The organism is Massilia horti (assembly GCF_004614195.1).
In the GTDB taxonomy this organism is placed as follows: Bacteria; Pseudomonadota; Gammaproteobacteria; order Burkholderiales; family Burkholderiaceae_D; genus Telluria; species Telluria horti.
Genome location: NZ_SPUM01000031.1, coordinates 1 through 95605, shown reverse-complemented (window position 1 = coordinate 95605; position 95605 = coordinate 1). Strand labels below are relative to the sequence as shown.

At 64.9% G+C, this 95605-nt stretch carries 89 protein-coding genes; 56 read left to right on the top strand and 33 right to left on the bottom strand.

All coding sequences use genetic code 11. The annotated features are described in order from the left end of the window. Window positions 1-490: response regulator (locus tag E4O92_RS05260; protein ID WP_135188698.1), on the top strand; the 490-nt coding region annotated here is incomplete at its 5' end. Window positions 491-700: 210 nt separating this feature from the next. After that, window positions 701-1672 (top strand): gamma-glutamyl-gamma-aminobutyrate hydrolase family protein, encoded by a 972-nt coding sequence (locus E4O92_RS05255; protein WP_135188697.1) that lies wholly within the window; start codon window positions 701-703, stop codon window positions 1670-1672. A 4-nt stretch (window positions 1673-1676) separates the two neighbouring features. Here E4O92_RS05255 and E4O92_RS05250 read toward each other — a convergent pair whose 3' ends face one another. Together E4O92_RS05250 and E4O92_RS05245 are read right to left on the bottom strand one after the other, a co-directional pair. Then, a complete protein-coding gene (locus E4O92_RS05250) occupies window positions 1677-2807 on the bottom strand; it encodes a YbdK family carboxylate-amine ligase (RefSeq protein ID WP_135188696.1) in 1131 nt (376 codons plus the stop codon). Further along, window positions 2797-3987 (bottom strand): cation:proton antiporter, encoded by a 1191-nt coding sequence (locus E4O92_RS05245; RefSeq protein WP_135188695.1) that lies wholly within the window; start codon window positions 3985-3987, stop codon window positions 2797-2799. Before E4O92_RS05245 ends, E4O92_RS05250 begins: the two co-directional genes overlap by 11 nt. A gap of 180 nt (window positions 3988-4167) precedes the next feature. On the opposite strand from E4O92_RS05245, the gene E4O92_RS05240 reads away from it, so the two are divergent. After that, complete coding sequence (locus E4O92_RS05240) at window positions 4168-4845, top strand: DUF4336 domain-containing protein (protein ID WP_167759697.1); 678 nt, start codon at window positions 4168-4170, stop codon at window positions 4843-4845. 117 nt (window positions 4846-4962) lie between these two features. Here E4O92_RS05240 and E4O92_RS05235 read toward each other — a convergent pair whose 3' ends face one another. The 3 genes from E4O92_RS05235 to E4O92_RS05225 are packed head-to-tail and all read right to left on the bottom strand — an operon-like array spanning window position 4963 to window position 7578. Continuing rightward, complete coding sequence (locus E4O92_RS05235) at window positions 4963-6132, bottom strand: vWA domain-containing protein (RefSeq protein ID WP_135188693.1); 1170 nt, start codon at window positions 6130-6132, stop codon at window positions 4963-4965. A 4-nt stretch (window positions 6133-6136) separates the two neighbouring features. Then, the gene (locus E4O92_RS05230) at window positions 6137-6727 is read right to left on the bottom strand and encodes a GNAT family N-acetyltransferase (protein ID WP_135188692.1); all 591 of its coding nucleotides are present in this window, start codon (window positions 6725-6727) and stop codon (window positions 6137-6139) included. Next, window positions 6724-7578 (bottom strand): AAA family ATPase, encoded by an 855-nt coding sequence (locus E4O92_RS05225; protein ID WP_135188691.1) that lies wholly within the window; start codon window positions 7576-7578, stop codon window positions 6724-6726. The genes E4O92_RS05230 and E4O92_RS05225 overlap by 4 nt, the downstream gene beginning before the upstream one ends. 177 nt (window positions 7579-7755) lie before the next feature. Here E4O92_RS05225 and E4O92_RS05220 point away from each other — a divergent pair, with 177 nt between their 5' ends. Together E4O92_RS05220 and E4O92_RS05215 are read left to right on the top strand one after the other, a co-directional pair. Then, window positions 7756-8085, top strand: coding sequence for a c-type cytochrome (locus E4O92_RS05220; RefSeq protein ID WP_135188690.1), 330 nt, complete (start codon window positions 7756-7758; stop codon window positions 8083-8085). A 10-nt stretch (window positions 8086-8095) separates the two neighbouring features. Then, the gene (locus tag E4O92_RS05215; protein WP_135188689.1) at window positions 8096-8437 is read left to right on the top strand and encodes a c-type cytochrome; all 342 of its coding nucleotides are present in this window, start codon (window positions 8096-8098) and stop codon (window positions 8435-8437) included. Between the two features lie 58 nt (window positions 8438-8495). Here E4O92_RS05215 and E4O92_RS05210 read toward each other — a convergent pair whose 3' ends face one another. The 3 genes from E4O92_RS05210 to E4O92_RS05200 form a co-directional block, all read right to left on the bottom strand. Beyond that, window positions 8496-8924 carry a DUF1841 family protein gene (locus E4O92_RS05210; protein ID WP_135188688.1) on the bottom strand — a complete coding sequence of 143 codons (429 nt, stop codon included), beginning with the start codon at window positions 8922-8924 and terminating at the stop codon, window positions 8496-8498. Window positions 8925-9144: 220 nt separating this feature from the next. Further along, a complete protein-coding gene (locus tag E4O92_RS05205) occupies window positions 9145-9567 on the bottom strand; it encodes a retropepsin-like aspartic protease (protein ID WP_229483073.1) in 423 nt (140 codons plus the stop codon). Between the two features lie 174 nt (window positions 9568-9741). Further along, on the bottom strand, window positions 9742-11286 hold the full coding sequence (locus E4O92_RS05200) for a retroviral-like aspartic protease family protein (protein ID WP_135188686.1): 1545 nt from the start codon (window positions 11284-11286) through the stop codon (window positions 9742-9744). Between the two features lie 30 nt (window positions 11287-11316). Here E4O92_RS05200 and E4O92_RS24725 point away from each other — a divergent pair, with 30 nt between their 5' ends. Further along, a complete protein-coding gene (locus E4O92_RS24725; protein ID WP_167759696.1) occupies window positions 11317-11484 on the top strand; it encodes a hypothetical protein in 168 nt (55 codons plus the stop codon). A gap of 106 nt (window positions 11485-11590) precedes the next feature. On the opposite strand, the gene E4O92_RS05195 is transcribed toward E4O92_RS24725, so the two are convergent. Beyond that, on the bottom strand, window positions 11591-12208 hold the full coding sequence (locus E4O92_RS05195) for an RNA pyrophosphohydrolase (RefSeq protein WP_135188685.1): 618 nt from the start codon (window positions 12206-12208) through the stop codon (window positions 11591-11593). Between the two features lie 207 nt (window positions 12209-12415). Here E4O92_RS05195 and E4O92_RS05190 point away from each other — a divergent pair, with 207 nt between their 5' ends. The 4 genes from E4O92_RS05190 to E4O92_RS05175 all read left to right on the top strand — a co-directional run bounded on the left by E4O92_RS05190 (window position 12416) and on the right by E4O92_RS05175 (window position 17828). Then, complete coding sequence (locus E4O92_RS05190; protein ID WP_135188684.1) at window positions 12416-14152, top strand: proline--tRNA ligase; 1737 nt, start codon at window positions 12416-12418, stop codon at window positions 14150-14152. After that, window positions 14149-14787 (top strand): lytic transglycosylase domain-containing protein, encoded by a 639-nt coding sequence (locus tag E4O92_RS05185; protein WP_229483069.1) that lies wholly within the window; start codon window positions 14149-14151, stop codon window positions 14785-14787. The genes E4O92_RS05190 and E4O92_RS05185 overlap by 4 nt, the downstream gene beginning before the upstream one ends. Window positions 14788-15004: 217 nt before the next feature. Further along, a complete protein-coding gene (locus tag E4O92_RS05180; RefSeq protein ID WP_135188683.1) occupies window positions 15005-16441 on the top strand; it encodes an alkaline phosphatase in 1437 nt (478 codons plus the stop codon). 10 nt (window positions 16442-16451) lie between these two features. Then, window positions 16452-17828, top strand: coding sequence for an alkaline phosphatase (locus E4O92_RS05175; protein WP_135188682.1), 1377 nt, complete (start codon window positions 16452-16454; stop codon window positions 17826-17828). A 194-nt stretch (window positions 17829-18022) separates the two neighbouring features. Here E4O92_RS05175 and E4O92_RS05170 read toward each other — a convergent pair whose 3' ends face one another. Together E4O92_RS05170 and ffh are read right to left on the bottom strand one after the other, a co-directional pair. After that, a complete protein-coding gene (locus tag E4O92_RS05170; RefSeq protein WP_135188704.1) occupies window positions 18023-18415 on the bottom strand; it encodes an SWIB/MDM2 domain-containing protein in 393 nt (130 codons plus the stop codon). 228 nt (window positions 18416-18643) lie between these two features. Continuing rightward, entirely contained in the window at window positions 18644-20011 is a 1368-nt protein-coding gene (gene ffh / locus E4O92_RS05165; RefSeq protein WP_135188681.1) for a signal recognition particle protein, read from the bottom strand. 276 nt (window positions 20012-20287) lie between these two features. Here ffh and E4O92_RS05160 point away from each other — a divergent pair, with 276 nt between their 5' ends. The 9 genes from E4O92_RS05160 to E4O92_RS05120 all read left to right on the top strand — a co-directional run bounded on the left by E4O92_RS05160 (window position 20288) and on the right by E4O92_RS05120 (window position 32291). After that, window positions 20288-21262 (top strand): ABC transporter substrate-binding protein, encoded by a 975-nt coding sequence (locus E4O92_RS05160; protein WP_135188680.1) that lies wholly within the window; start codon window positions 20288-20290, stop codon window positions 21260-21262. Window positions 21263-21280: 18 nt separating this feature from the next. Continuing rightward, window positions 21281-22105: an ABC transporter permease gene (locus E4O92_RS05155; RefSeq protein ID WP_135188679.1), complete on the top strand. Its 825-nt coding sequence runs from the start codon at window positions 21281-21283 to the stop codon at window positions 22103-22105. A gap of 1 nt (window position 22106) precedes the next feature. After that, on the top strand, window positions 22107-22904 hold the full coding sequence (locus E4O92_RS05150; RefSeq protein ID WP_135188678.1) for an ABC transporter ATP-binding protein: 798 nt from the start codon (window positions 22107-22109) through the stop codon (window positions 22902-22904). Between the two features lie 58 nt (window positions 22905-22962). Beyond that, window positions 22963-23763: a cytochrome C assembly family protein gene (locus E4O92_RS05145; protein WP_135188677.1), complete on the top strand. Its 801-nt coding sequence runs from the start codon at window positions 22963-22965 to the stop codon at window positions 23761-23763. After that, complete coding sequence (locus E4O92_RS05140) at window positions 23760-24014, top strand: PP0621 family protein (RefSeq protein WP_135188676.1); 255 nt, start codon at window positions 23760-23762, stop codon at window positions 24012-24014. Before E4O92_RS05145 ends, E4O92_RS05140 begins: the two co-directional genes overlap by 4 nt. A 6-nt stretch (window positions 24015-24020) precedes the next feature. Further along, window positions 24021-25694 carry a sensor histidine kinase gene (locus E4O92_RS05135; protein ID WP_135188675.1) on the top strand — a complete coding sequence of 558 codons (1674 nt, stop codon included), beginning with the start codon at window positions 24021-24023 and terminating at the stop codon, window positions 25692-25694. Between the two features lie 32 nt (window positions 25695-25726). Continuing rightward, window positions 25727-27184, top strand: a complete 1458-nt coding sequence (locus E4O92_RS05130) for a sigma-54-dependent transcriptional regulator (protein WP_135188674.1) — start codon at window positions 25727-25729, stop codon at window positions 27182-27184. Window positions 27185-28094: 910 nt separating this feature from the next. Next, window positions 28095-31007 (top strand): ribonucleoside-diphosphate reductase subunit alpha, encoded by a 2913-nt coding sequence (locus tag E4O92_RS05125; RefSeq protein ID WP_135188673.1) that lies wholly within the window; start codon window positions 28095-28097, stop codon window positions 31005-31007. A 180-nt stretch (window positions 31008-31187) separates the two neighbouring features. Further along, entirely contained in the window at window positions 31188-32291 is a 1104-nt protein-coding gene (locus tag E4O92_RS05120) for a ribonucleotide-diphosphate reductase subunit beta (RefSeq protein ID WP_135188672.1), read from the top strand. 177 nt (window positions 32292-32468) lie between these two features. On the opposite strand, the gene E4O92_RS05115 is transcribed toward E4O92_RS05120, so the two are convergent. The 3 genes from E4O92_RS05115 to E4O92_RS05105 all read right to left on the bottom strand — a co-directional run bounded on the left by E4O92_RS05115 (window position 32469) and on the right by E4O92_RS05105 (window position 38860). Beyond that, window positions 32469-34649 (bottom strand): glycoside hydrolase family 2 protein, encoded by a 2181-nt coding sequence (locus tag E4O92_RS05115; RefSeq protein ID WP_135188671.1) that lies wholly within the window; start codon window positions 34647-34649, stop codon window positions 32469-32471. Between the two features lie 137 nt (window positions 34650-34786). Further along, entirely contained in the window at window positions 34787-35749 is a 963-nt protein-coding gene (locus tag E4O92_RS05110; RefSeq protein WP_135188670.1) for an alginate lyase family protein, read from the bottom strand. Window positions 35750-35854: 105 nt separating this feature from the next. Beyond that, a complete protein-coding gene (locus E4O92_RS05105) occupies window positions 35855-38860 on the bottom strand; it encodes a TonB-dependent receptor (protein ID WP_167759695.1) in 3006 nt (1001 codons plus the stop codon). Between the two features lie 395 nt (window positions 38861-39255). Here E4O92_RS05105 and E4O92_RS05100 point away from each other — a divergent pair, with 395 nt between their 5' ends. Next, entirely contained in the window at window positions 39256-40074 is an 819-nt protein-coding gene (locus E4O92_RS05100; RefSeq protein ID WP_135188668.1) for an NAD-dependent epimerase/dehydratase family protein, read from the top strand. Window positions 40075-40125: 51 nt separating this feature from the next. Next, entirely contained in the window at window positions 40126-41322 is a 1197-nt protein-coding gene (locus E4O92_RS05095; protein WP_206076814.1) for a glycoside hydrolase family 88 protein, read from the top strand. A 91-nt stretch (window positions 41323-41413) separates the two neighbouring features. Here E4O92_RS05095 and E4O92_RS05090 read toward each other — a convergent pair whose 3' ends face one another. Then, window positions 41414-41842 carry a hypothetical protein gene (locus E4O92_RS05090; RefSeq protein WP_135188667.1) on the bottom strand — a complete coding sequence of 143 codons (429 nt, stop codon included), beginning with the start codon at window positions 41840-41842 and terminating at the stop codon, window positions 41414-41416. 155 nt (window positions 41843-41997) lie between these two features. On the opposite strand from E4O92_RS05090, the gene E4O92_RS05085 reads away from it, so the two are divergent. Together E4O92_RS05085 and E4O92_RS05080 are read left to right on the top strand one after the other, a co-directional pair. Then, window positions 41998-43326: a hypothetical protein gene (locus E4O92_RS05085; RefSeq protein WP_135188666.1), complete on the top strand. Its 1329-nt coding sequence runs from the start codon at window positions 41998-42000 to the stop codon at window positions 43324-43326. A 48-nt stretch (window positions 43327-43374) separates the two neighbouring features. Then, window positions 43375-43941, top strand: a complete 567-nt coding sequence (locus E4O92_RS05080) for a YggT family protein (protein ID WP_135188665.1) — start codon at window positions 43375-43377, stop codon at window positions 43939-43941. 70 nt (window positions 43942-44011) lie between these two features. Here E4O92_RS05080 and E4O92_RS05075 read toward each other — a convergent pair whose 3' ends face one another. The 8 genes from E4O92_RS05075 to E4O92_RS05040 form a co-directional block, all read right to left on the bottom strand. Then, window positions 44012-44950 carry a carbohydrate kinase family protein gene (locus E4O92_RS05075; protein WP_135188664.1) on the bottom strand — a complete coding sequence of 313 codons (939 nt, stop codon included), beginning with the start codon at window positions 44948-44950 and terminating at the stop codon, window positions 44012-44014. Window positions 44951-44959: 9 nt separating this feature from the next. Beyond that, window positions 44960-46426: a DUF3426 domain-containing protein gene (locus E4O92_RS05070; protein ID WP_135188663.1), complete on the bottom strand. Its 1467-nt coding sequence runs from the start codon at window positions 46424-46426 to the stop codon at window positions 44960-44962. A 4-nt stretch (window positions 46427-46430) separates the two neighbouring features. Continuing rightward, window positions 46431-47387 carry a 50S ribosomal protein L11 methyltransferase gene (gene prmA / locus E4O92_RS05065; RefSeq protein ID WP_135188662.1) on the bottom strand — a complete coding sequence of 319 codons (957 nt, stop codon included), beginning with the start codon at window positions 47385-47387 and terminating at the stop codon, window positions 46431-46433. Further along, window positions 47384-48784 carry an acetyl-CoA carboxylase biotin carboxylase subunit gene (gene accC / locus E4O92_RS05060; protein ID WP_135188661.1) on the bottom strand — a complete coding sequence of 467 codons (1401 nt, stop codon included), beginning with the start codon at window positions 48782-48784 and terminating at the stop codon, window positions 47384-47386. Before accC ends, prmA begins: the two co-directional genes overlap by 4 nt. Window positions 48785-48878: 94 nt before the next feature. Further along, a complete protein-coding gene (gene accB, locus E4O92_RS05055) occupies window positions 48879-49349 on the bottom strand; it encodes an acetyl-CoA carboxylase biotin carboxyl carrier protein (protein WP_135188660.1) in 471 nt (156 codons plus the stop codon). Window positions 49350-49446: 97 nt separating this feature from the next. Then, window positions 49447-49878, bottom strand: coding sequence for a type II 3-dehydroquinate dehydratase (aroQ, locus tag E4O92_RS05050; protein WP_135188659.1), 432 nt, complete (start codon window positions 49876-49878; stop codon window positions 49447-49449). Between the two features lie 131 nt (window positions 49879-50009). Beyond that, window positions 50010-50561, bottom strand: a complete 552-nt coding sequence (locus E4O92_RS05045) for a TlpA family protein disulfide reductase (protein WP_135188658.1) — start codon at window positions 50559-50561, stop codon at window positions 50010-50012. After that, on the bottom strand, window positions 50558-51190 hold the full coding sequence (locus tag E4O92_RS05040) for a hypothetical protein (protein WP_135188657.1): 633 nt from the start codon (window positions 51188-51190) through the stop codon (window positions 50558-50560). The genes E4O92_RS05045 and E4O92_RS05040 overlap by 4 nt, the downstream gene beginning before the upstream one ends. A 460-nt stretch (window positions 51191-51650) precedes the next feature. Here E4O92_RS05040 and E4O92_RS05035 point away from each other — a divergent pair, with 460 nt between their 5' ends. Next, the gene (locus E4O92_RS05035) at window positions 51651-52172 is read left to right on the top strand and encodes a hypothetical protein (RefSeq protein WP_135188656.1); all 522 of its coding nucleotides are present in this window, start codon (window positions 51651-51653) and stop codon (window positions 52170-52172) included. 66 nt (window positions 52173-52238) lie between these two features. On the opposite strand, the gene E4O92_RS05030 is transcribed toward E4O92_RS05035, so the two are convergent. After that, complete coding sequence (locus tag E4O92_RS05030; RefSeq protein WP_135188655.1) at window positions 52239-52751, bottom strand: arsinothricin resistance N-acetyltransferase ArsN1 family B; 513 nt, start codon at window positions 52749-52751, stop codon at window positions 52239-52241. 225 nt (window positions 52752-52976) lie between these two features. Here E4O92_RS05030 and mpl point away from each other — a divergent pair, with 225 nt between their 5' ends. The 10 genes from mpl to E4O92_RS04980 all read left to right on the top strand — a co-directional run bounded on the left by mpl (window position 52977) and on the right by E4O92_RS04980 (window position 63504). Then, a complete protein-coding gene (gene mpl / locus E4O92_RS05025) occupies window positions 52977-54311 on the top strand; it encodes a UDP-N-acetylmuramate:L-alanyl-gamma-D-glutamyl-meso-diaminopimelate ligase (RefSeq protein ID WP_229483072.1) in 1335 nt (444 codons plus the stop codon). Next, window positions 54308-54886 carry a YqiA/YcfP family alpha/beta fold hydrolase gene (locus E4O92_RS05020; RefSeq protein ID WP_135188653.1) on the top strand — a complete coding sequence of 193 codons (579 nt, stop codon included), beginning with the start codon at window positions 54308-54310 and terminating at the stop codon, window positions 54884-54886. The genes mpl and E4O92_RS05020 overlap by 4 nt, the downstream gene beginning before the upstream one ends. Next, on the top strand, window positions 54883-55485 hold the full coding sequence (locus E4O92_RS05015; protein ID WP_135188652.1) for a chorismate--pyruvate lyase family protein: 603 nt from the start codon (window positions 54883-54885) through the stop codon (window positions 55483-55485). Before E4O92_RS05020 ends, E4O92_RS05015 begins: the two co-directional genes overlap by 4 nt. Before the next feature lie 7 nt (window positions 55486-55492). Then, entirely contained in the window at window positions 55493-57544 is a 2052-nt protein-coding gene (locus E4O92_RS05010; protein ID WP_135188651.1) for a ribonuclease catalytic domain-containing protein, read from the top strand. Between the two features lie 317 nt (window positions 57545-57861). After that, complete coding sequence (locus E4O92_RS05005) at window positions 57862-58719, top strand: TonB family protein (RefSeq protein WP_135188702.1); 858 nt, start codon at window positions 57862-57864, stop codon at window positions 58717-58719. Further along, complete coding sequence (gene aroE, locus E4O92_RS05000) at window positions 58716-59540, top strand: shikimate dehydrogenase (RefSeq protein WP_135188650.1); 825 nt, start codon at window positions 58716-58718, stop codon at window positions 59538-59540. Before E4O92_RS05005 ends, aroE begins: the two co-directional genes overlap by 4 nt. After that, window positions 59537-60271, top strand: coding sequence for a monofunctional biosynthetic peptidoglycan transglycosylase (gene mtgA, locus E4O92_RS04995; protein WP_135188649.1), 735 nt, complete (start codon window positions 59537-59539; stop codon window positions 60269-60271). Before aroE ends, mtgA begins: the two co-directional genes overlap by 4 nt. Before the next feature lie 101 nt (window positions 60272-60372). Beyond that, on the top strand, window positions 60373-61386 hold the full coding sequence (locus E4O92_RS04990; RefSeq protein WP_135188648.1) for a MerR family transcriptional regulator: 1014 nt from the start codon (window positions 60373-60375) through the stop codon (window positions 61384-61386). Between the two features lie 155 nt (window positions 61387-61541). Beyond that, entirely contained in the window at window positions 61542-62504 is a 963-nt protein-coding gene (gene corA, locus E4O92_RS04985; RefSeq protein WP_135188647.1) for a magnesium/cobalt transporter CorA, read from the top strand. A gap of 85 nt (window positions 62505-62589) precedes the next feature. Continuing rightward, window positions 62590-63504 carry a LysR family transcriptional regulator gene (locus E4O92_RS04980; protein WP_135188646.1) on the top strand — a complete coding sequence of 305 codons (915 nt, stop codon included), beginning with the start codon at window positions 62590-62592 and terminating at the stop codon, window positions 63502-63504. Here the strand turns inward: E4O92_RS04980 and E4O92_RS04975 are convergent. The 7 genes from E4O92_RS04975 to thiD form a co-directional block, all read right to left on the bottom strand. Continuing rightward, window positions 63494-63898, bottom strand: coding sequence for a cytochrome-c oxidase (locus tag E4O92_RS04975; protein WP_135188645.1), 405 nt, complete (start codon window positions 63896-63898; stop codon window positions 63494-63496). The two genes, E4O92_RS04980 and E4O92_RS04975, sit on opposite strands and share 11 nt — an antisense overlap. A 125-nt stretch (window positions 63899-64023) precedes the next feature. Continuing rightward, the gene (locus E4O92_RS04970) at window positions 64024-65346 is read right to left on the bottom strand and encodes a GAF domain-containing protein (RefSeq protein ID WP_135188644.1); all 1323 of its coding nucleotides are present in this window, start codon (window positions 65344-65346) and stop codon (window positions 64024-64026) included. Continuing rightward, window positions 65343-65852 carry a hypothetical protein gene (locus E4O92_RS04965; protein WP_135188643.1) on the bottom strand — a complete coding sequence of 170 codons (510 nt, stop codon included), beginning with the start codon at window positions 65850-65852 and terminating at the stop codon, window positions 65343-65345. Before E4O92_RS04965 ends, E4O92_RS04970 begins: the two co-directional genes overlap by 4 nt. A gap of 339 nt (window positions 65853-66191) precedes the next feature. Continuing rightward, window positions 66192-66677 (bottom strand): hypothetical protein, encoded by a 486-nt coding sequence (locus E4O92_RS04960; RefSeq protein ID WP_135188642.1) that lies wholly within the window; start codon window positions 66675-66677, stop codon window positions 66192-66194. Beyond that, entirely contained in the window at window positions 66649-67365 is a 717-nt protein-coding gene (locus E4O92_RS04955) for a glycoside hydrolase family 19 protein (RefSeq protein ID WP_206076813.1), read from the bottom strand. The genes E4O92_RS04960 and E4O92_RS04955 overlap by 29 nt, the downstream gene beginning before the upstream one ends. A gap of 156 nt (window positions 67366-67521) precedes the next feature. Next, complete coding sequence (hemL, locus tag E4O92_RS04950; RefSeq protein WP_135188641.1) at window positions 67522-68823, bottom strand: glutamate-1-semialdehyde 2,1-aminomutase; 1302 nt, start codon at window positions 68821-68823, stop codon at window positions 67522-67524. Further along, on the bottom strand, window positions 68810-69610 hold the full coding sequence (gene thiD / locus E4O92_RS04945; RefSeq protein WP_206076812.1) for a bifunctional hydroxymethylpyrimidine kinase/phosphomethylpyrimidine kinase: 801 nt from the start codon (window positions 69608-69610) through the stop codon (window positions 68810-68812). Before thiD ends, hemL begins: the two co-directional genes overlap by 14 nt. 137 nt (window positions 69611-69747) lie before the next feature. On the opposite strand from thiD, the gene E4O92_RS04940 reads away from it, so the two are divergent. From E4O92_RS04940 to E4O92_RS04915, 6 genes are all read left to right on the top strand, one after another. Further along, window positions 69748-69900, top strand: a complete 153-nt coding sequence (locus tag E4O92_RS04940; RefSeq protein ID WP_135188700.1) for a rubredoxin — start codon at window positions 69748-69750, stop codon at window positions 69898-69900. A 172-nt stretch (window positions 69901-70072) separates the two neighbouring features. After that, a complete protein-coding gene (locus tag E4O92_RS04935; protein WP_135188639.1) occupies window positions 70073-70471 on the top strand; it encodes a response regulator in 399 nt (132 codons plus the stop codon). 16 nt (window positions 70472-70487) lie between these two features. Further along, window positions 70488-70856 (top strand): response regulator, encoded by a 369-nt coding sequence (locus tag E4O92_RS04930; RefSeq protein WP_135188638.1) that lies wholly within the window; start codon window positions 70488-70490, stop codon window positions 70854-70856. A gap of 3 nt (window positions 70857-70859) precedes the next feature. Next, entirely contained in the window at window positions 70860-71372 is a 513-nt protein-coding gene (locus E4O92_RS04925; protein ID WP_135188637.1) for a chemotaxis protein CheW, read from the top strand. A 34-nt stretch (window positions 71373-71406) separates the two neighbouring features. After that, complete coding sequence (locus tag E4O92_RS04920) at window positions 71407-73716, top strand: methyl-accepting chemotaxis protein (RefSeq protein ID WP_135188636.1); 2310 nt, start codon at window positions 71407-71409, stop codon at window positions 73714-73716. Between the two features lie 9 nt (window positions 73717-73725). Beyond that, window positions 73726-78804 carry a hybrid sensor histidine kinase/response regulator gene (locus tag E4O92_RS04915; protein ID WP_135188635.1) on the top strand — a complete coding sequence of 1693 codons (5079 nt, stop codon included), beginning with the start codon at window positions 73726-73728 and terminating at the stop codon, window positions 78802-78804. A gap of 7 nt (window positions 78805-78811) precedes the next feature. On the opposite strand, the gene E4O92_RS04910 is transcribed toward E4O92_RS04915, so the two are convergent. Next, entirely contained in the window at window positions 78812-80260 is a 1449-nt protein-coding gene (locus tag E4O92_RS04910) for a cryptochrome/photolyase family protein (protein ID WP_135188634.1), read from the bottom strand. Window positions 80261-80442: 182 nt separating this feature from the next. Between E4O92_RS04910 and E4O92_RS04905 the strand changes: the two genes are divergently transcribed. From E4O92_RS04905 to E4O92_RS04880, 6 genes are all read left to right on the top strand, one after another. Beyond that, window positions 80443-81105 carry a YqgE/AlgH family protein gene (locus E4O92_RS04905; RefSeq protein WP_135188633.1) on the top strand — a complete coding sequence of 221 codons (663 nt, stop codon included), beginning with the start codon at window positions 80443-80445 and terminating at the stop codon, window positions 81103-81105. A gap of 2 nt (window positions 81106-81107) precedes the next feature. Further along, window positions 81108-81503, top strand: coding sequence for a Holliday junction resolvase RuvX (gene ruvX / locus E4O92_RS04900; protein ID WP_135188632.1), 396 nt, complete (start codon window positions 81108-81110; stop codon window positions 81501-81503). Further along, on the top strand, window positions 81487-82005 hold the full coding sequence (gene pyrR / locus E4O92_RS04895) for a bifunctional pyr operon transcriptional regulator/uracil phosphoribosyltransferase PyrR (RefSeq protein ID WP_135188631.1): 519 nt from the start codon (window positions 81487-81489) through the stop codon (window positions 82003-82005). The genes ruvX and pyrR overlap by 17 nt, the downstream gene beginning before the upstream one ends. Beyond that, window positions 81998-82963, top strand: coding sequence for an aspartate carbamoyltransferase catalytic subunit (locus tag E4O92_RS04890; protein WP_135188630.1), 966 nt, complete (start codon window positions 81998-82000; stop codon window positions 82961-82963). The genes pyrR and E4O92_RS04890 overlap by 8 nt, the downstream gene beginning before the upstream one ends. Then, on the top strand, window positions 82960-84249 hold the full coding sequence (locus E4O92_RS04885) for a dihydroorotase (RefSeq protein WP_135188629.1): 1290 nt from the start codon (window positions 82960-82962) through the stop codon (window positions 84247-84249). The genes E4O92_RS04890 and E4O92_RS04885 overlap by 4 nt, the downstream gene beginning before the upstream one ends. Window positions 84250-84322: 73 nt before the next feature. Beyond that, a complete protein-coding gene (locus tag E4O92_RS04880; protein ID WP_135188628.1) occupies window positions 84323-85060 on the top strand; it encodes a lysophospholipid acyltransferase family protein in 738 nt (245 codons plus the stop codon). Between the two features lie 149 nt (window positions 85061-85209). Here the strand turns inward: E4O92_RS04880 and E4O92_RS04875 are convergent, their stop codons facing one another. Continuing rightward, window positions 85210-86061, bottom strand: a complete 852-nt coding sequence (locus E4O92_RS04875; protein ID WP_135188627.1) for a symmetrical bis(5'-nucleosyl)-tetraphosphatase — start codon at window positions 86059-86061, stop codon at window positions 85210-85212. 69 nt (window positions 86062-86130) lie between these two features. Here E4O92_RS04875 and rfbB point away from each other — a divergent pair, with 69 nt between their 5' ends. The 10 genes from rfbB (at window position 86131) to E4O92_RS04825 (ending at window position 95545) form a co-directional block, all read left to right on the top strand. Then, window positions 86131-87177: a dTDP-glucose 4,6-dehydratase gene (gene rfbB / locus E4O92_RS04870; RefSeq protein WP_135188626.1), complete on the top strand. Its 1047-nt coding sequence runs from the start codon at window positions 86131-86133 to the stop codon at window positions 87175-87177. Next, window positions 87174-88055, top strand: a complete 882-nt coding sequence (rfbA, locus tag E4O92_RS04865) for a glucose-1-phosphate thymidylyltransferase RfbA (protein WP_135188625.1) — start codon at window positions 87174-87176, stop codon at window positions 88053-88055. The genes rfbB and rfbA overlap by 4 nt, the downstream gene beginning before the upstream one ends. Continuing rightward, entirely contained in the window at window positions 88055-88600 is a 546-nt protein-coding gene (rfbC, locus tag E4O92_RS04860) for a dTDP-4-dehydrorhamnose 3,5-epimerase (RefSeq protein ID WP_135188624.1), read from the top strand. The genes rfbA and rfbC overlap by 1 nt, the downstream gene beginning before the upstream one ends. Continuing rightward, window positions 88597-89454, top strand: a complete 858-nt coding sequence (gene rfbD, locus E4O92_RS04855; protein ID WP_135188623.1) for a dTDP-4-dehydrorhamnose reductase — start codon at window positions 88597-88599, stop codon at window positions 89452-89454. Before rfbC ends, rfbD begins: the two co-directional genes overlap by 4 nt. Before the next feature lie 215 nt (window positions 89455-89669). Beyond that, on the top strand, window positions 89670-90770 hold the full coding sequence (locus E4O92_RS04850) for a glycosyltransferase family 4 protein (RefSeq protein WP_135188622.1): 1101 nt from the start codon (window positions 89670-89672) through the stop codon (window positions 90768-90770). A gap of 80 nt (window positions 90771-90850) precedes the next feature. Further along, window positions 90851-91162, top strand: a complete 312-nt coding sequence (locus E4O92_RS04845) for an H-NS histone family protein (RefSeq protein WP_135188699.1) — start codon at window positions 90851-90853, stop codon at window positions 91160-91162. 165 nt (window positions 91163-91327) lie between these two features. Beyond that, window positions 91328-92710, top strand: a complete 1383-nt coding sequence (locus E4O92_RS04840; RefSeq protein ID WP_135188621.1) for a phosphomannomutase/phosphoglucomutase — start codon at window positions 91328-91330, stop codon at window positions 92708-92710. Window positions 92711-92722: 12 nt separating this feature from the next. Then, window positions 92723-93706: a lipopolysaccharide heptosyltransferase I gene (gene waaC / locus E4O92_RS04835; RefSeq protein WP_135188620.1), complete on the top strand. Its 984-nt coding sequence runs from the start codon at window positions 92723-92725 to the stop codon at window positions 93704-93706. After that, complete coding sequence (gene waaA / locus E4O92_RS04830) at window positions 93703-94983, top strand: lipid IV(A) 3-deoxy-D-manno-octulosonic acid transferase (RefSeq protein WP_135188619.1); 1281 nt, start codon at window positions 93703-93705, stop codon at window positions 94981-94983. The genes waaC and waaA overlap by 4 nt, the downstream gene beginning before the upstream one ends. A gap of 46 nt (window positions 94984-95029) precedes the next feature. Then, window positions 95030-95545, top strand: a complete 516-nt coding sequence (locus E4O92_RS04825) for a YcxB family protein (RefSeq protein WP_135188618.1) — start codon at window positions 95030-95032, stop codon at window positions 95543-95545. The last annotated feature ends 60 nt before the right edge of the window (window positions 95546-95605 follow it).

Below are 95605 nucleotides of genomic sequence, written 5' to 3'. Positions count from 1 at the left end.
AGCCCGCGTTCCCGACCGCCGCGCCGCGGCCGGACCGTCCAGTTACCGCCGGCGCCATCCCCGGCTGATTGATGACATGCCGGACCCCGCGCGGTACGAAGCGCAGCGCCAGGCGCCGCCGAGCGGCGCGGTGCTGATCATCGACAGCGGCGGGGCGTTCCGCGACAACGTGGCCAAGGTGCTGGGCGCGCGCCGGGGGCCGGTCGAATGGACCGACAGCGCGCCGACCGCGGTGCGGCTGTGCGACGAGACGCCGGTGTCGCTGGTGATGATCAACACCTCGGTGCCGGGCGTCGATCCGTACGCGGTGTGCGGCAAGATCAAGGCGCAGGGCGGGGGGCGCACGGCGGTCGTGTTGCTGGTGGGGCCGGCCTTCCATTACGACAGCGCGCGGGCGCGCGATGCCGGCGTGCGCGGGCTGCTCGACAAGCCGGTGGCGGAGCGGCATCTGGTGGCGGCGCTGCACAAGCTGTTGTCGCTGCCTGGGTAGCGGGATCGTGCGCAAGGCGTAGGGTGCGCACCTGTGCGCACGCGGTCACCATTCGCTGGCTCGCGGCTGCCGCTTCGTGACGCCGCCTTCGCGAACCGCGTGCGCACAGGTGCGCACCCTACAGCGGTCTGCCAGCGTTTCATGCTTCCGCACTCAGTTTTTGTTACAACTTCGAATCGTGCGCGGTCGTGGCCGGCCTATAGTTGATACATGGCAGATGACAATGACAAGCCGCGCCCGCCTGAGCAAGACAGCCCTGCCGAACCAGCCCGCGTTCCCGACCGCCGCGCCGCGGCCGGACCGTCCAGTTACCAGCGGCACGGCGATACCCCGTTCGCACTCGCCAGGCGCGTGCTCAGCTCGCGCTGGCGCACGTTTCGCGACCGCTTTTCGCGCGACTTCATGCGCCGCACACTGCGCATCGGCGTCTCCGCGCGCATCTACCATCCTGAACCGGGCGCGAGCGGACTGCTCAGCAAGAACCTGCAATATCTCGAGGAGTCGATCGCACAGTGGGTGATGTCGCGCGACGTGCTGGTGATGATGGTGCCGACGGTTAACACGAATGGCCTCCTGCATCCCAGTAACATCACCCTGCGCCACTACGCGCGCCAGCTGGACGGGCTGGTGCTGCAGGGCGGCGCCGACGTGGCGCCGCAGACCTACCATGAAACGCCAGCGCGCCCCGAATGGGTCGGCGACCGCGCGCGCGACATCTACGAGCTGGAGCTGCTGCATGAGTTCATCGAGGCCGGCAAGCCAGTGCTCGGGATCTGCCGCGGTTGCCAGCTGATTAACGTGGCCTTCGGCGGCTCGCTGTTCCAGGACGTCGCGACCGACCTGCCCAACTCGCTCGAGCACGTGCATTCGGATTACGACGCGCACCGCCACGCGATTGTGTTCCCGCCCGGCTCGTCGCTGGGCCAGATGTTTCCCGACCAGCAGCGGCCGACCGTCAACTCGATCCACCACCAGGCGGTCAATCGTCTTGGGCGCGATTTGCGGGTCGAGGCGATCTCCGACCCGGACGGCGTGATCGAGGCGATCCGCTACGACCGCGCCGACTTCGTCATGGGCCTGCAGTGGCATCCCGAATTCCACCGTGCGGGCGGGGTCGACCTGCTCGACTGCACCCCGGTGCTCGACGAGTTCCTGCGCGCCGCGCGCGAGACCCGGTTCTGACGGCTCAGCTCATCCGGCGCTCGCCCCGAAAGCGCTGGATCGCGGCGTGCACCATGCCTTCAAGGCTGCCCTGGCGCTCGTACTGGCGGCGCAGGAAGCTCGCGTCGCTGCCTTCGGCGACGGCCGCTTCCAGATGCAGCAGCGCGTCGCGGCTGCCCAGCGCTTCGAAGTGCGGGGTCATCATCCGCAGCGTCGCCAGGATGTCTTCGCGCAGCGACATCGTCTGATACGTCTTGGGATGGGTGACCGCGCCGTCCAGTCCGAAGCGGCAGGCCTGGAAGCGGTTGTAGTTGTAGACCAGGTAGTCGTCCTCGACCGGCGGCGTTTCGGTGCGCAGCAAGAGGTGCCGGCACAGCGCCTGCAGGTAGCCGGCCAGCGCCGCCGCCCGTTCGACCGTCAGCGGCGTGTCGCACACGCGCAGCTCGATCGTGCCGAATTCGGGCTTGGGCCGGATGTCCCAGTAAAAGTCCTTCATGCTCTTGATGATGCCGGTGCGCTCCATCTTGGCGAAGTAGACGTGTTCGAACTCGTCCCACGACAGCGTGAACGGCGCCCGCCCGCTCATCGGGAACGCGAACACGGAGTTCAGGCGCGCCGAGTCGAACAGGCTGTCCTGGGCCTGGACGAACGGCGAGGAGCTTGATAACGCGATGAAGTGCGGGATATAGCGGCTGAGCGAATGCAGCAGGTACAGCGCATCGTCGCCGCTGCCGCAACCGATGTGCACGTGCTGGCCAAACACCGTGAACTGCTTGGCCAGGTAGCCGTACAGCGACGAGAGGTGCTCGAAGCGCGGCTTGGCGAAGATTTTCTGCTCCGACCAGTGCTGGAACGGATGGGTGCCGCCGCCGCAGATGCCGATGTTGAGCAGGTCGCCGGCGGCGACCAGGATGTCGCGGATCTCGCGCAGCTGGTCCAGCAGCGGCTGGTATTGCGCGTGCACGCTCGAGTTAATCTCGATCATGCTCTCGGTGATCTCCGGCGTCACGTTGCCGGGGAACGGTTTGCGCTCGAGCAGGTGCAGCAGGTCGGGGCTGGCCGCGGTCAGGTCCAGGTCGGACAGGCTCACCAGCTGCAGTTCAAGCTCGACGCCGACGGTGAGCGGGTCGGAAGGTTTGAAGGCTTCAAGCGGCATGGCTGCGCTCCGGTACTTCGTGCGCCCACAGCAGGGCGCGTTGGATGATGATCGGCCCGAACACTTCGAGCAGCATGGTCACGCCAGCCATCGCGCGCAGTTCATCGACCACCTGCACGCCGGCGTGGCGCGCGTGCTCGAGCAGCAGGATCACGAACACCGACAGCGGCGCCAGCGCGAGCCCGGTCAGCGCGCCCTTGCGCCACGAAATACCAGACAGGTGCGAGAACAGCGCTACGCCCACGGTCTTGGTGACCAGGCGCGCGGCCACCACCAGCAGGGCCAGGGTGCCACCGGACACCACCTGGCGCCAGTTGAGCGTGGACGCCGCGAACACGAACAGCAGCACGGTGAGCAGCTCGCCGAGCGCGCCGAAGTTGCGCTGCGTCTGGCTGAACGCGACGCGCCGATGGCGCGAGACCAGGCCGAAGAACAGCGTGGCCACGACCGGTGACAGGTGCGCGGTGTCGCATATCGCCACCAGCAGGATCACGCCGATCGCGAAAGCGACCGTGGCATCCAGGCGCGGATTGCCGATCGCGCGCAGCAGGGCCGGCACCGCGATGCCGAACACGGCGCCGGTGAAGGCCGACATGACCAGCGCGATCAGGCTCTTCCACAGGGCGTCGCCGAGATCTTCCGATGTTCGAAATAGCCAGAACCCGATCACCACGTTAAACGCGAACACGGCCAGCACGCAGTTCTGGGCCGACAGGTGCAGCGCGCGCTCGGTGACCTGGCCGGAGCTGCGCTGCTCGTTGATCACGCGGACCACGGTGGCAGGGGAGGTGGCCATCGCCAGCGAGGCCAGCATGAGCGTGGTGAGTTGCGGCGTGCCGACCCGGTTGGCGATGACATAGACGGCGACGAAGGTAGCCAGCGCCTCGACCAGCCCTGCCACCCCGATCCACGGATTGGCGCGCAGCCAGTGCAGGTTGATGCGGTAGCCCAGTTCGAACAGGATCAGGCCGAACGAGACATCGGCCAGCAGCGCGATCATGCTCGTGTCGGGCGCCGGCAGCACGCCCAGCTGGGGGCTGGCGAGGGCGAACCCGGCCAGGCCGTAAAAGCTGATGCGTGGCAGTCCGGTCCAGCGCTGCCCGAACTCGCCGGCCACCCACGCTACCGCGATTGCAAACGGCCACGCGAGACTGGTCAGGATCGAGAGCAGGTCGGGCATGCATTGTCCTTGGCGAAGTTGGAAAATGGCCGCTGGCGGCAATTATGTGGCCGATTCTACAAGAGCCACCGCTGCGCACGATTGGGGTCTATGATGGGCTGGATGAGCGTGCGGAAACTCGGGAGGGGCTCTTCGGGAGTTCCGGTATGATGTGCTGGTCTTGTCATCGAGATGATCGACATGCTCCAACAGGTTGCGCAGGATATCTGGCATCTTCCCTACCATTTCACGACATCCGGCGTGCGCCTCTCCACGCGCATGACGGTCGTGCGGCTGCGCCAAAACAGGCTCTGGCTGCATTCCCCGGTGCCGGTGTCGCCGCAGGTGCGCGCCCAGTTGGTGGCGCTGGGCGAGGTGGCGTTTATCGTTGCGCCGAACAAGGCGCACCACCTGTTCGTCGGCGATTGCGCCGCGGCGTTTCCGGATGCGCTGGTGTTCGTCGCACCGGGCCTTGTCGAGAAACGGGGCGATTTGCAGGGTCTGCGCGAGCTGAGCGAGACGCCGGAACCGCAGTGGCAGGAGGAGCTCGGGCAGCTGTTCGTTCCCGGCATACCCGCCGTGAATGAAACCGTCTGGTTCCACCATGCCTCGCGCACGCTGATCCTCACCGACCTGTGCCAGTGGTGGCAGGGCAGCATACCGTTGTCGTCCCGGCTGTTTGCGACGCTGAACGGGGTGCGCTCGCGGCTGGCGGTGCCGTACATGATCCGCCTGATGGTGAAGGACCGGCCGGCGCTGGGGCGCAGTATCCACAGGATGTTCGAGTGGGATATCGGGCGGGTGATCGTGGCGCACAATGCCATCGTGGAAACGGACGCGCGCGAAGCGCTGCGGCGGGCGTTTGCGGAGGTGCTTTGAGCCGGAGGCGTAGGGTGCGCACCTGTGCGCACGCGGTACGTGTGCGTGCACGAGCCAACGGCTTTCAAACGTACAGCGTGCGCACAGGTGCGCACCCTACGATTCCGAGCGCGGGTGTTATTTGCTGAGCAAACGCATCGCGCGTTCCAGCCCCGCGATCGTGACCGGGAACATGCGATTGTTCATGATCTGGCGGATGATGGCCGTCGATTGCCGGTACTGCCACATGCTCTCGGGCTCGGGATTGAGCCAGGCGAATTTGGGAAAGGCATTGCAAAAGCGCGCCAGCCATTCGGCTCCGGCTTCCTCGTTGTTGTACTCGACCGAGCCGCCCGGCTGCAGAACCTCGTAGGGGCTCATGGTCGCGTCGCCGACAAAGATCAGGCGCGTGTCGGGCGGGTACTTGCGCAGCACGTCCCAGGTCGGGAAGCGTTCGGCGTGGCGGCGACGGTTGTTCTTCCACAGGTAGTCGTAGACGCAGTTGTGGAAGTAGAAGAACTCCATGTTCTTGAATTCGGTTTTGGCGGCCGAGAACAGTTCTTCGGTGCGTTCGATGTGTTCGTCCATCGTGCCGCCCACGTCCAGCAGCATCAATACCTTGATCCGGTTCTTGCGCTCGGGCTGCATCCGGATGTCGAGGTAGCCGGCGTTGTTCGCGGTCGAGCGGATCGTGTCCTCGAGCGCCAGTTCCTCTTCCGCGCCGTGGCGCGCAAAGCGCCGCAGCCGGCGCAGCGCGACTTTGATATTGCGTGTGCCCAGTTCGCGTTCGGCGTCGTAGTCGCGGTAGGTGCGCTGGTCCCACACCTTGACGGCGCTGCGGTTGCGGCCCTGGCCGCCGATGCGGATGCCTTCCGGGTTGGTGCCGCCGTTCCCGAATGGGGAAGTGCCGCCGGTGCCGATCCAGGTGTCGCCGCATTCATGGCGTTCCTGCTGTTCCTTGAGTAGCTGCTCCAGGCGCTCCATCAGCTTGTCGTAGCCGAGCTTTTGCAGCTGCGCCTTCTGCTCTGGCGTGAGCTCGCGTTCCAGGCGTTTGATCAGCCACTCGAGCGGGATCGCGGCCTTGGTGTCGAACACCGTTTCGACGCCTTTGAAGTAGGCGCTGAACGCGCGGTCGAACTTGTCGAAGTGTGCTTCGTCCTTTACCAGGGTGAGCCGCGCGAGGTAGTAGAACTGATCGAACGAGGGCGCGATCACGTTGTTCTTCAGCGCCTCGAGCAAGGTCAAGAATTCCCTGATCGTGACCGGGACCTTGGCGTCGCGCAGCGCAAAGAAGAAGTCGATCAGCATGGCGTCAAGGACGAGCGTACTTGTTCAACTTGTCGTGCAGGCGGCTTTTGACCTCGGGCCATTCGCTGCGCATGATGCTGTACATGACGGTGTCGCGCACGGTGCCGTCGCGCCGCGGGTGGTGGTGGCGCAGGATTCCGTCCTTCTGCGCGCCCAGCCGTTCGATCGCGGCTTGCGATGCCAGGTTCAGGTTGTCGGTGCGCAGTCCCACCAGCTCGCAGCCGAGCGTGTCGAATGCGTGCGACATCAGCATCAGCTTGCAGCTGGTGTTGACGTGGCTGCGCTGGCGGCTCTTGGCATACCAGGTAAAGCCGATCTCGACGCGCCCGATCGCCGGCACGATGTCGTGGTAGCTGGTCGATCCCATCACCGCGCCGGTTGCCGCGTCGAGCACGGCAAAGCCCATCCGGTTCGGCGTGTCGAGCGCTTCGCGGATGTACTGCTCCACCATGTGCGGTTCGGGCACCGAGGTCACGCGCAGGTTCCACAGTTCGCCGTCGCTGGCGGCGGCGCGCAGGCCGTCCGCATGCCGCAGCGACAGCGGCTCCAGCCGCACGCCATTGAATTCGAGGGTGGTCGGTTGTACGGAGATCATCGGTTGGTCCTCGCCATGTAGACCAGGCGCTCGAACAGGTGCACGTCCTGTTCGTTCTTGAGCAGCGCGCCGGCGAGCGGCGGCACGACGGCCTTGGCGTCCTGGCTGCGCAGCGCTTCCAACGGGATGTCCTCGGCCAGCAGCAGCTTGAGCCAGTCGAGCAATTCCGAGGTCGACGGCTTTTTCTTCAGGCCCGGCACGTCGCGCAGGCCGTAGAAGCTTTCCAGTGCCGCGGCCAGGAGGTCCTGCTTGAGTGTGGGGTAGTGGACCTTGACGATGTCGGTCATCGTGTCGCGATCCGGGAATTTGATGTAATGGAAAAAGCAGCGGCGCAGGAAGGCGTCCGGCAGTTCCTTTTCGTTGTTCGAGGTGATGATCACCAGCGGCCGGTGCCTGGCCACGACCATCTCGCGCGTTTCGTAGACGTAGAACTCCATCCGGTCCAGTTCGCGCAGCAGGTCGTTGGGGAATTCGATGTCGGCCTTGTCGATCTCGTCGATCAGCAGCACCACCGGCTCGGGCGAGGTGAAGGCCTGCCACAGCACGCCCTTGACGATGTAGTTGTGGATGTCGTGCACGCGCTCGTCGCCCAGCTGCGAATCGCGCAGGCGCGAGACCGCGTCGTATTCATACAGGCCCTGCTGCGCCTTGGTGGTCGACTTGATGTGCCACTGCAGCAGCGGCCGGTCGAGCGCGGCTGCGACTTCCTCGGCCAGCATGGTCTTGCCGGTGCCCGGTTCGCCCTTGATCAGCAGCGGACGCGACAGCGTTACGGCGGCGTTGACCGCCAGTTTCAAATCATCGGTGGCGACGTAGGTGTCGGTCCCTTCGAAGCGTTGTGGAGCTTGCATATACGTCATGAGCGAGAGTGGAACTTGTCCGAGTATATGCCAGAACAGGCGGGGGCGCGCCGCAGGTCCTACCGTATAGACTGGCACAAAGTCTTGCTATAGAATCGACAAGTTGGTAGAGGTTTGCTATTTGTTTTTGCAGTTGCGGTATTCGATTCTAACTTTACGATTCCCACCATGAAAAAATTCTTAGCAGTGCTCGCCTTGGCCGGTTGCGCCAGCGTTGCCACGGCGGCAGATGCCGTCGGCAACCCCGCAGCAGGCCGGGCAAAGACAGAAATGTGCGCCGGCTGTCATGGCATTCCCGACTACAAGGCATCCTTTCCTGAAGTCTATCGGGTACCGAAAATCGGCGGGCAGTCCCAAAAGTACATCGAATCCGCACTGCAAGCCTACAAGAAGGGGGATCGCAAACATCCGTCGATGAATGGCATCGCCGCGACCCTGTCGGACCAGGACATTGCCGATCTGGCAGCCTACTACGCCCAGCAGGGCGCGCAAAAATAAGGGGAGCGCCATGAAAAAACTGATGATCGCGCTGGTCGCCGGGACTGTTTCGATGCATGCGTTCGCCGGTGGCAACGTGGACAAGGGCAAGGAGCTGGCCACCAAGCACGCCTGCGCTTCGTGCCACGGCGCCGACTACAAATCCCCGATTGATCCGAGCTATCCCAAGCTGGCCGGCCAGTATCAGGATTACCTGGTCCATGCGCTGACCGCCTACAAGCGCGGCGACAAGCCCTACGGCCGCAACAACCCGATCATGGGCGGCATGGTCCAGCCCCTGTCGGACCAGGACAAGGCCGACATCGCTGCCTACCTTTCGAGCCTGCCGTCGCCGCTGGTCTCGCAGCGCTGACCCGGGTTCCGCCCGTCATCAAGCCGCGCTCGCCGCGGCTTTTTTGCGTCTGTACCGATCAGCGCGAAGCACGCCGGCGCACGCAGTCGATGTAGCCCGTGGCATCCGGCGGCAGGCCGGAGCGCTGCGAGGCCCAGATCATCTCGCCCAGGCATTCCATGATTTCGTGGTGCGCTTCGTGCTCGCCCACGCGCGCGGCCAGCATGTCGTGCGCGGCCTTGATGCCGCGCGGCTGGTCGACCGACACCTGCTCCGAGATGGACAAGTGCATCGACAGGTGCAGGAACGGGTTCGCCTGGCCGCCTTCGACCGAGTAGTCGCGCTCAAGCGCGGCGTCGACATCCGACAGTGCTTCGTGATATTCGGGATGCTGGGCGATCCAGTCGGCGGCGATGGCGTCCATCGGCGTGAGGACTTCGCCCGCGCGCTGCTTGCGGTAGGCTTCGCAGAAGAAGCGGCGGACATCGTTCGAGGATGGGGTAAACATGGATGGGATGGCAGGTAATTGAAGGCAGCATTGTAGCGCAGCCTGTTTATCCGCCCAGGCGCGCGGCATCTTCTGTTCCAGCGCGCCGAGGAACGGCGCCTGCGGCCACGCCCCTGTTCCGGGGCCTGTTGGCTGAACCGCTGGCGGTACTCCCAATCCGCGTGCGCAGCAAAGCTGCACACCCTACAGGATGCGCAGCGGATCTCGACAAGGTAATCTATTACCTCGCAGCCGTCTTGGGGGCTTGGGCTTGCTGCGGAATCCTTGGCTCCAGGCCGTTGCGCCGGTTGAACACGTCGCCGCCGAGGTAGGCCAGGTACAGTTTGCGCTGGCCCATCGCAAACAGCAGGCGGTGCGTGCGCAAGAAGTCCTGGCCGAGCCGGACGTCGATCCCATCCCAGCCTTCCGAATCGATGACGTCGATCTCGCCACCGCGGATCGTCTCGCTGCCGATGCTGAACGTGTCGATCGGGGCGCTCCAGTGCGCCACGCGCCGGTTGGTGCCGACGACGCGAATGTCTTCGAGGCGCTTCACGCCGGGCGCGTCGACAGTGAAGCCGGCGCGTTTGGCTGCGGCGAGCGTGACAGTCGTGTGGTGCACCCCGGTGTCGACCAGGGCCGCGAGCTTGCGCCCGTTGAGCATGACGGTCAAGTGCGGGTTGGGGCTGTATCCATTTCCGCGTTCGAACGGGACGGCGATGGACGCCTCCTTCGAGCATGTAAAGGTGTTTAGAAAAAATGCAACAATGCAAGGGCGTAATGCTGGGCCTCGCCTTGTTATTGCGCCCTGTGCTTACCTGGCAGCGCGCGCCGGTGCTCAGCCTGCGTCCGGCTTTGGCGCGCCCTTGGGCGGCGCGCATTCGACCCGGCGGGCTTCGATCAGGGCGCGCGCGGTGTCCTTGTCACCGTGCGCGGTGTGCCACTCGGCCATATAGGTCCGGGCCTCGCAGCCGCGCTGTTTGGGCTGGTAGTCCTCGCTTGCCGCCAGCTTGAGCAACTTGTCGCCGTTGATTTTGCCGAGGTAAAAGTCGGCAATCGGCGCCGGCCAGGCATCGCTGAGGTGTTTCGCAGTGCGGGCCTGGAGCTCGCTTTTCGCGAGTTCCGTTTCGCCGTTGCGCAAGCGCGCCAGATACAGCCACAGCTCGCCGTAGCGTTCGGCCGGCAGCTGGTCGAGCCCCGCGTTAATGCGCGCAATCGCGTCGGGATAGCGCCCGCGCCGCACCAGGTCGCGACCGAGCACGAGGTTGGCTTGCGGGCTGCCGCTGGCCGCCGCCAGTTCCAGCCAGTTGTTTGCCACCGCCGAATTCTTCTCCACGCCGCTGCCAGCCCCATACATCAGCGCCAGCCTGTACTGTGCGTCGGCGTTGCCGGCTTCGGCCTCCTGCCGCATCCACGGCTCGAGACCGTCGCGCCGGGCGAACACGTCGCCGCCAAGGTAGGCCAGGTACAGTTTGCGCTGTCCCACCGCGAACAGCAGGCGGTGCGCGCGCAGGAAGTCCTGGCCAAGCACGACGTCGGCACTGTTGTTGCTTTGCGAATCGACGATGCCGATCTCGCCACCGCGTATCATTTCGCCGCCAATGCTGAACGTGTCGATCGGGGCGCTCCAATGCGCCACGTGCTCGGCGCCGACGCCGCTCAGGTCATTGAGGCGCTTGACACCAGGCGCGTCGACATTGATGCCCAGGCGTTTGGCTGCGGCGAGCGTGAGCGTGGTGTGGTGTGCCCCGGTGCCGATCATTGCCTCAAGCTTGTGCCCATTGAGCATGACGGTGAAGTGCGGGTTGGGGCTCTTCCCGTGTCCCCGTTCGAACGGAATGACGATCGACTGTTCGTTCCAGTACGGCAGGTAGGTGTCGTCGCAATTTTGCGGCCGGTGTAACTTGAGTTCCTTGTCCCTGAGCGAGATTTCCATGTCCATCTGGAACAGGAAGGGTGCGCCCGCGATCGCGTCGAACGACAGGGTGTTAGTCGTGTGACCGATCACCGGCAACTCGATCTTGCGTGAAGACTGGGCAGGTCCGATCCCGAAGTCCTTCAGCCGGGCCCAGTAGAGCCGTGAGGAGCCGGCTATCCCGCTCACGTAACGGCCGGTCATGTGCAGTGCCAGGCCGCGCTTTTCGGTGGCGTTGCGGGTGAGGTAGGTATCGTCGGAACCGGTGTCGATCAGCATCGTGGCCGGGGTGCCGTCGATGGTTCCGTCGACGGCCGGCACCAGGCCGGCGCCGGCGAAGCGGATCGGCAGGGTCGCCACATTGACATAGGTGCACTGGGGAGCTTGCTCGGCAGCCAGGAGGGCGGCGGGCAGCAGTGCCAGGCCGGCGGCGAACAAGAGCGGGAGGCGCAAGGTGGACGTTGTCATCCGTCAATTCTACCTTGCGAGTTTGTAAATATGTCAATCAAAAAATACAACAATTCGAGAACGAAATGCAGCGATCGCCTTGTTGTTGCGCGTGCCGGCAACTTAGTTCTCGTCCGGCAACCTGAAAGCTTGCTCAGCGGCGAGCAGGGCGGCTGGCAGCAGGGCCAGCCCGGCGGCGACAACGAGCGGGAGGCGTGAGGCGGAGTGACATTGTCAAACCGCGAGATGTTGCAAAGTTGACAATTATAAGACGCAACAAAGTAAGAACGCCGCAGCGTCCTCGCTTGGTTGCTGCGCGCGGCGCTTACTTGTCGTCGGGCAGAAGTACCAGTTGTGATTCAGCAACAGTTACTGTCGCACCGGCGGTCTGGATGACCGTCGACGTCCCCTTGACCACCGCTTGCGCACGCGGCTGGCGCAGGTAGCGCGCGCTCTGGCGCCGCTCGTGGGTCGGCTGAATGAAGCGCGACAGTTCCTGCAGCGCGCGCTGGTAGACCTCGCGCTTGAATTCGATCACCGTGTCCAGCGGCACCCAGTAGTCGTGCCAGCGCCAGGCGTCGAATTCCGGATGGTCGGTCAGGCGCAGGTTGACGTCATTGTCGCGCGCGATCATGCGCAGCAGGAACCAGATTTGCTTCTGCCCGCGGTAATGCCCGCGAATCTCGCGCTTGATAAAATGGTCAGGCACCTCGTAGCGCAGCCAGTCGCGGGTGCGGCCCACGATCTTGACATGCTCCTGGCGCAGGCCAATCTCTTCCTCGAGTTCGCGGTACATTGCCTGTTCCGGCGTTTCGCCGTACTTGATACCCCCTTGCGGGAACTGCCACGAGTGCTCGCGCACACGCTTGCCCCACCACACTTCATTATGTGCGTTGAGCAGGATGATGCCGACGTTGGGGCGGAACCCTTCACGATCGAGCATAAGTGCACCTCGAAACTTTCTGCCGGCAGGTGGTCGTCCCTTACATTTTTATCCACAAATCCAGGACCGCGCCCGGCGGCTCCCCGGCCCAAGCGGCAGGAAGCCCCGGTTTCGGACCCATTTGTACAAAGTTTGGACGCATCAGCCGGCTAATCCTTTAAAATTAGGTCGATTATAACCCTCTCTTTTTAAAAAGAATTCATCGATATGCGCGCCTCACGATTTTTTATTTCAACTCTTAAAGAAGCGCCGTCGGACGCGGAAATCGTCAGCCACCAACTGATGATGCGCGCCGGCATGATCAAACGCCAAGGTTCCGGGATCTACACCTACATGCCGGTTGGCCTGCGCGTGATCCGCAAGGTCGAGGCCATCATCCGCGAAGAGATGGACAAGGCGGGCGCTATCGAGACTCTGATGCCGGTCGTGCAACCTGCCGAGTTGTGGCAGGAGACCGGCCGCTGGGACAAGATGGGGCCGGAACTGATGCGCGTCAAGGACCGCCACGGCCGTGACTACGCGATCCAGCCGACCTCGGAAGAGGTGGTCACCGACGTCGTGCGTACCGAGCTCAAGTCGTACCGCCAGCTGCCGATCAACTTCTACCAGATCCAGACCAAGTTCCGCGACGAGCGCCGCCCGCGCTTCGGCGTCATGCGCGGCCGTGAGTTCACGATGAAGGATGCCTACTCGTTCGACCGCGACGTCGAAGGCATGCAGAAGTCGTACCAGATCATGTTCGAGGCGTACCAGAAGATTTTCACCCGCTTCGGCCTGCAGTTCCGCGCGGTGGCGGCCGACAACGGCGCGATCGGCGGCACCGGCTCGCACGAGTTCCACGTGATCGCCTCGACCGGCGAGGACGCGCTGGTGTACTGCCCGACCTCCGACTACGCCGCCAATATGGAAGCGGCCGAGGCGCTGCCGCTGATCCAGGCCCGCGCTGCCGCGACCGAGTCGCTGGTCAAGACCCCGACTCCGGGCAAGACCAAGTGCGAGGACGTCGCCCAGATGCTGGGCCTGCCGCTGGCGCGCACCGTCAAGGCGATCGCGCTGACCGTCGAAAAAGAAGAGGAGGGCAAGGTCGCCAAGGAGAACTGGCTGCTGCTGCTGCGCGGCGACCACGAGCTCAACGAAGTGAAGGTCTCGAAGGTGCCGGGTCTGTCGAGCTTCCGTTTCGCCAGCGAAGCCGAGATCGTGGAAGCCTACGGCACCCTGCCTGGCTACCTGGGCCCGATCAATACCAAACAGCCGGTCAGAATCGTGGCCGACCGCACCGTGGCCAACATGGCCGACTTTGTGTGCGGCGCCAACGAGGCCGACTACCACTACACGGGCGCCAACTGGGGCCGCGACCTGGCCGAGCCGATGGCGGTGGCTGACCTGCGCAACGTGGTCGAAGGCGACGCTTCGCCGGACGGCAAGGGCGTGCTCGCGATCGAGCGCGGCATCGAAGTGGGCCACGTGTTCCAGCTTGGCACTGCGTATTCGGCCGCGATGAACGCCACCTTCCTGGACGAGAACGGCAAGCCGGCTCCGCTGCAGATGGGCTGCTACGGCATCGGCGTGACCCGCATCCTGGGCGCGGCGATCGAGCAGAACTTCGACGACAAGGGCATCATCTGGCCGCAATCCATCGCGCCGTTCGAGCTGGTGCTGTGCCCGATGGGCTACGACCGCAGCGAACTGGTCAAGGAGCAGACCGACAGCCTGTACGCGCAATTGCAGGCGCTGGGCGTGGACGTGATCCTCGACGACCGCGGCCTGCGCCCGGGCTCGATGTTCGCCGACTGGGAGCTGATCGGCGTACCGCACCGCATCGTCATCGGTGAACGTGGCCTGAAGGAAGGCAACCTGGAATACCAGGGCCGCCGCGACGAGGCCGCGACCGCGGTGCCGGCGGCGGACATGGCCGGCTTCATCAAGGACAAGCTCGGCCGGTGAGGCGCGTCAGCGCACAGGGCCGGTTGCGCGCCTGGCTTGGCTGCGCGCTGCTCGCCGCCGGCCTTGTCGTGGGCGCCGGCGCAGAGGCCGGCAACCAGAAGGAAGAAGCGCTGGCCGACTCCGTTCGGCTGGCCTTGTCCAACGCGATCCACGCCGACCGCCCGCCCAAGCCGGTGTTTCGCGACGAGACGGCGCGGCTACGCTACCAGGCCTGGTTCGACGCCATGTCCGCGCGCCTGAAGCGCCGGCTGCCGGACGAGCAGGCGCGCACCGAGTTCCTCGAGACGGCGTGGTACGAAGCCAAGCGCGCGGGACTCGATCCCGGACTGGTGCTGGGCCTGATCCAGGTCGAGTCGGCGTACCGCAAGTACGCGGTCTCGATTGCCGGCGCGCGTGGCTACATGCAGGTGATGCCGTTCTGGACCTCGGTTATCGGGGACAGCAACCGGCGCGCGCTGTTCGACATGCAAACCAACCTGCGCTATGGCTGCTCGATCCTGCGCATGTATATCGACATGGAGCAGGGCAACCTGTTCCTCGCGCTGGGCCGCTACAACGGCAGCCGGGGACGGCCCGAATACCCGAACGCGGTGCTGGCCGCGTGGAAGAACTGGGAATTCAAGGCGGCGTTTTGAACGACGCCGTCTGTATTTCGTAGGGTGCGCACCTGTGCGCACGCGGTTCGCAAACGCAGTGCATTGGCACAGGCGCCGCGAGTCCGCACACGATGACCGCGTGCGCACAGGTGCGCACCCTACGCTGCGCCCCGCATAAACAATCCCGCAACATATCAAACAGGCCACAGCGAACCCAGCCGGTGTAGACTTCCTGCTTTCCGTATCAAGGTTCGACATGCGATTGACCAGTATTGCCTGCGCCAGCCTGCTTGCGCTGTCCGGCTGCGCAGCGCCTCCCTCGGTTCCCCCGGCCCCGTCTTCCTCCCTTGCCCAGTCCCAGCAACTCCCCCGCGCCAAGAATGTGATCTTCTTCCTCGGCGACGGCATGGGCATCAACACGCTCACCGCCGCGCGCATCTTCGCCGTCGGGGAGTCGGGCGACCTCACCATCGACACGCTGCCCGAATCGGCGTTCGTGAAGACCTTCTCCAACGATGCCCAGGTCACCGACAGCGCCGCATCGATGTCGGCCTACATGACCGGGGTTAAGCAGAACAACGGCGTGATCTCGATGTCGAGCGACACGCGCGCCATCGCGCCGGGACCGGACGGGAAGAGCCGCTGCGAGAACGGCAAATCCGTGCCGACGCTGGCCGAAATCGCCAAGCAGCGGGGCCTTGCGGCCGGCGTGGTCACCACCACCAGCGTCACCGACGCCACCCCGGCCGCGGCCTATGCCCACGCTTGCCACCGCAAGCTGGAGACCGACATCGCGGCCGCGCTGGTGCCGGGCGGCGCCGGATTTAACGGCGCGCTGGGCAGCGGCATGGACGTGGTGTTTGGCGGCGGCACGCAGTTCTTCCGTCCCGAGCAAGAAGGCGGCAAGCGCAGCGACGGACGCGACCTGCTGGCCGAACTGGCGGCGCGCGGCTACCAGGTCGCCACCACGCCGGCGCAGCTTGGGCAGCTTTCGCCGTCGTCGGCGCAGCCGGTCATCGGCTTGTTCGCTCCGATGGAGCTGTCGTACGAAGCGCAGCGCGACCCGGCCAGCCAGCCGAGCCTGACCGAGATGACGACAAAGGCGATCGACCTCCTGTCGCAGCGCCCGAACGGGTTTTTGCTCGTGGTCGAGGGCGGCCTGATCGACCGTGCGCTTCACAAGACCCTGGCCAAGCGCGCATTGCAGGAGACGGTCTCGTACAACGACGCGCTCAAGGCCGCGATCGACAAGATGGAGCGCATCGATCCGGGCCTGAAGGACACGCTGATCGTGGGCACGGCCGACCACGACCACACCTTGCTGATCAACGGTTATTCGCCGCGCACCGGCAAGACGACGCCCGCCAATCCCGGCATCCTTGGCCTGGTGCGCACCATCCCGGACGGGAAGCTCAAGCTGGACAAGGACGACGCGCCGTACACGATCCTCGGGTTCGGCAACGGCGAACACCGCGTCGAAGGCAGCCGCGCGTCGCAGGCGGGACTCACCGACCAGGTCACGAGCCTTGATGACTACCACCAGGAGGCGACGATCCGCGTCATGCCGGGCAAGGAAACCCACGGCGGCACCGATGTCTATCTCGGCGCGATCGGCGCGAACGCGGAGCTGTTTCGCGGCACCATCGATAACACCCGCGTTTTCAGCCTGATCAAGGCCGCGGCCGGCTGGTAAGGAGTACGCAATGAAATCGACACTTTCCGCGCTGCTGCTGGCAGGATGCTGCAGCTTCGCCGGGCAGGCCGATGCCGCGCCCCAGGCGAAGAACATCATCTTCTTCCTCGGCGACGGCATGGGGCCGACCACGATCACGGCCGCGCGCATCTTCAAGTATGGCGAGGATGGCCTGCTCAACTTCGAGCGGATCGAGCGCACTGCGCGCATCAAGACCTATTCGGCCAATGCCCAGGTGACCGACAGCGCGCCGTCGATGGGCGCCTACATGACCGGCGTGAAGATCAATAACGACGTCATCTCCATGCGCGACGCCACCCCGGCCGCGGCGGGCAAGGACGCCAACGGCAATGCGAGCATCGACCGCTGCGGCGAGGGCAACGGCAGCGCGCCGATGACAATCCTGGAACTGGCCAAGGCGCACGGCAAGGCGGTCGGCGCGGTTACCACGACTGAACTCACGCATGCCACGCCGGCATCGACCTTTGCGCATGTCTGCCACCGCGGCATGGCCTATTCCATCGCGCAGCAGATCGTGCCGGGCGGCGCCGGCTACAACGCGCGGTTGAAAGATGGCGTCGACGTGCTGATGGGAGGAGGGCGCAACCACTTTACACCGTTCGACCAGGACGCCAATCCCCACGGCCGCGCCGACGGCCGTGACATGCTCGCGGAGTTTGCCACGCACGGCTACTTCGTGGCCAAGACCCGCGCCGACATGATGTCCGCGCGGCCGGGCCGAAGGTTCGTTGGCATCTACAGCGCCGACAGCCACCTGGACTACGCGCTCACGCGCCGGCCGGAGCAGCCGACGCTGTCCGAAATGACGGCCAAGTCGATCGAACTGCTGTCGAGGAATCCGAACGGTTTCTTCCTGATGGTCGAAGGCGGCAAGATCGACCATGCGCTGCATGCCTCGAATGCCAAGAACGCGCTGGTCGAAACGATCGCGTTCGACGACGCGATCCAGACCGCCATCGAACGCATGCGCGCGATCGATCCGGGCCTGGAGAACACGCTGATCGTGGTGACGGCGGACCATGACCACACGATGGTCATGAACGGCTACCCCAAGCGCGGCAACCCGGTGCTGGACATCGTGCGCGGCTACGCGAACGGCGAGCCAACGCTCGACGCGGACGGCAAGACCTACACCACGCTGGTGTTCGGGAACGGGCCGAACCGGCCGGAAAAGCGGGAGAATGTAGACAGTGCGCAGGCGCTGGCGGACGACTACCACCAGGAGACCGGGGTGCGGCTCGCGGGCGAGGGGCACGGCGGCGGCGACGTGAAGCTGTACGCGCTGGGCGCAGGGTCGGCGCCGTTCAAGGGCACGATGGAGAACACGCACGTGTTCGACCTGATGAAGGCCGCGTTCGGGTTTTGAGCGGAGGGCGGGTGCGCACCTGTGCGCACGCGGTCACCGCATGCTGACTTGCGGCTGCCGCGCCACTACGCGGCGTTCGCGAACCGCGTGCGCACAAGTCCTCGGCGGCCCCGCGCCCCCTACGAAAAAACAAAAGCCCCGGCCAAAACCGAGGCTTTTTACATGTGGGCTTTTGGACAGCCGTGTCGTTCTTCTTATTTCAGGTGATCGTTGATCAGCTTGGTCATTTCGAACATCGACACCTGCGCTTTGCCGCCAAACACAGGCTTGAGCTTGTCGTCGGCATTGATCATGCGGCGGTTTGCAGCGTCCTGGAGATTTTGCTTCTTGATGTAGTCCCAGATTTTCTTGGTTACTTCGGTGCGCGGCAGCGGGGTTGCGCCGACCACGGCGGCCAGAGGCCCCGATGGCGTCATCGCTTTCATGAAAGCGGCGTTCGGCTTGCGGGCTGCGGCCGGCTTGGCGGCTGCGGCTTTCGGTGCTGCTGCTTTAGCGGGAGCTGCCTTTTTCGCTGCCGGCTTGGCGGCGGGCTTGGCAGCGGCCGCCTTCTTGGCTGGCGCTGCTGGGGATTTCTTGGCTGTTGCCATCTTCGAGCCTCCTAAACGTACACATGGAAAATTAGCGCAAATAATCGCACCCGGCTTATATTGGTGGCGTTTTGATGTTCGTGCAAGTCTTTTTCGAAATTTTTTCACTTAGATAAGGCGGAAAACGCAGCTTGGCGTTGCATGCGGCCGCTCCAGAGTGAAAAAACCATAAAAAACGCCGCATGAAGAGACCTCTCCATGCGGCGTTCGTTCGCTACAAACCGGTGATCAGCGCAGGCCCGGCATCATCCCTTTCATCCCGCGCATCATTTTCATCAGGCCGCCGCCCTTCAGCTTTTTCATCATCGTGTTCATCTGCTCGTACTGGTTCAGCATGCGGTTCACTTCCTGCACCTGCACGCCGGCGCCGGCCGCGATGCGGCGTTTGCGGGTGGCCTTGATAAGCTCCGGCTTGGCGCGTTCGGCCGGCGTCATCGAGTCGATGATGCCGACCATGCGCCGCACCTGCTTGTCGGCCTGGCCCATGTTGGCGTTGCCGGCGGCCTGCTGGAACTGCGCCGGCAGCTTGTCGAGCAGGCCGGCCATGCCGCCCATCTTCTTCATCTGCGTCAGCTGGGCCTTGAAGTCGTTCATGTCGAACTTGCCGCCGGACTTGATTTTGTTGGCCATTTCGGCCGCGGCTTCCATGTCGACGCCCTTGCGCGCTTCCTCGACCAGCGCCAGGATGTCGCCCATGCCCAGGATGCGGTTGGCCATCCTGGACGGATCGAACGCTTCCAGCCCGTCCAGCTTTTCCGACACGCCGGCGAACTTGATCGGCTTGCCGGTCACGTGGCGCACCGACAGCGCCGCGCCGCCGCGCGAGTCGCCATCGAGCTTGGTCAGCACCACGCCGGTGAGCGGCAGCGCGTCGTTAAAGGCCTTGGCGGTGTTGATCGCGTCCTGGCCGAGCATGGCGTCGACCACGAACAGGGTCTCGACCGGGTTGACCGCCCCGTGCACCTCGGCGATCTCCTTCATCATCGCTTCGTCGATGCCCAGGCGGCCGGCGGTGTCGATGATCAAGACGTCGTGATAGTGCTTGCGCGCCCAGTCGAGCGCATTGTGCGCGATGTCGACCGGCTTGTCGGCGGCGGTGGTGGGGAAGAAGTCGGCGCCGACCTGTTTGGTGACCGATTCGAGCTGCGCGATAGCGGCCGGGCGGTACACGTCGGCCGAGACGGTCAGCACCTTTTTCTTCTTTTGCTCCTTGAGGTACTTGGCGAGCTTGCCGACCGTGGTGGTCTTGCCGGCGCCCTGCAGGCCGGCCATCAGGATGATCGCCGGCGGCTGCTGCGCAAACGACAGCTGGCTAGCCTCCGCTCCCAGGTCCGCACCCATCAGCGCGGCCAGTTCGCGCTGCACCACGCCCACCAGCGCCTGGCCCGGCGACAGCGAGCCGATGACTTCCTCGCCCAGCGCTTTTTCCTTGACCTTGGCGATGAATTCGCGCACCGCCGGCAGCGCCACGTCGGCCTCGAGCAGGGCCAGGCGCACTTCGCGCAGCATCTCGGCGGTGTTCGCTTCGGTCAGACGTGCCTCGCCGCGCATCGTCTTGACGACCTTGGCAAGGCGTTGGGTTAAGTTATCTAGCATGTTCTACCTGACTGTGTTGGGCGTATCGGACGAAACTGCCATTTTACCTGATTCCGCGGGCGCTTCCCGACGCGGCCGGGGGCCCTGCCGGGCAGCGTTGTGTCGATTGTGGTAATGCTGTTTAGTAATAATTTGACACTATCTTAATTGCGCTATAACCTTGTCCAAATGGCATCATTGTTAATGCACCGTATCGGCCAGCTCGCATGCAGGAGGGGTAAATGTTACGGAAACACGTGAGCAGGTCATCGATTCATCTTTAATGGAGAGATAGGCATGACAGCAACTGTGTTTGGCAAGGCCTTGGTCGCCGCCGCCCTGCTGGTGGCAACCGGCGCCCAGGGGCAGGACGTGGTCCGGCTCGGCAATCTCAAACTGGCGCATTACGGCGCCGTCTCATATATTAAGGAAATCGCGCCCAAGTGCGGCATCAAGGTCGAGGAGAAGGTGTTCGCCAAGGGGCTGGACGTGATGCAGGCGATCCTTGCGGGCGAGCTCGATGTCGGCGCCACCGCGTCCGAGGCCGCGATCTCGGGCCGCGCCGGCGGCGCGCCGATCTATGCGGTGGCCGGCTTCGCCAAGGGCGGCGCACGGCTGGTCGCGCGCCCCGGGCTCAATATCAAGAGCGTGGCCGACCTGAAGGGCAAGAAGGTCGGCGTCACCCGCGGCGGCATCCAGGAAGTGCTGCTGATGGCCGAACTGCAGAAGGCGCACCTGACCGCCGACTCCGCGCCGGGCAAGGACGTGCAGCTGATCTACCTGTCGTACCCTGACCTGAACCAGGCACTACTGGGCAAGAACATCGACGCCATGATGCAGTCCGAGCCGCAGTCCTCGCAGGCGATCAACAAGGGCTTCGGCGTGGAGGTGATGAAGCCCTACGACACCCCGATCGGCTCGCCCGTGCGCACCATGGTCATGACCGAGAAGTTCTACACGACCAAACGTCCGCTGGCCGAGAAGTTCATGCGCTGCTTCGTGCAGGCCACCAAGACCTTCATCGACGACCCGGCACAGGCCGAAAAATACGTGCGCGAGACCGTCTTCAAGAACCAGATCACCAAGGAAGACTTCGTTGATGCGATCGCCAACTCGCCGTACTCGTACGACCTGACGCCGGAGCACATCCAGACCACCACCGACGTGATGGTCGCGACCGGCGTGGGCAGGATGACCCGTCCGCCACAGGCCAGGGACTGGGTCAAGACCGACCTGCTGGCCGAGGCCAAGCAAAGCCTGAACGTGAAATAGGCGCCATCGGAGGTGGGCATGGGCAAGCGCAATTGGGAGGAAATCGCGATCGGCCTGGTGGTGCCGGTGGTCGCGATCGGTGTCTGGCAGTGGGTTGCGGTGAACGGATGGGTCAACGAGAACATCCTGCCTTCGCCCCTGGAGGTGTGGCGCAAGTGGGTCGCCTACCTGCTGCCGCTGCAGGAGTTCAAGGACTACGCCGATGGCGGCTGGTGGTCGTGGGCGTTCTCGGGCGAGTTGATCCGCGATTCGCTCGGCAGCCTGTACCGCGTGGTGGTGGGCTTTTTGATCGGCGCCGCGCTGGCCCTGCCGCTGGGCCTGGCGATGGGCGCGAGCCCCGCCGTGTACGCGTGGTTCAATCCGCTGGTGCAGGTGCTGCGGCCGATTCCGCCGATCGCCTACATCCCGCTCGCGATCCTGTGGTTCGGGCTGGGCAATCCGCCGGCGGTGTTCCTGATCGCGCTCGGCGCCTTCTTCCCGGTGTTGATGAACACGATCGCCGGGGTGCGCCAGGTCGACGGCATCTACCTGCGCGCCGCGCGCAACCTCGGCGCCGGGCGCACGACCATGTTCCTGCGCGTGATCCTGCCGGCTGCCGTGCCCTACATCCTGACCGGCGTACGCATTGGCGTGGGCACGGCGTTCATCGTCGTCATCGTGTCCGAGATGATCGCGGTGAACAACGGGCTGGGTTTCCGCATCCTGGAGGCGCGCGAATATTTTTGGTCGGCCAAGATCATCGCCGGCATGATCACCATTGGCCTCCTGGGCCTGGCGATCGACCTGGCCATGAACCGCCTGAACAACTACCTGCTGCGCTGGCACCGCGGCCTGGAGCACTGATATGAGCGGATCGCGCATTGTCATCGAGGGCGTGAACAAGGTGTTCGACAGCGGCGGGCGCGACGTGGTGGCGCTCAAGGATATCGATCTTGACATCCCCGGCGGCCAATTCGTTTGCCTGCTCGGCCCCTCCGGCTGCGGCAAGTCGACGCTGCTCAACGCCGTGGCCGGGTTCGCGCCGCCAAGTATGGGCACGATCACGGCCGACGGCGCGCTGGTCACCGCACCGGGACCGGAGCGCGGGATGGTGTTCCAGGAGTATGCGCTGTTCCCGTGGATGACGGTTGAGCAGAACGTCGCCTTTGGCCTGGAGATCAAGCGCGTGCCGGTTGATGAGATCAAGCGCCGGGTGGGCGAGCTGCTCGGGATGCTGTCGCTGTCGGACTTCCGCCAGCGCTATCCCAAGGACCTGTCGGGCGGCATGCGCCAGCGGGTCGCGATCGCCCGCGTGCTGGCCCTCGATTCGCCGATCATGCTGATGGACGAACCGTTCGGCGCGCTCGACGCGCTCACGCGGCGCAACCTGCAGGACGAGCTGTTGCGCCTGTGGGCCGAGCTGAAGAAGACGATCCTGTTCGTCACCCACAGCATCGAGGAAGCGATCTACCTGGCCGACCGGATCGTGGTGATGACCTACCGGCCGGGCACGATCAAGCGCGACATCCTGGTTGATCTTCCCCGCATGCGCGACCCGTCGGCGCAAGAGTTCAATGAGCTCAAGCGCGAGCTGGGCATGCTGGTGATGGAAGAACAGCAACGGCACCACAGCGACGAGCTGCGCCAGGCGGCAGTGGATTGAGCAGACTGGGCGGCGGCACCTGACCCCAGCCATTGCCGATGGTGTAGACTTGTCGCCTATGCAGACTACCTTTTTCTTCGCCGCCGCCGCGCTGTACGCGGTGTGCGCGCTGCTGCCTGCGCGGCAGGGCGCGCTCATCTCCGGCATGACCGCGCTGGCCTGGCTGGTGCACGGCGCTGGCCTGTGGCTGGACATGACCGCCGCCGGCAGCCTGCGCGTGGGCTTTGCGATCATGCTATCGGCCGCGCTGTGGGTTTCGGTCGCCGCCTATTGGGTCGAGAACCGGAATTTTGCCCTGGACGGCCTGCGCCGGCTGGTGATGCCGTGCGCGTGCGCCGCGGCGGCATTGCCGGCGATCTTCCCCGGCAGCCTGATGCCGCTGCAGGGACCGGCCTTCGGCTGGCATATCGCGGTGGCGGTGCTGGCCTACAGCACGCTCACCATCGCCGCCTTCCATGCCGTGCTGATGGCGCTGCAGGAGTCGCGCCTGCACACGCACCGCCAAGCCAAGGGCGGCTGGCTCGGCGCGGCGCTCGACCAGCTGCCGGCGCTGCTGACGATGGAAAAGCTGCTGTTCCGCCTGATCCGCATCGGCTTCGTGCTGCTCAGCCTCACGGTGCTGTCCGGGATCGTGTTTTCCGAACAGCTGTTTGGCCGCCCCCTCAAGTGGGATCACAAAAGCGTGTTCGCGCTGCTGTCCTGGCTGCTGTTCGCCGCGCTGCTGGCCGGCCGCCGCTGGCGCGGCTGGCGCGGCAAGACCGCGCTGCGCTTCACGCTGGCCGGATTCGCAACCTTGGTGCTGGCTTACGTCGGCAGTCGTTTTGTCCTTGAAGTCATCTTGCACCGGGGGATTGTATGAGCCGCCTGCTGTTCTGGATCGCACTGGCGGTTCTGGTGGTGTTCGCCATTCGCGCCAAGCTGCGCGAACTCGCATCCAAATCCACGCCCGCGGCGGGGCAGCGCCCCGCTGCCGCGCCACCCCAGCCGCAATCGGAGCGGATGACCAGCTGCGCGCACTGCGGCGTGTATTTTCCTGCATCGGAAGCCGTGACCGCGGACGGGCGTGAATACTGCTGCCCGGCGCACGTGCGCCTGCCGCCCAAAAATTAAGCGCCGATGTCTCGCAGGCAGCCGCTATCGGCACAGTCGCGCGCGACCTTCTGGCGCTCGCTGCAGGCACTGAACATCACGCGCATCGTCATTGCGCTGGTGCTGCTGCTCTACCTGGTCTTCGACGCCCGCCTGGCCCACAGCATCGTCGGGTCGATCTATGCCCAGACCTGCATCTCCTACCTGGTGCTGGCGCTGGCGTTTGCCATCGTTACCACCTGCTGGAAGCGGCGCTTCATGGCGCAGTTGGGCAGCCAGGTCGCGATCGACATCATCGCGATCTCGCTGCTGTACCTGGACGCGGGCGGCCTGCGCAGCGGCCTGGGCATCCTCTACCTGTTCCCGCTGGCCGGCGCGGCGATCCTGGCGCCGCTGGTACTGGCCCTGTTCTCGGCGGCGCTGGCGACGCTGTTCCTGCTGGCCGAAAGCGTCTATCAGCTGCTGCTGTTTGACGTCGAGCCGCCGCTGGTGCAGTCCGGGCTGACCGGCGCGGCGCTGTTCTCCGTGGTGCTGGTGTTTAACCGCCTGGCCAGCCGGCTGATCGGCCAGGAAGAGCTGGCCGCGCGGCGCGGCGTCGACCTCAAGATCCAGCAGGCGATCAACGAGATTGTCATCGACGATGTCGACGACGGCATCCTGGTGGTCGGGCACGACGGCCTGGTCTTCACCGGCAATCCGTCGGCGCGTCGGATGCTGGGGCTGGACGGCGGCACGACGCTCTTTCGGCTGGGCGAGGTGGCGTCGTTCGAGCCGATCGCGCAGGCATTCGCGGCGTGGCTGCGGGTGCCGCACAACAGCGGCGCGGCATCGGACGATCCGGCCTACGTGACCGTCAAGCCGTGGAACGGCGGAGGCGCCCGGCGCGGGCGGCTCGACCAGCCGGCGCACCTGAAGCTGCGCTTCGCACGGGTCGACACGCCCGACGAAGCGCTTGAACGGATCGTCATCTTCATGCAGGACGTGAGCGCGATCGAAAGCCAGGCGCAGCAGCTCAAGCTGGCCTCGATGGGGCGCCTGACCGCCAGCATCGCACATGAGGTGCGCAATCCCTTGTCCGCGATCGGCCACGCCACGGCGCTGCTGGCCGAGGACCTGTCCGGCCCCACCGAGACGCGTCTGCTCAAGATCGTGGGCGATAACGTGGCGCGCGTGAACCGCATGGTCGAGGACATCCTGCAGCTGTCGCGCAAGGCCCAGCCGAATGCCGAACCGGTACGATTGAAAGTCTTCCTGGCCGAGCTGAAGGCCGAATTTTCGGAAACCCACGGCCTGCCTGAAGATATGGTGTGGATCGGCGCGGCGGGCGAGGCCGAGGTCCGTTTCGACGCGCTGCACCTGCGCGAGGTGCTGGTCAACCTGCTGACGAACGCGATCCGCTACGCCAGCCGCGCGTCCGCCAGCATCCGCATCTTTCCCGAGCGTGACGCTGCGGGCCACATCGAACTGCACGTGCAGGACGACGGCCCCGGCATTACCCCGCAAGTGCGGGCGCACCTGTTCGAGCCGTTCTACACCACGTCGAGCAAGGGCACGGGGCTGGGGCTGTACTTGGCACGCGAACTGTGCCTGAACAACGGGGCGATGCTCGATTACGAATACCGCTTCGAGGACGGCGCCCACGGCGCACAAGATGCCAGCGGCCGTTTTGTGATCACCTTCGCGCAGCCGGTTGCGGGCTGACGCATCCCTGCAAGTAATTGAAAGGCAGTGCCATGAGTTCTCCACGCATTCTGGTCGTTGACGATGAAGCGGACCTGCGCGAGCTGCTCGAGATCACCCTGCTCAAGATGGGGCTCGACGTCGACACCTCCGCCACGCTCAGGGAAGCGCGCGCGAACCTCGAACGCAACGACTACGCGCTGGTGCTGACCGATATGCGCCTGCCCGACGGACTCGGGCTGGAATTGGTGCGCGAAGTCGCTGCCAGCCACAAGTCCACGCCGATCGCCGTGATCACCGCCTTCGGCAGCGCCGAGAACGCCGTGGTCGCGCTCAAGGCCGGCGCTTTTGACTACGTGACCAAGCCGGTGGTGCTGGAAGACCTGCGGATGATGGTGCAATCGGCGCTGCGCGTGTCAAGCCCGCAGCCGGGGCAGGCCGGCGGCGGTTCAAGCGAACCCTCGCGCCTGATCGGCGACTCTCCCGCCATGCAGGGGCTGCGCGCGCAGATCGGGCGGCTGGCGCGCTCGATGGCCCCGATTGCGATCACCGGCGAATCGGGCAGCGGCAAGGAGCTCGCCGCGCGCGAGATCCACGCGCAAAGCTCGCGTATTGCCAAGCCATTCGTCGCGGTGAACTGCGGTGCGATTCCCGAAACGCTGATGGAGGCGGAATTCTTCGGCTACCGCAAGGGCGCCTTTACCGGCGCGGCCGAGGAGCGCGACGGCTTCTTCCAGGCCGCGAACGGCGGCACCCTGCTGCTGGACGAGGTGGCGGACCTGCCGCTGCCGATGCAGGTCAAGCTGCTGCGCGCGATCCAGGAACGGCGCGTGCGCAAGATCGGCGCAACCGCCGAGGAGCCGGTTGACGTGCGCATCATCAGCGCCACACACCAGGACCTGGCCCGGTGCGTCGAGCAGGGGAAGTTCAGGCAGGACCTGTTCTACCGGCTGAACGTGATCGAGCTGGCGCTGCCGCCGCTGCGCGAGCGGCTCGATGACCTGCCGGTGCTGTGCGAGGCGATCCTCGCCAAACTTGCGGGGCAGGGCAAGGCTTCGCTTGGTCCCGGCGTGCTCGATGCGCTGCGCGCCTATTCGTTCCCCGGGAACGTGCGCGAGCTGGAAAATGTGCTGGAACGCGCACTGGCGTTCGCGAATGACGGCGTGATCGAGGTCCAGGACCTTTCGCTCAAGGCGGCGCGGGTGGCCGAGGCGCCGGCGGTGCAGGAAGTGGCGGCTCCACCGCCAGTCGCTCCCGAGCCGCAGCCTGTATCTGCCCCAGAAGCCGTGCCCTCAAGCGCCGCGCCTTCGAACGCCGCGCCGGCGCTCGGCCCGGACGAGCTTCCCTCAAATCTGCCTGAATACCTGAACCAGGTCGAGCGCGACATCGTGCTGCGTGCGCTGAACCAGACCCAGTTCAACCGCACCCAGGCGGCCAGCCTGCTCGGCATCAGCCTGCGCCAGCTACGATACACGATGCAGAAATTGGACATCCATGCGCCGGAACCGTGAACTCCGGGGGAGGTCACCCTATGAATAGACATAAAATTCTGGCTATTACTATTGGTGTATTAGTGAGTGTTTGTTTAGGGATCTGGGTCGCCCGCGAGATGCGAATCGATAGTTGCCTTGACCGGGGAGGACGTTGGCATAGCGACGTTGCGATATGCGAAGGCGCTACCGAATAAAATGCAGAGGCGTAGGGTGCGCACCCCGTGCGCAAGCGGTCTGCGTATCCTGGCTCGCGGCAAAGCCAACTTTCGGCACGCTATGCACCGCGTGCGCACTCCGTGCACACCCTACGGTATGCGCGAGCAGGGTGTGCAAGCGAATGTACCGGATCGTGCAGAACAGCCGGCGGGGCATACTTGTTCATATGTAAGAAACATAAACAGCATATATTCGTGCCGCATGAATACATCGAATCGCAATATCAACTGGGGAATGTCCAAAACAGGGTCGGTCACATTGTTGCCTTTTTGCCAGTGCAGCATGCATATTAAACGTGCAATGCCTGGCCATGGCCGCCGCATCGGAAAGCATGGAAGCAGCCACGTTAGTGCCCGCTAACCGTGAAACATGCATGCGATTGAGCATTGGAAATGTCAAGCGTTCGCACTCGAAAATTGGAAATTTATTCACTTGCAGAGCCGCGCGGGCAGGCACTACAATTAGTCCGAACTCAAAGCCTGCTACTAGATATAGTGGTAGCAGGGCTGGTACCAAAACCCGTAGTAAAGCAAGTGCGGCAGTAGTACTGCCATTCGAATCGTCAAATATCCAAAGCTGACTTCATTGCCAGCCGTGGTCATTCACGGCCGGCCGGGGCAGCCTTTGCTTTTGTTGCTGGGGGATCGCGCCCGCGCGGTCTACTGAAAAACAATCGGCGGCAGCACGACTGCATGCTCTTCCTGGAGGCTCAATGCAAAATTCTCACGACACTTCAATCAATCCGCAGCACGTCACCCCAGGAGCGACGTCGGGCGCCAGCGCGGCTGAACTGGTCGCAGGCGGCGACTACCGCATCATTCGCCGCAACGGCGCCGTGGTCGCTTTCGAGCCAAACAAGATTTCGGTCGCGATGACCAAGGCGTTCCTGGCCGTGAACGGCGAGCAGGTGCGCGATTCCGCGCGCATGCGCGACCTGGTCGAGCAGCTGACCAACAACGTGGTCGGGGCGCTGGTGCGCCGCCAGCCGAACGGCGGCACCTTCCACATCGAAGACGTGCAGGATCAGGTTGAACTGTCGCTGATGCGCTCGGGCGAGCACGACGTCGCGCGCGAGTACGTGCTGTACCGCGCCAAGCGCATGGAAGAGCGCCGCCTGGCCAAGGAGGCCGCCGGCGCCACGCAAGTGGCCACGCCGCAGTTCCACGTGATCGAAAACGGCGAGCGCCGTCCGCTGGACATGGACAAGGTAACTAGCCTGATCAACGCCGCCTGCTCCGGTCTGGAAAAGCACGTCGACGCCGACGCGATCCTGACCGAGACCCTGAAGAACCTGTACGACGGCGTGCCGGTCGAAGAGCTGCACAAGTCGGCCGTGCTGGCCGCGCGCGCACTGATGGAAAAGGATCCGGCCTACAGCCAGGTCACCGCGCGCATCCTGCTGCACTCGATCCGCAAGGAGATCTTCGGCCGCGAAGTGCCGCAGGCGCAGGCCGCCGCGGAATACGTTACCTACTTCCCGAAATACATCGCCAAGGGCATCGACAACGAGCTGCTCGATCCCGAGCTGGGCAAGTACGACCTGGAGCGCCTGTCCAAGGCGCTGGTCGCCGACCGCGACCTGCAGTTCGGCTATATCGGCCTGCAGACGCTGTACGACCGCTACTTCCTGCACGTGCGTGAAGTGCGCATCGAAATGCCGCAGGCGTTCTACATGCGCGTCGCGATGGGCCTGGCCCTGCGCGAGAGCGACCGCGAAGCGCGCGCGATCGAGTTCTACAACCTGCTGTCGAGCTTCGACTTCATGAGCTCGACCCCGACCCTGTTCAACTCGGGCACCCGCCGCTCGCAGCTGTCCTCGTGCTACCTGACCACGGTCGGCGACGACCTGGAAGGCATCTACGACGCGATCAAGGAAAACGCGCTGCTGTCGAAGTTTGCCGGCGGCCTGGGTAACGACTGGACCCCGGTGCGCGCGCTCGGCTCGCGCATCAAGGGCACCAACGGCAAGTCGCAAGGCGTGGTGCCGTTCCTGAAAGTGGTCAACGACACCGCCGTGGCGGTGAACCAGGGCGGCAAGCGCAAGGGCGCGGTCTGCGCCTACCTGGAGACCTGGCACCTGGACATCGAGGAATTCCTCGACTTGCGCAAGAACACCGGCGACGACCGCCGCCGCACGCACGACATGAACACCGCGAACTGGATTCCGGACCTGTTCATGAAGCGCGTGATGGAAAAGGGCGAGTGGACCCTGTTCTCGCCGAGCGAAACGCCCGACCTGCACGACAAGGTCGGCAAGGCCTTCGAGGACGCCTACGTGGCGTACGAAGCCAGGGCAGCGCGCGGCGACATGACCGTGTTCAAGAAGGTGCAGGCGATGGACCTGTGGCGCAAGATGCTCTCGATGCTGTTCGAGACCGGCCACCCGTGGATCACCTTCAAGGATCCGTGCAACATCCGCTCGCCGCAGCAGCACGTGGGCGTGGTGCACTCGTCGAACCTGTGCACCGAGATCACGCTGAACACCAACGCCGACGAGATCGCGGTCTGCAACCTGGGCTCGGTCAACCTGCCGGCGCACATGAAGGGCGACGGCCTGGACGTGGTCAAGCTGCAGAAGACGATCCGCACTGCGATGCGCATGCTGGACAACGTCATCGACATCAACTACTACGCCGTCAAGAAGGCGGAAAACTCGAACCTGCGCCACCGTCCGGTGGGCATGGGCGTGATGGGTCACCAGGACTGCCTGCACATGATGCGCGTGCCGTTCGCCTCCGAGAAGGCCGTGGAGTTCGCCGACCGCTCGATGGAAGCCGTCTGCTACTACGCCTACCTGGCATCGACCGAGCTGGCCGAAGAGCGCGGCCGCTACCAGTCGTACGAAGGTTCGCTGTGGGACCGCGGCATCCTGCCGCAGGACTCGATCAAGCTGCTGGCGCAAGAGCGCGGCGGCTACCTGGAGCAGGACCTGTCCGAGACCATGGACTGGAGCGTGGTGCGTGACCGCATCAAGAAGTTCGGCATGCGTAACTCGAACTGCGTGGCGATTGCCCCGACGGCGACGATTTCGAACATCATCGGCGTGTCGGCCTGCATCGAGCCGACCTTCCAGAACCTGTACGTGAAGTCGAACCTGTCGGGCGAATTCACCGAGATCAACTCGTACCTGGTGCGCGACCTGAAGGCGCGCGGCCTGTGGGACGAGGTGATGATCGCCGACCTGAAGTACTTCGACGGTTCGCTCTCGCGCATCGACCGCGTGCCGCAGGACCTGCGTGACATCTACGCCACCGCGTTCGAGATCGAACCGAAGTGGCTGGTGGAAGCCGCCTCGCGCCGCCAGAAGTGGATCGACCAGGCCCAGTCGCTGAACATCTACATGGCCGGCGCATCGGGCAAGAAGCTGGACGAGACCTACAAGCTGGCCTGGCTGCGCGGCCTGAAGACGACTTACTACCTGCGCACCATCGCGGCGACGCACATGGAGAAGTCGACCACCCGCACCGGCGCGCTGAACGCGGTGCCTGTGTCCGGCGGCCTGCCGGCGGCAAGCCCTGCCGCTCCGGCCCCGGCACCGGCGGCTACGCCGGACGTGGTGGAGGGCGCGGCCTGCTACCTGCGTCCGGGCGACCCGGGCTTTGAAGAGTGCGAAGCCTGCCAGTAATCGAGTAAGCAGATTTAAGAGTAAAACTTAGCACGTCGTTCCCGCGCAGGCGGGAACCCATGCTGAGCCGACATTCACGCGGCCTATGGGTTCCCGCCTGCGCGGGAACGACGGTCTCTCAGCTAACAATATTGACCGTGTTGGACACATCGCCCAACGGGTCAATCAAGGAGAAAAAATATGTCGTTGTCATGGGACGATGAAGCAACCACGAGTACGCCGGCAGCTGCGCCGGTGACCGAAGGCGCCGCCGCGGCCGATGTCGCCAAGCGCGTGAACGCGGACGACAAGCGCATCATCAACGGCAAGACCGACGTGAACCAGCTGGTTCCGTTCAAGTACAAGTGGGCCTGGGACAAATACCTGGCCGGCTGCGCCAACCACTGGATGCCGCAGGAAGTGAACATGCAGCGCGATATCGAGCTGTGGAAGAGCCCGAACGGCCTGACCGAAGACGAGCGCCGCATCGTCAAGCGCAACCTGGGCTTTTTCGTGACCGCCGACTCGCTGGCCGCCAACAACATCGTGCTGGGCACCTACCGCCACATCACCGCGCCGGAATGCCGTCAGTACCTGCTGCGCCAGGCGTTCGAGGAAGCGATCCACACCCACGCCTACCAGTACATCGTCGAGTCGCTGGGCCTGGACGAGAAGGAAGTCTTCAACGCCTATAACGAGATCGCCTCGATCCGCGACAAGGACCAGTTCCTGATCCCGTTCATCGAGACCCTGACCGACCCTGAATTCAAGACCGGCACCATCGAAAACGACCAGAAGCTGCTCAAGTCGGTGATCGTGTTCGCCTGCCTGATGGAAGGCCTGTTCTTCTACGTCGGCTTCACCCAGATCCTGGCGCTGGGCCGCCAGAACAAGATGACCGGCGCCGCCGAGCAGTACCAGTACATCCTGCGCGACGAGTCGATGCACTGCAACTTCGGCATCGACCTGATCAACTCGATCAAGATGGAAAATCCGCAGCTGTGGACCGCCGAGTTCCGCGAGGAGCTCAAGGAACTGTTCCTGAAGGCCGTCGAGCTCGAGTACCGCTACGCCGAGGACACCATGCCGCGCGGCGTGCTGGGCCTGAATGCGCCGATGTTCAAGAGCTACCTGCGCTTCATCGCCAACCGCCGCGCGGTGCAGATTGGCCTGGATCCGCTGTTCCCGAACGAGGAAAATCCGTTCCCGTGGATGAGCGAGATGATCGACCTGAAGAAGGAGCGTAACTTCTTCGAGACGCGCGTGACCGAGTACCAGACCGGCGGTGCGCTGAACTGGGACTGATCCCAGGCTGCGAATCGCAAAAGCCCCGCAGGCGCAAACCTGCGGGGCTTTTTGCTTTCGGGTCGATGCAGTTTGCGGTCGGCTTTATCAAGTAGGGTGGGCACCCCGTGCCCACGCGGAAGTATGCGGACCGCTAGCATTCGCCTGGGCACAGGGACATCGCGCTCAGGCTTGTATTCAGGGCGCCTTCACCGCCGTCGCTGCAGCGGCCTTGGCCGCCGCGTCCAGTTCGGCCACCGCCCGGTTCGGGCGCGGATCGCCGTCGGCGCGGTAGGTAAAGCCACCCCAGTCCGCCGCCACGACTTTGCCCGCACGGTAGGCGTAGGCTTCGACCCGGTTCGGGCCCGGCTGCAGCTCCACCGCCGCCCACACGTGGCGGTGATGGTCCGGCGCCTTGCGGCCGAGCGACACGCCGTTCACTTTCAGCTCGACTTCATCGGCATTGGAGTACACCTTTACCTCGATCTGCGACTGGCTGCGCTCCCAGAACCGCTTGGAGACGATGTGCACCATCGGTTTGCTGGTCCAGTTGGCCTGGTACCAGTAGAACGCATCCTTGCGCGTGCGCCGGTCGTAGGTGACCAGGCCCTTATCGTTACGGCCGTACAGGTCGCCCTCTTTGCGCTGGTCGGCGGCGAAGTCGAACATGTTCCATACGAAGGTGCCCCACATCCACGGCCGGTCCGCGATCTGGAGCCAGGCTTGTTCGTGGTACGCCGTCTGCCATTCTTCCGGATGCCAGGCGCCCTTGGCCTGGTGTACGCGCACGGGCGGGTGGTCCTCGTGCATGTAAATGCTGCCGCCCGCGCCGTATTCGCTGATGCCGACCGGCGTTTGCGGGTGCGCGGCGTGGAACTGGTCCAGGAACTCGCCCAGGTCGGCATAGGCGCCGCTGTACCAGCCGAAGTACTTGTTAAAGGCAATGGCGTCGGTCAGCAGGTTGCGCGGGTCAGCCAGGCCGTGGTGGGAGGCGTAGACCGGCGCTCGGCTGCGGTCTTCCGCGCGCGCCAGGGCCGTCAGCCGCGTCACCAGCGCCACCGCGCGCTGTTCCGCGTCGTCGCCGTTGCGGCCGGTCGTTTCGTTGCCAACGCCCCAGACGATGATCGACGGGTGGTTGTAGTTCTGCCGGATCATTTCGCGCAGCTGTTCCCCGGCGTTGTCCTGCGCGGCCGCCTCGAGCGGCGCTTCGTTCACCAGGCCGAACTCCGCCCACACCGCCATGCCCTTCGCGTCGCACAGGTCGTAGAACTCCTGGTCGTGCTGGTAGTGCGCCAGCCGGATCGCGTTCACGCCCATTTCCTGCATGATCGCCATGTCCTGCAGCTTGTCGTCCTCGTCGATGGCCCAGCCCTTGTCCGGCCGGTCCTGGTGGCGGTTGACACCGTGCAGGGCGAGCGGACGGCCGTTCAGGATAAAGCCGGCGCCTGGCGCGAGCTCGAAGGTGCGCAGCCCGAACGGCACCTCGACTGCATCGAGGGTCTTGCCGCCAGAGACCAGTTCGACGGCGGCCCGGTACAGGTACGGATCGGCGGTGCCGTTCCACGCATGCGGGCGCTCCACCCGCAGCGGCAGCGACAGCTCGGCGTTCTTGCCCGCGCCGATTGACGCCGGTTGGTCCGCAGCGGCGACCACCTTGCCCTGGGCATCGAGCAGGCGGACCCGCAGCGTGCCCTTGAAGGCGGTCTTGGCGTCACTGGCCAGTTTCACACGCGCCTCCACTTGCGCGGCCTGCTCATCGAGCTTGCGGGTGGTCAGGTAGACGCCCGAGGAAGCGTAATCGAGGGTGGCGATGTGCACGGGGGCAGTCAGCAACAGCCGTGCCTTGCGATACAGTCCGCCGAACTGGGTGAAGTCGCCGCTGATCGGGACGATCTGGCTCGGTGCGTTGTTGACCCGTACCGCCAGCACGTTGTCGCCGCGCGCATGGACCGCATCGGTAATGTCGAAACGGAAGCGGGCAAAGGCGCCGGTGTGCGACCCGACCGGCTTGCCGTTGACGAATACCTCCGCCACCTTGCTGGCGGCGTCGAATTCGACCAGCACGCGTTGTCCCGCGCTGGTGGCCGGCAGCGAGAAGCGGGTGCGGTACCAGCCGGTGCCGCGGTGGTAGTCGTTGCCGCCATCCTGGCCGTCGAAGTTGTTCCAGGTGTGCGGCAGGGCCACCGCTTCCCAGGCCGCGTCGTCAAAGCTGGGCGCCGACCAGGCGCTGCTTCCTTCGGCAAGCGTGAAGCGCCAGTTGGCGTCCAGCGCAATTTCGCTGCGCGGGCCGGCCCAGGCGCAGATGGTGGCGGCGAGCATCAACATGCCTGCTGCCGCCTGGGTGAGGCTACGCCGCGCGATCGCAAATCTCGTATTCATTTAATGACCTCGGAAGGTGGATGAAACAGCGCCCCGGCCACCGTACGGCATGGCAGGGGCGCACTGACTGGCGGGTGATCAGGAGCCTGCGCCGAGCCGCGCGCAGAGGTGGCGCGGCTCGTCGCGCGGGATGCCTGCTAGTTCGCCGCCGGATGCTCCAGCGGATTGGGCAGGTTCAGGTCGCCGCCCATGCGGGCGTTCCAGTTGCGCTTGCCGTTTGCCGGGGCGACCGGTTTGCCGGCATGGCGGGCATGGATGACCGCCCAGCCGGGCACGTCGGTCCCGACATGCTCCTGCGCGAAACCATTCATCTTCTGGATGATGGCCGGATCCGCGGTGCCGTCGAGTGTGAACTTGACCAGCTTGTCCAGCTTGGGCGACTGCACGTTCAGGACCGAGGCGAGCATGACCAGCGGGGCGGCCGAGAACGAGTGGTAGCTCAAGGCCCGGGAAGCGCGCGCCATTTCGAGCGGCAGCGAGCCGTCGTCGGCGACTTGGCCCATCGCGTGATCGAACACCTTGCGGCCCCACGCCAGGTGGCGCTCCTCATGGGTGACGGCGCCGGCGGCGGCCACCGCCAGGCCTTCCCAGTAATAGTGGTTGTTGCGGTTGCCCTTGTGGGCTTCCGAATGCTCGATCGTGCCATCGGCCAGCGCCTTGAACCAGCCTTCGATGCTTTCCTGTTGCGCCGGGGTGGCGGCAGGCTTGACCCTTGCGTAGCTGAGCGCGAGGCCGGCCAGCGTCCACTTGCGGGTATAGAACGACTGCTCGGTGGTCATCTTGCCCAGCATGGCCTTGTGGTCGGCCCAGCTGGCCAGCCAGGCCAGCGCGCATTGCGCCTCTCCGCGGTCCTGCTTGGCCTGGTAGTTGCTGGCGGCGCGCGCCACGACCTCCAGGTAGTCGTTGACCGGCTTGGTGGCGGCTTCGTTGCGCGCCTTGCGGGCCGGGTCGATGATCGAATGGTGGCTGTCGGTGTAGTAGCTGTTGGCGTCGATGTCGATCACCGCAGGCGGCGGCGCATTGCATGCCGATGCGGCGCCGCAGCCGAGCGAGAACAGCAGGCCAGCGCTCAACAGGCCGGCGCGAATTTGGCGAGACATGGTCATCTCCTTCATCTATCTTCTAAAAACCGCTTTGTCCGTCACGAGTGCCAAAGGCAGGACGGCGTTGCGCGAAAGGGGGCTTTCACGCGCCCCCGGCCACCATCAGAACCTTTTGCTCATCTTGACCTGGAAGGTGCGGCCGTCCACGTCCAGGCGGCGCGGCTTCATCGGGTCGTTCTCGTACTCCTCGCGCACTGCATTGGTCATATTGAACGCGTTGAACGAGATCTTGTAGCCGCCTTCAAACGAGTAGCTGGCCGAGAAATCGAGCTGCCCGCGTCCTTTCACGGTACGGGCCGCGCCGTTGAAGGTGCCGCCGGCGGCCAGGTCGTAGTCGCTGCGGTAGTTATAGACGGTGCGCACGCCCCACTTCTTGGTCTCGTAGTACGCGATCAGGTTGTAGTTGTTCTTCGAGACGCCGGGCAGGGTCGCCTGCGTGCCATCGTCGTTCTTGCCGTCGATGGTGGTGTAGGCATAGTTGAACGCGCCGCCCAGGTTATTGAAGGGCGCCGGCAGGAAGTCCAGGTTTTGCTGGACGTTGAATTCCACGCCCTTGACGCTGATCGCCTGCTGGTTGGCCACGCCGCTGATATTCACCTTGGCCGCCTGCATCAACGGAGCGGCTTGGGTGCCCACGTTCACCATGATGTCGCTGTAGCACTGGTTGCCGACGATGTGCAAGTTGCCCAGGCCGAGCCAGTTGGCGTCCGCCGGGCACAGCTTGTTCGGGTCGCGCACGGCGCCGACGATGCCTTCCACGTTCTTGCGGAAGAGTGTCAGTGCAACCAGGCCACTTGGCCGGTTGTACCACTCCAGCGCCAGGTCGAACGAATGCGCGGTGTACGGCTTGAGGTCGGCGCTGCCGAGCAGCACGCTGTAGGTCGGCGTGGTGCTGCCTTCCGCCGGCTCGGTCACCACGGTGGCAGGCGTGATCTCGCGCGGTTGCGGACGCACGAAGGTGTTGTAGGCGGCCGCACGCACCGTCAGTTGCTTGTTCAGGTCGACACGGGTGACGATCGAAGGCAGGAAGTTGTGGTACGACTGATGGAATTCGCGCGGGGTGCGGGTGGTCACCACCTTGGTGCCGCCCGGGATCTTGACGGTCTGATTGGAGGTGTCGACGGATTCCACGGTTTCGTCGGTATGCTCGAAGCGGCCGCCCATGTTGCCGCGCACTGTCAGGCCGAACAGGCTGGTCCTGAAGATGCCCGCCACGTAGGCCGACGCGATCTTGTTCTTGACCGAGAAGTTATATGACGAGAAGCCCGGGTCGGCATCGTTGTTGACCAGGCCGTACGGGGTCAGCGTCTGGCCAGGCAGCAGCGTCACCGGAGTGACCGCCTTCAGGACCGCCGGGATGTCGACTGCGATCCAGTTCGGGCTGTAGCCGGGGATGTAGCCGTTGGCAAAGGTCGGGACGTAGGGATTGGCGATGGCCAGATCCGAGGTGATGGCGTCAAACTTGATGCCCTGGGCCGTGTTGCGGGTGCCGGTCGATACGAACTCGTTGTTTTCCGCGCGCGCGCCCATCTTGACCGACTTGAAGAAGCCGTCCGCGAAGGTGCGCTCGGCCGACACCTGGCCTACGGTGACGCTGGTCTGTGCGCGCCCGTTGGTGCCGGTGACGCCGAAGCGGTCGTTGTTGTTATTGCGCGCCTGGGTGACCGAGGTGCCGACGCGCTGGTCGTACGGACCGGGGTTGATATGGCTGGCGTTTGGCGTGACCAGCTTCAGCACCGAGTCGGCCAGGTTGGAACCGCCCGAATAGTAGCTTCCCGAGGTGCCGTTGGTGGCCGAGCCGGTGCGCGCGGTCTGGACGATGTCGATCGAGAGCTGGTCCTGGCGGTTCTCGGCGCGCGAGCCGTGCAGGTCCGCGGCCAGGGTCCAGTCCTCGAGATCCCATTCGGCGCGCGCGGTCAGGCCGCCGGTTTTCTGCAGCAGCGGAGCCGAGCGGAGCGAATCGGTGATCGAGGCGTTGGTGTAGTCGAAGGAGTTGATGTAGGCGTTTTTCTGGACCTTGCCATTGGCATCGGTCTCCTCGATGAAATACGGCTGGCCCAGGTTCGACAGTTTCGAGCTGCCGGTCGGGTCGACGTATTGCAGGTACTGATTCGACGCGTCCAGCTTGCGCTGGCTGGCATAGCCGGTCAGGCTCAACTGGGTCTGCCGGTTCGGGCGCCAGCCGATGCCGCCGGATGCGCTATGCGTGCCGCCCTCGTTGGCCTTGACGGTCTGGCGGATCTGGCCCGGGAACTGGATCCCGGTCGGATAAGTCGATTTGGGATAGAGGGCATCGAACTGGGCCGAGGTGAGCCCGAGGTTGCCCGCCGTCAGCGTGTCGTAATCCTGGATCTGGGTCGAATCGCGGCGGAACTTCTCCTTCTTGTACGCGTACACCCCGAACACCGCCAGGTCGCGGCTGAAGTGCTTGTTGAACGAGATCGAACCGTTTGGCGTGGTGAGCTTGCCCAGTTCGTCGTACTCGACGCCCAATTCGGCAGCGCCGCCGTCCTTGCGCGAGAGGGCGGGCTGGAACTTCAGGTCGATGTTGCCGGAGAGGCCGCCGGGCTGTTCCGCTGCCGTCGGGCTTTTGATGACGGTGACCGCGCTGAAGATGTCGGAGTTGAAGGCGCCCAGCGGCGTCGAGCCATTGAGCACCGGCTGCGCGAACGACATGCCGTTGATGGTGGTCAGCGCGAAGGTGCCGGGCAGGCCGCGCAGGTTGATGGTCGCGTCGCGATTGCCAGCTTCGCGGTTGATCTGCACGCCCGGAATGCGCTGGATCGCCTCGCCCACGTTCAGGTCGGGGAAGCGTCCCAGGCCGTCGGAGGAGATGCTGTCCGTGATTTCCAGCGTGTCGCGCTTCATGTTGACGGCGTCGGCGTAGGACTGGCGGATGCCGGTCACGATCACCGACGGCGTCGTGGCGACCGCCACCGGCGCGTCGGCGTCAGCCTGTGCCGGCGCGCTGCCGGACGCTGCCGCGTCCTGGGCCGCGGTGGACTGCGCCTGGGCCGCGCCGGCGAGGCCGAACATGGCCAGGGCGATGGCTGCGCTCAAGGGGCGAAGGGGGATATGCCGGGCACTGCGGCGTGGGAACTGTTGCATTTGGTCTCCGTCAATTGTTGGTCGCCGCTGCGCGGCTTCTTGCCGACTACCTGGCATGCGGGTACGCTGCAGGTAAATCGTTTAACTTATTGTATGGAGCCTTTTTTAATTGGTAAAGCGATATGGAAAGCGGTGTTGCTATTTTGCACTAACTGCCGACACCCTGCGTTCTGTATCCGGCCGACAGCATGGCATGCTGGGGCATCGCGTCTGGTAAAGACGAGAGTGAAGGATGAACTTTGCCGCCAGACCGGGCGATTTTCTGGGTTGACCTGCGGCATTTTTAAAAGCTACCATGCTTCTGAGTTAAACGTTTATTCAGAGTGCGCACCCCGGTTCTGCCGCCGTGCGGGACCGCCGCGCACACATTCACCTGCTACTTTCATCGAAGCGATATGACCCAACCTTCTGTTCAAAAGAAATTCGGCCGCCTGCTGCTGACCGGCGCTGGCGGCGGCCTTGGCAAAGTGCTGCGCGAGCGCGCCAAACCGTGGACCGACATCCTGCGCCTGTCCGACTTGCGCGACGTGGGTCCCGCCGGGGACGGGGAAGAAGTCATGTGCTGCGACCTGGCCGACAACGCGTCGATGCTCGAACTGCTGCAGGGCGTGGACGCGGTGCTTCACTTCGGCGGCATCTCGGTCGAAGACAAGTTCGTGCCGATCATGCAGGCGAACATCCTTGGCTTGCACAACCTGTATGAGGCTGCGCACAAGGCGGGCGTGAAGCGCGTGGTCTACGCCAGCTCGAACCATGCCACTGGCTTTTACCGCACCACCGACGTGATCGACGCCGACGCGCCGCTGCGCCCCGACGGCTTTTACGGCCTGAGCAAATGCTTCGGCGAGGCGCTGTCGCGCTACTATTACGACCGCTTCGGCATCGAAACGGTGTGCGTGCGCATCGGCTCGTCGTTCCCCGAGCCGAAGAACGCGCGCATGATGACCACCTGGCTCAGCTACGACGACCTGACCGAACTGGTGCGCTGCGCGCTGTTCGCGCCGCGCGTCGGGCACACTATCGTATTCGGCACGTCCGACAACGACGCCAGCTGGTGGGACAACCGCAAGGCCGCCCACCTCGGCTTCAGGCCGAAGGACAGCTCGCGCCAGTTCAAGCACCTGTTCCCGGATACCGCTGAGCGCCCGGACGACGGCGACCCGGCCACTTATTACATGGGCGGCCCGTTCGTCACCGCCGGCCCGATGTACTGAACGTGGCGGCCCCGGTGGCCGCCGATGAACTTCCGACCTGAGAGAGTCCCCATGAAGAACATGAAGCACCTCGTTTGCGCCCTGGCTTTGATGCTTGGCGCCGCCCAGCTGCAGGCCGCGCAGCCGATGGCCGATGTCATCCGAACCGATTTCGACATCGCCACCCGCCAGTACAGCGATTTGCTGGATGCGATCAAGGACAAGCCGGGCTTTCCCCGTACGCTCGATCAGGGCCAGGTCAAATTGGTCGGCGTGCGCGACTGGACCAGCGGCTTCTTCCCGGGGACGCTGTGGTATCTGCTGGAAGCGACCGGCGACCAGAAGTGGCGCGCCGCGGCCGTGCGCTACACGAAGGAAGTCGAGCGTGCCAAGTTCGACAAGTCCAACCATGACGTAGGCTTCATGCTCAACAGCAGCTTCGGCAACGGGCTGCGGCTGGGTGCCGACGCCAGCTACCGCGATGTGCTGCTGGCCGGCGCCACCACGCTGGTGACCCGGTTCAACCCGAAGGTCGGCAGCATCCAGTCGTGGAACGTGCGCGCCGACCGCGACTGGACCTACCCGGTCATCATCGACAACATGATGAACCTCGAGCTGCTGATGTGGGCGGCGCGCGCCTCCGGCGACCCGTACTACCGCGAGGTCGCCATCGCCCATGCCGACACCTCCCTGCGCAACCATTTCCGTCCGGACGGGTCGAGCTTCCACGTGGTCGACTACGATCCGGCGGACGGCAAGGTGCGCTCGAAGGTGACGCACCAGGGCTATGCGGACGGCTCGGCCTGGGCGCGCGGCCAGGCCTGGGGCCTGTACGGCTACACGATGATGTACCGCGAGGCGAAGAAGCCCGAGTACCTGCAGCACGCGCAGAAAATCGCCGGCTTCATCATGCAGCACCCGCGCATGCCGGCCGATAAAGTGCCGTACTGGGACTTCGATGCTCCGGACATCCCGAATGCGCCGCGCGACTCGTCGGCCGCGGCGATCATGGCAAGCGCGCTGCTCGAGCTGAGCGACTACGTCGAGCCCGCGCTGGGCAAGCGCTACGTCGAATTCGCCGAACAGCAGCTGCGCAGCCTGTCCTCGCCGCAGTACCTGGCGCATCCGGGCGAGAACGGCGGCTTTCTGCTCAAGCACGCGACCGGACACAAACCGGCCAACAGCGAGATCGACGTGCCGCTTAACTACGGCGATTACTACTTCCTCGAAGCCCTGCTGCGCTACAAGGCGAAACTGGCAAAGGGATGATCGACCTGAAGAAGGAGCGTTTCTTCTTCGAGATGAACGGGGACTGACGCCGACCACATCAACATCGCAGCAAACATCAAGCCTCGCAGGCTTAAACCTGCGGGGCTTTTTGTTTTCCGATGCGCACGCAAGCCGTCTCGCAAAACAACGCATCGAACGATGAATTCGACAAAAACAGGGCGGTTTCGTCCTCGAATGCGCAACGTCTGCGTGAAAATAACGTGCGCCAGTTGCGCGTTGACAAGGTTTTCGTGTACTTTACGTGATTGAATTTGTCAAAGTGTGAACGTTGCGTTTTTTCGAACGTTTTCACCGCGGCAAATCGATCGAAAAAATGGGACGCTGATTCAATCAGTATGCACGAAAGCCTCGCGAAAAAAACAAGCCGCACTGCCTGACCAGGCTCAGGCACGGCGGCTTTTTCTTTTCGCTTTGGCGGCCGGGCCGCGATTGAGCTGCGCACTTGTACCAACCGATCCGTCGTTTGGCGTTCTCGACGACGATGGCTGAAGTGCTGCAATCGTGAGGAGTTGCAGCAGTTCAGCTGGTGCCGAATTCATTAGCGCAAATAATTGAAAGCGTTTGTGCCGATGAATAATTCGCCTGACCCCGGAGGGTTGGACGGGTTTAAACCTTGAAGCGTATTTTTCTCATCGCAGATGAAGGAGAACAAAAATGGCAACAGCCGCTAAGAAACCAGCAGCAAAACCTGCTGCAAAACCGGCCGCGAAGGCAGCCGCAGCAGTTAAACCGACCGCCAAGAAAGCGGTAGCCGCCAAACCGGCAGCCAAGGCCGCCACGCCGGCAGCGAAGGCCGCCGCCAAATCGGCAGTGAAGGCAGCCGCCAAGCCGGCAGCGAAGAAGGCAACCGCAACCAAGGCCGCAGCAACCAAAGTTGCCGCCAAGCCGGCAGCCAAGAAGGCAGCAGCCAAGCCGGTAGCAAAAGCAGCAGCTACCAAGGCAGCGGCCAAACCGGCAGCGAAGAAAGCGGTAGTAACCAAGGCAGCAGCCAAGCCGGCAGCAAAGAAAGCAGTAGTCGCCAAGGCAGCAGCCAAGCCGGCAGCGAAGAAAGCCGCAGCAACCAAGGCAGCCGCCAAGCCGGCAGCCAAGAAAGCAGTGACCAAGGCAGCCGCCAAGCCGGCAGCCAAGAAAGCCGCAGCTACCAAGGCCGTCGCAAAACCGGCAGCCAAAAAAGCAGCAACCAAGGCAGCCGCCAAGCCGGCAGCTAAAAAGGCAGTAACCAAGGCAGCCGCCAAGCCGGCAGCTAAAAAGGCAGCAGCCACCAAGGCAGCCGCCAAGCCCGCAGCTAAAAAGGCAGCAGCCAAGCCGGCAGCTAAAAAAGCAGCAGCCAAGCCGGCAGCTAAGAAGGCAGTAACCAAGGCAGCCGCCAAGCCGGCAGCCAAAAAAGCAGCCGCAACCAAAGTAGCCGCAAAACCGGCAGCCAAGAAAGCAGCCGCACCGGCAGCGAAGAAGGCAGCCGCCAAGCCCGCCGCAAAGGCAGCCGCTACCAAACCGGCAGCCAAGAAAGCAGCAGCTCCGGCCAAGGCCGCAGCCAAACCGGCAGCTAAAAAAGCAGCAGCTCCGGCCAAGGCCGCAGCTAAGCCGGCAGCCAAGAAAGTAGCTGCTCCGGCCAAGGCTGCAGCCAAACCGGCAGCCAAGGCAGCGCCGAAAGCCGCCGCCAAACCGGCAGTGAAGAAAGCCGCCGCCAAGCCGGCTGCTGCAAAACCGGAAGCCAAGCCTGAAGCTGCCAAGCCGGCAGCAGCAGCTGCACCGGCCGCCAAGCCGGCAGTGAAGAAGGCCGCCGCGAAAAAGCCGGCAGCTCCGAAGGCTGCCGAGGCAGCCAAGCCGGAAGCCGCAGCCAAGCCTGAAGCCAAACCGGAAGCGGCAGCCAAGCCTGAAGCAGCTCCCGCCCAGGCACAGGCTCCGGCAGCTCCGGCTCCGCAGGCCAAGACGGTGATTTCGCCGGCAGCCGCCTGGCCGTTTCCGACCAGCAGCCGCCCGTAAGTAATGTAGTTAGTTGTGCCTGAATAAGGCAAAATACCGCTGTGTGATATGGTCACACAGCGGTTTTTTTTTAGAGGAGACGTCGTGTTCGGAATTCTTCAGTTAATCGTCAATACCGTCGCCGGTGTGCTGGGCGGGGTGCTGCTGCTGCGCTTTTGGATGCAGGCGATTCGGGTGCGTCCGCCGATGTCCGTGGGGCAGTTCACGTACACCTTGAGCGATTGGCTGGTCAAGCCGATCCGGCGCATCATTCCGGGAGTGGGTGGATTCGACTGGGCCAGCCTGATCGGCGCCTTCCTCGTCGTCCTGATCGCGAACTCGATCATGTATTTTGGCGGCGCGTCCGCCGAGCTAATCGTCGTGGGCGCCGTGTTCCGGTTGCTGAACTGGATCATTTACGGCTTCATTGCCCTGCTGATCATCGAGGCGGTGTTCAGCTGGATCAATCCGCATGCGCCGCTGGCGCCGTTCGTCCATGCGCTCAACGATCCGCTGTTGCGGCCGATTCGCCGCGTGATCCCGCCGATCGGCGGCATCGACTTGTCGGTGCTGGTCGCGCTCATCCTGCTGCAGATCTTGCAGCATATCCTGGCCAGGGCCGCTGCGTTTATTTGAGCAGGCCGGGTATTCTTATCTGATTCGAGCACATGGGCGGGAAGACCGCCCATGTCCCATGGCCGCCTGATCAGTAGCGGTAGCCAAACGCGGCTTCAAACTTGTCCGCGATTTCAGCCGGCGTGAACGAGTGGTTTTGCCCGCCCTGGTGCGCGATCTTGATCGAGCCCAGCAGGCTCGCGATGCGGCCCGTGGTCGGCCAGTCGAAACCATTCGTGATCCCGTACAGCAAGCCGGCGCGGTACGCGTCGCCACAGCCGGTCGGGTCGACCACCGCTGCAGCGGGCACCACAGGGATGTCGTAACGCTGGCCGCCGGCGTGGATTTCCGAACCCTTGTCGCCGCGCGTGACGATCAGCGCTTCCAGCCGTTGCGCGATGTCGCCAGGCGTCAGGCCGGTGCGGTCCAGGATCATTTCGAATTCATAGTCGTTCGCGGCCAGGTAGGCCGCCTGCTCGATAAACTTGATCAGTTCATCGCCGCTGAACATCGGCAGTTGCTGGCCAGGGTCGAACATGAGCGGCACGCCCAGTTCGGCACAGTCGCGCGCGTGCTTGAGCATGCCGTCGCGGCCATCCGGCGCGACGATCGCGACTGCCAGCTTGCCCTGGTCCGCCACATTGTTTTCGTGCGCGAACTGCATGGCGCCCGGGTGGAAGGCGTTGATCTGGTTGTTGTCCTGGTCGGCGGTGACGAAGCACTGCGCGGTGTAGGCATGGTCGATCTTTTTAATCGCGCGGGTTTCGATGCCGAGCTTGTGAAAACGATCGAGGTACTCGCCACCGTCCTGTCCGATGGTCGCCATGATCAGCGGATCACCGCCGAGCATCTTGAGGTTGTAGGCGATGTTGGCCGAGCAGCCGCCGAATTCGGTGCGCAGCGTCGGTACCAGGAACGAAACGTTCACCCTGTGCAGTTGGTCGGCCAGCAGGGTATCGGCGAAGCGGCCGTGGTACTGCATGATCTTGTCGAACGCAAGCGATCCGCAGATCAAGGCGGTTTTGGTCATGGTGAAGCCTTATGGGTAAAAAATCGCGATTCGGTAGCCGGACGGCTTGAGCTGGTCCAGCTGGAAGGAGAGTTTGACCGGCTGCTCGCCACGCGCCGCAAAGCCGGCGGCGGGCGCAAAGCCCTGCGGCAGGTATTGGGCTGGTGCGAACACGCGCCGCAGCAGCGGCTTGTCGTTGGTGTCGGTCAGGGTCAGTTCGATGTGCGGCCAGGCCTGCACCAGGCTGCCCTGGTTATGCAGCAGGGTGGTGAGCGAATAGGCGTTGTTACCAAGGTTGACCAGCTCGCCCTGTTCGATCGACAGGTTGTCGATCTGGGTGGGCAGTTCGACACGGCAGCCCAGCGCGTGGCAGATGGCGGCCAGCGCCGGTTTCGCGTCCGGGTAGCGGGCGGCCAGCACGTTGCGGTAGGTGGTCATTGCCTGGACCGCGAGCACCAGCAGCAGGATCACCGAGCCTGCCGCCATCACGATGCGCCGGATCTTGCCCGACTTTTCCTGCTGGCGGCTGCGCCTGACGAATTCGGGTTCGTCGCTCTCCGGCACCCGCAGTCTTGGCTGGGCGATCTTGGTCGGCGTGAGCTTGGAGCGGCGGCCGGGTTTGGAATCGGCGACCCTGGGCCGTGCAGGACGCACGTAGGCGATCGGCGGTTCGGACGGGGCCGATTCGCGCAGCGGCAGCGGGCCGGATTGCGCCTGCGGCGCAGCGTGCCGGGACGGCGCGTCCAGTTCGTGGTCATCATCGGGCAGGGGCACGGCGACGAGTTCTTCGTCGACCGGCAGGCCGAGCGTGGGCTCGATGCGGCCGCTTTCCGCGACCGCGGGAGTCGCCAGGGCCGGCGCAGGCTGCGCGCGAGGCGGGTCGGCCGGTTCGGACTCGGGCACGGCGCCCTGTTCCAGGGCTGGCGCGGCGTGCGGCTCCGGCACAGGGGTTGGCTCGGCTTGCGGTGCCGCTTCGGCGTCAGCCTCTTCCTCAATGGCCGGTTCAGCGTCAAGCTGCGCCTCGGTCTTTTCCTCCTCGTCCGGTTCGGTGTCGGGCAGGATGCCGAGCGGGTCGAGCGTGTGGTCGAGGTGCAGGGTGTAGATGGTATGGCCGTCGGCGCCCGGCTCGTTGGCTGGCGCGGGGGCTTGCGGCTGCTCGTCGTCAGGCGATGGCTGCTGCGCCTCCTCGGGTTTAGCCTCAGGAGGATCCTCGTGGCTGGTTTCCGCCTGCGCGGGAACGCGCCGCCACACGGAGGCGGCGACTGATTCGCTGTTATCGGAAGAAGCCGGCCGCGCCGGTTCGGCCGGCACGGGCGCCGTGATAGTGGCCGCAGGCGGTTTCCCGGCTGCGAGCGCATCGAGGTCGATCAGGGTGGCGTTGCCGTCGAAGATTTCGTGGCAGGCGCCGCAGCGCACGATGCCCCCGCGTAGCTTGAGCTGGTCCGCGGCGACGCGGAACCGCTTGCCACAGTGGGGGCACCGGGTGGCGAGCGCCATGGCGCTACTGCCCGCTTACGGCGCGCGGCGGCGGTGCTGTCTCGCTGCCGAACTGCCCGTGAAGAGCGACCCAGCCGTCCTGCTCGGCCCAGACGCCCAGCTTGATGAAAGGTGCGTAGGCGGCGGCCACTTCTTCGGCCTGGCGCGCCAGCACGCCCGAGAGAATCAGGAATCCACCGTCGGCCACGCGCGACGAGAGCATCGGCGCCATCAGCTTGAGCGGGTTCGACAGAATGTTCGCGACCACGATGTCGAATCGGCTTGCGCCCTGCTGCGCGTTCGGCGACGCGGCAAAATCGTCCGGCAGGAAGTAGTCGATCTCGCAGCCGTTGCGCTGCGCGTTGGCGTGCGCCGACTCGATCGCCTGCGGGTCGATGTCCACACCGGTCACGCTGCCCGCGCCCAGCTTCTTGGCCACCATGGCCAGGATGCCGGAGCCGCAGCCGTAGTCGAGCACGGTCTTGCCCGGCGCCGGATGCGCTTCCAGCCACTCCATGCACAGGCGGGTGGTCGGGTGGCTGCCGGTGCCAAATGCCAGGCCAGGATCGAGCTCGAGAATCAGCGCGTTCGGGTCCGGCGCCTCGTGCCAGCTCGGTACCACCCAGATGTTCTTGCCGATGTGGATAGGCTCGAACTGCGACTGGGTCAGGCGCACCCAGTCGGCGTCGCCAACGGGGCGCGTGGTGAACGCGGGCGGGGCGGGCAGCTTGGCGATGGCCGATGCTTCGGCTACGATCGCCGCCTGGTCGGCGTCGACGTCGGTCAGCGCGACCACGCGGCTGTGGTCCCACGCGGCCTCGGTCGGGGTCATGCCCGGCTCGCCGAACAGCGGTTTTTCCGCCGCCGTGCCTTCGTCCGCATCCTCCACCGAGACCGACAGCGCGCCCGCCTCCATCAGGGCGTCGGACAGGTTCTCCGCGTGCTCGCGCGCGATCTCGATGACGACTTCAGTCCAGCTCATGCCTCGACCTTGGTTTCCGACTTGGTGCCTATCGCGCCTTCCTTCGGCAGGTCCGGCTTGTGGGCCAGCTTCTGCTCCAGGTAGTGGATGTTGGTGCCGCCTTCGATGAAGCGCGCGTCCACCATCAGTTCGCGATGCAGCGGGATATTCGTCATGATACCTTCAACGACCATTTCCGAAAGAGCAATTTGCATGCGGCGGATTGCCTGCTCGCGGGTGGCGCCGTAGGCGATCACCTTGCCGATCATCGAATCGTAGTGCGGCGGCACATAGTAGCCGGCGTACGAATGCGAATCGACCCGGATGCCGGGGCCACCTGGCGGGTGCCAGCTGGTGATGCGGCCCGGCGACGGGGTGAACTTGAACGGATCTTCGGCGTTGATGCGGCATTCGACCGCGTGGCCCGAGAGCATGATGTCGCGCTGGCGGAAGCGCATCTTTTCGCCGCAGGCGATGCGGATCTGCTCCTGCACGATGTCGATGCCGGTGATGATTTCGGTGACCGGGTGTTCCACCTGCACGCGGGTGTTCATTTCGATGAAGTAGAACTCGCCGTTCTCATACAGGAACTCGAAGGTGCCGGCGCCGCGGTAGCCGATCTTGCGGCAGGCTTCGGCGCAGCGGTCGCCGATCTTTTCGATCAGCTTGCGCGGGATGCCGGGCGCGGGCGCTTCCTCGATCACCTTCTGGTGGCGGCGCTGCATCGAGCAGTCGCGCTCGCCCAGCCAGACGGCGTTCTTGTGTTCGTCAGCCAGGATCTGGATCTCGATGTGGCGAGGATTCTCCAGATACTTCTCCATGTAGACTTCCGGGTTGCCGAACGCGGTGCCGGCCTCGGCCTTGGTCATCGCCACTGCGTTGAGCAGGGCGGCCTCGGTGTGCACCACGCGCATGCCGCGTCCGCCGCCGCCGCCGGCGGCCTTGATGATCACCGGGTAGCCCACGCGGCGCGCGGTCTGGATGATTTCCTTCGGGTCGTCCGGCAGCGCGCCGTCCGAACCGGGCACGCAGGGCACGCCGGCCTTGATCATCGCCTGCTTGGCCGACACCTTGTCGCCCATCATCCGGATCGAATCCGGACGCGGGCCGATGAAGACGAAGCCGGATTTCTCGACGCGCTCGGCGAAGTCGGCGTTTTCTGCCAGGAAGCCGTAGCCCGGGTGGATCGCTTCGGCGTCCGTCACTTCGGCCGCGCTGATAATCGCGGGCATGTTCAGGTAGCTCTGCGTCGAGGGTGCCGGGCCGATGCAAACGGACTCGTCGGCCAGTTTCACGTACTTGGCGTCCTTGTCCGCCTCGGAGTGAACGACCACCGTCTTGATGCCCAATTCGCGGCACGCACGCTGGATGCGCAACGCGATTTCACCACGATTGGCGATGAGGATTTTTTCAAACATGGTTAAGTTCGGTGTTTCTGTGAATGCCGGCGCGCGCGGCGCCGGGAACGACATGAATCTGGTGGGAGGCCGGCAAATCCGGTCTGGCAGAACTTTAGCCGATCACGAACAGCGGCTGGCCGAATTCGACCGGTTGGCCGTTCTCGACGAGGATCTGCTTGATCGTGCCGGACACGTCGGCATCAATCTCGTTGAGCAGCTTCATCGCTTCGATGATGCACAGGGTATCGCCTTCCTTCACGGTGGCGCCGACTTCGACAAACGCCGGAGCGCCCGGGGACGATGCGCGGTAGAAGGTGCCGACCATCGGCGACTTGACCACATGGCCGCTCGGCTCGGCGGGGGCGGCCGGTGCTGCGGCAGGCGCCGGTGCGGCGACCGGGGCCGGCATGGCCGGCGCGGCGTACTGCTGCACGCCTGGCGGCTGCATCATCACCACCTGGTTTTGCGGGATTGCAGAGGACTTGACGATGCGAACCTTGCTTTCGCCTTCGGTCACTTCCAGTTCCGCGATGTCCGATTCGGCGACGAGGTCGATCAGAGTCTTGAGTTTTCGAAGATCCATGTGAAACCCCTTGGAATTATTTATGTTTTAAAGTATGCGGCGCGCCAGGTGGTAGCTGCTGACCGCACATAATGCGTGAAGTTGACGTAGATTAACGCTATTTAAGCGCGAAGTCGATGGCAAACCGATATCCGTCTGCGCCCAGTCCACAGATCGTTCCGCGCGCAATTGCTGACAAAAACGAGTGATGTCGAAACTCCTCGCGCTGGTAGATGTTTGAGATATGCACTTCGATAAACGGAATGGCCACCCCGGCCAGCGCGTCGCGCAGCGCCACGCTGGTATGGGTCAGGCCGCCCGGATTGATGACGATCGCGTCGACTCCCTCCAGACGGGCGGCATGGACGCGGTCGATCAGCGCGCCTTCATGGTTGCTTTGAAAGCAATCCAGCGTCGCGCCAGCGGCCGCGGCCTGGGCGTGTGCCGCGCTCTCAATGTCGGCCAACGTGGTGGCGCCGTACACGGCAGGCTCGCGGGTCCCCAGCAGATTCAGGTTGGGGCCGTTGAGCAGCAGGAGCTTTTTTGCCATGAATGAAGAGTCCGTTTCGCTCGAAAGTCAGGCATTTTGCCGCCAAGCCGGGGTATTGGCAAGCGATAAAATTGCCAGTTTATGAAGGCGACTTCGCGGCAAATCGGAAAAGAACGACCGTTCGCCCCATTTTAGAGCGCCGCCAGATCGCGCTTCAGTTCGTCGAATTTCAGGCGGCCAAGGTAGGTCTTGCGCACCTGCCCGTCGGCGCCGATCAGCACCGTGTAGGGCAGGCCGCCGGCCGCATTGCCGAACTGGCGCGCGAGCTCGGTGCCGCTCAATCCGGCCACGTACAGCGGGTACGAAATCTTGTATTTGGCGGCAAAATCGGCAATGTTCGACGGCGAGTCGATGCCGATGCCGATCACATTGACGGACTTGCTGCCGGCGGCGAGCGCCGACAGTTCCGGCATCTCCTGCACGCACGGCGCGCACCACGGTGCCCAGAAATTGACCAGCAGCGGCTTGCCTTTCCATTGCGACAAGGCCTGCGGCTTGCCGCCCACGTCATTCATCGTCTGCCCGAACAGGTCGGTCACGACCGTGTGCGGGCGGCCATCGGTGGCGGCGATTGCGGTGGTGATCGGGCCGCCCGCCTCGTGGCGGTTCAGGCCGGCAATGGCGCCCATCACGCCGAAGGCGATGGCAACGATGGCGAAACCGGTCAGCTGTTTTTTAGTCATTGGTCTTGTTCCAGAATAGGGTCCGTGCTCATCAACGCGCGCAGGCCGTCGGCGTTCACACGCTGCAGGCGGCCATCGGCGCGCGGCTTGAGTGCCCCGCGCAAGTCATTCAATTCGTATAACTCGGCGTGCACGGCCTCGTTATGCCACAGGAAGCTGACCGTTTCAACCGGATCGTGACGCGCACCCTTGAAATGGGGCGTTTCGGAGATATCGATGTCGATGTTCTTATTTAGCAGGAAGATCTGGACTTCCTTGGCGCTGTCGGCAAACAGTTGCAGGTGGATGTCGTCATGCTCGCCTGCCGTGCCGCTGAGCACCGCACCGGTCAGGTAGGGGCGGAAGTCGTCCAACATGTCCATGACCTCCAACGCCGTGGTGCGCAGCGCGCGCAGGCGCGCGGCCTGGCCCGGTCCCTGGAACAGCGCCTGGTATTTGCGCACTTCGTCTTCGATCTGGATATTATCGGGTAATAAATTGGACGACGGCTGGTCCATGCCGAGCACCTGGCGCGCCGCCTTGCGCCGCGCGGTGCCATAGTCGGCGCCGTCCTGGGCAATCATGCGCGCAGCCACAGCGGCGATCTGCGCGCGCAGCTGGAGCAGCTCGCTATTCTGGTTGGGCATCATATCCTAGATCATACTCTCGAAAGGAAATTTGCATCGCGCCCGGTAGAACCGCGCAGCCTTCAGCGGTACATGAACGATTGCCCCTGCGCCTACTCAGCATTGATTTTCCTCAAGGCAACCGGCCTCATCCCTAGCTAGATTTGTTTGATAAGTAAGTTGTTCCTATCAACAAGAAAGGGATGCCATGATAGAAAGATTTCCACATCACTGTCGGGGCGAAGACCACGGCTGGCGGCGGCGCGGTTATTTCTGCTGCCGACTCGTGCAGATACATCAATGACGCATTGGTCGCCTACGCGGGTGTACCCAGTGCACTGGAACGTGGACAGGAACACGCTGCCATTCGCGCGTTATCGCTATCGGTGTAGGGTGGAATTACCGCTTACCCGAGCCGACGCGCCTTTCGTTCAGCCTCGGTGACACGTTTGAGCAGGTCGCCAAGAACTCCAGCTACCAAGTGATGGAGCGTTCAAACCGACCTGGCGAAGATCCGAGCGACGAGCAATTCGGTGCAACTTGGGTGACCGAGCCCGCCGTAATCATACGGTTTGTCGATCCCAAACATGGGTTCATCCTGCCGCCGACAAAGTTCGCTGCCTTGACATACTCCAAGAACAAAGCCGTCTCACTTGCCACCTCACCCATGCTGGACAAGCTGCCGTTCGATGACGCCGTGGCTGTGCTGGCGAACCTTCAGAACCAGTTCAAGGTGGGTGGCTGGGAGCCGTGGGCAGTCGATGGCAGCACATGGTTTGACCTGACACCCGAGGGCAAGAAGCGACTGTATGATCGGATGTTTGAGCCGGGGTACATGCAGACGGCAATTCTGCGCGTCCCGAAGAAGTACGGCATGACCTTCCGGCTCAAGTGCGCCGAGGGCTGCTGGACTCGTGAGCCGCCTTACAAGTTCCTCATCGACGTTGGAGTTGGTGTGGACACCGAAGGATGGGACCCGGACCGCGAGCCTTTCCCTGAACCGTGAAAGGTGCCGCCCCCGCTGATTGCCGCGCTGGTGGCGCTGCTTATCCCAGTCCGTCAAAAGTCAAATTTAGCCACGAATATCTTTTAGATCCCCATCAAGGATGCGCTGCCAATAACCTACGTCGATCCATGCGTCGAACTTGCGCCCAACTTCCCGGAACAGGGCGACATTGCGAAAACCAAGCTTCTCGTGCAGCCCGACGCTGGCCAGATTGGGTTGAGCAATACCCCCGATGACTGCGTGCACACCCAAGTCCGCCAGCACCGCAAGCAGCTCGCGGTACAGGCTCTTCCCCAGCCCCCGACCGTGCATTGTCCGTTCCAGGTAGATGGTGCACTCGGCGGAGAAGCGATACGCGGACCTCTCTTTCCACTTGGTCGCATACGCATAACCCAGCACTTTCCCGTCCAGCTCAGTCACCAGCCAGGGCAACCCGCTTGCCTGGACCGCCTGCAGTCGGCGCGTCATTTCCTCGGCGGTTACCGGGCTCTCCTCGAACGTGACGGTCGTATTGCACACGTAATGGTTGTAGATGACGGCGAGCGCCGCGGCGTCTCTGGCTTGCGCACTGCGAATCAACTTGGACCCCTGTTAATGAAACGTAAATTATTGTCGCATGAAAGCTGCGCTTGCATCTTTTCGATATTGAACAGTCGCTCGTCCGACTAGACAAGCGCGCTGGTGGCCGCACGCCAGGTGTACCAGTGGGAAAGCCGGTGAATTCAGTGGTTTGGTAGAATCGCGTATTCGGCTTTTTTCCCATCTACCATGCATATTCATATTCTCGGCATCTGCGGAACCTTCATGGGCGGCCTTGCGGTGTTGGCCAAGGAAGCGGGCCATCGCGTCACCGGCTGCGACGCCAATGTCTATCCGCCGATGAGCACCCAGCTCCAGGCACAGGGCATCGAATTGACCCAGGGCTTTGGCCCGGAACAGGTGGCGCTGAACCCGGACTTGTATGTGATCGGCAATGTGATGACACGTGGTAACCCGCTGGTCGAGGAAATCCTGAACAGGGGCCTGCCATATGTATCCGGTCCGCAGTGGATCGGCGACCATATTCTGCGTGACAAGTGGGTGCTGGCCGTCGCCGGCACGCACGGCAAGACCACGACCACCTCGATGCTGGCCTGGATCCTGGAAGATGCCGGCTATGCGCCGGGCTTCCTGATCGGCGGCGTGCCGATGAACTTTGGCGTGTCGGCCCGCCTGACCGGCGACAAGCAATCCGACTTCTTCGTGATCGAGGCCGACGAGTACGACACCGCGTTCTTTGACAAGCGCAGCAAGTTCGTGCACTACCATGCCAAGACCGCGGTGCTGAACAACCTCGAATATGATCATGCCGACATCTTCCCCGATATCGGCGCGATCGAAACCCAGTTCCACCACCTGGTGCGCACGGTGCCCGGCGTTGGCCGGATCGTGGCCAACGGCGACGAAGCCTCCCTCGCGCGCGTGCTCAAGCGCGGCTGCTGGAGCGACAAGGAAGCATTCGGCGCATCCAGTGGCGCGAACTGGACGCTGGTCGAGCATCCCGGCGGCGCGAGTTTCGACGTCGTGTTCAATGGCGAGAAGCAGGGCACCGTGCAGTGGGAGCTGACCGGCAAGCACAACCGCTACAACGCGCTGGCCGCGATCGCCGCCGCGCGCCACGTCGGCGTGCCGCCAGGCCAGGCGTGCGCCGCACTGGCGCGCTTCCAAAACGTCAAGCGCCGCATGGAAGTGCGCGGCGTGGTGAACGACGTGACCGTGTACGACGACTTCGCTCACCACCCGACGGCGATCGCGACCACGGTTGGCGGCCTGCGCCAGAAGATTGGCGCGAACGGCCGCATCCTGGCGGTGCTCGAACCGCGTTCGAACACCATGAAGCTGGGCGCGATGAAGGATGCGCTGCCGGGCAGCCTGAAGGACGCCGACCTGGTGTTCGGCTTTGGCAGCCAGCAGGCGCTGGGCTGGTCGCTGGCCGACGCGTTAAAGCCGATGGGCGCCATTGCCCACACCTTCGACCAGCTTGACTACATGGTGCAGGCGATCGTGCAGGCGGCGCAGCCGGGCGACCATATCCTGGTCATGAGCAACGGCGGATTCGGCGGCATCCACCAGAAACTGCTCGAGGCGCTGGCGCGATGATCCTGTATCTGCATGGTTTTCGTTCGTCGCCGCGCTCATATAAAGCGCGGGTGATGCAGGAGCGCATGGCGGCGCTGGGGCGCGATCAGGAGCTGATCTGCCCGCAGTTGCCGGCTTCGCCCAAGGAGGCGATTCAGCTTGCGCTGCTGCTGGCGGAGCGCCACGCGCCGCACAATCTGGCGATCGTCGGCTCGTCGCTGGGCGGCTTTTATGCGACCTGGCTGGCCGAACACCTGGGCTGCCGCGCCGCGCTGCTGAACCCCGCGGTCGATCCGCTCAAGAACCTGGAGCAGCACGTGGGCGTGACCACCGCCTGGCATTCGGATGAACCGTTCGAATTCAAGCGCGAGTACATCGACGAACTGGCAGCTTTGATGCTCGGATCGATCACGCGTGCCGAGCGCTATTATTTGCTCGCGGCGACCGGCGACGAGGTGCTCGACTACCGCGACATGGTGGCGCACTACCGGGGCGCGCGCCAGCACGTGATCGAAGGCGGCGACCATGCGATCTCGGACTTTGGTCGCTACGTGGACGAGGTGCTGGCGTTCTGCGACATGGACCCGGCACGGTGAGGGGCGGTTCCCTACGCCAGGCCAGATGGCAACCGCATGTGAACGCAGTGCGCGCCCCGGCCTTGATGCGCGACTGGCTGACCACGCCCGGCTCGCTGACCGCGCGCCTGATCGCGCACAGCCGGGCGTTCCGCGTGCAGCGGCTGCGCCAGGCCGGTGCGCTGTGCCTGCCGGACGAGGCGCAGGCGATCGGCTTGCCGCGTCCGCGGCACGTGTGGGAACGCGAAGTGCTGCTGCGCTGCGATGGCCGCGCGGTCGTGTACGCGCATACGGTCGTGCCGATCTCGAGCACCGCGACCGACTGGCCGCTGTTTTCGGCGCTGGGTGAGCGTTCGCTGGGCACGACGTTGTTTTACGATCCGCTGGTTAAACGCGGAGAACTCGAATTTGCGCGGATCCGCGCCGGCCATCCGCTGATGCAACGCGCGCTGGCCGCCCTCGGCCACGAGCCGGCCGGGCTTGCCGGCCTGGCCGCGCGCCGATCCCATTTATATGCGCGGCGCTGTGTCTACCGCCGCCATCAAGGACTGCTGCTGGTCACCGAGGTATTCTTGCCGACAGTGCTGGATCTCGTGGCGACCGCAACCCACAGAACGTGAAAGACATATGAATTTATTTTTTGAAGAATCGGGCGACTTCAAGGTCGGCAACGTGCTGTCGCAAGCCGGCGAGGCCTACCAGGTCGAGATGCCAAGTGGTAAGCGCGCCAAGGTGAAGGCGAAAGACGTCCTGTTGCAGTTTGAAAAGCCGGGTCCGGCCGAACTGCTGGACGCAGCCAAGGCGATCGCCGCCGAGGTCGACCTCGATTTCCTGTGGGAAGTCGCGGGCCAGGAAGAATTCGGCTTCGCCGAGCTCGGCGCCGAATATTTCGGCCACGCGCCGCTGCCCGTGGAGGCGGCGGGCCTGGTGCTGGCGTTGCATGGCGCACCGATCTATTTCTATAAGAAGGGGCGGGGCCGCTACAAGGCCGCGCCGGAACAGTCGCTGCGCGCGGCCCAGGCCGGCATCGAAAAGAAAAAGCAGCAGGCCCTGATCCAGGCCGCCTATGTCGAGGAACTGAAGGCCGGCAAGCTGCCGGCGGCGATGCAGCCCCTGGTCCAGCAACTGCTGTTCAAGCCGGACAAAAACTCGATCGAATACAAGGCGCTGGACACGGCGGCCGACGAACTGCAGACCACGCCGCAGCGCCTGATGCTCGCCACCGGCGGCATCGCCTCGGCCAAGATGCTGCACATGTCGCGTTTCCTGTTCGAGCATTTCCCGCGCGGACCGGGCTTTGCCCAGGTAGCGGTGCCAAGCGCGCCGGCCAACCTGCCGCTGGCCAACGTGGAAGCGTTCTCGATCGACGACGTGACCACCACCGAGATCGACGACGCGATGTCGGTCGAGCACCTCGATGACGGCAAGGTGCGGGTGGGCATCCACATCGCCGCCCCGGGCCTGGGCATCCGCCCCGACGATGCGATCGACAAGATTGCTCGCGTGCGCATGTCGACCGTGTACATGCCGGGCGACAAGATCACCATGCTCCCGGACGAGATTGTCGACGCCTTCACTCTGTCCGAAGGCAACAATTGTCCGGCGCTGTCGCTGTACGCCACGCTCGACCCGACAGACTGGTCGGTTGTCGAGACCACCACCCGCGCCGAGCTGGTGCCGATCAAGAGCAACCTGCGCCACAACGACCTGGATGACGTGGTCAACGAGCAGGTGCTCGAGTCCGGCGAAGGCGACTACCCGCACAAGGATGAACTGGCCCTGCTGTGGAAATGGGCGCGGCACCTGGAAGCGGGCCGCATGAAAAAGCGCGAGGCGTTTGGTCTCAAGCCCGAGCAGGCCAACCGCGTCGACTTTAACTTCTACGTCGAGGACGACGTGGTGACGATCCTGCGCCGCAAGCGCGGGGCGCCGCTCGACAAGATCGTGGCCGAGCTGATGATTTTTGCGAACAGCACCTGGGGCAAGCTGCTGCACGATTGCGGCGTGCCGGGCATCTACCGTTCGCAGGGCGTCGGCAGCGGCGCCGGCTGGAACGCCAAGATGCAGGTGCGCATGGTCACGCACGCCGCCCCGCACCAGGGGCTGGGCGTCGACCAGTACGCGTGGAGCACCTCGCCGCTGCGCCGCTATACCGACCTGATCAACCAGTGGCAGATCATCGCCTGTGCCGAGCACGGCGTGACCGCGCCGCTGGTCGCCCCGTTCAAGCACCGCGATGCGACGCTGTTCTCGATCGTCTCGGCGTTCGACGCCGCGTACTCGGCGTACAACGACTTCCAGCAGAGCATGGAACGTTACTGGTGCCTGCGCTGGCTGGGCCAGGAAAATGCCCGCCAGGTCGATGCCGTGGTGATCAAGGAGGATATCCTGCGCCTGGTCGAGATTCCGCTGGTCACCCGCCTGCCGGGCATGCCGCAACTGGCGCGCGGCGCGCAGGTGCGGCTGGACATTGTGCGCTGGGACGAAGTCGACCTGACGCTCGAAGCGCGCCTGCTGGAGGTGGCCGACGTGGCGCCGGAGGCCGATATCGCGTTCGAGGACGAGGAAGATTCCGGCGAGGCGGCGGTTGCGGAGGTGGTGGAAGCCGAAGGCATGGTGGCGGCGGTCACGCCCGAACCGGTGGCGGAGACGACTTCCGAGCCGGAAGGATCCAGGTAAGGGGACAATTCGCCAGCGGCTGATCAGTTCGTAGGGTGCGCACCAGTGCGCACGCGGTACGGTCGATCAGACGCGGCACGTGTTTCAGGCTCGCGGCATAGCCACCACTGATTTTCGTTCGCACCGCGTGCGCACAGGTGCGCACCCTACGGGGCCTGCCGCGGCCACGGGCCACCACCGGACTGTCGTCAATTCACCAAGCGGCCCGCCGCCATTGCCCACTGCCGCCCACCGCACTGTAGAATTAAGAATTCCAAGATTCAACTGCCCGCCGGCCCTGCTACCGCGTGAAGTATTTCCAAAACAACCCTTCCCTGATGATCGCCATTGCCGTTTCGGTGCTGGCGCATGGGGCCCTGCTGGGGGTGCGCTTTGTCGCGCCGGACGCGTTCCGCCTGCAACCGGCCGACCCCGGGCTGGAGGTCATCCTGGTCAACGCCAAGCACGCCAAGGCGCCGAACAAGGCCGACGCGCTGGCCCAGGCCAACCTCGACGGTGGCGGCCATGCCGACCAGGGGCGCTCCAAGTCGCCGCTGCCCGACCTGCGCAAGACGGAAAACGGCGACAGCATCAAGGCGCTGCAGCGGCGTATCACCGAGCTCGAGCATGCGCAGCAGAACGTGCTGACCCAGCTGCACCAGTCGACGTTCAAGGCGCCGCCGATTACCGAAAAGGACAAGCCCGACCCGAACCGCACCGGCGCCGACATGATCGACACCAGCCGTGCGATCGCGCGCGCCACGGCCGAGATCACCCAGACCATCGAGGACCAGAACAAGCGGCCGAAGAAGACCTTCATCACGCCCAGCACGCGCGAGGTCGGCTACGCCGTGTACTACAAGCAGATGCAAAAGCGGGTCGAGGAGGTCGGCACGCTGAACTTCCCCCAGCAGAACGGCAAGAAGCTGTACGGCGAACTGGTCGTGTACATCCCGATCTTTCAGGACGGCACGCTGTATGAAAAGGATGGCGGCCCGCGCGTCGAGCGCAGTTCGGGCAACCCGGCGCTGGACAAGGCCGCGTTGCAGATCGTGCGCCGTGCCGCGCCGTTCGGCAAGTTCCCGCCGAACATGCGCTCGTCGGACAAGGATGACTTGTGGGTCATCATCACCCGTTTCAAATTCACGCGAGAGGACAAGATGCAGGCTGACCTGCGAGGAGGTGGGGGAACATGAGCGAAAAATATTGCGTGATCGGAAACCCGATCGCCCACAGCCGGTCCCCGGAAATCCACACCCGCTTTGCCGCCCAGACCGGCCAGGACATCAGCTATGAGCGCTGCCTGGCCCCGGTGGACGGCTTCGCCGAGACCATCCAGCGGCTGGTCGCTGAAGGCTACAAGGGCGCCAACGTGACTGTGCCGTTCAAGCTGCAGGCGGCGCAACTGGCCACCGTGCTGTCGGACCGCGCGCGCGCGGCCGGCGCGGTCAACACGCTGCGCTTTGCGGACGGCCAAATCTTTGGAGACAATACCGACGGCCCCGGTTTGGTGGCCGACATCGTGAAGAATGCGGGCGTGTCGCTGCAGGACAAGCGCGTGCTGATTCTCGGCGCGGGCGGCGCGGCGCGCGGCGCGCTGTTGCCGATCCTGCGCGAGCGGCCGCACTGTATCGTGATCGCCAACCGCACCCGCGCCACGGCTGATTCGCTGGCGCAGCAGTTCGGGCAGCATGCCGAGCGTGCGGACCAGGTGCGCGCCACCGGCTTCGAAGACATCGCCGGACCGTTCGACGTCATCATCAATGCCACTTCGGCCAGCCTGGCGGCCGAGCTGCCGCCGGTGCCCGCGTCGGCTTTTTCCAAGGACACGCTGGCGCTGGACATGATGTACGCGGACAAGCCGACCGTCTTCATGGAGTTCGCATCAAAGCACGGCGCGACCACCCGTGACGGACTGGGCATGCTGGTCGAGCAGGCGGCGGAAGCGTTTGCGCTCTGGCGCGGCGTGCGTCCGGAAACTGGCGAGCTTCTCAAAGCAATGCGCAGCCAGTCATGACAGCGGCGCACGCTGTCGCGGCCCGGCCCGTCAAAGCCAAGTCGGGCCGCCGCTGGCTCAAGTGGATCATCCTCGGTCCGCTGCTCGCCTTGCTGCTGCTCCAGGCTTACTTTTTCCTGCAGATTTGCTGGTGGTCGTACTTCAATCCGTCCTCGACCAGCATGATGCGCCAGCAACTGGCGGCGCTGCGCGAAACCAAACCCAATGCCAGGCTGGAACAGCAGTGGGTGCCGTACAACCGCATTTCGAACAACCTCAAGCGCGCGGTGATCGCGTCGGAAGACGCCAATTTCACCGACCATGCGGGCGTCGACTGGGACGCGCTCGAGAAAGCCTACGAGCGCAACAACCGCAGGCACAAGGTGGTGGGCGGCGGCTCCACCATCACCCAGCAGCTGGCCAAGAACCTGTTCCTGTCAGGCTATCGCAGCTACGTGCGCAAGGGGCAGGAGCTGATCATCACCTACATGCTGGAAGCGGTGCTGAGCAAGGAGCGCATCCTCGAGGTGTACCTGAACGTGGTCGAGTTCGGCCGCGGGGTATTCGGGGCGGAGGCCGCGGCGCGCCACTATTTCCGTACGTCGGCCGCCAACCTGACCCCGGCGCAGGCGGCGCGGCTGGCCGTCATGCTGCCCAATCCCCGCTATTACGACACGCACCGCCAGACCAATTACCTGGCGCGCCGCACCGCGGTGATCCTGCACCGAATGAACTTTGCCGACCTGCCGTAAGGGCAAGGCAGCTTTCCCTTCTGCATAACGTACAAAACGCTTGACCCTCACGCCGCGTGAGGGCCGACAGTGCAGCCACGCATGAAGAAAGGAGTGGACCGATGTTGAAAGTGGGAGAGCTTGCCGCACGCGCGCACCTGACGGTACGCACGCTGCATCACTACGACAGCATCGGCCTGCTCCGGCCTTCTGCGCGATCCGATGCCGGTTATCGGCTTTACAACCGCCAGGACGTCGCCCGCCTGCAGCAGATCCAGGCTCTGCGTGGCTTCGGCATGGCGCTTTCCGACATCGGCAAGTACCTGGACAGTCCGGAAGCTTCGGCCCTGAAAATCGTCGAACGCCAGCTTTCCACGCTCGAGCGCCAGATCGCACAGGCGGCGCACATGCACGAGCTGCTGCTGCAATTGCGGCAACAGCTGGCCGAGGGTGAAGAGCCGGATCTGTCCACCTGGCTAACCACACTGGAGCAGATGACAATGTACGAAAAACACTTCACGAAAGACGAGCTGGAGCAACTGCCGTTGTACCGCGATCCTGGCCTGCAGGCCGAATGGAAGCGGATGGTGGGGCAGGCGCAGCAGCTGATGGACACGGGGGTGGCGCCGTCCGCGCCCGAGGCCAAGGCGTTCGCGCTGCGCTGGCTCGAGCGGCTGGAGCACGACAGCGGCGGCAACCACGCCTTCATGTTGCGCCTGACCTCAATGGTCGCGCGCCACCCGCAAGCCGCCGAGCACGAATTCGGGCTCACGCCGGCGCTGATGGATTACGTCCGGACAGCGATCGGCGAACTGAAGTTCGATGTGTGGGCCAAATACCTGGCGCCGGATGTGATCGAACGGATGCGCAGGCACCACGCGGCGCGCGGCGGCGAATGGGTGGCGCTGGGCGAGCGCGTGCACGACGCCATTCGGCGCCGGGTGGCGCCATCGCTGCCCGAGGCAAAGGAACTGGCCCGGCAATGGGGCGAGCTGTTCCTGGACATGGTCGGCCCCACGCCGGAGGCTACCGAACAGTTCCGCCGGGCCAACAAATGTGAGCCGATTCTGCGCATGGGCAGCGGCATCAGCGACGAGGTGCTGGACTTCCTGCGCAAGGTGCACGAAGCGCGATAGGCCGGACCGCCAGGACGGGAATCGCCCCCGTTCTGGCTCACGGAACATTCGTCGAAAATTCGGCTGCCGGACGACAAAAGTGTTGTTTCGGGGTGGCCGGGCTCATGGCTTACAGGTACACTTGCGCTTTTCGAATCCGGCCAAGAAAAGAGCGCATGATCAATGTATTTGTCCTACAAAATGGCCGACTGAACCAGGTACCGATCGCCACGCGCGAGGATCTTGAGAATGTCATTCCGGTCTGGGTCGACCTCACCGACCCGACCGATGAAGAGCGGGCCTGGGTCAAGGCGATCTATGGCGTGCTGCTGCCGGGCGAGGACGAGGTGTCGGACATCGAGGCCTCGGCCCGCTACTACGAAGCCGAAAACGGCGACCTGCACCTGCGCACCGACTTCCTGCTGGAAGAAGACGAGGGCTCGCGCATCGTGACCGTGGCGTTCATCCTGGCCAGGAAGGTGCTGTTCTCGATGCACACCGACGACCTGCCGGTGTTCCGCCTGGTGCGCCTGCGCGCCCGTTCGCGCCCGGGGTCGATCGAGGACTACATGGACGTGCTGCTCGACCTGTATGCGACCGACGCCGAATATTCGGCGGACGCGCTGGAGGGGATTTACGAGAGCCTGGAGGAGGTCAGCGAGCGCGTGCTGCAAAAGGAATTCACCGACCAGGACGCGGCCGCGGCGCTGAACGCGATTGCGCACGAGGAAGACCTGAACGGCCGCATCCGCCGCAACATGATGGACACGCGGCGCGCGGTCAGCTTCCTGATGCGCGGGCGCCTGCTCAATTCGGAACAGTTCGAGGAGGCGCGCCAGATCCTGCGCGACATCGAGTCGCTCGACGGCCACACCTCCTTCCTGTTCGATAAGATTAACTTCCTGATGGATGCCACGGTCGGCTTCATCAACATCAACCAGAACAAGATCATCAAGATCTTCTCCGTGGCGTCGGTCGCCTTCCTGCCGCCGACCCTGATCGCCAGCGTGTACGGCATGAACTTCAAGGTCATGCCTGAGCTGGATTGGGGCTACGGTTATGCGTGGGCCTGGGTGCTGATGGTGTCCAGCGCGATCGCCCCGTTCTGGTATTTCCGCCGGCGCGGCTGGCTCAAGTAACGCGCAGCGCAGCGCAGCGCAGCGCCGCCGCTGCCGGCTGGCGGCGTATAGTGGGCACTCACGGGGCACGCGCCCTTCGCTGAAAATGGACCTGAGCCGCATCGACCTGAACCTGCTCGTCACGCTCGACCTGCTGCTGGCCGAACGCGACGTGGCAAAGGCGGCGCGCCGCCTGTCGCTGTCCGAGCCCGAGATGTGGGACCGGATCGCCCGCCTGCGCGAACTGATGCGTGACCCGTTATTGGTGCCTTATGGCCGCGCCATGGCCCTGACCGAGCGTGCGCTCGTCCTGCAGGCGCCGCTGCGCCAGCTGCTCGCCCAATTGGGCAGCCTGGTGGCGCAGCACCAGCCGTTCGACGCGGCGACCACCCACGAGACGTTCTTCATCGCCGCCAGCGAATCGGCCCAGGTAGCCCTGTGCGCGCCGCTGATCGCACGCTTGCACGCCATCGCGCCGGGCCTGCGCATCGAGGTCCAGGACCTGGATCCGGCACGGCTGGGCGAGCAGCTCGCCAGCGGAGAACTTGACCTGATCCTGGCTCCGCCACAGGCGATGCCGCCCGTGCTCAAACGGCGCGACCTGTACGACGAGCGCCTCGTGTGCCTGCTGCGGCGCGCCCATCCGGCAACCGCGTGCCCGCTCGACCTGGACGCTTTCTGCCACCTGGAGCACGTGGTCGTTTCGCCCGATGCCGAAAGCGTCGCCGGGTACGTGGACAAGACATTGCAGAAGGCGGGCAGGAGCAGGCGGGTCGCGGCGTCGGTCCCCAGCTTTCTGCTGGCGGTGCAGCTGGTCGGGCAGACCGACCTGGTTGCCACGGTCCCGGCGCGGCTGGCGCAGCGGCTTGGCGACCGCGTCGCGGTGCAGGCGTCGCCGCTCGAGGCAGGCGTGCTTCCACTGCAGATGGGCTGGCATCCCAGAGCCCAAAGCGATCCGGCCCAGCGCTGGCTGCGCGACCGGGTCGAGGAAATCGCCCAGGCCGGCGCGCTCAGCGCTTGATGTTGACGAACAGGTTGACCGCAAACGCGAGCACGCCCAGCGCAATCACGATTTGCGAAGCGGCCAGGATCGGCTCGACCTGCGGGCGGCCGAGCAACAGCAGGCTGAGCGCGACCATCATCACCGGCATGGCCAGGTTCAGCAGCCAGAAGTGCGCCTTGGCGAGCAAGCTTTCGCCGGCCTTCGGGAACAGGCTGTAGATCAGGCCGGCCAGGCCGAAGGTGGTCCAGCCGATCAGGTTGATGTGGGCGTGCACCGGGCGCAGCGTGAAGTTCTGGCTGGCGCCCATGGCGATGCCCAGCGCGATGCCGATCACCAGGTACAGCACGGCCAGCTTGATCCAGATGACGCCCGCTGTGGACAGCGTAAGCGGGGCGGTTTGAGTGGTTTGCATGTTACAGCTCCTTGAAGCGGTTGATGGGGAAAGTTCGAGAGAGAGACGCATTCTAGGGCGCGTTCGCCGTCAAAAAATCACCAATTGTTCGCTTAAGGTTTTTTTAGGATTTGCTGAGCAAAATTTTAAGAAATCAGCAGCAAGGGGCGCTGCGCGTGGAGGCGAAAGCGCCCGCGGCCGGTCTTTTCGATGCGCACCCCGGCGTCGCGCTCGGCCAAGCGGCGCGAGAGCAGCAGCAAGCGCGCCTCGAGGTTGTCCGACAGGTCGGGCAGGCGCACGCGCGGATCGAGCCGCAGAGCGCGGTTCGAGAATTCGCTGCGCCCGCTTTCCAGGTGGTCGCGCACCAGGGCCATGAAGATCGAACCTGCCACGCCCTTGATCAGATATTCGTCGTCCAGGAACACGCTGTCGTTTTCGGGATAGTGGCACACCGCGATCGGTTCGCCGGGCGCCCTGGTGGTTTCGCCGGCGGGGCACTGGCCGTCATCCGGCGTGTCTGGCGCCGACTGCAGCAGGTGGATGGTCAATGCCAGCTGCGCCGCCAGCGCAACCAGCGCGTCTTCGTCGTCGTAGGTGAAACGCAAGTCGAGCGGACTTTCGACGTACAGCACCCCGATCAGGCGATCGGCGGCCACCATCGGCACGGCGAGCTGGCTGCGCGACTGCCGCAGACCCGGTAGCGGGATCGCGGTCTCGAGCGCGTCCAACCCCTTGTTTTGCGCGTTGTCGCGGATCGTGCGGTTGTAAGCGTACTCGGAGCTCATGTGGCTGATGCGGATCGGCGTGCGCTCGCGCGCGGCCACGCCGATCACGCCGTCGCCCAGCGCAATCTCGGAGCCGACACCCGACACCTCGTAGCCTCGGCTGGCCAGCGTGTACAGGCGCTGGCCGGGTGCGTCATACAGCAGCGCCATCGCGTGGCCAATGTCCCATTCGACGGCGAGCGCTTCGAGCGTGTCGGCCAGCAGCTGTTCCAGGTCGCGCTGGGCGCGGATGCGATCGAGCGTGCGGCGCAGCGCCGACAGCAGGTTGCGCTCCGGCTGCGCGGGCAGGGTGCAGCCAGGGACCTGTTCAAGCGCGTGGACGCGGAACACGTCGGCCCCCAGCAGCTGGAACACGCCGCTCATACCCACGTGCGAAGCGATGCCCGCCAGCTTGGCCTTCATGCTCTCGAACAGCGGGCCGGCGGTTTCGGTGCGCAGGAATTCGAGGCTCAGGCGGTAATGCGCGGCGGTGACCGGATCGACCACCGCCAGCACCGCGTGCGGGTTGGCCAGCAGGTTGGCGCGGGTCTTGTTGAAGAACTGGTAGGTCAGGGCGACATGGTCGCCGTCGACGAACTGCACCTGGGACAGGTAGGAGACATTCGGCGTGCCATCCAGGCTGGCGGTTGCCATGGTGCCGGGGACCACCCCTTCGAAGCAGCCGCGGATGGCATCGAGCTTCATGAAGCCACACCCAGTGCGCGCCCGGCGTCCGGCCCCGGCGTCTGCGAAAAAGCGGCCGAGGGCGTAAAGCGTACCGCGACGATGTCGGCGTCCGGGCAGCCCAGCAGCGCGCGCACCATGTCTGGTGCATAGCCGAGCGGTTCGAGTTCGGCGACAAAGCCGGCGCGGCAGGCGGCCACTGCGGCCAGGTCCTCGGGCGTGGCCGGTTCGACTGTGGCGTCGACGCCTTTGAGCTGCACCGTGCGGTAAGTCGACGGTTCGCTGAACACCGCCGCCAGAACGCCGGTCGCGCGCACGTGGGCCAGTACCTGCGCCGCGTGCGAGCTTGACACCAGCATGCGCACCTGGCGCCGGTCCGCCGCGATGCGGCAGCCGAAGGCGCGGGCGACGCTGGGCCGGCGGTCAGGGCCGCAGGAACCGATGTTCAGCGAAATGCCGCCCTGCATGAAGGCGGCGAGTTCGGCATCGAACAGCGGGGGCGGGAGCGCTTCGTGAGCGGGAATCATGTAGTAATGATACTACTTGTTCCCGGTAAAAAGGACCGTCTTGCCGGCCTCGGTCATGACCGGCACCGCGAGCGCCTCCACGGTCGTAGGGTGCGCACCTGTGCGCACGCGGTTCGCGAAAGTAGCGCAGAGAAGCAGCAGCCGTAAGTCAGGATGTGGTAACCGCGTGCGGACAGGTGCTCGGCACCTCGCCTTCATCGCGACCGTCCCGGGGCCTGTTGGCTGAAACGCTGGCGGTGTGCACAATCCGCGTGCGCAGCAAAGCTGCACACCCTACGGGATACGCCGCGGGTCAGTCCGTTGGGATGCGCTAAACGCCACTTAGCGGTGAGATAGCCATCATTTCCGGGCTTTCGGCACCCAGTCCAGGCGTTCGCGGAATCCTTCGCCGCCGTCGTCGCAGACCATGGTCTTGAGCGGTGCGCCGTTACGCGAAACGATCACGCCGTCCTCGAATTCCGGTGTGCCGTTATTGCTGCTGGTCTTGCTGTAGACGCTGTACTGGTATTGGCCGCGCCGGAACGTGACGGTGGTGACGCCGCCGCCGACCAGTGGCGTGGTCGCGGTCTCGAAAGGGGGACTTGCGGTGCGCGCGCCCGGTCCGGGGTGGGCGAGCTCGATTTTTTTGGGGGTGCCAAAGCGGTAGAGCAGTTCGTGTTGCGCTGACGATGGCCGGCACAGCGACACGGTCTTGTTGCCGATGTGGCAGGAAAACACGATCGGCTCGCCAGCCTGGCACAGCGATTCCCCGGCCTGCGCCTGCGCACCCAGCAGGCACGCCGCCAGCGCCAGCGATCTAACCCATTGCTGCCTTGATTCGCGCAAGTCGAGCCTCCCGGTCCGCCAGTCCGTTGTAACCGCCGTTGACCGCGAACGTGACGTCGGCCACGTTGTCGGTGTCGGCAACCGGGTTAACATTACGAGCATCCCAGAAATAAAACGCGGATTCCACCGCATAATTGAGCTGGCTCACAAGCAAGTCCGGGCTGGCCACGAAATCTTGCTGGTCTTGTGGATTTTTCTGGTTGTGGCAGTCGGTGAATGCCTGGTAGTTGTCACGGCCCGTCAGCTGGATCAGGCCGCGTCCGCGGTAGCGGTAGCCGTCGCCGGACGCCTCATCGCCATTGCCCAGCCGTAGCGCGTAGACGTAACTAAGCAGGTTTTGCGGGTTGTGCGCGTACAGCGCTTCGTCGGTCCAGAGCTTGGGTCGCAGGCGCATCGGCTGGCCATCCGGCCCCAGCATGCAATCGTCGCGCTGCGGGTCGTAGCGCGACGGCCCGCCGCGGCAGCCGAACACCTGGCGCATCCTGCCTGGCGAGTAGTTGCCGTTTTCCTCGACCGCCCGAAAGCTGCTCTCATGCCCGATCTGGGCCAGAAAGTGAGCCAGGCGCGTGTTGGTGTTGATGGCGTAGGCGTCAAGATAGGCGTTCAGCGCGTCGGCCATTGCGCGATAGTAGTCGGCACCGTTGCTGGCATCGGCTGCCATGAGCAGCTCGATGGTTACCCTGCTCATGTCGGGCTCCTCGTTTATCGCGCGTTCATTGCGCAACGAGTTCATGATTGCACAGATGTTGTGCAATTGCTCATTTTTTTGAGGGAAGCCTGAGGTGGGCCTGAACGCGTGCCCGGGGCACGCGTTCAAGCCGGGTGACGAACTGCTGCTTGTTGCTTAGCCGATGCGCGCGAACACCTTGCGCGCCGCCTCGATGGTGGCGTCGACGATGGCGTCATCGTGCGTGCTGGAGACGAAGCCGGCCTCGAACATGGCCGGCGCAAAATAGACGCCTTCGTCGAGCATGCCGTGGAAGAAGCGGTTGAAGCGCTCCTTGTCGCCCGCCATCATTTCGCTGTAGCTGCCCGGGATGCTGGCGCTGAAATACATGCCGAACATGCCACCGACCGAATCGGCGCAGAACGCCACGCCTGCCTCCCTGGCTGCCGCGGTGAGTCCCTTGACCAGCTTGTCGGCCTGGCCGGACAGCTGTTCGTAAAAGCCCGGCTGCTGCACCAGCTTGAGCGTGGTCATGCCAGCCGCCACCGCGACCGGGTTGCCCGACAGCGTGCCGGCCTGGTAGACCGGGCCGATCGGCGCCATCTTGTGCATCAGGTCGGCACGTCCGCCAAAGGCCGCGACCGGCATGCCGCCGCCGATCACCTTGCCCAGCGCGGTCAGGTCCGGCGTGATGCCGTACAGCGCCTGGGCGCCGCCCAGGCCGACGCGAAAGCCCGACATCACTTCGTCGAAGATCAGGATCGCGCCGTATTCGGTGCACAGTTCGCGCATGCGCTGCAGGAACTCCGGCGTGGCGCGGATCAGGTTCATGTTGCCGGCCACCGCTTCCACGATCACGCAGGCGATGGTGTCGCCCATCGATTCGAACGCGTCCTCGAGCTGGGCGACGTTGTTGTAGTCCAGGACCAGGGTGTGCTTGACGAAGTCTTCCGGCACACCGGCCGAGGTGGGATTGCCGAAGGTGAGCAGGCCGCTGCCGGCCTTGACCAGCAGCGAATCGGCGTGGCCGTGGTAGCAGCCTTCGAACTTGACGATCTTGTCGCGGCCGGTCGCGCCGCGCGCCAGGCGCAGTGCGCTCATCGTGGCCTCGGTGCCGGAGGACACCAGCCGCACCTGTTCGATCGACGGCACCAGGCGGCAGATTTCCTCGGCGATCTCGATCTCGCCTTCGGTCGGCGCACCGAACGACAGGCCGCGCGCGGCCGCTTCCTGCACCGCCTTGACCACCTGCGGATGCGCGTGGCCGACGATCGCCGGGCCCCACGAGCCGATGTAGTCGATGTAGCGCTTGCCGTCGGCGTCCCAGAAGTAAGGGCCTTCGGCGCGCGTGATGAAGCGCGGCGTGCCGCCCACCGAGCGGAATGCGCGCACCGGCGAGTTGACGCCACCCGGGGTGCTCTGCTGGGCGCGGGCGAACAGGATGTCGTTGCGGGAGGTCTTGGTGTCAGGTGTGGTCATGGTGGCTCGTGAGTGTGTCGATGCGGAAGAATTTGTTGGGTACGTATTTGCCCATGCCGAAGCGGCGCGCATGCGCCAGCGCGCCGCTGGTGTAGTCCTGCGCCGCCTTGAGCGCGTCAGGCATGTCCAGTTCGCCGTGCGCCATGAGGGCGGTAAGCGCGGCCGACAGCGTGCTGCCGGCGCCCACGAACGGGCCGGGCAAGTGCTGCCAGTCGAAACTGGCGAGCATGCCATCGCTATTAAACAGGGTGTTCGAGCGCATGCCCGGCGTGCTGCCGGCGGTGCCGGTGACGAGCACGTGCTGGCAGCCGCTGCCAGTCAGTTCCTGCACGTCCTGCGCCAGCATGCCTTCGCTCGGGCCCTCGCGCCAGGTCTCGGCGATGCGCGCCAGTTCGACCTGCGAGAGCATCAACACGCTCGCCTGCGGCACCAGGAGTTGCCTGATCGCGGTGACCAGGTCGTCGTCGAGCAGGCCGGAATCAGGCAGGCTTGAAAGGAACGGATCGATCACCAACTGTGCGTCCGGGTAGTCGGAGACGACTTCGGCGATCGCCGTGACCTGTTCGACATTGGCCAGCGCGCCGACCTTGAACGCGGCCACCGGCATGTCTTCAAGCAGCACGCGGGCCTGGCCGACCAGCCAGTCGGTGTCGATCTCCAGCATGTCTTCGACGCGCGCGCTGTCGGCCACCAGCAAGCCGGTGATAGCAGACAGCGCATGGCAACCGTGGGCCGCAAAGGTCGCCAGGTCCGCCTGTACGCCGAGCGCGCCGACCGGGTCGGACATGCCGAAGGTCAGGATGAGGGGGGACGGTTGGTTTTGCACAGCGGGTAGATTAAGATACCTGATTCCGCATTTTACTAGATAGAAGGATTGATACCGTGAGTAGTAACCAAACGACTGTCCAGGAATACAAAACCTGGATGTGCCTGATCTGCGGCTGGGTCTATGACGAAGAGGCCGGATCGCCCGAAGAAGGCCTGGCGCCAGGCACTCGCTGGGCCGACGTGCCGATGAACTGGACCTGTCCGGAATGCGGCGCGCGCAAGGACGACTTTGAGATGACCGCAATCTGATCGCGATTTGATCCAGCCCGCGCGCGGCGGCTTAGCAAGACAATAACGACGTTTATCAGCTCAACAACGGGAAGTTCGGCGCATTTGCGCTAAGTTGATTCGATGCAACACTTCCCGCCACAAGCACGGCGCCCTATGCTATCGTGCTGACTCATGCTTGAGCGAAACTGATATGACGACATCGCCGCAACCGACGGGCCTCACGATCATGGTGGTCGACGACAGCAGCACGATTCGCCGATCCGCCGAGATCTTCCTCACCCAGGCCGGCTACCAGGTGGTGTTGGCCGAAGACGGGTTCGACGCACTGGCCAAGATCAACGACCACCGGCCGGCGCTGGTGTTCTGCGACATCCTGATGCCACGCCTGGACGGCTACCAGACCTGCGCGCTGATCAAGAAAAGCGCGCGGTTCCACGCCACCCCGGTGCTGATGCTCTCGTCCAAGGACGGCCTGTTCGACCGCGCGCGCGGCGCGATGGTCGGTTCCTCAGCTTACCTGACCAAACCGTTTTCCAAAGACAGCCTGCTGGCGGCCGTGCGCGAGCACGCCCTGCAGGCTGATGATTGATTTGCCGGAGCCACCAGTGGCCATACAAAAAATCCTGATCGTCGACGATTCGCCGACCGAACGCTACTACCTGACCGACATCCTGGTGAAGAACGGCTTTTCCGTGACCACCGCCGACAACGGCGAAGACGCGCTGGCCAAGATCCGCAGCGAAAAGCCGCAGCTGATCCTGATGGACGTGGTGATGCCCGGTGCGAACGGGTTCCAGGTCACGCGCTCGATCGCGCGCGACCCGGAGCTGTCCCAGGTGCCGATCATTATCTGCAGCAGCAAGAACCAGGAGACCGACCGCATCTGGGGCATGCGCCAGGGCGCGAAGGATTACCTGGTCAAGCCGGTCGACCCGGCGCAGCTGCTGGCGCGCATCGCCACGCTCGGCGGCTGACAAATGGACGAGACCGCACTCGCACCCGCTCGCCGCATCAGCTTGCGCGAATACCAGGCGCAGCTGATCGAGCGTGTGCAGGCGGCGGCGCAGGGCGACGCCGGCAGGCAGGCGCACCAGCTGGGGGTGGCGATCGGCGAGGCCCGCTACCTGGTCGACTTGCTCGACGCCGGCGAGATCGTGCCGCCGGTGGCGATCACGCCGGTGCCGCTTACCCAGCCGTGGTACCTGGGCCTGGCCAACGTGCGCGGCAACCTGGTCGGGGTGATCGACCTGGCGCGCTACTTCGGCTTTGATGAGAGTGCGCAGGCGGGTTCGTCCGGGCGCCTGGTCACGTTCGCGCCGCGGCTTGGGCTCAATTGCGCACTGCTGGTCTCGCGCGTGTACGGGCTGCGTCACGCGGCCGACATGCAGGCCAGCGGCGAACGGTTGCGCGACGTTGATGCCAACGAATGGATGCCGCTGTCGCTGGCGGCGCTGGCGCGGGAAGAGCGCTTCCTGCAGGTCGGACTCTAACCACAAACAATAGCAACAGGTTCAGGGAGCTGGAATGGGATTCGCTTCGAAGTTTTCAACCGGGTCTTCCAAGGCAGGGACGCACGACGACACCGTGCTGGCCTCGCCCGATACCCAGTTCGGCGCTGGCCTGATGCCTGAGCCGGCGCAGGTGCGCTCGGCCGATGACGCCGCGCTGCGGCTTGGGGACCTGGGCAATGTGGTGCGGCGCAGGCAGCGCGCGGCCGCGGCCGCGGCCAGCTTAGACGCCGATCTGCGCCTGCCGCTGATCGGCCACATGTCGCTGCCGCGCCAGCTGCGCATCGTGCTGGTGGGCGCGGTGATCGGCATTGGCCTGACCATCCTGGCGCTGTGGCAGAACTCGGCCAGCCGTACCCTCGCCGCAAGCCAGACCCAGATCGCCAGCGACGCGCTGATGCATTCGCAGCGGATCGGCAAGGCTGCGCCCAACGCGCTGCACGGGCGCCTGGACGCCTTCGGCCAACTGCAGGAAAGCCAGGCCCGGCTCACGCGCGACCTGGCGGTCTTGTCCCTGGGCGGCGATTACAATGGCCGCAGCATCCCGGCGCCCTCCGCCGAACTGGCGGCCCAGTTGTCCAAGGCGCATGCCAAATGGACGGCGACGGAAGGCGCGGCCGGCACCATCCTGAAAGCCAAGCCGCAGCTGGTCGCCTTCGCCGAAAGCCTGAAAGAGGTCGAGGCCGCGGCTTTCACACTGCAGGCGACGCTGGAGCAGGTGCTGGCGCAGAAGGCGCAGCAGGGCGGCAGCGCGCGCGAGCTGGCGGCGCTGGGGCGCCTGGCGCTGCTGGCCGAACGCCTGACGGCGCTCGCCCGCCAGTTCCACAGCGCGGACGGCGCCGGCGCCGAGACCGCGAACCGGATGGGGCGCGACAGCGAAGCCTTCGCCGCCACGCTCGCGGGCCTGCTCGATGGCAGCGCCGCGCTGGGCCTGGCCCCGCTGCGCGAGCCCGCTCTGCGCGCGCAGCTGGAACAGGTGCGCGCCGGATTTGAACCGTACCACAACCTGGTCACAGCCTACCTCGACAAGCTCGACAAGTTCAACAGCGCGCAAAGCGCCGGCCAACTGATCGTACGCGACAACGAAAGCCTGAAAAAGCTGCTGGCCGATGTGCAGTCGGCCTACCACAACCAGCAGGAGTCGACCGACGGCTGGTTCTGGCTGCTGATCGTGGCGTCGATCTGCACGCTGGCGATGGGCGGCAGCATCAGCCGCGTCATGCTGCAGGATTCGCGCAACCGCACCCGTGGCGCCGACGCGCGGCGCCAGGAAGCGGACGCGCTGCGCCTGCTGGCACAGGCCAAGGAAGAGGAGGCCAAGGCCACCAACGACCAGAACCAGGCCGCGATCCTGCGCCTGATGAACGAACTGCAGGAAGTGGCGGACGGCGACCTGACCGTGCACGCCACGGTGTCCGAGGACATCACCGGCGCGATCGCCGACTCGGTCAACTACACGGTCGAGGAACTGCGCGCCCTGGTGGTGCGGGTGATCGACACCGCCGCCCAGGTGAACCAGGCCTCGAACCACGCGCAGAACATCGCAAGCGAGCTGTTTGCCGCGACCGACCAGCAATCGCGCGAGATCAAGGAGACTTCGAGCACCGTGCTGCGCATGGCGGGCGAGATCACCGACGTGTCGCGTTCGGCCATTGAATCGGCCGAGGTGGCGCGCCAGTCGGTGGCCGCGGCGCAGCAGGGCGCGACCGCGGTGCAGAACGCGATCCTGGGCATGCACGAGATCCGCGAGCAGATCCAGGAAACCTCCAAGCGCATCAAGCGCCTGGGTGAATCGTCGCAGGAAATCGGCGAGATCACCGAACTGATCTCCGACATCACCGAGCAGACCAACGTGCTGGCGCTCAATGCCGCGATCCAGGCGGCGGCCGCCGGCGAGGCGGGGCGCGGCTTTTCGGTGGTGGCCGAGGAGGTGCAGCGGCTGGCGGAACGCTCGGGCGAAGCGGCCAAGCAGATCGGCACGCTGGTGCGCGCGATCCAGACCGACACCCACGACGCGGTGGCGGCGATGGAACAGTCGACCCAGGGCGTGGTCGAGGGCGCGCGCCTGTCGGATGCGGCCGGCGCGGCACTGGCGGACATTTCGCGCGTGTCGAACCGGCTTGCTGAGCTGATCCAGGGAATGGCGTTCGCGACCGAGCTGCAGGCGACATCGGCCAGCGGCGTGGCGAACAACATCCAGCACATCCTGTCGGTCACCGAGCACACCCAGCACGGCACGCAACAGACCGCGCACTCGATCCGCCAGCTGGCGCTGCTGGCGCAGGAACTGAAGGACTCGGTGTCGCGCTTCCGCGTCGCCGCTTAGAAATCACGCATGACCATGACCTCCACCGCATTCGACACCGGCCCGCTGTCCTGGGTGATCGGCGAAGTGCGCGATGCGCTGGCCAGCAGCGGCGCGGCCGTGCGCGACGCCACCGCGCGCAGCCTGCCTGCCCAGCCGACCATGCTGCTGCACGCGAAAACCCATTTGCACCAGGCGCACGGCGCGCTGCAGATGGTGGACGTGCTTGGTGTCGGCGTGCTGGCCGAAGCGGCCGAGCAGGCGCTGGACCGCTTCAAGGACGGCGCGCTTGCCTGCACCATTGATAACGCGCAGCCGGTGCTGGAAGCGTTCCAGGCGCTGTCGGAGTATCTGGAAGAGCTAATGGCCGGCCAGCCGCCGCAGCCGCTGCGGCTGTTTCCATACCACCGCGCGCTGCAGGAACTGCTGGGGGCGCAGCGGGTCCATCCGTCCGACCTGATGGAGCTCGATTTGTCGGCTGAGGTGGACTGGCCGGCGCCCACCGGGCCGGTCACCGCGCCCGATTACGCGGCCTGCCGCGCACGTTTCGAAAAGGCGCTGCTGCCGTTCCTCAAGAGCCTTGAGGCGGACGACCAGCGCAGCCACGCAGAGGCGCTGCAGGAGGCGATCGCGCCGATCGCGCACGCGCAGCAGGAGCCGCAGGCGCGCACGTTCTGGCAGGCGATGCACAGCGTGACGCAGTTGGTGGCGCAAGGCCAGCTCGCGAGCGACCTGTACCTCAAGCAGCTGTTCGGCCAGATCAACCTGCAGGTGCGGCGCCTGGCGCAGGGACAGGGCAGCCTGCCTGACGCCATGCTGCGCGATGCGCTGTTCTTCATCGCCGCAGCAAAGCAACCGCACGCAGAAGCACAGCTGCTGCGCCGCACCTTCGGCATCGACAATCAGGTACCAGACGGCTACGCCGAACGCCGCTATGGCAAGATCGACCAGGCCGCGCTGCGCCAGGCGCGCGAGGCGCTGGCCCAGGCCAAGAGCGACTGGGACCGGCTGGCGGGATCAGGCGGCGACAGCAAACTGGAACAGGGCTTTGCGCAGGGCCTGGCCAGGCTGGCGGCGGCGGGCGACAAGCTCGGCGTTCCCGCGCTGGCGCGGCTGCTGCATGCGATTGCACACGCGGACGCTGGACCGGGCGCATCCGGACGCGGCGAGCAGTTCGGACTGGAGATGGCCGCGGCGCTGCTGTTCGCCGAGCACGGGCTCGACCAGGTTCGCCAACTGCCGGACGAGTTTGGCGCTGATGCCGAAGCGATCGGCGCGCGCCTGCTGGCGCTGGCGCAGGGAGAGACGCCGCCGGAGCCGCCGCAGGGCGAACTGGCGCGCCGGCTGCAACAGGAGCGCAGCCTCGCGGTGCTGGCGGGCGAGATCGGCAACGGCCTGCGCCAGGTCGAAAAGCTGCTCGACGCGTACCACGAAAACCTCGGCGCGGGCTCGGGTGCGGTGGTCGGCCAGGCCGGGCCGCTGCTGCACCAGATCGAGGGTGCGCTCGCGATTCTCGACCAGGATCAGGCGGTACGCGCCGTGCGGCACGTGAAGTCCGGAGTGGACCGGCTGGCCGCAGCCGGGCAGGAAGATTCGGCTGCTCTGCTGGAGAACATCGCGCACAACGTCACCGCGCTCGGTTTCTTCACCAACCTGCTGGCCCAGAACGGCGAAGTGGCGCGTGCCCGGTATATCTTTGACGAGGCTGCGGGACTGCTGCGCGAAGGGATGGACGTCATCGCGCCTGTCTCTGGCGAGGTCCATGAGCCTGTGGCACCCGCGCCTGCGACCGCGGAGGCAGGCGGCGAAGGCGCGATCGAAGCGGAACTGCTCGAGATCTTCATCGCCGAAGCACAGGAAGTGCTTGCGTTCGTCGGCGCTACGCTGCCTGCGGCCCGGCTTGAGCCGGCGAACCAGGACCTGCTAGCGATGCTGCGCCGCTCGTTCCACACGCTCAAGGGCAGCGGCAGGATGGTCGGGCTTGAGCATTTTGCGCAGACCGCGGCGGCCATCGAACGGGTGATGAACCTGTGGCTGGCCGAGTGCCGCAGCGCGAGTGCGGACCTGCTGGCCCTGCTCGAAGCCGCGCACGCCGAACTGGCGGCCTGGGTCGCGGAGCTGGCCGCCGATGGCATGTCGTCCCGCATTGGGGAAGCGCTGGTGGCCGCGGCAACGCGTGTGCAGGAAGACGGGCCGTTCGTGCTTGACCAGCCAGTGCAAGCTGCCACGCCGGAGAGCACCGTACGTGTCGGCGAGCGCGAGATTCCGGCCGCCTTGCACAACATTTATCAGGCCGAGGCCGGCCAGCTGGTGCGTGCGCTGGCCCAGGACCTGGAGCAGTGGCGAGCCGAACCTGCGCGTCCCGCTTCAAGCCAGGCGATCAAGGCGGCGCACACGCTGGCCGGCACCTCGGCCACGGTCGGCTTTGCCGCGTTGCGCGACCTGGCCGGCGCGCTCGAGGCGGCGCTCGAACGGCTGGCCATCCCGGACCGGGTGCTTGATGACGCCGGCCGTGACCTGCTCGACGCCACGCGCGAACGCGCGCAGGCGATGCTGGACGAGTTCGCGCACGGCGACATGGCGCCAGAGCAGCCGGAACTGATGGCGCAACTGGACACACTGGGCGCCGCCGTCGCCATGATTGATGCCGCTTCCGAATCTGCGCAGGGGCTTGATGCACTGTTTGCGGCCACCTACGAAAGCCTGCTGACCGGCACGCCGGAAGGGCAGCCGCTTGCGCCGATCGAGGCCATCGAAGAACAGTCCGTCGACCTCGCAGCCGAGGCGGACGACAACCGGTTCGATGCAGCCGAGATGGCGCTGGCGCCACCCCTGCTTGAACAGGCGGCGCAAGACGAGCCGGCCGCGGCCAGCGTGCAGGCGGAACGGCCGGCGGCCGAAACGCTGTTTTCCGACGACCTCGACCCGGACCTGCTGCCGGTGTTCCTGGAAGAGGCGGCCGACCTGTTCCCACAAATCGGCAAGGGACTGCGCCAGTGGCAGCAGGACCTTGCGGACCCGGCGCAGGCCCAGCACCTGCTGCGTGCCCTGCACACCGTCAAGGGCAGCGCGCGCATGGCCGGCGCCATGCGCCTGGGTCAGCACACGCACGAGCTGGAGACCCAGATCGAGCGCATGGTCCACGGGGGAGGCGCGACCGCGGACATGTTCGACGAGCTGATGGCCAGCTACGACCAGGCGCTGCTGCTGTTCGAGCAGTTGCAGCAGGGCGAGTCGAGCGCTGCACCTGCGCGCGGACCAGTGCCGGAGCCGGCGCGGGACGCGGCCGACGGCACGCGCACGCCGCTGGTGCGGGTGCGTGCGGACGTGCTCGACCGCCTGGTCAACCAGTCCGGCGAAGTGTCGATCACACGCTCGCGCATCGAAACCCGGTTTGGTTCGCTCAAGACGGCGCTGGCCGACTTCTCCGACCACCTGGCGCGCCTGCGCCGGCAACTGCGCGAAGTCGAGTTGCAGGCTGAATCGCAGATTGCGTCGCGCCTGTCGATTTCGGGCGAGCGCGAATTCGACCCGCTTGAATTCGACCGCTTCACGCGCCTGCAGGAACTGACGCGCATGATGGCCGAGAGCGTGAGCGACGTGGCTTCGTTCCACGAGAGCCTGGCGCGCACGGTCGATGGCGCCGGCGCCGACCTGGCATCGCAGTCGCGCCTGACACGCGACTTGCAGCGCGACCTGATGCGGGTGCGCATGGTGCCTTTCGCGAGCCTGTCCGAGCGCCTGTTCCGGGTCGCGCGCCAGACCGCGAAGGAGACCGACAAGCGGGTGAACCTGGACATTCGCGGCGGCGCGGTCGAGATCGACCGCAGCGTGCTGGAGCAGATGGCCGCGCCATTCGAACACCTGCTGCGCAACGCGATCGTGCATGGCGTCGAGACGCGCGAGCAGCGCGCGCTGCGCGGCAAGCCGGAGACCGGCGAACTGCTGATCCAGGTCAGCCAGCAGGGCAACGAGGTGGCGATCGAGTTTTCGGACGACGGCGCAGGACTTGACCTGGCGCGTATCCGTGCCAAGGCGCGCGCCAGCGCTCTGCTGGCGGAGGACGCCGAGGTGTCCGACGCCCAGGCTGCGGAGTTCATCTTCGCGCCGGGCTTTTCGACCGCACAGGCGCTGACCGAACTGGCCGGACGCGGCGTGGGCATGGACGTGGTGCGTTCCGAGGCGCAGGCGCTGGGCGGACGGGTGGCGGTTGCATCCGAGCCCGGCAAGGGCACCCGCTTCACAATCCGTCTGCCGCTCACGCTCGCCGTGGCCCAGGTGGTGCTGGTGGCCGCCGGCGGCAGAACCCATGCGCTGCCGTCAACCCTGGTGGAGCAGGTGCTGCAGGTGCGCGATGCGGAACTGGAGGCTGCGCACGCGGCCGGCGCCTTGACGGTGCAGGGGCAGCGCGTGGCGCTGCACGCCTTGCCGGCGCTGCTCGGCGAGACGGCGTCGCCGTCTGCGCCCCGGCGTTCCTCGCCGGTGATGATTCTGAAAAGCGGCGACGAGCGCATGGCGCTGTGGATCGACGAAGTGCTGGGTAATCGCGAGGTGGTGGTCAAGAACATCGGCGTACAGCTTTCGCGCGTGGCCGGTATCTCGGGCGCCACCGTGCTCGGTTCCGGCGACATCGTGCTGATCCTCGATCCGCTGGCGCTGGCGCAGCGCGGCGCCTGGCGGCGCATGCTCGCGGCGAACGCGCCCGGACAGCAAGCGGTGCGGCGCCATGTGATCATGGTGGTGGACGATTCGCTCACCGTGCGCAAGGTCACCCAGCGCCTGCTCGAGCGCGAAGGCTACCAGGTCATGCTGGCCAAGGATGGCGTCGATGCGCTCGAACAGCTGCAGGAGGCAAGGCCCGACCTGATGCTGGTCGATATCGAGATGCCGCGCATGGACGGGTTCGACCTGACGCGCCATGTACGCGGCAACGCGGCCACGCAGGCGATCCCGATCGTGATGGTGACCTCGCGCACCGCCGACAAGCACCGCAACTACGCGCTGGGCCTGGGGGTGAACGCCTACTTCGGCAAGCCGTTCCAGGAGCCTGTCCTGTTGGCGGCCATCCTGGAGTTGCTCGGCTCAGGCGTGGCGGAACCGGTTGGTTGAAGGCCGGTCAGGTGCGCCTGACGGCCTCATATCGCTCAAGCGTGTGTTTGCGCGCCTGTTCGTGGTCCACTATCGGGAACGGATAGTCGCGGCCGAGCACAATACCTGTCGCACTGAGCGCGTCTGGCTCGGCCAGCCACGGCGCATGGATCTGCTTCGCATCGAGCGCCGCCAGCCGTGGCACCCAACGTCGAATGAAGTCACCCTGCGGATCGAATTTGCGTGACTGGGTCACCGGATTGAATATCCTGAACCACGGCTGCGCGTCGCAGCCCGTGGATGCGGCCCACTGCCAGCCGCCGTTGTTCGACGCAAGCTCGTAGTCGTTCAGGTGCAGCGCGAAATAGCGCTCGCCGCGGCGCCAGTCGATGCCCAGGTCCTTGACCAGGAAGCTGGCGGTCACCATCCGCAGCCGGTTGTGCATGAACCCCGTCTGGTTCAACTGCGCCATCGCGGCGTCCACCAGCGGATACCCGGTGCGTCCTTCGCACCAGGCCGCAAATGCCTGGTCCGCCTGCGGACCGGTTTCCCACCCGATCGCGTCGTATGCCGGCTTGAACGCGTGTTCCACCACCTGCGGGTGATGGAACAGGATCATCTGGTAGAACTCGCGCCAGATCAGTTCCGACAGCCACGATGACGCTCCCGCCCCGCCCGCGCCGCTTGCCATCAACTGCTGTACCGTGCGTACCAGGTAGCGCACCGATGTCGTGCCGAAGCGCAGGTGCATCGACAGGCGGGATGTGGCGTCTTCGACCGGAAAGTCGCGCGCGGTCCCGTAGTTCGCAAGGCACGGGATGAAGCGCTCGAACAGCTGGGCCGCGCCCGACATGCCGGCGGGTTTCGCTGGCGCCTGCGGGACCATGAAACCGAGCTCGCCGAGCGAGGGCAGCGCGCAGCCGTCCGGCGCGCTCGCGAAGCGCTCATGAAACGGTTCGATCGTGAACGGGCTCGTTGCCTGCGGTTCGGCCGCCAGCAGCTTGAGCCAGGCATTCTTGTATGGCGTGAACACCGAGAAGGGCTCGCCGCCCTGTGTCATCACCTCGTCCTGCTCGAACACCACCTGGTCCTTGAAGCTGCGGAACGCGCGTCCCGCATCGCGCAGTGCCGCCGCCACCGCGGCGTCGCGCGTGATCGCTTGCGGTTCGTAGTCACGGTTGGCAAACACCGCGTCCACTTGGAGCTCCGCGGCCAGGCGCACGATCTCGGGCAGTGCGCGGCCGCGGCGCACGATCAGGCCCGCGCCAAGCCGGCGCAGCGCAGCGTCCAGTTCGGCGAGGCTCTCGTGGATGAAGTGCACGCGCCGGTCGTCACGCGGCAGCGGCGCGAGGATGTCGTCGTCGAACACGAAGGCGCAGTAAACCCGCCCTGATGCGGCCAGCGCGTGATGCAGGGCCGCGTGGTCGAAGCTGCGCAGGTCGCGCCGCAACCAGACCAGGGAATTGGTTATTTTCATCGATGTGTGCCGAATCAATGCGGTAAAGAAACTTCCTGATTACCATCTAAGGGTGGTGGCGCGCGTCATGGCGCTACCATGGGGCGCCGGCGCAAATCAGTGTAAACTATCGAAAAGCCCAACTGTTGTAGTCCGGAACCTAGCGGTAAGTCATAGAGAGTGAGCCAAAAGAGAGTACGCGTATGAAAAAGAGCAAAGTCGGCAAAACTCTACCGATGCCCGCGCTGCCGCAGCAGCAAGAGAACGAGCTTGGGCACGGTACGGCAAGCGCTACCAGAGCGGGCCTGAACCTCGCCAACCACTTCCTGATTGCCATGCCCTCGATGCAGGACCCGATCTTCGGCGGCACCGTGGTCTACATTTGCGAGCACAACGACAAGGGCGTGCTCGGCGTCGTGATCAACAAGCCGACCGACATGACGATGGACGTGCTGTTCGACCGCATCGACCTCAAGCTGGCCGACGGCCTGAAGAGCCGCGTGGGCAGCGAGCCGATCATGTTCGGCGGCCCGGTGCAGGACGACCGCGGCTTCGTGCTGCATTCGCCCGGCGGGCGCTACTCGTCCTCGCTGTCGGTCACCGACGAAGTCGCCTTCACCACCTCGATCGACGTACTCGAGGCAGTGGCCGCCGGCGGCGGTCCGCAGCGCATGCTGGTCTCGATCGGCTATGCCGGCTGGAGCCCGGGGCAGCTGGAAGAGGAAATCGCCCGCAACGGCTGGCTCACGGTGGGCGCCAACGCGCACGTGCTGTTCGACCTGCCGATCGAGGAGCGCTACAATGCCGCCATCAAGCTGCTCGGCATCGATCCGCTGATGCTCGCTTCCGAGGCCGGCCATGCGTGACAATGGTTGACATCGTTTTCGGATTCGACTTCGGCGTCAAGCGTATCGGCATCGCGATGGGGAACACCCTCACGGGGCAGGCGCAACCACTCACCGTCATCAAGGCCATCGACAACGCGACCCGGTTCAGAATCATCGGCGAACTGATTGAACAGTGGCGCCCGGCGCGGCTGGTGGTCGGCGAGCCGCGCCACCCGGACGGCGCCGAGCATGAGATGACCCTGCGTTCACGGCGCTTCGCCAATCAGCTGCACGGCCGCTTCAACCTGCCGGTCGAGCTGGTCGACGAGCGCTATTCGTCGGCCGTGATCCCCCAAAAGCGCGGCGAGATCATCGACGCCAAGGCCGCCGCCATCATTTTGCAACAATACCTGGATGACCATGCCAACATCAACTAGCGAATTCGACGCCGAGGCGCTGTACCGCGCGCTGCTCGAACAGGTCCGATCTAGCCTGGCGGGCGTGCCGGACCCTGCCATCATCGGCATCTACTCAGGCGGTGCCTGGCTTGCCGAGCGCCTTGCGCGCGATCTCGGCCTCACGGCACGCCTGGGTTTCATCGACGTCTCGTTCTATCGCGACGATTATGCCAAGAAGGGCCTGCACCCCGAGGTCAAGCCGACCCAGATCGGCTTTAACGTCGACGGCGCCACCATCCTGTTGGTGGACGACGTGCTGTACACCGGCCGCACCACGCGCGCCGCGATCAACGTGCTGTTCGACTACGGGCGCCCGGCCGCCATCAAGCTGGCCGCGCTGGTTGACCGTGGCGGACGCGAACTGCCGGTGGCGGCTGATTTCGTCGGACAGCAGCTGACCCTGCAGCCGGGCCGTTCGCTCGCCCTGCAGCGCGACAGCCATGGTCAACTCTCGCTCACGATTGAAGACGACAATGCTTAACCCGCAACTGAACAAAAACGGCGAACTGCAGCATCTCTTGACGATCGAAGGGCTGCCCAGGTCGATCATCTACCACATCCTCGATACCGCTTCGAGTTTCGTCGGCATCTCGGACCGGGAAGTGAAGAAGGTGCCGCTCATGCGCGGCAAAAGCGTGTTCAACCTGTTCTTCGAGAACTCCACGCGCACCCGCACCACCTTCGAGATCGCGTCCAAGCGCCTGTCGGCCGACGTCATCAACCTGAACATCGCCGCATCCTCTACAGCCAAAGGCGAGTCGCTGCTGGACACGATCGACAACCTGTCGGCCATGCATGCCGACATGTTCGTGGTGCGCCATTCGCAGTCGGGCGCGCCGTACCTGATCGCCAAGCACCTGAACGAAACCGGCCGTCACGACATCCACGTGGTCAACGCCGGCGACGGACGCCACGCGCACCCGACCCAGGGCCTGCTGGACATGTACACGATCCGCCACTACAAGAAGGACTTCAACAACCTGACGGTGGCGATCGTGGGCGACATCCTGCACAGCCGCGTGGCGCGCTCGGACATCCACGCCCTGACCACGCTGGGCGTGCCCGAGGTGCGCGCGATCGGCCCGCACACGCTGCTGCCGGGAGGCCTGGAACAGATGGGCGTGCGCGTGTTCACCGACATGGACGAGGGCCTGAAGGATGTCGACGTGATCATCATGCTGCGGCTGCAGAACGAGCGCATGACCGGCGCGCTGCTGCCTTCTGCCCAGGAGTATTTCAAGAGCTACGGCCTGACGCCGGAGCGCCTGGCGCTGGCCAAGCCGGATGCAATCGTGATGCACCCGGGCCCGATGAACCGCGGCGTGGAAATCGACTCGGCGGTCGCGGATGGCGCGCAGGCGGTGATCCTGCCGCAGGTGACTTTCGGCATTGCGGTGCGGATGGCGGTAATGAGTATTTTGGCGGGAACCCACGGATGAAACTACATATCAAGAACGGGCGACTGGTCGACCCGGCGAACGGTATTGATTCGGTCAAGGACCTGTTTATCGCCGACGGCAAGGTAGCCGCGGTCGACCATCCGCCAGCCGGTTTCGACGCCGTGCGCACGATCGACGCGTCGGGCCTGGTGGTCGCGCCGGGATTGGTCGATTTGTCGGCGCGCCTGCGCGAGCCGGGCTACGAATACAAGGCCACGCTGGAATCGGAAATGCACGCCGCGATGCATGGCGGGGTGACGACCCTGGTCTGCCCGCCGGATACCGACCCGGTGCTGGACGAACCGGGCCTGGTCGAGATGCTCAAGCACCGTGCGCGCATCCTGAACCGGGCGCACGTGCACCCGCTGGGCGCGCTGACCGTGGGCCTGAAGGGCCAGGCGCTGACCGAGATGGCCGAGCTGACCGAAGCGGGTTGCATCGGCTTTTCCCAGGCCGAGGTCCCGATCGGCGACACCACCGTGCTGATGCGCGCGCTGCAGTACGCGAAGACCTTCGGCTACACGGTGTGGCTGCGCCCGCAGGACCCGCACATCGGCCGCGGCGGCGTGGCGCACAGCGGCCCGCTGGCCTCGCGCCTTGGCCTGTCCGGCGTGCCGGTGATGTCCGAAACCATCGCCCTGCACACGATCTTCGAGCTGGTGCGCGCCACCGGCGCGCGCGTGCACCTGTGCCGCATCTCATCGAACGCCGGCCTGGAGCTGGTGCGCGCGGCGAAGGCCGAGGGGCTGGCGGTCACCTGCGACGTCGGCATCCACCACCTGCACATGACCGACGCCGACATCGGCTTTTTCGACCCGAACGCGCGCCTGACGCCGCCGCTGCGCAGCCAGCGCGATCGCGACGCGATCCGCGCCGCCCTGCTCGACGGGACGGTTGACGCGGTCTGCTCGGACCACACTCCGGTGGATGACGATGAAAAGCTGCTGCCGTTCGCGGAGGCGTCGCCTGGCGCCACTGGCCTGGAACTGCTGCTGTCGCTGATGCTCAAGTGGGCCGAGGAGCAGCGCGGCGTGGGTGCCGAGGCGGCGCTGCGCCACGCGATCGCCAGGATCACGATCGATGCGGCCCGCATCGCCCAGCTCCCGGCCGGGCACCTGTCGGTCGGCGCCAGCGCCGACCTGGTGCTGTTCGACCCGCAGGTGCGCTGGACGGTGACGCCGGGCGCGCTGGCCAGCCAGGGCAAGCACACGCCGTTCCTCGGCTACGAGCTGCCCGGCCGGGTGCAGGCGACGATCGTCGCCGGCCGAGTCGCCTACGAGCGCTAGCGGGCTACCGCCCTTTGCGGCGGTCCCGGCCGCAAGGGTACAATCGAGTGCCCTTAAGTATGTATGGAATAACTTGAACATCCAGCTCGCCTGGCGCCTGACCCGCGTCGTCCTCCACCTGTGCGCCGGCCTTTGCACGTGCGCGCTGGTGTTCCCATGGGCGAGCTGGACGCGGCGTGACCGGCTCATTCGCAACTGGTCGCGCCGCCTGCTCGGGCTGTGCCGCGTCACGGTCGAGCAGGTGCCGGGCAACCAGGCGCTCCCGTGCGCGCTGATCGTGGCCAACCACATTTCGTGGCTCGATATCTTCGTCATCAATTCCCTGTACCCTTGCCGCTTCGTGGCCAAGGCCGAGATCCGGCGCTGGCCGCTGCTCGGCTGGCTGGTCGCGAGCGCCGGCACGGTGTTCATCGAGCGCGGCAAGCGGCGCGACCTGCGCGACATCTTCAAGGATCTGGTGGCGGTGCTGGCACAGGGCAACCGGGTCGCGTTTTTCCCGGAAGGGACGACCGCGCTCCAGGGCACACTGCTGCCGTTCCATGCCAACCTGTTCGAGGCTGCGCGCGACGCCGACGTGGCAATCCAGCCGTTTGCGCTGGAGTATGTCGATGGCCGGGGCGGACATCACGGCGCGGTCGATTATGTGGGGGAGACCACCTTTGTCGACAGCCTGTTCATGATCCTGTCGGGCGAGCCGGTGCTGGCGCGCCTGACGTGCCTCGCGCCGATCGCGACCAATGGGACGCATCGCCGCGAGCTGGCCAAGGCGGCGCAGTCGGCGGTGGCCGGGGCGCTGCGGCCGCGGACTTGAAAAATCGTAGGGTGCGCGGGGCCGCCGAGGACCTGTGCGCACGCGGTACGGTTGCGCAGAGTTGGCGTGCGCGTAGTCACCGCATGCTGACTTGCGGCTGCTGCCTCGTGACGCCACCCTCGCGAACCGCGTGCGCACAGGTGCGCACCCTACGAGGGTTTTGCGCCGCTGTGCGGGCGGTACTCCGGGCAGTCCACCTGCAGGAGCGCGCGGTCGTCCAGGCACACGGCACTGAGCTTGCCGCCCCAGACGCAGCCGCTGTCCAGTCCCACCAGGTTCGGCCGCAGCACCAGCCCCATCGCCGACCAGTGCCCGAACACCACCGTCACGTCGGCCGTCTGGCGGCCCGGAACTTCGAACCACGGCAGCAGGGTCGACCCCTCCGGTCCGCGGTCGCTTTCCTTGTGGATGAAGTCCATCGTGCCGTCCGGCTCGCACAGGCGCAGGCGGGTGAGCGCGTTGACGATGCAGCGCAGGCGCGCAACGCCTTCCAGCGCGTCGTCCCAGCGATCAGGCTCGTTGCCGTACATCTGGCCGAGAAAGCCAATCCATTCGTCGCTGCGCAGCACCGCTTCGACTTCGCCCGCGAGCGCCATGGTTTTGGCCGCGCTCCATTGCGGCGGCACGCCCGCATGCACCAGCAGGTGCGCGTCGACGAACATCGCGAGCGGACGTTGGCGCAGCCATGCGATCAGTTCGTCGCGGTCGGGCGCGGCGAGGATCTCGCCCAGCGTGTCGGACTTGCCGAGCTGCCGGGCCCCGGCCGCCACCGCCAGGAGGTGCAGGTCGTGGTTGCCGAGCAGGGCTTCGACCTTGCCGCCGCTTGCCTCGGACAGCGCCTTGATGCGCCGTAGCGCGGCCAGCGATTGCGGGCCGCGGTTGATCAGGTCGCCCACGAACAGGATGCGCGCATCCCCGCCCGCGTCTTCGTAAATGTGGTCGAGCAGGACCTGCGCCTCGTGGGCGCAACCCTGCAGGTCGCCGATGACGTACGTTCTCATGCCTTTTTTGATAATGTCAGGTTTCACATAGAATTGTGGCCTGGTTTCTAACCCTTCACGGGATACTAAATGATTTTGGTAACTGGAGGGGCCGGTTTCATCGGTTCGAACTTCGTGCTGCATTGGCTGGCACGCCACGATGAGAGCGTCCTTAACCTCGACAAACTTACTTACGCCGGCAACCCGGACAACCTGGCAAGCGTCGCGGACGATCCGCGCCATCGCTTCGTGCATGGCGACATCCGCGACCGTTCGCTGCTGGCCGCGCTGCTGTTTGAACACCGCCCGCGCGCGATCGTGCACTTCGCGGCGGAAAGCCACGTCGACCGCTCGATCCTCGCGCCTGGCGAATTCATCAGCACCAATGTCGAGGGCACGTTTGCCCTGCTGGAAGCTGCACGCGCCTACTGGGACGGCCTCGACCAACCCGCGCGCGCCGCGTTCCGCTTGCTGCACGTGTCGACCGATGAAGTTTACGGTTCGCTGGGGCCGTGCGACCCGCCCTTTACCGAATCGACCGCCTACGCGCCCAATAGCCCGTACGCGGCTTCCAAGGCCGGATCCGACCATCTGGTACGCGCCTGGTGCCATACCTATGGCCTCCCGGCGCTTATCACGAACTGCTCGAACAATTACGGTCCTTACCAGTTTCCGGAAAAGCTGATTCCACTGATGATCGTCAACGCATTGGCGGGCAAGCCATTGCCGGTGTATGGCGACGGTCGTCAAGTGCGCGACTGGCTGCATGTGCTTGATCACTGCGCGGCGCTGGAGCGCGTGTTGCAGGCGGGAGTTCCGGGGCAGGTCTACAACATCGGCGGCGCCAGCGAAATGGCGAATATCGACGTGGTGCACACGCTGTGCGATGTCCTTGACCGGCTGGCTTTGAAACCGCATAGCTATCGCGCGCAAATCGAATATGTCGCCGACCGCCCGGGGCACGATCGGCGCTATGCGATCGATGCCACGAAAATCCATCGTGAACTCGGCTGGAAGCCTGAGGAAACGTTTGCCAGCGGAATCGAGAAAACCGTGCGCTGGTATCTCGCGCACGCGGATTGGGTAGCGCGGGTGCAGGCGGGGGCTTATCGCGCACCGCTCGGAGCTGCGCAATGAGACGCAAGGGAATCATCCTGGCCGGCGGTTCCGGCACGCGCTTGTATCCCATGACGGTCGGCGTGTCCAAGCAGTTGCTGCCGATTTACGACAAGCCGATGATTTACTATCCCTTGAGCACACTGATGCTGGCGGGGATACGCGATATTCTCGTCATTGCCACACCGCGCGACCTGCCGCGCTTTCGCGAATTGCTCGGAGACGGTTCGCAGTGGGGCATCAACCTGGCCTATGCGGTGCAGCCGGCGCCGGAAGGGCTGGCCCAAGCCTTTATCATCGGCCGCGATTACCTGGCCGGCGCGCCGTCGGCGCTGATCCTGGGCGACAATGTCTATTACGGCCACGGGCTGGACCAGAAATTGGCCGCGGCGGGAGCGCACGAGCTTGGGGCCACGGTGTTTGCATATCACGTGCTTGACCCGGAACGTTACGGCGTGGTCGAATTCGGTCCGGACCGGCAGGCGCTGTCGATCGAGGAAAAGCCGCGCCAGCCGAAATCGAATTACGCGGTAACCGGCCTGTATTTCTATGACAGCCAGGTGTGCGATATCGCGGCCACGATCCGGCCATCAGGCCGGGGGGAGCTCGAGATCACCGACGTCAATCGCGCCTACCTCGATTGCGGCCGGCTGCGGGTCGAGGTGATGGGGCGCGGAATGGCATGGCTCGATACGGGAACCCACGAGTCGCTGCTCGATGCCTCGCAGTTCATCGCGGCGATCGAAAAGCGCCAGGGATTGAAGGTTGCGGTGCCCGAGGAGATTGCATACCGCAAAGGGTTTATCGATGCCGGCGCCCTCGAACGGCTGGCTGAACCTTTGAGCCAGACCGGCTACGGCCAATACCTGCTGCAGGTCCTGAACGACAAGGTGTTTTAATGAAGCTGATCCAGACCGCGCTCCCCGAAGTGCTCGTGTTCGAACCGCAGGTATTTGGCGACGAACGCGGCTTTTTCTTCGAAAGTTTCAATGTCCGGCGTTTTGCCGATTTGACCGGGTTGCATCCGCAGTTCGTTCAGGACAATCACTCGCGGTCGGCGCAGAACGTGGTGCGCGGCCTGCATTACCAGGTCGGCCGCCCGCAGGCAAAGCTGATCCGGGTGGTGGCCGGCAGCGTGTTCGATGTGGTGGTCGACATGCGCCGCGCGGCGCCGACCTTTGGCCGTGCGGTGGTGACCGAACTGTCGGCCGAGAACCGGCGCCAGATCTGGGTACCGCCCGGTTTCGCCCACGGTTTTCTCGCCACCAGCGACCATGCCGAATGCCTGTACAAGACCACCGATTACTGGTCGCCGGAAAACGAGCGTACCTTGATGTGGAACGATCCGGCGCTCGGGATCGACTGGCCCTTGAGCGGCGCGCCGATCGTCTCGCCCAAGGACCGGGAAGGCCGGCCGTTCGCTTTGGCGGAGGCGGTCGAATGAGGATCTTGCTGCTTGGCGCGCGCGGACAGGTCGGCTACGAGCTCGAGCGCTGCCTGCAGGGACTGGGCACGGTGGTGGCGCTTGACCGCACGCACATGGACCTGGCGGACCTGGACCGGGTGCGCGAGGCGGTGCGCGCGGTGCGCCCTGGCCTGATCGTCAATGCGGCCGCCTACACCGGGGTGGACATGGCGGAAAGCGAGCCGGAGCTGGCGCGGCGCATCAATGCCGAAGCGCCGGCGGTGATGGCGGAGGAGGCGCGCCGGCTGGGTGCGGCCATGGTGCAATATTCGACCGACTACGTATTTGACGGCAGCAAGGACGGCCCCTACGTGGAGACCGACGCGCCCGCGCCGCTCAATGTCTACGGCCACACCAAGCTGCTGGGCGAACAGGCCGTGGCCGACGCCGCCATTGCCCACCTGATCCTGCGCACCAGCTGGGTCTACGGCATGCGCGGTCATAATTTTTTGCGCACGATGCTGAGGCTTGCCGCCGAGCGCGGGGAAGTGCGGGTCGTTTCAGATCAGCACGGCGCTCCGAACTGGAGCCGCACGGTGGCCCAGACCACGGCCGACATCCTGACCCAGGCCGAGGCCGGGGGACCGTCCTGGTGGGAGGAGAACAGCGGCCTTTACCACTTGAGTTGCCACGGGCAGACCACATGGAGCGATTTCGCGCAAGAGATCTTTGCCGCGACCGATACCCCTTGCCGTGTCGCGCCAATTGCGACCCAGGACTATCCCACGGCGGCGCGCCGCCCGCGCAATTCGCAGCTCGATTCAAGCCTGGTGCGCTCGCGCTTTTGCCGCATCCCGCATTGGCAGGAAGCGCTGCGGCTTTGCCTGAAATAAGTGCAGCTCGCGCGCCAGATCCGGCAAATTGCGATTTGCCTCAATCTAAATCTTCCAGTACAAGATAAACTGTCGTGTTCGAGGGCGAAACTCGCTTCGGGTACAATATGCATGAGCGTATTGACAACGCTGCCCTCTACCCAATAAGCTGCTTGCGCTTCCCGCAGGGGCAGGGCACGAGCCTGCCATGAAGAAAGTGCCCATAAAGAAAATAAATGTTTTCGTTTCTCGTGAGCTTTGTCGTCTCTGCGCTGTTGACCTTGCTGGTGATTAAGCAGGTCATATTGCACGCACCCGCCCTCGATTCCAATTTCGGCGGCGTCCAGAAAGTCCATGCGCATTCGGTTGCCCGGATCGGCGGTTTGCCGATTTTCCTTGCGGTAACAATCAGTGCCGGAATATCAGCATGGCGTGTACCCGCACTCACCCATTGGCTGGTGGCGCTGGTGTTTTGTTCATTTGCCGCATTTATCGGCGGCATAGTAGAGGACTATACCGGCTCGGTGCGTGCCTCCAGGCGGCTGGTATTGACCATGGTCGCCGCGCTGCTGGGTTATTTGCTGCTGGACGCAAAAGTCGGGCGTATCGATTTCCCGTTCGGTTCGCTGCATTTGACCAGCGTCTGGATCATGCTGCCATTGACGGTGCTGGCAGTGGCCGGGATCGCGAATGCGATTAACATCATCGACGGCTTTAACGGCCTGGCCAGCGTGGTCACGATCTTCATGCTGGCATCGCTCGCCTACGTGGCGCTGCAGGTGGGGGATATGTTTATCCTGGTGACGGCGCTGATGGTGGCGGGCGCCACCGCCGGCTTCCTGATCTGGAATTACCCGGTCGGGCTGATTTTCCTCGGCGATGGCGGCGCCTACTTTATCGGCTTCATGCTGGGGGAACTGGCGCTGTTGCTGGTAATGCGCAACCCGCAGGTCTCGACCTGGTACGCCGCGCTGCTGTTGATTTATCCCGCATTCGAAACGGTGTTTTCGGCTTATCGTCGCATGTTCGTGCGCGGCAAATCGCCGGCGATGCCCGACGGAATTCACCTGCACAGCCTTATCTTCAGGCGGATTGTGCAATGGACGGTGGGCCGCAAAGAAGCGCGGGCGCTGATGAAGCGCAATGCCCGGACTTCGCCCTATCTGTGGTTTTTTTCCCTGATGGCGGTTATCCCGGCTACGGTGTTCTGGCAGAATACGGCGGTACTCATAATCTTCTGTTTGTTGTTCATTATCAGTTACGTATGGTTGTATGCGCGTATTGTTCGATTTAAGTCCCCACGCTGGCTGATTTGGCACAAGAAGGACTGGCATTAAGCGAGCGCCGTAGTATTTTGAGACATTTGGTGAGTTTTCGCTTAAAATCTGTTTCACCCCCAACTTTCCGAGGAATGATGATGGACCTTTCAAATATGTCGATTGGTGATTTGCGCAACCTGCAGGACCAAATCAAGCAGGAAATGAAAAAGCGTGAGCAGGAAGAAGTCCAGCGTGCGCGTGAGCAGATCCAGGCAATTGCCCAGCGCGTCGGAGTTCCTCTGAAAGACCTGATCACCAGCAGCGGCCGTGGCGCCAAAACCGGCTCGGTCGCCGTGCGTTATCGCCACCCTGAGAACGCAGCGCAGCAATGGACCGGCCGTGGCCGCCAGCCGAAATGGGTCAAGGAATGGGTCGAAGGCGGCAAGTCGCTCGACAAGCTGCGCGTCTGACGCACAATCCGGCCGGCGGGCCTGGCATTTGTCCGGGCCCGGCTTGCCGCTCTCCCGCTTACCGCTACAATATCTCCTGCTGTTATCCCACCAATCGGCGGCCGGCTCCTTCAGCCTGCCGTGCCGGCTGCGGCCTGGTCCGCATCACTTTCCAAGGTCAAGAACATGGTTGCTCTGTCAAAAACGATTTTTAAGGCTTATGACATCCGCGGCGTGATCGGCAGCACACTCGACGCCGGCATTGCCCGCAAAATCGGCTACGCGTTCGGCGCCGCCGCGCTGGCGAAGGGAGAGCGCCAGGTCGCCATCGGGCGCGATGGCCGCCTGTCCGGCCCCGACCTGGCCGCAGCAACGGCCGCCGGCCTGCAGGACGCCGGCGTGGACGTGATCGACCTGGGCATGGTCGCCACCCCGATGCTGTACTTCGCCACCAATGTGCTGGGCACCCGTTCCGGCATCATGGTCACAGGCAGCCACAACCCGCCCGACTACAACGGGTTCAAGATGGTGCTGGCCGGCGAAGCGATCCATGGCCAGGCGATCGAGGCGCTGTACCACGCGATCGCCGCGCACGATGGCAGCGTTGCCGCGCAGCGGGGCGGCTACTCGACCCACGACATCCGCGCTGCGTACATCGAGCGCATCGTCGGCGACGTCAAGCTGGCGCGTCCGATCAAGATCGCGGTCGACTGCGGCAACGGGGTGGCCGGCGCATTTGCGCCCGAGCTGTTCCGGGCGATGGGCGCCGAGGTGATCGAGCTGTTCTGCGAAGTGGATGGCAGCTTCCCCAATCACCATCCCGATCCGGCCCATCCGGAAAACCTGCAGGACCTGATCCAGTGCCTTGCGAGCACCGATGCCGAGATCGGCCTCGCGTTTGACGGCGACGGCGACCGGCTGGGCGTCGTCACCAAGGACGGCCAGATCATCTTCCCGGACCGCCAGATGATGCTGTTCGCGGCCGATGTCCTGGCCCGCCATCCGGGCGCGCAGATCCTGTACGACGTCAAGTGCACGCGCCACCTGGGCGCATGGATCGCTGAGCATGGTGGCCAGCCGCTGATGTGGAAGACCGGCCACTCTCTGGTCAAGGCCAAGCTGAAAGAAACCGGCGCCCCGCTGGGCGGCGAGATGAGCGGGCATATCTTCTGGAAGGACCGCTGGTACGGCTTCGACGACGGCCTGTACTCGGGCGCGCGCCTGCTCGAGCTGCTTACCCGCGTGGCCGACCCGTCGGCGCTGCTGAATGCGCTGCCGATCTCCAGCAGTACGCCGGAGCTGCACCTGCAGCTTGCCGAAGGCGAGAACTTCGCGCTGATCGACAAGCTGCGCCAGCAAGCTCAATTCCCGGGCGCCGAGCGCATCGTCGACATCGACGGCCTGCGCGTCGAGTACGCCGACGGCTTTGGCCTGGCGCGCTCGTCCAACACCACGCCGGTCGTTGTGCTGCGCTTCGAAGCCGAAACCCCTCTCGCGCTGGAGCGCATCCAGGGCCAGTTCCGCGACGTGATCCTGGCCGCGAAACCGGACGCCCGGCTGCCGTTTTGAAGTGAGAAACGATTGAATATCCTGCTGGTGCGTGTGTCGTCGCTCGGCGACGTGCTGCACAACCTGCCGATGGTGGCCGACATCCTGCGCCACCATCCCGATGCAAAGATCGACTGGGTGGTGGAAGAGGGCTACGTGAGCCTGGTGCGCCTGAACCCGCACGTTCGAAAAATCATTCCGTTCGCGTTGCGGCGCTGGCGCAAGAGCCTGCTCAAAGCGTCCACCCGCGCCGAGATCAAGGCGTTTGTCCGCGACCTGCGCGCGGAACAATACGACTACGTGTTCGATACCCAGGGGCTGATCAAGACCGGCCTGATCATGGGCGCGGCGCACACCAAAGTGGGCGGCCACAAGTACGGCATGGGCAACGCCAGCGAAGGGTCGGGTTACGAGAGCCTGTCGCGCATCTTCCACAGCCACAGCGTCAAGGTCGAGCCGCGCGCGCATGCGGTCACGCGCGGACGCGAGGTCGCGGCCAGCGCGCTCGGTTACCAAGTCGACAGCCTGCCCGACTTCGGCCTGCCCGCGCCAGATCCAGCGGCACCGCGCCCAGAATGGATGCCGTCAGAACCCTGGGCGGTGTTCTTTCACGGGACCGCGCGCGACGCCAAGAAGTGGGCCACCGCCAACTGGATCGAAACCGGCAAGGCGCTCGCCCCGATGCCGGTGCTGCTGCCCTGGGGCTCGGAAAAGGAAAAGCGCGAAGCAGAGGCGATCGCCGCGCAGCTGCCCAACGCGCGCGTGCTGCCCAAACTGTCGATGACGGACGCGGTAAAGCTGGCCCAGCATGCGGACCTGGCGATCGGTGTCGATACTGGCCTCACCCACATCGCCGCGGCCTTCCTGCGCCCGACTGTCGAAATCTACTGCGATTCGCCGCGCTGGAAAACCGAGGGCAACTGGTCGCCGCGTATCATCAACCTGGGCGACACCGGCGCGCCGCCGTCGGCCGTTGACGTGATAGCCGCCGCGCGCCAGCTCCTGGTGCGTGCATGATTCGCGCGCTGTACTCGCTCCTCTGGTGGCTGGCGCTGCCTGCCGTGCTCGTGCGCCTGTGGTGGCGTGGCCGCAAGGAGCCGGGCTACCGCGCGCATCTGGGTGAACGTTTTGGCTTTTACGGCAAACCGCTGCCTGGCCGGCATACGATCATGGTGCATGCCGTCTCGGTCGGCGAAACCCGCGCGGCCGAGCCGCTGGTCGAAGCACTGCTGCGCGCATGGCCTGACGGACGCATCCTGCTTACCCACATGACCCCCACCGGGCGCGCCACCGGCCGGGCACTGTTCGCGCGCCACGGCGAGCGCGTGGTGCAGTCCTATCTGCCATACGACACCGGCTTCATGGTGAAACGCTTTTTGCGCCATTTCCGGCCCGCGGCCTGCATCCTGATGGAGACTGAGGTGTGGCCGAACCTGATCAAAGCCTGCCATGAGCGGCGCGTACCGGTCGCGCTGGTCAACGCCCGCCTGTCGGAACGCTCGCTGCGGCGCGGTGAGCGCTTCGGCCGCCTGATGCGTGACGCGGCACGTGCGATCACGCTGGCCGCAGCACAGACCGAAGCCGACGCCGCGCGCATCCGTTCGCTCGGCGCGCCCAACGTCACGGTTACGGGCAGCATCAAGTTCGACGTGGTCGTGCCCGACGCCGCGCTCGAAACTGGCGCCTGGCTGCGTGCGCGGATCGGGCAGCGCCCGGTGCTGCTATGCGCCAGCACGCGCGACGGCGAGGAGGCCTTGATCCTCGATGCTTACCTGCGCATGCCGTCGCGCCCGGCCGGCATGCTGCTGGCGGTAGTGCCGCGCCATCCGCAGCGCTTCGACGAAGTGGCGCATATGGTCGAGGCGCGCGGCCTGACGGTGCAGCGCCGTTCGCAGCTGGGCCGGGCCGCCGTTACCGCGGACATCACCGCCGACGTGCTGCTGGGCGACTCGATGGGCGAGATGTTCGCCTATTACGCCGCGTGCGACTGCGCGTTCATCGGCGGCAGCCTGCTGCCGCTGGGCGGCCAGAACCTGATCGAAGCGGCCGCAGTCGGCAAGCCGGTGCTGGTCGGCCAGCACACCTTCAACTTCCAGCAGGCGACTGAGGAAGCGGTGGCGGCGGCTGCCGCGCTGCGCGTGTTTGACGCCGATGAACTGCTGCGCGTGGCAGCAGGCCTGCTTGCCGATCCGGCGCAGCGCGCGGAGATGGGCGAGCATGGGCTGGCCTTCGCGACCCGCCACCGGGGCGCCACCGTGCGCACTGTTGAACTCTTGCGACAAATAATTTCCTAGGGTTTGTTACCATTCTCTTTTGAGTGAGTAGACGAAAGGGGGGCGCATGTTGTGGTCGAATCGCCAAGCGCCGGCCGAACAGGCGGCAGAATGTGCCGAAATCGCGGCGACCGCCGCGGAAGCGCCATTGGCGTTGGCGCTGTCTGTCGGCTGTGCCCCATGCGAATTGCATTTTTGGGTGCGTTATTCGCTTTCCGAATACGTCAGCTTCATGTGGCAGCACACCGGGTTCCTGATCCGCCGGCGCCGCATTGGCTGGCCGGTTAACGTCTACATGCGGATCAAAAGCACGCTTGGTGCGGCGCTGAACTTCATGCTGCTGCGCCGCGCGCGGCGCATGTATGAATTCACCATCGACGACCATGGTATCGTGCGCACCAGCGATACCGGCGTGTCGCTGATCGGCTGGGACGACGTGATGGGGCTGCGCAGCTACGCGCGCGGCCTGATGATGGTCTTAAAGCGCGGCACGCTGCCGATCCCGTTCCGCTGCCTCAAGGGCGACGAGGCCGACGCGTTGCGCGCCCTGGTGGCGGCGCACAAGGGCGGCGGGCAGGAGTAGAACCCGCGTAGGGGGCGCGGGGCCGCCGAGGACCTGTGCGCACGCGGTTCGCGAACGTAG

Coding starts and splice junctions, on each gene's coding strand:
- mtgA (WP_135188649.1), top strand. CDS start 59,537: ATGACAGCGGCGCACGCTGTCGCGGCCCGGCCCGTCAAAGCCAAGTCG.
- rfbB (WP_135188626.1), top strand. CDS start 86,131: ATGATTTTGGTAACTGGAGGGGCCGGTTTCATCGGTTCGAACTTCGTG.
- E4O92_RS05040 (WP_135188657.1), bottom strand. CDS start 51,190: ATGATGCCCAACCAGAATAGCGAGCTGCTCCAGCTGCGCGCGCAGATC.
- E4O92_RS05245 (WP_135188695.1), bottom strand. CDS start 3,987: ATGCCCGACCTGCTCTCGATCCTGACCAGTCTCGCGTGGCCGTTTGCA.
- E4O92_RS04825 (WP_135188618.1), top strand. CDS start 95,030: ATGTTGTGGTCGAATCGCCAAGCGCCGGCCGAACAGGCGGCAGAATGT.
- E4O92_RS05080 (WP_135188665.1), top strand. CDS start 43,375: ATGGTCACACAGCGGTTTTTTTTTAGAGGAGACGTCGTGTTCGGAATT.
- E4O92_RS04990 (WP_135188648.1), top strand. CDS start 60,373: ATGTTGAAAGTGGGAGAGCTTGCCGCACGCGCGCACCTGACGGTACGC.
- E4O92_RS04845 (WP_135188699.1), top strand. CDS start 90,851: ATGGACCTTTCAAATATGTCGATTGGTGATTTGCGCAACCTGCAGGAC.
- E4O92_RS05170 (WP_135188704.1), bottom strand. CDS start 18,415: ATGGCAACAGCCAAGAAATCCCCAGCAGCGCCAGCCAAGAAGGCGGCC.
- E4O92_RS04840 (WP_135188621.1), top strand. CDS start 91,328: ATGGTTGCTCTGTCAAAAACGATTTTTAAGGCTTATGACATCCGCGGC.
- accC (WP_135188661.1), bottom strand. CDS start 48,784: ATGTTTGAAAAAATCCTCATCGCCAATCGTGGTGAAATCGCGTTGCGC.
- E4O92_RS05225 (WP_135188691.1), bottom strand. CDS start 7,578: ATGCAAGCTCCACAACGCTTCGAAGGGACCGACACCTACGTCGCCACC.
- E4O92_RS05095 (WP_206076814.1), top strand. CDS start 40,126: ATGAAGAACATGAAGCACCTCGTTTGCGCCCTGGCTTTGATGCTTGGC.
- E4O92_RS05210 (WP_135188688.1), bottom strand. CDS start 8,924: ATGTTTACCCCATCCTCGAACGATGTCCGCCGCTTCTTCTGCGAAGCC.
- E4O92_RS04935 (WP_135188639.1), top strand. CDS start 70,073: ATGACGACATCGCCGCAACCGACGGGCCTCACGATCATGGTGGTCGAC.
- E4O92_RS05045 (WP_135188658.1), bottom strand. CDS start 50,561: ATGACTAAAAAACAGCTGACCGGTTTCGCCATCGTTGCCATCGCCTTC.
- E4O92_RS05240 (WP_167759697.1), top strand. CDS start 4,168: ATGCTCCAACAGGTTGCGCAGGATATCTGGCATCTTCCCTACCATTTC.
- E4O92_RS05180 (WP_135188683.1), top strand. CDS start 15,005: ATGCGATTGACCAGTATTGCCTGCGCCAGCCTGCTTGCGCTGTCCGGC.
- waaA (WP_135188619.1), top strand. CDS start 93,703: ATGATTCGCGCGCTGTACTCGCTCCTCTGGTGGCTGGCGCTGCCTGCC.
- rfbC (WP_135188624.1), top strand. CDS start 88,055: ATGAAGCTGATCCAGACCGCGCTCCCCGAAGTGCTCGTGTTCGAACCG.
- E4O92_RS05135 (WP_135188675.1), top strand. CDS start 24,021: ATGTCTCGCAGGCAGCCGCTATCGGCACAGTCGCGCGCGACCTTCTGG.
- E4O92_RS05020 (WP_135188653.1), top strand. CDS start 54,308: ATGATCCTGTATCTGCATGGTTTTCGTTCGTCGCCGCGCTCATATAAA.
- E4O92_RS05235 (WP_135188693.1), bottom strand. CDS start 6,132: ATGCTGATCGACTTCTTCTTTGCGCTGCGCGACGCCAAGGTCCCGGTC.
- E4O92_RS05255 (WP_135188697.1), top strand. CDS start 701: ATGGCAGATGACAATGACAAGCCGCGCCCGCCTGAGCAAGACAGCCCT.
- prmA (WP_135188662.1), bottom strand. CDS start 47,387: ATGAGCTGGACTGAAGTCGTCATCGAGATCGCGCGCGAGCACGCGGAG.
- E4O92_RS05150 (WP_135188678.1), top strand. CDS start 22,107: ATGAGCGGATCGCGCATTGTCATCGAGGGCGTGAACAAGGTGTTCGAC.
- E4O92_RS04910 (WP_135188634.1), bottom strand. CDS start 80,260: ATGAAAATAACCAATTCCCTGGTCTGGTTGCGGCGCGACCTGCGCAGC.
- aroQ (WP_135188659.1), bottom strand. CDS start 49,878: ATGGCAAAAAAGCTCCTGCTGCTCAACGGCCCCAACCTGAATCTGCTG.
- E4O92_RS05220 (WP_135188690.1), top strand. CDS start 7,756: ATGAAAAAATTCTTAGCAGTGCTCGCCTTGGCCGGTTGCGCCAGCGTT.
- aroE (WP_135188650.1), top strand. CDS start 58,716: ATGAGCGAAAAATATTGCGTGATCGGAAACCCGATCGCCCACAGCCGG.
- rfbD (WP_135188623.1), top strand. CDS start 88,597: ATGAGGATCTTGCTGCTTGGCGCGCGCGGACAGGTCGGCTACGAGCTC.
- E4O92_RS04905 (WP_135188633.1), top strand. CDS start 80,443: ATGAAAAAGAGCAAAGTCGGCAAAACTCTACCGATGCCCGCGCTGCCG.
- E4O92_RS05175 (WP_135188682.1), top strand. CDS start 16,452: ATGAAATCGACACTTTCCGCGCTGCTGCTGGCAGGATGCTGCAGCTTC.
- E4O92_RS04885 (WP_135188629.1), top strand. CDS start 82,960: ATGAAACTACATATCAAGAACGGGCGACTGGTCGACCCGGCGAACGGT.
- E4O92_RS05010 (WP_135188651.1), top strand. CDS start 55,493: ATGAATTTATTTTTTGAAGAATCGGGCGACTTCAAGGTCGGCAACGTG.
- E4O92_RS04965 (WP_135188643.1), bottom strand. CDS start 65,852: ATGATTCCCGCTCACGAAGCGCTCCCGCCCCCGCTGTTCGATGCCGAA.
- E4O92_RS05120 (WP_135188672.1), top strand. CDS start 31,188: ATGTCGTTGTCATGGGACGATGAAGCAACCACGAGTACGCCGGCAGCT.
- E4O92_RS04970 (WP_135188644.1), bottom strand. CDS start 65,346: ATGAAGCTCGATGCCATCCGCGGCTGCTTCGAAGGGGTGGTCCCCGGC.
- E4O92_RS05200 (WP_135188686.1), bottom strand. CDS start 11,286: ATGACAACGTCCACCTTGCGCCTCCCGCTCTTGTTCGCCGCCGGCCTG.
- pyrR (WP_135188631.1), top strand. CDS start 81,487: ATGCCAACATCAACTAGCGAATTCGACGCCGAGGCGCTGTACCGCGCG.
- mpl (WP_229483072.1), top strand. CDS start 52,977: ATGGGCGGCCTTGCGGTGTTGGCCAAGGAAGCGGGCCATCGCGTCACC.
- E4O92_RS05035 (WP_135188656.1), top strand. CDS start 51,651: ATGGAGCGTTCAAACCGACCTGGCGAAGATCCGAGCGACGAGCAATTC.
- E4O92_RS04890 (WP_135188630.1), top strand. CDS start 81,998: ATGCTTAACCCGCAACTGAACAAAAACGGCGAACTGCAGCATCTCTTG.
- accB (WP_135188660.1), bottom strand. CDS start 49,349: ATGGATCTTCGAAAACTCAAGACTCTGATCGACCTCGTCGCCGAATCG.
- E4O92_RS05195 (WP_135188685.1), bottom strand. CDS start 12,208: ATGCTCGATCGTGAAGGGTTCCGCCCCAACGTCGGCATCATCCTGCTC.
- E4O92_RS05190 (WP_135188684.1), top strand. CDS start 12,416: ATGCGCGCCTCACGATTTTTTATTTCAACTCTTAAAGAAGCGCCGTCG.
- E4O92_RS05205 (WP_229483073.1), bottom strand. CDS start 9,567: ATGCTCAACGGGCGCAAGCTCGCGGCCCTGGTCGACACCGGGGTGCAC.
- E4O92_RS05160 (WP_135188680.1), top strand. CDS start 20,288: ATGACAGCAACTGTGTTTGGCAAGGCCTTGGTCGCCGCCGCCCTGCTG.
- E4O92_RS05105 (WP_167759695.1), bottom strand. CDS start 38,860: ATGCAACAGTTCCCACGCCGCAGTGCCCGGCATATCCCCCTTCGCCCC.
- E4O92_RS05005 (WP_135188702.1), top strand. CDS start 57,862: ATGATCGCCATTGCCGTTTCGGTGCTGGCGCATGGGGCCCTGCTGGGG.
- E4O92_RS05140 (WP_135188676.1), top strand. CDS start 23,760: ATGAGCCGCCTGCTGTTCTGGATCGCACTGGCGGTTCTGGTGGTGTTC.
- E4O92_RS05085 (WP_135188666.1), top strand. CDS start 41,998: ATGGCAACAGCCGCTAAGAAACCAGCAGCAAAACCTGCTGCAAAACCG.
- E4O92_RS05075 (WP_135188664.1), bottom strand. CDS start 44,950: ATGACCAAAACCGCCTTGATCTGCGGATCGCTTGCGTTCGACAAGATC.
- thiD (WP_206076812.1), bottom strand. CDS start 69,610: ATGTCCGACCCGGTCGGCGCGCTCGGCGTACAGGCGGACCTGGCGACC.
- E4O92_RS05125 (WP_135188673.1), top strand. CDS start 28,095: ATGCAAAATTCTCACGACACTTCAATCAATCCGCAGCACGTCACCCCA.
- E4O92_RS05110 (WP_135188670.1), bottom strand. CDS start 35,749: ATGTCTCGCCAAATTCGCGCCGGCCTGTTGAGCGCTGGCCTGCTGTTC.
- E4O92_RS05070 (WP_135188663.1), bottom strand. CDS start 46,426: ATGGCGCTCGCCACCCGGTGCCCCCACTGTGGCAAGCGGTTCCGCGTC.
- E4O92_RS05130 (WP_135188674.1), top strand. CDS start 25,727: ATGAGTTCTCCACGCATTCTGGTCGTTGACGATGAAGCGGACCTGCGC.
- E4O92_RS04955 (WP_206076813.1), bottom strand. CDS start 67,365: ATGAGCAGGGTAACCATCGAGCTGCTCATGGCAGCCGATGCCAGCAAC.
- ffh (WP_135188681.1), bottom strand. CDS start 20,011: ATGCTAGATAACTTAACCCAACGCCTTGCCAAGGTCGTCAAGACGATG.
- E4O92_RS24725 (WP_167759696.1), top strand. CDS start 11,317: ATGTCAATCAAAAAATACAACAATTCGAGAACGAAATGCAGCGATCGC.
- E4O92_RS04940 (WP_135188700.1), top strand. CDS start 69,748: ATGTGCCTGATCTGCGGCTGGGTCTATGACGAAGAGGCCGGATCGCCC.
- hemL (WP_135188641.1), bottom strand. CDS start 68,823: ATGACCACACCTGACACCAAGACCTCCCGCAACGACATCCTGTTCGCC.
- E4O92_RS05215 (WP_135188689.1), top strand. CDS start 8,096: ATGAAAAAACTGATGATCGCGCTGGTCGCCGGGACTGTTTCGATGCAT.
- E4O92_RS05155 (WP_135188679.1), top strand. CDS start 21,281: ATGGGCAAGCGCAATTGGGAGGAAATCGCGATCGGCCTGGTGGTGCCG.
- E4O92_RS05230 (WP_135188692.1), bottom strand. CDS start 6,727: ATGATCTCCGTACAACCGACCACCCTCGAATTCAATGGCGTGCGGCTG.
- E4O92_RS05250 (WP_135188696.1), bottom strand. CDS start 2,807: ATGCCGCTTGAAGCCTTCAAACCTTCCGACCCGCTCACCGTCGGCGTC.
- E4O92_RS04875 (WP_135188627.1), bottom strand. CDS start 86,061: ATGAGAACGTACGTCATCGGCGACCTGCAGGGTTGCGCCCACGAGGCG.
- E4O92_RS05145 (WP_135188677.1), top strand. CDS start 22,963: ATGCAGACTACCTTTTTCTTCGCCGCCGCCGCGCTGTACGCGGTGTGC.
- E4O92_RS04925 (WP_135188637.1), top strand. CDS start 70,860: ATGGACGAGACCGCACTCGCACCCGCTCGCCGCATCAGCTTGCGCGAA.
- E4O92_RS04850 (WP_135188622.1), top strand. CDS start 89,670: ATGTTTTCGTTTCTCGTGAGCTTTGTCGTCTCTGCGCTGTTGACCTTG.
- E4O92_RS05100 (WP_135188668.1), top strand. CDS start 39,256: ATGACCCAACCTTCTGTTCAAAAGAAATTCGGCCGCCTGCTGCTGACC.
- corA (WP_135188647.1), top strand. CDS start 61,542: ATGATCAATGTATTTGTCCTACAAAATGGCCGACTGAACCAGGTACCG.
- E4O92_RS04975 (WP_135188645.1), bottom strand. CDS start 63,898: ATGCAAACCACTCAAACCGCCCCGCTTACGCTGTCCACAGCGGGCGTC.
- rfbA (WP_135188625.1), top strand. CDS start 87,174: ATGAGACGCAAGGGAATCATCCTGGCCGGCGGTTCCGGCACGCGCTTG.
- E4O92_RS04920 (WP_135188636.1), top strand. CDS start 71,407: ATGGGATTCGCTTCGAAGTTTTCAACCGGGTCTTCCAAGGCAGGGACG.
- E4O92_RS04980 (WP_135188646.1), top strand. CDS start 62,590: ATGGACCTGAGCCGCATCGACCTGAACCTGCTCGTCACGCTCGACCTG.
- E4O92_RS04915 (WP_135188635.1), top strand. CDS start 73,726: ATGACCATGACCTCCACCGCATTCGACACCGGCCCGCTGTCCTGGGTG.
- ruvX (WP_135188632.1), top strand. CDS start 81,108: ATGGTTGACATCGTTTTCGGATTCGACTTCGGCGTCAAGCGTATCGGC.
- E4O92_RS05115 (WP_135188671.1), bottom strand. CDS start 34,649: ATGAATACGAGATTTGCGATCGCGCGGCGTAGCCTCACCCAGGCGGCA.